Below are 115,343 nucleotides of genomic sequence, written 5' to 3'. Positions count from 1 at the left end.
ATCAATAATAAGAACATCAGTTTTATTTTCTTCAGCTTTTTGCGCGGCTGTAAAAGCTACGGATGCAGGGTCAGCACCATCTTTATCTGCGCGAACAACTGGCACATTTACTTCGGATGCCCAGGTTTCAAGCTGATCCGCTGCTGCAGCTCTGAAGGTATCTGCAGCAGCCATCATTACAGATTGCTTTTGAGCAACGAATAGTCTTGCTAGTTTGCCTGCAGTTGTTGTTTTTCCAGTTCCATTTACGCCAACCATCATAATAACGCCTGGATGATGCGCGCCCGGCTTATTTTCATTCAGACGACGATCAGTATTTTCACCAACTAGTTCCAAAAGTTTTGCGCGCAAAGCCGCACGCACATCTTCTGCACTAGAAGTTCCAGAAATACGCGCATCTTGGCGTAACGAATCAACTAATTCCTCACTAGCTTTCGCACCAACATCAGCCATTAATAAAGTGTCTTCTACATCTTCCCAGTCTTCCTGCGACAGATGATCTTTGCTTATGATATTGAAAAGTGTGCGGCCGAATGGATTTGCGCTATTAGATAAACGTTTCCGAAGGCGCTGTAAGCGAGAGGTTGTTGATTCTGGAATCTTAGACTCGTTCTTTCCTACTTCAACTGAGTCATCAACACTTTTTGGAATTTCAGGGCCTCGGCTATGGCTGCAAATTCGCAAGATTACCGCAACAGCCACTAGCAATACGGCAATAACTATGGTCGCCGCCACAAACCAAATCACCATATTCATATCTAAAACCATGTTCATGGAATTAAGCCTATGAAAATCAAGGGACACTAGCAATAGATTTCACTATTTTTTCTCATCTTCGTCACACTTTAAAATCTAACTACCGCAACACAATAGATTCCATTACACTGTTAAAAGCAATATATTGCGCAAAATAAGCAATTTAAATGTTCTAATAATAATTAGTGCTGATTAGCAATGATTAGTAGTTTTAAGGAGATTTTATGGCAGATAAATCTATAGAAGTATACGGTGCTAACTGGTGCGGTGATTGCATACGAGCAAAAGCTGCACTTAACAAGTATGGCGTAGATTTTATTTGGCACGATATAGAAACTGAAGAAGGCGCTGCAGAAAAAGCCGTAGAGATTAGTGGCCAAAAGCATATTCCGGTAGTTACTTTTGCTGACAATACTTTTATGGTTGAACCGTCTGCTACGCAAATTAAGTCAAAGCTGGAAACATTAGGAATACTGAAATAATTTGTTTATAACACGCACAACAGTATGCTAGTTTCACTTCGTCTCTTGAATGTAGTATACTGGGCATCTGTTGCCCCTTTAGCTCAATTGGCAGAGCAGAGTCCTTTTAAGTCTTGGGTTGTGGGTTCGAGTCCCACAGGGGGCACTTTTTTATACCCAAATTTAGACTTAGGCTTTAATAAACTGCTTAAATCAAACAGTAATTATATTAAAAATCAACTTGCCCAAACGCTTGCGTCTTGATCGTCTTCGTCAATATCAACGCCAGGATTATTTGCTTGCAAGTAAGTAGATTCATCATCTACTACGCCAGAATCAGCATCCGCGTTAATTGCAGCAAGCACACGTTTGTCCATTTTGTACTGAGGAAGCACATTTTTAATATAGCTTGTCACAGCATCTTGCATAGCAACGTCGTGACCGACTTTTTCTGCCATAAACCAACGATGATCCAAAACCTCATGGAAGAACTGCGCTGGCTCAATCTGAGAACGGAATTCAGGTGGAATCATACGAACAGTAGGCTCAAAAATCTCACGCATCCAATCAGTCGCAACGATTTCCAGCTCTTCACCTTGACGCCATGTAGAAGTACGGTATGCATCCAAATCGTTCAACAACCTTCGAGCCTGATTTTCTTGCACGTCCAAGCCTGTCAAACGTAGCAACTTGCGTGAAGCATAACCAGCATCCACAACGCGAGGACGAACAAGCACTCTGCGGCCATCCTCGGAAGTTTTCATTTCCAACTCGTCAACGTCAAATCCCAATTCATTAAGACGATTAACGCGGCGCTCAATTCGCCACATTTCATCAGGACTGAACTTATCGACGTCTGTAAGCGTGCTCCAAAGTGAATGATAACGATCCACTAAACGATTGCCTATGCTAATTTCATCTACTTCCGTAGGCAAAAGCTGACCGGAGCTCAAATCCATAAGCTCGCCAATAATATTGGTTCTAGCTAAATCAATATCGTATTCTCTCTGGCCTTCTGTTAAGCTTCCATGCAAATCACCAGTTTCTGCGTCAACCAGGAATGCGGAAAACGCATCAGCATCTCGCAAAAATAGTACGTTAGAAAGTGAAACATCGCCCCAATAGAAGCCAGAAAGATGCAGGCGCACCATCAGCACAGCCAGAGCATCAATAAGTCGTTCAGCCGTGTCTGGTCGCAATGTGCGAGCAAATAAAGCACGATACGGCAGAGAGAATTTCAAATGCTTCGTCACAAGTATTGCTTCAAGCATTTCGCCATTAGCGTCTCTGCGGCCTGCAACAACTGCTATAGGCGTTACAGTTGGCAACTCAAGCTTGCGCAATCTACGCAAAAGTTCGTATTCTCGTTCTGCAACTTGACGAGTGATTTCCTTCATGGCATAAACTTCATCGCCAACATGAACAAAACGCACAATATGTCGAGAAATACCACGAGGAAGGTTTACAAACAAATCAGACGGCCATTGAGAAAGTGGCAGCTCCCATGGCAACGTAAACATCTTAGGATTTGAACTAGCTGCAGTAATCTTAAGCGCAGTAGGCTCCTGAGACAACGCACTCTCGTCCTGTGCAGATACAGAAGTTGCCTGCACAGCACGCGGATCCAATTGAGGAGCGTCATTCCATTCCATAGTTTCCATTTACAATCAAGCTCGTGCCAACAATACAATCTGCAATAACTATTTATCGCAAATCAACCACTGGCTAATTATTGATAACAACTATACATAATAAAGCATGTTCAGTAATGTACAAACTTTTGCTTGCTTTTATTTTGTTTTAAATTCTGTTTTTGCTTTTATTTTTCTGCAAGTTTTTACCGATTTTTACCGATTTTGCTGGCAAAAACGGGGTTCGCTTTCATTGCGAACCCCGCCATACCCTTATACCGAAAGTTTGCTTATTTTGCTTTTGTAAGCAGCAAACCTACGCTTTTAGTTCAAACGCAGCTCAGTAGAAGGTGCAAACAGATGCATCTTAGATGGATCAATCTTAATCTTGACAGTATCGCCAACCTTCGGCAAAGCACGTGGATTCACGCGGATTGTCGTAAGCTTGTTCTGATCAGACATCATAGTAGATGCTTCTTCAGGAGAACCATCAGTGATGATGTTGCCGTAGATGTAACCATCAGAACCGAGATCTTCTACGTTCATAACCTTCAAGGAGAACGCATTTGGATCATCGGAAGTTGCCAAGCTTGCGTCTTCTGGACGGAAGCCAACAATAATCTGTCCACGATCTTCTGCGGTGAGCTTATCAACAGCTTCGCTTGGAAGAACAATAGAATCCTCACCAATCTGAGCACGTCCATTAACCACTGGATGCTGGTTAATGTTCATGGATGGAGAACCGATGAAGCCTGCAACGAACACATTTGCTGGGCGGTCGTAAAGCTCAGTTGGAGCACCAACCTGCTGCAAAACACCAAGCTTAATAACAGCAATACGATCACCCATTGTCAAAGCCTCAGTCTGATCGTGGGTCACGTACAGGGTAGTAACACCAAGCTGGCGCTGCAAAGCAGCAATCTGCGTACGAGTCTGCACGCGGAGCTTAGCATCAAGGTTCGAAAGAGGCTCATCCATAAGGAAGACTTTTGGTTCACGCACAATTGCGCGGCCCATAGCAACGCGCTGACGCTGACCACCAGACAAAGCCTTTGGCTTACGATCCAAATACTCTGTCAAGTCCAAAACTTCAGCTGCTTTTTCTACGCGAGCGCGAATCTCTTCTTTTGGAACACCTGCAATCTTAAGAGCAAAGCCCATGTTGTCTGCAACTGTCATATGTGGATACAACGCGTAGTTCTGGAAGACCATTGCAATATCGCGATCCTTTGGCTGCATTGTAGTAACATCTTGACCGCCAATGAGGATACGTCCTTTGTTAACCTCTTCAAGGCCTGCCAACATACGCAAAGTAGTAGACTTACCACAACCAGATGGACCAACCAGTACGAGGAACTCGCCATCTCTAATAGTCATGCACAAATCGTCAACCGAAGGCTTATCGTTGCCCGGGTATATACGAGTCACATGATCAAATACAACTTCTGCCATGATATGTCCTTTCATCGGCAGGTACGTGCCGAACGATCCGTAGTGAAGGGTGTGCACTCATGACCCCAATTCCTACATCGGCGGGTATCAATCGTCCACAGTTTACTTACCTGGTCCATTGAAGGTTTCTCTTCGTTGAGCCAAGCCTTAATATACCATGTTTATCTTAGAAAAACAGTAAAAAATCAGTATTTTTCAACACTTCGGCGTGTCGAACGGACGGAAAGTTATTAATAAACACCTAAACAATAGTTAGTTTTTGCAATAAAAAATACGAAATTATGTAATCATTTGTTTATATTAAAAAGAAATATTAAAAAAGAAAACGGACGTTAAGCATAAGCATAACGCCCGTTTTAGTTAAATATTTTATGTAACTATAAGTCTATAGGAGAGTCAGTGCTTGAAACTTTAGGCATTTGACCTTCAACTCCAATTTGGTCCTTATTCAAACCAATGCAATGCAGCAAAGCCTCAAGAGTGTGCATATTCTTGTTACTAGCAGCATTAATATCGAGCAACTTTCCATTGATTGTTACAGTTGGCGTTGTCATAGAACCTTTGTTAGATCCGGAAACATTCAACAACTCCATAAAATCAGGAGTGTATTTGTTAATCAAATTCTGCCACTCTAAGTATCTGCGATCAAAAGCCTTGCTGGCAACAGAATCGTCTACTCCAGCGTTCTTAGCTTGTTCAATCAACTTTTCGTTACTTACCGGCTTATAGTCGTCGCCTTCTTCTGGCTGGAAGTTTTTTGCAAAAATGTTGTTAATAAATTGCAGCAAATGCTCTGGATTGCTGTCATTATTAGCAATATAGGCAATAGCGCCAGATACACGAGTTGAATATTTATCAGTAGAAATCCTATCCAAGAATGACATTGGGTGTATTTCCAAATTAATTTGGCCTGCGCGAACCATTGCAGCCAAAACTCTATCTGCTTCACGATTAAAGTTTCCGCATCCAGGGCATAAAGGATCAAAATAAGTTGCAACCGTTGGAGCTTTAGCAACAGGCTTGTTGTAGCCAAGCTTGCTTATAAGAATTCCGCCTTTAGAATTGGCAACTTCCGGCTTATATTTAGCACCAAGTTTCTTTAGTTGCTTTTTAGATTTTTCAGAACGCTCAATTTGCGTTCTTTCAATATTTGTTTGCGGCGACTGATAAAAAGCTTGGTAAGCTGTAACGCCAACTGCAGCTAACATAGCCATAACAATAACTGTTACAACAATTCCGATAATTGTTTGCTGACGACGCTCACGCGCTTCACGCAATGCGCGCTCACGCTTCTCAATGTTTCTTTGCTGACGAGTAGAAGATGGATTCCCCTGCTGATTGTCCTGTATCTGAATTTTAGGCATTACTATCCTTAAACCCTTTATTTTGCAAACTAAGACTTAGTCCTAGCGCATGCTTGTCAATAAAATAATAACTTCACCACAGTCTAATAGATGGCATCAACGGAAACGTAAAAATGAGCCAAGGCCTATGCGGAACATGTCAGTACCCTTAAAAACGGCAAGAATAATCCACGCAATAACAAAACCTATGGCATACCCGGCAGAAGTATAAGAAAGAATAGTTGGCAAATAAGTTGGGAAAATCATACGAATTGACCAAATATTAAAAGCCATAAATTCTGCAGAACTACCAAACAGTAGCGGATACACACAAGCCCCAATAACAGCACAAATTAAAATAAGTACAATTCTTGGCAACGTATACACAAGCCCACGAATAATATGCCACGGAAGAGCGGCAACTCTCATAAAAGTGTCCCCGCGAGGAGCAACGCCGTTATTAAGCTCTTTTCTACGCAACCGCGCGGAAATATTGTATCCAGCTGTTGAGCTGGCCCACATAATAAATATATTTAATATAACTGCAGATAAGAAATTCAAACAACTTATAGCGGCACAAATAAGCACAAATAGCAATAAAATCCAAGATCCGCGAGTTAAATAACCATACTTGCTGGTTTCTAAATCTTCATAAGGTTTATCTGCAGCATCATCAGCTGCTTCGTCAGAAGATTCATCAGACTCCGCATAAGATTCTTCGTCATAGTCTTCATCAGTTTTATTATTATTTATTTCGTTAGAAGATTGTTCCATAACTGTAGTCGAACCACTTTGAATAGTTGACACAACAGTTTCTTCTTCACGAGCTGTTTCACTAATTGTTTCACTAATTGTTTCACGAGTTGTTTCACGCCACATTTCGCGCATAGTTCCGCGTGTAGCGTCTCGATCAAAAGGGTGGTTATCTGGCCACGCTAAAGGATTTATTGCATCTTCACTAATTGCTCGCTCAAGAACAGCGGGAGAGCAACGTTTTTCGCGATTAGGATCAAGAGCTTTTCTAAAAGCGTCCATGGTTTTTGCAGGAAGACCGCTTAAATCCGCATTGCCAGAAGCCGCACGCTCCAAAACAGCCATCAAAGGCTTTGTGCCAAAAACAGGCTTACCAGTTGCAGCAAATGCCAACACTGCCACAAGCGACCACCAGTCAGTAGACTCATCGGAATCTTTGCCCTCAATAATTTCTGGAGCAATAAATCCTGGAGTTCCCATAACTAATCCAGTACGCGTAACATGACTTTCGCCTTCGCCCATAGAAATACCAAAATCTACAAGCACAGGTCCATGAGCGGCAATCATAACATTCGTCGGCTTAATATCTCGATGTATAATTCCGGCTTCATGCACCGCTTTAACAGCTTCAATAAGCTTATGCGTTAATCTTTCCAAGTCGTCAGCAACATATGGACCATTTTCTGCAACGTCTTCGCGAAGATTTTTACCCTCAATCAACTCCGTAACTATAAATGCTACTGAAGCATCAAGTTCCATATCTACTATTGAACACACTCCAGGATGGTGAATTTTTTGCAATGCTAAAGCTTCACGCTTTAAACGTAAACGTTCCCGTTCCTGCTCAGCATATTCTTTTTCGCTTTGATTAGCGCTTATGCAAGCTCGCAATATTTTCATTGCATATTGATTTCCGCCATCGTCTTTAACGCGCCAAACCGAGCCCATTGCACCACCGCCAAGTCTTGCAATAAGAGTGTACCCGCCAACACTGTTACCTGGCTGCAAATCGAACATGCTCATATCTTCCATACTCCATTATGGTAGTGCTTAACGTTACCAAATTGCGCTATATGAGTATAGAAATAAATAAAATTTTTTATACAAACATTCCAAATGTTTTGTAATGACGTGGCATATGGTACACTAATCAATGTTCTGCTTAGCATGACTTAATAGCGTGCATGGCAAAACATTCGCCTCCTTAGCTCAGATGGCCAGAGCGGCCGCCTTGTAAGCGGCAGGTCGCCGGTTCGATCCCGGCAGGAGGCTCCATACCTACCTCACTTTGGCGGTGAGATGATGAGTGAGACGAATGTAAGGCTAGTGCTTTTCAAGCGCTTTTTGTTCTTTAAATAATGTCAGTTTCGAGATTTCTCCGCACGAGCGTGTGGCATTAATCGGTTCGAACGATGCAGGTAAGTCAATCTTGCTTAAAACAATTGCAGGAATTCTGCGTCCTACTTATGGGCGCGTATTGAATACTTTTTAGTATGCAGTGCGCATAACACGCCTCAAATAAGAACAAAAAAAAAACAAGAAATTCTGTATACACATTTTGGGGAATAACCCGAGTTTTATATGGAGGATTCGGACTTGTGTGAGGCGTTTAGGCTGTCTTCCCAATTGTCAGGAAACCCCATTTCAGCGATACTGCGTAGGCTGAGTTTTTCGAAGTCCGTATGTATCAATTTTGTGAGCTTTGATGGCCATGTTGTGCCCGGAGATATGGTGCGCAGCATGAATGCCATCACCAGTAGCGCCCCATAGAGTTTATCGCTCTGCCCATCCGGTAACGATGAGAGAGCGGGAATGGTGCGGAAAGCGTTCGTTGATGCTGGCGTCAGATGCCTGTTGAACAGACGAGCGTGGTGTGCACAAACGTTGCGAACAACAGTCAGCTGCTCGCACCAACGCACAAGAGGGTCCTTATCGTGATAGCTTTTCTTCTGCTTCGAGTTTAGCTTACCGGCATCAACATCAAATCCAAAATCAGTAGAAATACTGTGTTGAGCATCAGCAGGTAATCCATCAAATAAAAGGGACACATCTGAAAAATCCAGAACCTCCGCTACTACCCAGAATGGGTAATGACCGTACTCGTTCGCGTAATGTAAAATTGCTGCATTACTTGACCTGGCTCGCACAATTCGACCATACACTTTTGCAAGCCAAGCAACATGGTCGAATCCCTCGCGGAACAACGATGGATTACAATAAGCCAATGCATCATTCCGCACAATCCACTCGCCAACGCGAGTGCGTAGGGCAACTTCAATACGCTCAATTCCATCGTGTACTAACGTGCGTAACTTACGATCGAACTCGTATAATCCAGCGACCTCAGTAAACGATGTGCCTTCTACGAATTGGTCTAAACGAACTGGTTGCTTTGGATTAGCATCCTCTGGTAGAACGCGGTAGGCGTACCAGTAGCCAGACAAGCGATAGTAAGAGACACTCGTTAACCACTGACGCGCAAGTGGTTCATCAAGTTTCATTCCTCGTTCAGACAGAATATTCAGCTGCTGTTCCAACGTGGTTGACGGCTTGACCTCCATACCCTCACCTTCCCGAGTAGAAATCCAGCCCGTCTACTCCAAGAGAGCAGCGGGCTGAACGGTTATTTTCATGTTATCAGATAAACACCATTAACGCACCCCCTTGTTTACAAGCGTTTTGCGGTAATCGAATCTGTTTTCTGCACATTCGCCACCTGGACAAAAAGTGTGTAAAAAATAAGCTCATAACCCTTATAGCAGTAGGGCTCGCGGTATATCGAATGTTGGTTATTCTTCATTTGTATGAATAACCCACTATGCGATAACTGTCATCACAAAATGAGCAAGAACGGTCACACCAATGCTGGCACTACTAGATACCGTTGTCCTAACTGCGGGGCTTCTAAAAGTAGAGCGTATGATAAACAATCAAACGATTTAACAATTAGCTTAAATTGGCTTTTATCTAATAAGACTCAGGATAAGTATTCATACGACTTCTCAGCCCGCACCCATCTCAGTATTCGTATCCATGACCAACTTTGGTTCATTTTATGGGCATTTTGCATAATAAAATAGCTAAATTATAAAAATCCACTTGTCCGCATATTATGAGTCAAAAGCGTATAAAAAGTTTTTATTAAATTTACAATAGCAATAATAAGATGATAAGTTATAACTGGATTTATTGTATGATAAATAGTAAAGATTAAAAACACTTTATGCCAATTTCGAAAACAATAATTTTCTTATCTTCAATATCGCATATAATAACGTGAAATGATTAAAGCAGAGGGGATAGTAACTACTTAACTATTTAAAATAGAAAAAATTTACTTTTCATATAAAGTGCCAAATTATGGCGTATTATGAAAATAGCAAATCTATATCTGCGCACATAATCATCTGTATAATAAAACTTTTCGCGAGTAAGAACTCGGAAACCTTCCCCCAACTCAGGGTTTCCGGGGTGAGTGTGGAGCGTCCCCCAACCAGCTCCACCTCATAGGGGGCGGGAATATCCCCTTCTCTCCCGCCCCCATTTTATTTGTTATGCATTTTTAAACCCAATGCAGAATAGAAGGTATAATAAAAGCTAGTCTTACAGTGAATGGAGTGATTACATGGCACGTCGATGGACGCCTCGACGCCTGATTATAATGCGGCGCTCTCGTATTATTTCATGCGTCTTGTCTCTATCTATTGCTGCAATAAGCATTTTTGCATTTACATCTCAGAAAGCAGTAGCTTTAGTTGTAAATGGCAAAGCAACCATTGTTAACACTTATGCCACAACTTCTGCTCGCCTGCTACAAGAGCAGCATGTGCCTGTAAAAACACACGATCAGGTTATATCTTCTTCCGGCGATATTCTTTCAAATCACGCTACCGTTACTGTGCGAAGCGCGTATCAAACTTCTATTACTGTAGACGGCGTTACTATACCATTTTGGACAGTTGCAACCAGCGTTGATCAGCTTATTGGATTCTTTAAAGCAAACGCTAAAAACGCTAAACGAATTACCGTAAATTTGCAAAATATTTACGATAAACTCACCTGCGGGTTAGCAATTAATAAAAAAGGCCCAATAACTGTTATTGCGGATGGAAAATCTCGGATTGCTCCGGACGGAAGCTTACCTGCAAGCGCTATTCTTGACGCGCAAGGAATTGTATTAGGAAAAGAAGATCGAGTTAGCGTTGAAGATGACGAAGGTAATACTGTTTTGCGTATTTCCAGAGTCACGCATGGTAAAGAAACTAGAACAGTTTCATTGCCTTTTGCTACACAAACCGTAATCGACACTAAGCTTCCAGCAAATTCTCGAGTTGTGCAACAAGCTGGCGTTAATGGCGAGCGCGAAGACGTATATAACGTAACTTATGTTGATGGCAAAGCTGAAAGCTCTACTCTCGTTTCGCAAAATGTATTAAAGCCTGCTATTAATCAGGTTATTGCTGTTGGAAAAGCAGCTCCAATTCAGCCGAAGCCTGTTAACAAACCAAAGCCTGCTGCTAAGCCTGCGCCAAAGTCGGAGCCAAAGCAGGAGCCAAAATCTGAATCTCAAGCGTCTAAAACTAAGAATACAAATTCTCAAAACCAGCAGCCTTCAAAACAAGGCCAGGAGCAATCACAAGCAAAACAGGGAAACGACACACAAAAGTCTACGCAAGATGCTGCAGCGCAATCGCAGGAAAATCAGCAAGCTCAATCACAAACGCAACCTGCTGCTCCGGAATCAAATCCTCCCGCTCCTGCTCCTGAGTCAAACCCAAATAGCCTTGTTCACGCTACACCAGAGCAGGCAAAGCTTTTTGCGCAAGGAGCTGCGGCACAAATGGGCTGGACTGGAAAACAGTGGGAAGATCTTGTTTGGCTGTGGAATAGGGAATCTGGATGGCGTTGGAATGCGGAAAATCCAAGCTCGCACGCTTATGGCATTCCTCAAGCTCTTCCTGGAGATAAGATGAGTAGCGCTGGAGCAAACTGGCATGAAGATGCTGCAGTGCAGATTAGCTGGGGAATTAGCTACATAAAGGGAAGATACAAAGATCCTAGCGGGGCCGTACGTCATTCGCACGAGGTTGGCTGGTACTAAATTAGACACTCATCCTATTTTAAGTTAAAAACTATAGATTAAAACTTTATTATTTTAATCAGCACACATATTGGGCGGTACAGCATTGACAGAAATCAACACTGAAACTGAAGGCCAGCTTTTAGGAGCAGCAGATATTCGACGTATTGCTGCAGAAGAAGGCATTACTCCTACCAAAAAGTTTGGTCAAAATTTCGTTATTGATCCTGGTACAGTGCGAAAAATAGTAGCGGCAGCTGAAGTTAAATCTGGCGATACCGTTATGGAGGTAGGACCTGGTCTTGGTTCTCTTACTCTTGCAATACTGCAAACTGGAGCTAATCTTACAGCTGTAGAAATAGACCCACCTCTTGCACGCCGCCTTCCTAACACTGTTGAAGAATTTATGCCAAACGCTTCTAAACGTTTTAACGTTATCTTAAAAGATGCTTTGGCTGTAACTGCAGACGACGTTCCGCAACTTTCAAAAGCAGATAAGTTTACACTTGTTGCAAATCTTCCATACAATGTTGCAACACCAATTGTGCTTACTTTACTTGAAAAATTTAGTAATTTACAGCATTTTTTGGTTATGGTTCAAAAAGAAGTAGCAGATCGACTATGCGCTCAGCCAGGAAATAAAGTGTATGGAACACCTAGCGTAAAACTTGCTTGGTATGGTCAATCTCAGCGAGCGGGTCTTATTGGGCGTAACGTTTTTTGGCCAGCACCAAATGTTGATTCTGCACTAGTATCTTTCACTCGCCATTGCAAAAATAAGGGAGATAATAGCGAGCGCGAAGGTGTGTTTACTTTAATTGACGCAGCTTTTCAGCAAAGACGAAAAACCTTACACGCGGCTCTTAAACATCTAGTTAGTGACGAAGCGTACGAAAAAGCTAATATAGATCCTACAAGACGCGGAGAAACGCTTACATGCGACGACTTTATTGCGTTGTATCGCGCTTGTAAAACTTTAGAGTTGCATCAAAAATAGCTTTTTATTCGAAATTTAAAATAACAATTTCACTAAAGAACAGTTTGCTAACAAACGCTTATACGCGTAAAAATCAAGTCATACATAGTCAGTAAAATGCGATTTATATTACGCTTTGCAGATTAAGAAAATTGCTGCAAACAAAATAAACTTACAGATCGGAAGTGAACATGACGCAAGAATACGACGAACGTATTGCTCGTAAGGCTTTCATGTATCAAAAGAAGCGATCTGTTATTACTACTGTTAGCATAGCTTTGGCAGTTACGTTTGTATTCGCGCTGTTAATACAATTTCATGTTTTTGGGATTAATTCAATAGTTGCACCAAAAGATAATCCTAATTTCGGCATAACAGCACCATGCGCGACCAAAGGCAAAGAAGGCTCTAAAACTCCTTATGTTGATAATCGTGCTGTGTCAATTCGAGTATTAAACGGTACGAAATTCCGCGGCTTGGCAAGAGCAGTAGGAGAAGCATTAAATGCTCGAGGTTTTAATCTTACAGAAGTAAATAATAACAAAACAAGTAATGTTAAAAGAACAACTATTTATTTCGGTAAGAACGCTATTAATGAAGCATACACAGTAAATTCTAATTTTGCTGATGCTGTTATGCGCATGGACGATCGCCAAGATAAGCTCGTAGATATTGTTCTTGGCTCGACTTTTAATAATCTTCGTCCAAAAGTTGATGTTCCAGCTGCAGGAGCCGCAATACGAGAAGTCCCTGGATGCGTTAAAGCAAAAGATATGAAGGAACTTCCTAAAGCAGATTCACATAAAGCTGTTAAATAATCTACTTTTTATACGTTTCTTCGTACCAGCGCTGTAATTCTGCAACAGCTATATCGTGAGCTACAGGCCCGTTATCAAGACGGTAATCAAGCATATGTTTATAAGCTTCACCAACTATTGGCCCTGGCTGTAAATCAAGCAGTTTCATGATTTCATTTCCGTCAACATCTGGACGAATAGCATTAAAATCTTCCTGCTTTTTCAATTCGCGCACGCGCTGTTCCATTTCGTCCATTGCGTGCTCAAACATCAAAGATTTACGACGGTTCTGCGTAGTTGCATCAGCTCTAGTAAGTCGATTCAAACGCTCATACAAGTGCCCTGAATCCTTAACGTAACGTCGTACTGCAGAATCAGTCCAAGGTTCGTCAACATAACCGTGAAAACGCAGGTGCAGATTTACTAATTCGCTTACATCTTCAATAAGATGATGGTCAAAATGCAATTCCTTCAAACGCTTACGCGTCATTTTTGCACCAACTACATCATGATGGTGAAAACTGACTTTGCCACCATCTTCAAACTTTCTAGTACGAGGCTTGCCTATATCGTGCAACAAGGCTGCTAGTCGCAAAGTTAAATCAGGGGATGGCACAGGGCCTTCATCATCGGTTTCTAGGGCAATAGCGCGCTCAAGAACCATCATTGTGTGCTCAAAAACGTCTTTATGACGATGATGCTCATCAATTTCAAGCTGTAAAGCTGGAATTTCTGGCAAGACTCGCTTTGCAATACCAGACTCAACAAGCGCTTCCAAACCTTTACGCGGACGGTCCGAAAGAAGAAGTTTAGTAATTTCGTCACGAATACGCTCAGCTGAAACAATATCAAGGCGATCTACCATGTCTACAATTGCTTCAGCAGTATTAGTTTCGATAGTAAACCCAAGTTGTGCAACGAAACGAACCGCACGCATCATTCGCAAAGGATCATCATCAAAGGATTGACGAGGATCAACAGGTGTTCTCAACACGCCTTTAGCTAAATCACTAGCACCACCAAACGGATCTACAAATTCCAAATCTGGAACACGCAAAGCCATGGCATTAACTGTGAAATCTCTTCTAGAAAGATCGCCCTCAAGAGTATCCCCATATTGCACTTCAGGTTTACGAGAATCAGGATCGTACGCGTCTGAACGGTATGTAGTAATTTCAACTTTTACTTCCGTTCCATCCGGGCGTCGACGCACAGCACCCAAAGTGCCAAATTTGCGACCCATATCCCAAAAACCGTCATGTCCCCAACGTCTTAAAATGGGTTCAAATTCTTCTGGACGAGCAGAAGTGCAGAAATCAAGATCATGCGACACGCGATGCAACAACATATCGCGCACAGGTCCACCAACTAATGCAAGTTCATAATCGTGTTCAGCGAAAAGTCGCCCCAACTCTATAGCTTCAGGCCAAACTTTGAAGTTCTCAGTCACCCTTACCGACACCCTTTCAGCAAAAATTAATCTATATTCCAGCATACAGTTACCCCAATGCACAGCGGATTGAGTAAGGTGGAGTGTATGGTTACTCCTGCAGATTTACGACGTATGCTCGCCAAGCTTGCGGATAATCATGCCCAAAATCAGTCTGCGCCTTCAATAACGCCTCTTGATTTATCTAAAATTCATAGTAAAAAATCTTTAGAATCAAACGAAGAAAAATCTCAGATTTTCGTTGATATTCCAATCTTTTCAGAGCTTGAGCAAGAGTCTCAAGAAGTGGTTGAAGATGAGGATATTCTTCAAAAAACTTCAATAATCCCTGGAGCATCTCCGGCTATTATGCCACAGCGTAGACTAGCAGATACGCCTGCTACTTTTGCCTCTTTATACGCTCAAGATTTGCCAATTATTCGTGAATATTCCGCAGGTGGACTCGTATTTGACACACTCGGGCGTGTCGCAATTATTGCTCGACATTCCAGAAGCGGACACCTTGAATGGTGTCTACCAAAAGGCCATATTGAGAAGGGTGAAACACCTCAAGAAACTGCTGTTCGTGAAATTCATGAAGAAACTGGAATTATAGGCGAAGTGGTTGATTCAATTGCCACAATAGACTATTGGTTTACAGGAACAACTCATCGAGTTCATAAATTAGTTCATCATTTTGCGTTACGCTACGTAGGCGGCGATCTTTCTGTATTGGGAGATCCAGATCATGAAGCAGAAGATGCAATATGGGTAAATTTCAAAGAACTGAGCGCGATTTTAAGTTATCCAAATGAACGTAAAGTTGCATGGCTTTACGCAAAAAAAGCAAACAGGCGGTCTCACAGTGACGAATCTCACGCGTAAGAACCATATAGCGCACGAAGCGCACAATTTAACATGTCACAAAACATGTTTTTACATGCGTAATTTACTGCAATCCGCGCGAGCTTTGTGCTTAAAAGTTTTGCATTTTACTATTATTTTTATTACGTCTCTTGCCATTATTCTTGCAATAACTAATATGCAATGCGCAAAATATGTGGGATTGTTGAATACGGCAAACGCGGTTACGTCTAATACGACTTTAGAAGATGAACCCGGTAAAAACACTAAGAAAAAAGAGAACGATTACGAAAATCCTCACATAAAGGGAATCGATCTTAATATTCTTCAATCTACGCCGGTTGTGACCGATAAAAGCGGCTACCATCTTACTGCAACAGTTAAAGCTACAACAGAAGCACTTCCGGAAGGCCTTTTGCAACTTTCTATTAATTCCAACTACACTTTTGTTTCACGAACAGATTTGCAAAATTGGGCTCAAGGAGAATCTCTTATACCAACTCCGCAAATACTTGGCTCAATAAAAATTGGCGAGATTGCAGCAGGAAAAACTTCAACATTCCACTTTGATATACCATCAGACTCTCAAGAACTTAAATCTATTTGGCATTGGGGTCCAAAACCTTTAAAAATCACGTATTTTTCTAAGGATTCTTCACGATATAAATCTATTCGTTCCTTCTTAACAAGATCGAACGCAGGCTTTAATGTGCCTGAATCTCCAGCAATAAAACTTACGGCAGTTATGCCAATTCTTGCAAATAAGCAACATGTTTTAAAAGATAATTTCACAAGCACAAATAGTAGAGTTGTATCGAATTTGCAAGCAAACAAGCAAGATACGCACTATGTGCTTGAGCAGGCAGATTTAGTTAGCAAGCATAACAAATTACAGACTATTGCCGATATAAATACGCTTCAAGCAGCTCGATTATTATTTGTTCCTAACGCTTTTATGCAAAAATCAGGTTTTGATATTAGCGCTTATGCAGATGATCACAATCGCAAAATGTATCGTTCTGCTGGCATTAATGAAAGCACATGGTCTGCTAAAAATTCAAGAATTCCACAAAATTCAAAAATTCCACAATCTTCACAAATAGCTGAAACTTCTAGCTCCTACGATCATCCTCATGAAACGAAGCAGATTGCGAAGGTTGACAACGGATCACAAAATACATACGCTTGGCAGACTCGAGGAAAATGGACACTTTCAGCGCTTGAGCTTGCAAAACGCAACGGTTATAACACTGTTATTTCCACAGATGAATTTGATTCTACAGCTTCACAATTTGCTATTAGCAACGGCATATACGATGTTGAAACTCCAGCAGGAAACGTACGCGTATTATCTGCTCAATCTGTGCTAACAATGCTGGCAAACGGCAAGGCAACAAACTCTACAGCTCTTAGCGAGCGCACTCAAGCCGGTCGAATAAATCGTTTAGTTGCACAAAGCGCGTTCTACCAAATGGAACAACCTTACGTAGACCGCAATATTCTTATTACTTTTTCTAACAAAACAGATGTAAAAAATATTGATGGCGTTATGAGCGCATTGGAACAATCGCCTTGGCTGCAACTAAGCGACTTAAATACAATGGCAAAAATTAAGCAGGAAAAGCTGCCTTCCTGGAAAAATAATAATCTTATGCACTCAATGCCTCACAGTAGCGCAATTAGTGTAGCTTCAGCCAAAGAAAGACGATTAGAATTAAAGAATCTTATTATCTACAGGCAAAAAGTTTCGCGTTTTGTTAAAAATATTCTTAATTACAAGCAGGATACGAAATTACGCAATACTGAAGGCGACGCTCAAGCTCTAGCTAAACAGGCTGCTAAAGCAAAAAATAAGATTAGCGCTAAAGATTGGGGATTGTATTTATTACGCTTATACGACGATATTGCGTTGCAAGAATTAACAAATAAAACAAGCAGTCTTCCGCTTAAAACAAAAAAATCCGCAAATCGTAAACAACAAAAAACAGCTTATAACGAAAATAGCACAGCGAAATACTTTGTAAATAAGCTACTTTCTGGGATTCATATAATCCCTCCAAAAGATATTACTGCAGTTAGTGAAACGGCAAGCATACCGATTACTATCAGCAATACTTACGCTTATCCAGTAAAAGTGTATTTATCTGCAGATACGCACGTTATGGAAATTGTTACTCGCAGAAAGACTTTAGTAAAAGTTCCAGCAAATAGCGAAGTGCAAGTTACTTTACCTTTGAGAATTACGACTTCTCTTCACACTAAAGCTACTTTCGTTTTGGAAGATGATCAGCATCAAGCATTTTCCGCCACTGAACACACGCTTATTACGAGTACTCTGCAAATTAGTGATAAAAGCGGTACGATTATTATAATATTTGCTTTCATGCTTGGTCTTCTTGGACTTTGGAGGCAATTTAACCGTAAGAAGGATTCAGACGAATGAGCTCAGTAGGTAGAAATTCCGTTATTATGGCTAGCGGAACAGCCGCATCTAGAATTACAGGGCAAATACGTACTATTCTGCTAGCTGCAGCACTTGGAACCACGGGACTTGCTGCAAACGCGTATCAAGCTGGATCTATGATTCCTCAGCTTATTTACACTCTTGTTTCAGGTGGAATTTTTAACGCCGTGCTTGTTCCGCAAATTGTTCGCACGCTCGAAAAGAAGAATGCAGAAGAGCGCTTAAATAAGCTTATTACTTTTGCTATTGGTTTACTTCTTGCAGTTACAATTCTTATGGCTGCAGCAACGCCTGTACTCACAATGCTTTACGCGGGCGGAAGCCAGGAAATGCAAACGCTTACTTGTGCTTTTACGCTATGGTGCATGCCACAAATCTTCTTCTACGGCTTATACACCGTATTAGGGCAAGTTCTTGCCGCTAAGGGCCGTTTTGCAATGTATGCGTGGAGTTCTGTAGCTGCGAATATTATTAGTTGCCTAGGTTTTGGCGTCTTCATTTTTATTTTTGGAAAAGCTAATAGAGAGCCTCTGAGTTTCTGGAACGGAAATACTCTTCTTCTTACAGCAGGTTTTTGGACTCTTGGCGTTGCCGCTCAAGCTTTAGTTCTATTCTGGCCGCTAATGAAAAGCGGAATACACTACCGACCAAGTTTTGGTATACGAGATATTGGCTTACGCTCAATGGGCCCTGTTGCAGCGTGGAGCATGGGCATTGTTGTTGTTACGCAAATAGTTGTTATGATTACTACGCATATAACAACAAGCGTCCCATTTGTTGCAGAACAGCGTTTAGGATTAGACCAGTTTGAGGTAGCTGGTAATGCCACCTACCAAAATGCTTACACAATGTTTTTGCTCCCTTATTCACTAGTTGCAGTATCTGTAGCAACAGCTATTTTCCCTAAAATTTCGCTGGCTATTGCAAATCATGATTTAAATGACGCACGCAAAGATTTAAGCGAAGCGCTTAGGCACGTAAGTTTAATAATGTGCTTCTTTACGGTTATTTTTATTGTTATACCAACGCCTATTTCGTTAGCTTTGATTCCGTCTATAAGTTTGCAAGAAGCTAATCTTATGGCTGCTCCTCTTACAATGCTTGCATTTGGATTACCACTTACAAGTAGCTACTTGATTATTCAACGCACGTTCTTTGCGTTTGAAGATGGCAAAAGCCCGTTTATTTTTGCTTTTGCTCAGCTTTTTACTGAGATTATTGCGTTTGTATCTTGTGTTAATTTGCTGCCTCCTACATGCTGGGTAACAGCTTTAGGAGCTTGTGTTTCAATAAGTTACTTCCTAACTTTCCCATCTCTTGTTCACATGCTGCGAAATCGTTTTAACAAGGATTTAGACGAAAAAAGACTTATAACCACGCATGTAAAAATTGTTGCGTCTGCACTAATTTCTATTTTTATAGGTCTTGTTGTACGAGAACCTCTTTTACAAGTTTTTACTATTAATTCTCCACATTTGCACGGAGTGTTGAGGTGGCTTAACGCTTTACTTGTTTGCGCAATTACAACAATTATTATTGCGATTATTTATCTTGCGGTACTTCTTCTTTTGAAAACTAGCGAACTTATTGATTTATCTTCACCAATAATTAGCAAACTTTCTAAGAAAATTCCTGTGCTTATTCCTCTTGCAAAGATTTTTGAAGACACTGCTCGCAAACAATCTGAGAAAAAGCAAGCTAATCGTACTGCACGAGTAGTTCGATCCGGTAAGCTGCCAAATAAGAAAACAGACAAGCATAATTTGTAATATTTCTATTTACAATCAAACTTTATTATGTAATTCTTTAGTTGTTTTAGAAATTATTACAATATCGACAAAATTACTGTACATAAGTTGTCATTTCATAAGTACAATTAGATTGTAGTTAAAAAAATGTTGTCATTGTTTATTGCGCACGCGTAGGAAGATGAGTAGCAAATGGAACCTCGGCTCGGAGATATTGTACTAAACCGATACGTTTTAGTATCGCTTTTGCGCAATGAGGCTGGACTACAAGTATGGCAGGCGAACGACCGCATACTTACTCAAGATTGCCAACTATTTATTGTGCGCGATTCTCGTTTTTTGCCAGAAGTTAATACGATTGCTTCTACTTTGGCGTTATCTCGCAGCACTAAATTCACTCAGGTTTTGCAGCTTCAACATCATGATTCGATTGCTCTTATTGTTACAGCTCTCGATCGCGGTATTACAATTAGCGATTATTTAGCTAAAAAAGAAACCCCATTAAGCTACGAAGCTATAAGAACAATTGTTGCCGAAACAGCTCAAGCATTAAGCAAGCTTCTTTCCAATAACATAACTCATCATGCTGTTTCAAGCGACACTGTACGTATTACTCCTAACGGCATTGAACTTGCAGATACTGCTGTAAGCCCGCTTTTAGAAGACATAACTAAATCGCAAAATAGCGAAGAAAATGCAGCAAGCGAAAGCATAGAACACGCTGCTACTCGTCAACTTGCTTCTTTACTTTATGCTCTTCTTACTAGAACTTCTTCGCGCGTACAAGCGAATTTTGACGCTTCTATGCTTGCAAATGATACTCCTTCAGAATTTAGGATGATTTGCACACGAAGCTTAGATGCTAACGAGAATAATCATATAGTTCCTATGGCTTCTATTGCTGAGTTAATGGCGCTTTTAGGCTCATACACGCCTGTTTCTAAGCTTTCCAATAAAGATATTGAGTTTAGCAATAAAACAAGTGTTGCATCTATTAGTAATGCTCGTTTACTTAGTGCACAAGATGATGTAATTCTTCCTTTGCCAGAAGGTTTAACACAAAGTGAAGAACAGTTTGACGCTCAGTTTATGCAGCAAGCAAATGAGCAAAATGCTAATTCTCTTAATTTGCAAGACTCGTCCAACAATTCTGGATCTGCCGCAAATAGTGGAGCTGCGAAGATTAGTAGCAGTTTTAAAAATGCTGGCAGAACACTTGGCTCGCTTCTTAAGCGAAATAATGCTAATTCTGCCAACAAAAACATTGATGATGATTTTGACGAAGATACAAACACCAATACTGACATTGATTTTCACGATATTGCAGCTGCAGAAATGGCAAGTATTCTTGCTCCTACAGATTTAGATACTGATGACGCTATTTTCCCAACTTTATCTGCATCATATAAGCATTTTCCTGAATCTGCTACTTCTCGAAATGTTCTTGATCGTGCTAATAATTCTCGCAATCAAAGTCAAAGAGATGATTTAACCGAAACTGGTGTTGCTTCTAGCTTTGATTTTGAACATTTACTTGCAGAAAATGCTCAGCATACAGAGCTTATGTCAAGACCGCAAAGCTTAACTTCAGAGGCTGAATCTACTGGTCGCGTACCAGTAGTCGATACCCGAGGTAGGTTTATTGCGCCTGGCGAAGAATCTGCGCGAGCACTGCAGGATGAAATTAATAATAATCAGGCCGAAGATGCTCTTAAAACAAGCTCCCCTTCATTGCCGCCTAGCTTCCAGCCTCGCGAGAAATCTGCTGATTTACACAGTAAAAATAAGAATAATCCAAATGGTACAGATGCCATTGCTAATGCAAAAATATGGTTAGGCCTTTCAACAAAAGTTATTGCAATTGGCGCCGTATGCTTACTTCTTATTATTGGATTAGTTTTAGCAATACATGGTTTATTTGGAACGCATGAAAGCCAAGACAGTCTTAGCAATAATGGTTCATGGGATAGTACAACCGTTGAAAATGTGCCTTTTGGAAGCCAGGGAGTGCTGCCACAAGAAAAGCAGCAGGCAAAGAAGCACATAGGAAGAAAACAGGTAAAGGCTGTTCCAAAACCTAAAATTCCTACGAACACTGTTGCATATAAGGCAGATCGCTATCAGTTCCTTAGCTTCCCTGCCCAACAACCTGGATACGGCTACTACATTCACTTAACAGAGCCTCAAACTGTGTATCGTTTTGTTATTTCAATACGAACCTCAGGCGGACACGCTTTCTTGCTGGCAAATACAAAAGATGATCCTAGAGAAGGCACACAACTTGCAGAATTTACGTTTGACGAAAGCGGAACAACTGATGTGAAGCTTAAAAAGATTGTAAAATCGCAAGACTTTATGCTTTGGGTTCCAAAGGATACTATGCCTAAGAACAGTCTTTACATTAATTCTGTAAAGCTTTACTAATTTTGCAATAGTCAAATAAATATAAATAATTAACCAAATAAACCCCTGTGAATAACAAGTAAGGATAAATAACGAATGGAAAATAAAATTCACAAAGTTATTATTATTGGATCCGGACCTGCTGGATATACTGCTGCAATATATTTGGGTCGCGCCGGATACAATCCACTTGTTATAGCTGGAGCTTTAACCCCTGGCGGCCAATTAGTTAATACTACAGAGGTAGAAAATTATCCAGGATTCCCAGAAGGCATTTTGGGACCAGATTTAATGGATGCAATGCAAAAGCAGGCCGAAAAATTTGGTGCTGAAGTCATTTTAAGCGACGTTACTTCTGTAGACTTTAACAGCCCTGTAAAGCGCGTTACAACCGAAGATGGTATAACTTATGAGGCGGAGGCTGTTATTGTTTCTACGGGCTCTACAGTGCGCAAATTGGGCGTGCCTGGTGAACAGGAATACTCTGGGCGAGGAGTTTCATATTGTGCAACCTGCGATGGATTCTTCTTCCGCGGCAAACCAATTACGGTAGTTGGCGGCGGGGATTCCGCATTCGAAGAAGCACAATTCCTTTCTCGATTTGGATCTTCTGTGACTTTAATTCATAGACGCAGCGAGTTTCGCGCTTCTAAAATTATGGTTGATCGCGCAAAAGAGAACGAAAAAATTAGTTTCATACTTAACAGTGTTGTAGAAGAAGTGCACGGCAACAGCAAGGAAGCAACATCGTTAACTCTTAGAAATGTTGTTACAGGAGAAACGCAAGAAATTGAGTCTTCAGGATTATTCGTTGCAATAGGGCATACTCCCGCAACAAAGTTCCTTAATGGCGCATTAAGACTAAATGAAGACGGAACCATTGCGGTTGACGGCGCTTCAACTAGAACCTCCGTAGACGGAGTTTTTGCTGCAGGAGATGTTGTAGACAGCGTGTACCGACAGGCTATTTCTGCAGCCGGCATGGGGTGCAGAGCAGCTCTTGACGCGCAGGCGTATCTTAATGAGAAAGAAGATTAACAATACGCTTCATTTCTTCCGGAGATGAGAACACTATTTCAATTCTTCCGTGGTTCTGCGTGCCTTTAATAGCAACTTTCGTAGCAAAACGCTCCTCAAGCTGCTGACGAATAGGCGAAGAAGACCAGTAGTTATTTCTCCTAGCGCGCGTACGGGTCACACCGTTAGCAGGATGCTCTGTTTTTAATGAAACAATTTCCTCAGTACTTCTAACAGACAATCCTTCAGAAATAATACGATTAGCAAGCTCCTCCATATCTTCCGGCTTTTCTAATCCAAGCAATGCGCGAGCATGACCTGCAGAAAGAACTCCGGAAGCAACATGCTTTTGAACACTAGCAGGCAAATTAAGAAGCCTTAAAGTATTGGCAATTTGTGGACGAGACTTTGACACAGATTTAGAAAGTTGGATTTGTGTCAATCCAAAATCGTCAATCATTTGAGAATAAGCGGCAGCCTCTTCCAAAGGATTCAAAGCTACACGGTGAAGATTTTCAAGAAGTGCATCGCGCAACATATTTTCATCAGCCGTGGTTCTAACAATTGCTGGCACTGTGTCAAGTTGCGCAATTTGAGAAGCTCTCCAACGACGCTCGCCCATAATAAGTTCGTAATGTGCAATTTCTTTATTATTCTTATCAGCGTCTTTAATTGGTCTAACAACTATAGGTTGAAGCACGCCGACTTCTTTAATTGAAGATGCAAGCTCACGCAATTCATCTTCGTCAAAAATAGTTCTAGGCTGATGCGCATTAGGAACAATATCAAGAGGCTTCAAATAATCTAAATAACCGCCTTTAATTGGCTTTAATTGTTGATTTTCTGCGCCTTTTTCAAGATTATTAGACTCAGCATTTTTTTGCTTATCTAGCTTGAAATTAGGTGAAGTTGAGTCAGAGAAGAAGAAGTCAATTGGGCGAGTTACATCTCCAAGAGATGGCATTGCAGAACGTTTATGAGCATGCTTTCCAACATGCTTTTCACCTTGTTCACTACCCTGCAATGATGGTACAGTTTCACGTGAAACATTCTTTATTTTATTGCTATCTATATTTGCGTGTGGCGAAATAGAATTTATCATGCTAGGGACTTTTGTTTCATGTGAAACACTTTTTTCGCTATTGCTGTCTTTTTTTACAGTTTCACGTGAAACATGTTCTGTGTTTTTGTTCTGCTTTTCTAAAGAATTCTTTTTTTGCAAATCATTTTCGGAAGATGTTTCATGTGAAACACTATCTTGCAATTTTATAGATGAATCAACAAGAGCATCTTCGCCAGGCAAAGCTGGGAACAATGCGCCTAAGCCTTTGCCTAAACGAGACTTACTTACACTCATTATTATCTCCTCTTGTTATTCCTATTTATTATTCTCTTGTTTTTCCGCAATAACAGATAATACAGTTTTAGATCGTTTAGCAATTTCTAGTGCTGCTTCACGATACGATATTGCGCCAGCTCCATGAGGATCATAAGTTATTACGCTTTGATTAAAGCTAGGAGCCTCAGGTATTTTTACAGTGCGAGGGATAGTCGTTTCAAGCACAATATTCGGATAATGTTTTTTAACTTCTTGAAAAACTTCACGCCCTAATAGTGTGCGCTTATCAAACATTGTTACCAGCATAGTCGAAACAGTTAAAATAGGATTGTAATGCTGTTGCACCAATCCAATTGTTCTAATAAGCTGACCTAAACCTTCCAAAGCATAATATTCTGCTTGAATAGGAATAAGCATTTCCTGTGCTGCGCACATAGCGTTAATAACCAACAAACCGAGTGAAGGAGGGCAATCTATAAACACATAATCGTAAGGCTCTTCACAATTATTAAGATAATCAGAAAGAGCATTCTTTAATAGATTGTTGCGATTATCCATTTCGGCAAGCTCTAATTCAGCACCGCTTAAATCAATAGATGCGGGGACTACATCAAGACCTTCAATATCCGGACAAGATCTTTTTACTTCAGCAATAGTTTTACGACCTTCAATAACATCGTAAACTGATAAATCTCCAGAAGAATGCGGAGCATTTAACGCAGTAGACGCATTGCCTTGCGGATCCATATCAATTAGTAGCACATGAGATCCGCCGACTGCCATAGCTGCAGCAAGATTAACAGCAGAACTTGTTTTACCAACACCGCCTTTTTGATTTGCAACTGCAATAAAACGAGTTTTTTCTGGCTTAGGATACTTCACTTTTTCGAGGGCACGAAAGCGCGATGTTAAATTTGCTAATTCAATACCTAAGGAAGATTTTGAATCTCCAAAAATGCGTTGAATCGTTTCTTCAGCTGATTCCACGACAATCACCCCCGCATAGTAATGAAAATGCCTAAAAAATACGATACGTTTATTAAGTTTCCTTGTTTCTATGGACATAAAAAACTAAAATCACGTAATGTTTCACATGAAACATCAACACCTTATTCCATAACTAGCTACGTATTTTTCTAATCATAAAACACTAACATCCGTGCCGATGCCCACACCACACCAAACTAACTCTCAACCACCAAAGTAACGCTCGCGCGGATAACGCGCTCGCTTACGAAACTCGCGTTGGAAGTCCACTGGACTTCCAACCTAAGCGAGTTTCCGCATTGAAATGCCTACGCGCGCTACGCATTGAGCGCTCCGGCAAGTCAATGCGCAGCTTAATTGTGTGACTTTAGCGTACGAATACCAGTGCGGTGAGATTTGAGATTTTTTGCATTGCTTGAATGCTTGCATGCTTCTGTAGCTTTGCATCAATGCTCTGCTGACGCTGCTAATGTAGCTTTGCACCAGTGCTTTGCTAACGTTGATTCCTGTTGATTAGCGCACACTAACATTCATGCTGCCGCACATGTCACACCAATCACTCTTTCCTACCACACCAAAAAAACGGTGGGTGAATTTACGAGTGAGAGATAGGAATTGCTTGGTCGAGCAATATAAAAGCGGAGCGATAGTAATATCTTTTTGATGAATAACTATTTTTGAAAGAAAGTAAGTAAAAAACTAAACTTAACTATGCAACCTTTAAGTCTAAATAAGGTATAAGAGCGTAGCGCTGCGAGACAAGTAATTCCTATCTCTCGCAGCCACATCTCATAACCACAGTAAACACGCACGCAAACACAAATTTTAATTAAAAATCAAGCCTTATCGATTAATACGACTGTAGTCGGCTGCAAACCAGACGCAACTGGCGCTTCAAGAATTCGAGGATTTGCGCCACCAGCTTTGCGAATCATTTTTGCAGCTTTTTCTACTTCTGCTTTAGCAGACTTACCTTTTAAGGCGACTAAACTTCCATGCGCTCTTAATAAAGGAATAGTCCATCCGGCCAATTTTGTCATAGGAGCTACAGCTCTGCACGTTACTACATCAAACGCAGGAATTTCATGTGATTTAATTTTTTCAATAACTTCGTCTGATCTGCCGTGAAATATAGTAACGTTTTTTAACCCCATAAGCGCAATACACTCGCGCAACCAATCCACGCGACGCTCCATTGGTTCAATTAATGTAACGTCATAGTCAGGTAAACAAGCAGCTAAAACTAAACCAGGAAATCCTCCGCCGCTGCCAACATCAGCAACTCTTTTTTGCTTACTTTTTTCCGCAACTTTGCGAACAAAAGGCACAACTGCTGCAGAATTTAATATGTGACGCTCCCATAAAATTCCCATGTCTCGAGGGCCAACAAGTCCTCGTAGCAAACCTTCTCTTTGCAGTTTCACGTGAAACATGGAACATTGAGGGAGTGCGCTACCAAGAACGTCATTTAGTAATGGAGAATTTTCTAATTCATCAATCACAGGCTGAGTGTTTTCTGCCATCTGAGTAGATTGATTATCGGCCATTTTCCCCACACTTATTCGTATCTTGATATTTTCAAAATATCTAAATCTATTAAAATATAAAGTAACATAACTAAACATTTTTTGTTCAAAAATGTTACTTTATGCTGTTTTATAAACACTTTCTTCTAAATGCTTTTTCAAAACTTACATTTAAAAAGCAATAGAATGTTTTAAAATGCAACCTTTAAAATTATTCCTCTACATATTCGTCATCAGAAGAAAGTGCATCATTCATATCATCAACCACATCTTCATCAGACCTAGCAGGCAAATAAACAGTAACATAGCGATGTGGTTCTTCACCGTGGGAGCGAGAACGCAAACCCTCATCTCGAACAGTGTCATGAATAACCTTGCGTTCAAAGGAATTCATTGGCTTCAAATCTACAGATTCACCAGTTTCGCGAACTTCATCAACCGCATCCAAAGCAATATCGCGCAAATGCTGACGCTTACGCTTCAAAAAACCATCAACATCGACAATAAGATGGGAACGATCACCAGTTTTTTGCTGAACCGCAAGCCTGCTTAACTGTTGCAAAGCATCAACAACTTCGCCTTCACGACCGATTAAATGCTTAATATCAGTGTCATCATCTGCAACAATCTGAATCATTGGACGATTATTGCGAATGCCCATCTCAATATCGCCTTCATAATCAGCAATATCAAGCAAACCTTCTAAATAATCGGCAGCAATATCAGCTTCTTCGTTGAGCTGGTCAACCGTCTTCTTATCGTCTTGTACCATTACTTACTCCTTATCGTGACTTAAAAATTCACGTTGCAAAATTCTGAAGTCTAGTTTAGCGGATAATAAAGCCAAATAAATAATTTTTAAAGAGTTATTTTCTTACCTTTATTAAGCGCTTAACATATTTAATTACTACTTTTTTGATACTTTACGCTTGCGCTGTGGCTGCTTACGCTGGAATCCTTCATTTTCCCTGCGTTCAGCCTCTTCGCGAGCTTTCTGAAGATTTTCTTCTTCAATAGAAGGCAAACCTTCACGCTTTCTGCGCTCTGTTTCTTTTTTGTAATCTCGCTTCTCTTTCTCTTCAGCTGCAGGAGAGCCAGGAGTTGGGAAAGCATATACCTGCCAAATAGAGCGAAGCATATTCATAATGTTGTTAACCAACCAATAAACAAGCATTGCAAACGGAAGCGCAAAAGCAGAGAAAACATAAATCAGCGGGAAGCCCCACATCATAAGCTTTTGCATTGTATATTGGCTGCCTTGCTTAGACTCTGGAGGAAGATTTTTACGAATATTGTTAAATTGCATATACCACATTGCTGCACACATAAGTACAACAAAGATTACGATTACGATTTTGCCCGTTAGTTCGACCGTCATAAATGTGTCTGCAACACCTACTCCAAATACGTGAGTTTTTATAAACTGTTGAGCTGTTGCAGTATCAAAAGCGCCAAGAGCAGCATGCTTTCCGCGAGCAATAAAAGGAATAACCGAAAGCGTGTACCAAATGCTCATAAATGCAGGACCTTGAATCATCATAGGCAAGCAACTTCCTGCAGGATTTGCATTGTTATCCTGATACAGCTTCATCATTTCTCGCTGCATTGCTTCCTTGCTTGCAGCGTCGCTTTTGCCCTTATATTTTTGCTGAATTTTCTTCATTTTAGGCGCAATAGCCTGCATGTTACGCATACCTTTAATGCTTTTAATAAAAGCAGGGAATATGCACGCGTGCACAACAATCACAAGGAAAACGATTGAAAGAACCCAAGAGAATCCAATTTCGTTCATACCAATAAGAACTAGGAACTTATGACACAAAGACATTACCTGAGTCATAAGCCATTCAATTGGGGTAAGAATCTTATAGAACCATCCTAAGAATCCATTATCAAGTAAGAAGTGATCTTGATTAAACATTAGTTTTCCTTGTCTTCTTCAGCCAAGGGAGTTAGCCGTGGCTCTTCATGCGCTTTAGACCAAGCACAACGATAAAAGATTGAATATTTACGTGGCACATCATCAATACTGCAGCTGGTCCATGGTCTGCAGCGAAGTAGCCTCAATACTGCAAGAATACCACCTTTAAATGCACCATAGCGAGAAACAGCTTCTATAGCATATCTAGAACATGTGGGGTAGTACCTGCAGCAAGCTGGTCTATTTGCAGAAATTTTTTTCTGATACCAGCGTATGGCGCAAATTATTCCGCGAGCAATATAGCTTTTCTTGCTACGCATCATAATAGTCACCATACCTTTATTAAAAATCAGTTATTTCTGTCAATTATTTTTAACTGCTTCGTGAAAATCATGTTCATGCACAGTTTTTAATAATTCACTAATTTTAGCAAAAAGTTTTTCTATCTGCCTATGCAGCGAATCAAATGAGGATTCTGCTGCAGTAGGTTTTGCACGCAACACAACATCACAGCCATAAGGTAGTAATGATTCACAATCTTTAGCAATAACCCTAAGTCTGCGCTTCACTTTATTGCGAATTACAGCTTTACCTACCGATTTAGATACAGCAAGACCTAACCTCTTGGCATCCTCACTATTTTGAGAAGGCATTAAGGTATCAGAAAATGCCGCGGGAATACTATTTCCAAAACCCGTGGCAATATAATCTAAAACTGCACTTCTATCTTCGTTAGGTGTGTTCTTAAGGGCTGTATCGTCACGCATCACATAATGCGCGACGATATCTCGCGAACTCACTTTGCGTCGCTTCTTTAGAACCGCAACAAAATCGCGGTGGCTTTTCAGCCTTTCCATGTTTTACGACGCTACCTTAACTCAGGCAGACAGTGTCTTGCGACCCTTGGCACGACGACGATTGATTACGGCGCGGCCAGCACGCGTACGCATACGAACGCGGAAGCCGTGCTTCATGTGACGACGACGGTTATTTGGCTGGAATGTCCTCTTCATAAATATGCTCCTGTATTCAACCATGCAAAAGCATGGCCCCGTATGAGTCAAGCTCTACTAAAATACTCTTACCCCTCACCAATAGTCAAAACTCCATATTTTTTGAGCATTTTATTTAACTTGTTTAAATGCGCTAAAAAATATTTTGTTCACATTTTTATCACATTTTATTATTTATTAAAAACGTTGGAAAATAGCCAAAATCTCAACACTAACTTATCCACAAATTACACACATGTTATTCACAATTGAGCAATTTCAACACGCTAGACGGTGGATAACTTCGTAGGGTCAGAGTAAACATGATTTACTGACACTTTGAAAACACGTGCGCGCGAAGTTGGAAAAAGCTACGCACTAATCACAGGTTGGGGGTGAAATGGCTGATACATTAGGCGAACCTAAATCGGAAGCTGAATCAATTTGGTCTAATACGCTTACTGTCTTGCAGCATAATGCCCTTTTAACCGCTAGGGATAAGGGTTGGTTTGAAGGTGTAACGCCGGAAGCAATCTTTGGAACAACTATTGTTTTGTGTGTGTCAAATGCGGAAGCACAGCAGGCTTTGCAAAATGAGCTTAATTCACCACTTTTAACAGCTCTAAAAATTTGCACAGGCAAAGACATGTTCCCTGCTTTTAAAATTGTTCCTAACTCTAATGTTCAGAACAATTCTGTAGCAAATGGAGCATCTGAATCATCTCAGCAAAACAATCGTGCAGCTAATTTAAATAATAATATTTCAACTGCAGCTGTTCCTCCTGTTGTTACTGTTCCAAGCCAAGATTCTGAAAATTTGTTATCAAAATCTTCTAACCTTACTTCGCCTGAATTTGTTAATGAAATAGTTAATAATAAAAAAATTTCAGCAAATTCTACTTTGCAACCAGATTTTGATAATGCTACTGGATTATCAACTCTTAAACAAACACAAATTTCTTCGCCTTCAGCACAATCTGCACAACAAACTGTTTCTGTGCAGAGAGATGCGATTACGCATTTAAATACTTGCGCAACGTTTGACACATTCGTTCCGGGAGATTCAAATCGTTTTGCAAGAACGGTAGCACTTGCTGTTGCCGAAGGATCCGGACGTGATTTTAATCCTTTATGTATTTATGGCGGATCTGGCCTTGGTAAAACTCATTTGCTTAATGCAATTGGCAATTACGCTTTAGTAAAAGACACTTCACTTAAAGTTCGTTATGTTACTAGCGAGGAATTTACTAACGAATTTATTGAAGCTCTTCAAACACCTAATCAAAGTCAAGGTCAAATAGCTGAGTTTAATAGGCGTTATCGCGAAGTTGATGTTCTTCTTATTGACGACATCCAATTTTTGGGTGGAAAAGAAGCAACTCTTGAACAATTCTTCCATACTTTTAATTCCTTATACCAGGCAAATAAGCGAATAGTTATTGCTTCTGATGTTGCTCCAAAAAATCTTAAAGGCTTTGAAGCTCGTTTAATTTCCAGATTTGAATCTGGTCTTACCGTAGACATTAAGCCGCCAGATTTGGAAACGCGTATTGCAATTTTAAGAATGATGGCTTCAATGAATCACTGCAATGTTCCAAGCGACGTGCTTGATTTAATTGCAGAAAGATTTACTGAAAATATTCGAGAACTTGAAGGTGCTTTAACTCGTGTTACAGCTGTAGCATCCTTAAGTAATCAGCCTGTTAGTAAAGCTTTGGCAGAACAAGCTTTACAAGACTTTTTTGCAACAGATATTGAAGTTCGTCCAACTGACATTATTAGTCAAGTTGCTCAATACTTCCATATGACATTTGACGAACTTGTTGGTCGTCAACGTACAAAAAATGTTGCTCTTGCGCGTCAAATTGCTATGTATCTTGCTCGAGAGATGACAAGTATGAGCTTGGTTGATATTGGCGAAGTTTTTGGCGGCCGAGATCATACAACTGTAATGCACGCTTATACTCGTGTAAGCGGAGAAATGCAGGAAAAGCAGGAAATTTACAATTACGTTATGGAATTAACGGTTAGATTAAAGCAAAATCCTGCAGATCATAGGAATTAAAAAATAACTTTTCCACTGTTTTATAAAGATTTGTTTATAATTTTTTCTAAAGTTATCCACATACTTAATAACAAATGTGGGTAAAACCTGAGTATAACTCGTGGAAAACGCCGTTTTTAAATGTTAATAAGTCGTGTATAAGAGTCTTAAAAATGTTAATACATCAAAAAATAGCTTTTAGTGTGGATAACTCCGCAAGTTATACACATTATTGTTAGACACTTATTAACAATCTTTCAATGTTAATAACCTATAAATTGCGCGCCTAAATAAGAGTTTTCCACATATACACAGCTTTTATTATGACTACTATCTTATTTAATTATTTATTAATAGCATTTATAAATCTTCTCTGCCTTATAAATTTTAAAGACTACAGATATGTGCACTAATACTGTAGAATGATTGCAGACTTTAAACGAAAAGAGGAAGCATGAAAGTAGAAGTCAACTCTGCATCATTTGCTGATGCTGTAGCTTGGACTACACGCGTTATAGATTCTAGGCCTGCAAATCCTATTCTTGCAGGTTTAAAAATTGAAGCAACAAATGGAACACTGCAACTTTCTGCCTTCAACTATCAAATTTCTAGCCTAAACCATATTGAAGCTGGCGTTGATGAAGAAGGTAGTGTACTTGTATTAGGCAAATTAATGGCTGATATTACAAAGTCACTTCCTACAGAAAATACTTATTTAAGTTCAGAAAATAATTTACTTACTATTACTTCTGGAAAGTCAACATTTACTCTTCAACTTATGCCTTTAGGAGAATATCCTGATTTACCTGCTCTTCCTAATAAGCTGGGTCAAGTTGACGCCCCAACATTTATTCAAGCAGTTAACCAGGCTTCTGTTTCTATTTCTAGAGAAGAAAATAGGCCAGTTTTAACAGGTATTCGAATGCAGTTTGAAGATGACACTGTTACTATGACTTCAACTGATAGATTCCGTTTATCTCGTTCTACTTTTAAGTGGACTCCAGAAAATGAAAATACTAATTCTGTAACTCTTGTTCGTGGTACTTTATTACGAGATATTGCTCGCTCTTTTGATGATCATCAGAACGTTATTATTGATTTTGATGAAAAAGAGCCAACACTATTAGGTTTTGAAAATTCTGGTAGAAATAGTACTTCACAACTTATTGATGGCGAATTTCCTTCTGTAGATAGGCTTTTTGTTGATGACTATCCAATTCACGCTGTTATAAATAGGCAAGATTTAATTAATTCTATTAAACGCGTTTCTTTGGTAGCAGAAAAGAATGCTCCTATTAGAATGACTTTTGCAAATCAAGAATTAACTTTAAGTGCTGGTGCTGCTGACGAATCTCAAGCAAAAGAAGTTCTTGACATTGATATGGATGGTGAAGAAATTACGGTTGCCTTTAATCCTTTATATTTGATTGAAGGTTTAAGTGCAATTACTGAACCATTCGTTCACATGAAAATGGCAACTGCAGTAAAACCTGTTGAATTTAATGGTCAACAAGAATCAGACGGTGACGAATCTATGAATTACCGTTATTTGCTTGTTCCTATGCGTTTTAATAATTAGTTTTTAATATTAATTGTGATATTACATTTTGTTGCAGCATCTTTTTACTGTAGAATGTAATATCACAATTTTTTATGTTTTATTTTTAAAAGAAAGGGTAATAAAGAAATGTATATTTCGAGAATTGCCCTTGATACTTTTCGTTCTTGGAATCATATAATTTTTGATTGCAAACCAGGAATTAATATTATTTACGGCAACAATGGTCTTGGTAAAACAAATATTGTTGAATCTCTTGAATTTGTTGGTACTGGAATAAGTCATCGTACATCTTCAACATTGCCTCTTATAAGAAGAGGATATGAAAAATCCACTATAAGAATAAATACGTGTAAAAATGATGAAGAAACAACTTATGAAGTTAATATTTTTTTAAAAGGAACAAATAGAGCTCGTATTAATAACGGAAAATCACTTTATATGAGAGATATTCTAGGCTATTTACCAGTAGTTTCTTTTACGCCTAGTGATCAATTACTTATTTCTGGAGATCCAACTGTTAGACGTACTTTTATAGATCAGGCAGGATTATTACTATTACCAAACTATTCTCAAATTTTGCAAAATTTTAGGCATATTTCTAAACAGCGTGCTGCATTATTAAAAAGTATTAGAGAATTGTCAAATAATAATCAACCAATTTCATTATCTGGTTTAGAAATTTGGACTGGTAAATTTATTGAATCTGGAATTATTCTTACAAAAGCTAGACAAGAAGTAGCAAATATTCTTAATAAATATTTTAATAAAATTATTAAATATCTTACTAATAGTGAAGAGTATGCTGAACTAAAATATAATCCTTCTTTTCAAGAAGTAGTTGAAGAAGAAACAGAAGAGGAAAATAACGTTTTTAATCTAATAAGTGAACATTTTCAACGCATTTATGAGGGTGAACTAGCTAGAGGATGTAATCTTATAGGACCTCATAGAGATGATATCGATTTTATGCTTGATAAAATGTTGGCAAAAGATTTTGCTTCTAATGGAGAATCTTGGACGCTTGCAATAGCCGCAAAAATGGCATTATGCAATGCTTTAGAAGAAAAAAATAATGAAAAACCTATTATTATTTTGGATGATGTCTTTGCTCAACTAGATGAAAATAGGCGTAAACAAATCTTGAATTTTGTAGAAAATCAAAATCAGGTTTTTATTACAACATCTTCTCTTAGTGACATACCAAAAAATAGTATTGTTCAAAAAGATAATTTAATAAATATTGAAGATTTATTAAGTCAACAAAATAGTGCTAATAATACTTATGAAGAACATAACAGTATTTTGAAAAGTATATTAGAACAAAGAACTGCTTAAATTCAGAGGATTATTTATGATTCCTGTTTATAAAATACTTAAGTTAGACACAAGAAAATTACCTGCTCTTATTTTTGAACCGATTAATATAAAAGCTGAAAGAGAAAATAATCGTTCTGTAAGAGCAGATAAAGCTTGGGAAAATTTTGGCAAACCAGGTAGAGATCCTAGAACTTTTTGCGGTATTTTACAATCTTTTGCTTCTAATAATAATTGGAATAAGCAACTTAATATAGCAAAATTACGTAGTTCTTGGAATGAAGTAGTTGGTGAAAATATTGCAAATCATTGTGAAATAAGTCAAGTTATAAATGAAGTGCTTATTATTAGAGCACAATCTGCTGTATGGGCTACTCAACTTTCTTATTTGCTTCCTCAATTAAAAGAAAAAATTAATAATAATCTTTCGAATATTAAAATTAGAGAAATTAAAGTTATAGGTCCTACTACAACCGGATTAGGTTCTTGGAGAAGGTAATTTTTTAACTTATAAATATTATAATTTCAAAAAAATAGTAAAAAGGCCTCTCATTAACGAGAGGCAATATTATATGTATAGAATGTCATGTAATATAGTTGAAGCGCTAGAATCCCCTTTTATGTGCTTTCTGGCATATGTTGGCTCTGTAAAAGCCTTGTAATATGAGGCAAATTGTGAAGGGACAAAAAGTGACAAACACGGAAGATAATTCGATGGATAATGCTGTCGAAGAGCATAAGCTTGACGATGCTCAACTTGATGATTCACTTGCTCCTGAACATTATGATGCAAGTGATCTTCGTGTTCTTGAAGGATTAGAGGCAGTTAGAATTAGGCCAGGTATGTACATTGGTTCTACTGGACCTCGTGGTTTGCATCATTTGGTTTATGAGATTGTTGATAATTCCGTTGATGAGGCGTTGGCAGGTTATGCTTCTCACATTGAAGTGACTATTTTGCCAGATAATGCTATTCGTGTTGTTGATGATGGTCGTGGTATTCCAGTCGATGAAGTACCAGGTGAAGGTGTTTCTGGTGTTGAAACAGTTATGACAAAGCTTCACGCTGGTGGTAAGTTTGGCGGCGGCGGCTACGCTGTTTCTGGTGGTCTTCACGGTGTTGGTATTTCTGTAGTAAATGCTCTTTCTACTCGTGTAGAAATTGAAGTTCGCCGTCAAGGATTCCATTGGACTCAAACTTATGTAGATCAGCATCCAACAGCACCATTGGCAAAGGGTAAGCCAATGGAAGATGGCGAATCTACTGGTACTTCTGTAACATTCTGGCCAGATGGAACAATTTTTGAAACCACTACTTATGATTTTGAAACTTTGCGATCTCGCTTCCAGCAGATGGCATTTCTTAATAAAGGTTTGAAAATTTCCTTAACTGATTTGCGTAAGCCTGATGAGGCAGGTGATGAGGTTGCAGGAGATGGTGAATCTACTGATGAAAATAAGAATCAAAGCGTAAGTTATCAGTATGAGCATGGTATTAAGGATTACGTTGATTATTTAGTTAAGTCTCGTAAAGCTGTTCCAGTTGAACCAGATGTTATTGATTTTGAGGCTGAAGATCTTGAAATTGGTATTTCTGCGGAAATTGCTATGCAGTGGACTGTTGCTTATTCTGAAGCTGTTCACACTTTTGCAAACACGATTTCCACTACTGAAGGTGGTACTCACGAAGAAGGATTCCGCGCTGCTTTAACAACTTTAATTAATCGTTATGCGCGTGAAAAGAATATCTTAAAAGAAAAAGATACTAATCTTTCTGGTGACGACGTTCGAGAAGGTTTAACTGCTGTTGTTTCTGTAAAACTTACAACTCCACAGTTTGAAGGTCAGACTAAAACAAAGCTTGGAAACTCTGAAGCTAAAACTTTTGTGCAGCGAGTTATGACAGAAAAGCTTGGTGACTGGCTAGATGCTCATCCAAGTGAAGCTAAGAATATTATTCAAAAAGCTGTTGAAGCTTCTCGTGCACGTTTGGCTGCTAAAAAAGCTCGTGAAAATACTAGACGTAAATCTATTTTTGAAACAGCTGGTATGCCAGATAAGCTGAAGGATTGCCAATCTAGTAATCCTGAAGAGTGCGAATTATTCATAGTCGAGGGTGATTCTGCAGGTGGTTCTGCAATTCAAGGTAGAGATCCTATTACGCAAGCAATTTTGCCTTTGCGCGGTAAGATTTTGAATACTGAGCGTGCGTCAATTGACAGAATGATGAAGTCTGAAACAATCGAATCATTAATTACTGCTGTTGGTGGTGGTTATGGTGAAGACTTCGATTTAAGCAAGGTTCGATATCACAAAGTTATTATTATGGCTGATGCTGATGTCGATGGTGCTCATATTGCAACTTTGAATTTGACTCTGTTCTTCCGCTACATGCGTCCTATGATTACAGCAGGATACGTTTATGTTGCTATGCCACCTTTGTACCGATTGAAGTGGAGCAAGGGAGCGCATGATTTTGTTTATACGGATGCTGAGCGAGACAGAGTTTTAGCAGAAGGTAAAGCTGCTGGTCGTCAACTTCCTAAAGGTGAAGGTATTCAGAGATACAAGGGCTTGGGTGAGATGAGTTATCAGGAATTGTGGGAAACCACTATGGATCCTGAGCATCGTATTTTGAAGCAGATTCATATTGAAGATGCTGCTCGAGCTGATGAAACCTTCTCAATGCTTATGGGTGATGAAGTAGAGCCACGTAGACTCTTCATTCAACGAAATGCTCATGATGCAAGGTTTATTGATGCTTAAAAGTTATTGATATATCTACAAAGATAGAAAAATAAAAACGTTAGTAACCTATAAGAATACAAAGGAATTGCAGTGGTAGACGAAATAAACGCCGCTAATAATAGCGAAGATCGAGATCAACTGCCAGATGGTTCAATGGAACCACAAAGCCCTCAGGAAGCCGATAATACTGATTATGGATTAATGAAGGGTGCTCGAGTTAAGCATATGGATTTGCAGCAGGAAATGCGCGAATCATATCTTGCTTATGCATTATCCGTTATTATTGAGCGAGCTTTACCAGATGTTCGAGATGGTTTAAAGCCTGTTCACCGTCGAGTTATTTATGCAATGTATGACGGTGGTTATAGGCCTGATCGCGGATATAACAAGTGCTCTCGTGTTGTTGGCGATGTTATGGGTAAGTATCACCCTCACGGTGATTCTGCTATCTATGACACTTTGGTGCGTATGGCTCAATCTTGGTCTATGCGCTACATGCTTGTTGATGGACAAGGTAACTTTGGTTCTCCTGGTGATGATCCTGCAGCAGCAATGCGTTATACGGAATGCCGTATGGCACCTTTGGCTATGGAAATGGTACGAGATATTGATAAAGATACCGTTGATTTCCTGCCAAATTATGATGGTAAAACTCAAGAGCCTACTGTTTTGCCAGCTCGTTTCCCGAATCTTTTAGTTAATGGTTCTGCTGGTATTGCTGTTGGTATGGCAACCAATATTCCACCTCATAATATGCGTGAAGTGGCTGATGGTGTGCACTGGGCATTGGAACATCCGGATGCAAGCAAAGAAGAGCTTCTTGAAGCTTTAATTCAGCGAATTAAAGGACCTGATTTCCCTACTGGCGCAACCATTTTAGGTCATAAGGGAATTGAGCAAGCGTACCGTACGGGCCGCGGCTTAATTACAATGCGCGCAGTAGTTAATACTGAGGAAATTAAGGGACGTATGTGCTTGGTTGTAACTGAGCTTCCATACCAAGTTAATCCTGATCGCTTAGCTGCTTCTATTAGGGAGGCTGTGCGCGACGGCAAGATTCAAGGCATTGCAGATATGCGCGATGAAACGTCTGGTCGTACAGGTCAGCGTTTGGTTCTTGTTCTTAAGCGTGATGCTGTTCCAAAAGTTGTTTTGAACAACTTGTATAAGCATTCACAATTGCAGCAGACTTTCGGCGCAAACATGCTTGCTCTGGTTGATGGTGTTCCTAGAACTTTGAGTTTGGATGCGTTTATTCGTCATTGGGTAAGTCACCAGCTTGAAGTTATTGATAGGCGTACACGTTACTTAAAGCGTGAAGCTGAAGAGCGTGATCATATTTTGCAAGGATACTTAAAAGCTTTGGATATGATCGATGAAGTTGTTGCTTTAATTAGATCATCTAAAGATGTTGAAACAGCTCGTACTGGTTTGATGAATTTGCTTGATGTTGATGAAGTTCAAGCAGATGCAATTCTTGCAATGCAACTTCGTAGACTCGCAGCTTTGGAACGTCAGAAGATTCTTGACGAGCATGAAGATTTGATGCTTAAGATTGCTGATTACAACGATATTTTGGCAAGTCCAGAACGTCAGCGCAAGATTGTTGGTGACGAGCTTGATGAAATTGTTGCAAAATATGGTGATGATCGCAGAACTAAGATTCTTCCATTCTCTGGTGAAATGAATGTTGAAGATCTTATTGCTGAAGAAAATGTTGTTGTAACAGTAACTCGCGCAGGTTATATTAAGCGAACTAAAGCAGATGAGTATCGTGCTCAACACCGCGGTGGTAAAGGTATTAAGGGTGCAAAGCTTCGTGAAGATGATGTAGTAGATCATTTCTTCTTAACATCTACACACAACTGGTTGCTCTTCTTTACTAATCGTGGTCGAGTTTACCGTCTGAAAGCTTACGAACTTCCAGAAGGATCTCGCGATTCTAAAGGTCAGCATGTTGCTAATTTGCTTCAGTTTACTCCTGGAGAAACAATTCAAACAGTTTTGTCAATTCAAAACTACGAAGTGGCAAAGTACTTGGTTTTGGCAACTCGTTCTGGAAAAGTTAAGAAAACTGCTTTGCAAGAATATGATTCTCCTCGTCAAGGTGGTTTGATTGCTGTTCGACTAATGGCAAACGAAGAAACTGGTGAACCTGTTGATGAGCTGATTGGTGCAGCTTTGTGCAACCCAGAAGATGACATTATTCTTGTTTCTAAGCTTGGTATGAGTTTGAAGTTTAGAGCTGATGATGAGCAACTTCGACCAATGGGACGCCAAACTGCAGGTGTTCAGGGCATGAGATTCCGTGAAGGTGATGAACTTCTGGATATGGATGTTGTTGCCGCTGAAACAAGTAAAGATCTTCTTGTTGTTACTAACGAAGGTTTTGCTAAGAGGACTGCTATTGAAGAGTATCGTTTGCAAGGCAGAAACGGTTACGGCGTTAAGGCAGTACAGCTTGCAGAAGGACGCGGTTCTTTGGTTGGTGCATTGATTGTTGAAGAAACTGACCAAGTAATGGCAATTATGAAGTCCGGTAAGGTAATTCGTTCCGACGTTAACGAAGTTAAGCGTACAGGACGAACTACGCAAGGTGTAACTCTTGCTAAGCCAGACAAGGGTGATGAAATTATTTCTATTGCTCGTAATGAAGAAACAGATGATGAGGAAAATCAAGTAGAAGAAGTTGAAACAACTTCATCGAACGAGGAAGCTTAAAATCTTATTTACGAAAAGTAGTAAATAATAAAATTTCTTTGCTAAAAACTTAATTATCAATAACTTATGAGAGTGCCAACTGAGCGGATATAGTCCGTTTTGATTGGTACTCTCATTAGTATAATTAGTCTAATTATAAGAAAAGTAATAAGAGAAGGAAAACTTAAGATGAGCGAAGATTTTGAGCCATCGCAAAATCCAACGAATATTAATGAAGAATCTTCTTATACGATTAGAGAAGACAATAATTCTAATGAAGAGTTTGGTGATTCTTCTTTAGGAAGGGTTGTTAGAAAATCACAGTTTACGTTGGGTGGATCTAATAGTAGTTCATCTTCTTCGCGTAGAACTATTGGTGGTATGGCATCATCAACATCTTCAGCAAGTCAATTACATTCTTCTAAAGCAGGTCATACTCCTAGAGCTCGTCGTATGAGCCTTTCTTTGGTTCGTGTTGACGCATGGTCAGTTGCAAAAGTTACATTTCTTCTAAGCGTTGCAGGCGGTATTATTCAAGTTATTGCCGCAGGTTTAGTTTGGTTGTTCCTGAACATGATTGGTGTTTTTGATCAGGTAACGCAGATTGTTTCATCAACAGGTTTGGATAGTAATGGTTTTAATCTTGCCGACGTATTTTCTCTTCCAACAGTATTGAGCGCAGTTACTATATTCTCTATTGTTGAAATTGTTATTATTACAATACTGTCCGCAATAATTGCTCTACTTTATAACGTAGTTGGCTCATTGGTCGGCGGAATACACGTTACTTTAGGTGACGACTAATAAGCGAAAACGTATAGGTAACAGCCTATTAATAGGATTTTATTTTTAATAGAAATTCCCGCTAATTGTTTCTAACTAGCGGGAATTTTAATATTTTCTAAATACTTTTTTAATTAGCAAGAATATTATTTTCTAGCTAATTCATCGCGAATATCTTGCAAGAGTTGAATAGTTTTTTCTTCGCGCTCTTTACGTTTTTCTTCTTCAGTTTTTTCATGTTCTATTTGCAATAAATCTGCACCAATTTCACGCAATTTATTAATAGGTAAAACAATGCAGAAATAAACTGCTGTAGCAACAATAAGGAAATTTAATAATGCGCCAATTACTGCGCCAAAAGAAATTGTTGCACCGTTCATAGTAATAGTTAGAACGCCATTAAGTTCTGGCTTTCCGCAAATCATTGCAATAAGAGGATTAATAATATGATTTACTATTGTTGTTACTACTGCAGTTACTGCACTACCCATAACAACACCGACAGCCATATCAATAACGCTGCCGCGTAAAATAAACTTCTTAAAACCTTTAAGCATTAGTGTTTTCGCTTTCTGAAGAAAAATCTTCCACTAATTTTTTAGCAGAGTAATTTTTGTTATCTTTATTGTTTTTTCTATTATCTACATACAGGTTGTGTCTCTGACATGAGCGCAATACTGTAACAGAAAGAAGAGGATACATGATTGCTGCAGTTAATACGTCTGTAGGGAAGTGAGCTGCAACAATAAGTCGCGAAATAGCGACGATAACAACTAGTATTGCGCTAAAAAGCAATCCAACTTTAACAAGAGAAGGCTTAGTTACATAAATAATTAGCATTATCATTGCACAGACTGCGACTGCTGCAGAAGTGTGTCCACTAGGAAAACTTGGATCAGAAGGTAGTTTAATATTCAAACCAATGTATGGTCTTGGTCTGTGTACAGCAAATTTAACTGCAAAAATGTAAATCATAGGAAGCAGAGAAATAAGAAGCTGAGTAATTGTAAGTTTTAAGCTTTTACTAACAAACAATGAAATTATTGCAAGCAATAATAGTATTGCCAAGCAGCCTTTAGTGGAAAAAACAATCGCAATTATTTTTGAAAAGCTCAGTAGCGAAGAAGGAACACTATTGTGAAAATAAGCTACAATAGTTGCTTCATAATTTCTTTCTTTACTACTAATAAGTAGTGCTTTACCTAAGCAAGGTACAATAATCGCGAGTATTAAAGTAAAAATAGTAGCGAAATTGCGAGTAATTACCGACAATCTGCTGTGATTGTTATTATTTTTTTGCGTCATAATTGCTAAGAGTACACTTACCATGATGTAAATGCACGTTGAAAATAGTCAAGTAGCATTAAAAATAATAAAATATTAGAAAAAAGTGTGTGAAATTTGAGTACCGTACCCGGTGACGAGTACTATGGTGAACAGATAGAAAGGGTTTACCATGAGCGTTTTTGACCGATTTGAGAAGAGCGTGGAAGGTGCAGTGAACGGCGTCTTCGCAAAATTCGGCTCCAAAGATTTACAGCCAGTTGATTTTTCTAGTGCTTTGGAACGTGAAATTGATGCTGAAGCTATGCCTATTGGCCGAGATCATACTGTTGCTCCAAATGAATATCGTTTTAAGCTAAGTACTCCTGATTTTGATCATATTGAACAATGGGGCAGTGAAGCTTTAGCTAATGAGCTTGCTGACAATCTTACGCAATATGCTAAAAGTCAACATTATGCTTTTGTAGGACCAGTAGTTGTTATTTTTGAAGAAGACTTGGAATTAACTAAGGGTAATTTCCATTTGACTTCTGAATCAGTTCAAGGAAATGCTGTTCCTGTTACTACCGACGACCAGCAGCAGAATCATCCAATGCTTGAGATTAATGGCAATCAGTATTTGCTTACTAAAGATTGCACAATTTTAGGACGAGGTTCCGGTTGCGATATTGTAATTGATGATCCTGGTATTTCTCGACATCATCTTAGTATCGACGTCACTCCTGATGGTGTTATTGCTCGAGACCTTGGTTCAACAAACGGTACTTATGTAGAAGGTCATCAAGTGCCAGCTGCAACCTTGGTAGATGGAAACACTATTACTATTGGGCGTACGCGTATTCTCTACTGGGCATCGTCTCAAGAGTAGGAGAAAAAGTATTTTCCGAATGAGGAGACGATAACGCGTATGATATTCACTGAATTAACGTTTGCAATATTCAAGTATGGCTTTTTAGTCTTACTTTGGGTTTTTGTGTTATGCGCTATTCGTTCGCTTCGTAGGGATATTGAGGTTTTTAGTCCTAAAAAATCGCATTTTTGGAATAAAAAATCTCGACGCGCATCTCATGACGTAAATTCTTCTAAGCCTGTACAGCGACAAGCATCACCTGTAATGGTTAACTCGTCTTCAAAAAATTCTGATGTTAATCCTACTTTGCTAGTTGTTATTGATGGGCCTTTGGCAGGATCATCTTTCCCATTAAATGCTGCTGGAGTAACTCTTGGTAGAGCTGCATCTAATACGGTAGTTTTGAATGATGAATTTGTTTCTTCACATCATGCTCGCGTGTATTTTAATCAAAAAGTTCACGCATGGGTGCTTGAAGATCTAGGCAGTACTAATGGGACTATGATTGGTCATTCTCGCGTTAGTGAACCAGTTATATTAGCTCCGCGCACTTCGGTTAGAATAGGCGCAACCATGTTTGAATTGAGGTGATAATATGACGCAAATCAATTCAAATAATGAGGAAGAATCCAATACAGAAAAAACTGGCCAAATTGAAAAATTAGCAGACGATAATAATCAGAATGTTAATAAATCAGCGTATGTAGAATCAGTTGAAAAAATATTATTTATGTATTCTACTGCTGTTAGTGATGTTGGCACAGTTAGAAGCAACAATCAGGATTCTGCGTTTGCTGGAGAGCATTTAGCAGCTATTTGCGATGGTATGGGTGGTCATGCTGGGGGAGATACAGCGTCTACTATTGCCATTCGTTCGCTTGCGCATATTGAGCAAGATTCCAGGCCGTACGATATAAAAGCTGTGTCTTCAATGATGGAAACGTCGATTATGGCAGCTCATGACGCGATTGTTGGAAAAGCTAAGCGCGAGCGACGTCTTGCTGGAATGGGAACAACTGTTACTGCAGTAACTCTCGTATGCGGATATTGGGTTTTGGCACATTTAGGTGATTCAAGAGCATACTTGCTTCGTGACAATCATCTTATGAGAATGACTACAGATCACAGCTATGTTCAGCATCTTATTGATACTGGGCATATTACTCCCGAAGAGGCTAGGAATCATCCTCAAAGAAATGTTGTTATGCGCGTATTGGGAGATTTTGATATAGATCCGCGTCCTGATATTGCTTTACGAAAAGCTCATCCTTCAGACAGATGGTTACTTTGTTCAGACGGATTGTGCGGAGTTTTAGAAGATTCCACTATTCAAGATGTTATGAGCACTATTTCTAATCAAGAAGAATGTGCTCAAAAACTTGTAGCTATGGCTCTTCGAGCAGGAAGCACAGATAATGTTACTGCTGTTGTTGCGGATGCGACTCTTGCTCTCGATGCGGACGCGTTTGATTTGCCTCATCAAACTCCATTGATTGGTGGAGCTGCAAGCCAAGATCTTGAATCTATTGCAGATATTGTTAATAAAGCAGTATCGTCCTCGCCGGCACTGAGAGAAGATAAAAATTCTCCAGCGCAACGTGCTGCAGCTTTAGTTCAAAACAATGCGGATGAGTCAGATGCTGTTAATCCTTCCGTATTAATGACTAGAATTGTTCAGCCTTCACATATTCGCGAAGAATCAGAAGATTTACACACTCCTGATACGAATGAAATTCCTATTGTAACTAAGAAAAACGGCAAAATATCTACCGATCCGCACGATCCGGATGTTGCGCGCGCGGTTAAATATGAGAAAGATGAAGCTCATAAAGCTTATTCGTTGCGTCGTAGATGGACTCGCATAGGTATTATTCTAGGAATTTTGCTTGGATTGTTGATTATTGCTGGTGCTGGTTATGGAGTTTATTCGTGGACTCAAACGCAGTATTACATTAGTCAGAACAATGATCGCGTTGTTATTTATCAAGGTGTTCCAACAAATATTTTCGGAATTGCGTTATCTCACGAAGTTGAATCAACCGATATTCCTGTAAAAAATCTTGATAAATCATGGCAGGATCAATTGCGTGAAGGTATTAGTTTTGGAAGTTTAGCTGAAGCTCGCGGTCATGCTTCTTTAATTCGTAGAGAAATGTTCCAGCGTGCGAAAGAAAAATTAAATGCTAAGCGTCAGAAAAAAATAGTTTCTTCAAATGATAGTAAAAGCAGCAAAGATAGTAAAAGCGGCAAAGAAAGCGTAGATAGTAAGGAAAATAAGGATAATAAAGACAATAATGCGCAGCAAGGGGGTAAATCCTCATGAATTTGGTTGCTACGCGTATTAGACAGATAGCGTTATTGCTTTTTGCAATTTTTGTTTCAGCAATTGCATTTTTGCAAATGTTCTTTCGTATAGACAGTTGCATATCGGCTAATTATGTTGCAATGCTAACAATTGTTATGCTGTTATTCTTAGTATTTTGGGGTGTACTTCTTGTTAAGCAGCCTTATGCAAGCCAAGCAATTTTGCCGTGTATTATGCTTCTTACAGCAATAGGAACAGTTCTTATTGCAAGAATCGATAGACAAAATAATACTGATATTGCTATTAAACAGTTAGTGTGGGTGTGTGTAGCGCTTATATTATCTATTATTTTTGTTATTGTGCTGCAAGATTATCGCATATTAAGGCGTTTTTCTTACGTAAATATGGTAATCGGCTTAGTTTTGCTTCTTTCTCCTATGATTCCAGGATTAGGCAAAGAAATTGGCGGCGCAAGAATTTGGATTGGTTTTGGAAATCACACTGTTCAACCTGGAGAATTTGCTAAGCTTTTCCTAGCTTTCTTCTTTGCAGCATACTTGTTTAATCATCGCGACAGGCTTGCTGTAGGAGGGAAAAAAGTTCTTGGAGTGCATTTGCCAAGATTGCAAGATATGGGTCCTATTGCGTTAGTTTGGGCTGCATCAATGGGTGTATTAGTTGTGCAGCACGATCTTGGCACTTCTCTTATGTTCTTCGCAATGTTCGTGTCAATGCTTTATGTTTCCACAGGTCGCAAAGGTTGGCTGGTTGTTGGATCTATTGCATTCACATTAGGCTGCTTAGTTGCAGTAAAGTTATTCGCACATGTGCAGTATCGTGTGGATGCTTGGCTTCACCCGTTTGATAATGCTGTGTATAACAGGTTCCCTGGAGGTTCGGCTCAGATTGTATCTGGATTATTTGGTCTTGCAGCCGGAGGAACTACAGGAACAGGTTTAGGTCAGGGTCATCCTTCCTTAACACCGCTGGCTAATTCTGATTTTATTTATGCTTCTATTGGTGAAGAACTTGGTCTTACCGGACTTCTTGCAGTATTAGTTTTGTATTTAATTATTATTACTTCCGGAATGATTACCGCAATGAAAATTAAAGATGGCTTCGGTAAATTATTAGCATCCGGTCTTGTTTTTACTATGGCATTCCAAGTATTTACTGTTGTTGGTGGTATTACTTTGGTTATACCTTTAACAGGTTTAACCTTGCCATATATGGCTGCCGGCGGATCTTCATTAGTGGCAAATTATTTGCTTGCAGCATTGCTTATTGTTATTTCTAACTCTGCGAATAAACCTGAATCAGCTCCAGTTTCCGACGCCTTCCAGTATGAGGCTTTGGCAGCGTTGCGTGAGCGAGAATTGCAGGAGAGAATTCGTAGTAAATCTGAAAATAATGATCTTGGTGAAAGTAATTTAATTAATAGTCAGGAAGAAGCGAATAGTATGAATAGCCAAACCCTTGTTTCTTCGCAGGAACGAGGTGAGACAAATGAATAAAAGCTTAAAAGAATTATTCATTGCTGTACTAGTATTGTTCGTTATACTTGGTATTTCAAGTACTATTATTACCTCTATTAATGCTAATGCTTTAAATGCTGATCCTAGAAATCGTAGAGCCTTATATCATGAGTTTGGATCTCCTAGAGGGGCAATTCTTACTTCGGATGGAATTGTTATTGCTAAATCAGATCCCTCTAAAGATGCATTCGTGTATCAGCGCAAATATTCTAACGGTCCTGTATATTCTCCAATTACTGGCTACTTTTCTATTAGTCAGCGTGCAGATAGAGGTATTGAGGCTTCTAGGAATAGTTTATTAAGCGGCGAATCTGACGCATTATTCTGGCAGCGGTTCAAATCTTTGTTTACTGGAGTTACAAACCGCGGAGCTTCTATTGAAACATCAATTGACTCAAAACTGCAGAATCTTGCCTATAATCTTCTAAAAGACAAAGACGCAGCTCTTGTTGCAATTGAACCAAAAACTGGCAGGATTCGTGCAATGGTTAGCACACCAAGTTATGATCCGAATATTCTTGCCATGCACAATATTGGTGCTGTAAATAAGTCTTACGAACAAATAACATCAGATGTTTGGAATCCAATGTTAAATCGTACGATTTCTGAGCTTTACGCACCTGGTTCTACATTTAAAACTATTGTTGCTGCTACAGCACTAGAAACTGGAAAATATCAGCCAGATACGCTAATACCTGCTGGTGCGAAATACACTCTTCCTGGAACAAGTGTTGCTTTAACTAATGTTGTTTCTCAAGCAAACGGCACTGACGGAAAAATTTCGTTTGAAGACGCGTTAGCTTATTCTTCAAATACTGCATTCGCTCAGTTGGGCAATTCTTTGGGTTCAGATGCGATTGTAAAACAGGCAAAAAAGTTTGGCTTCTTTGATTCTCTTTCTATAGATGGATCTGATTCTACAGGTTTCCCAATGAGATCCGTAAGCTCAACATTTTCAATTAAACCAACTCCAGACAGATTAGCTTTGGAATCTATTGGACAGGGTGACGCAAAAGTTACGCCTTTGCAAAATGCTATGATTGCAGCAGCTATAGCAAATAACGGTACGCTTATGAAACCTACGCTTGTAGATTGTGTGCGTTCAAGTGACTTGTCTGTGTTGTCGCAAACGAAGCCAACAATTATGAATCAAGCCATGAGCAGCGATAGTGCTGCAAAACTATCCGCTATGATGCAAGCTGTAGTAATAAAAGAAAATCCAAATCTTGCATTACCAAATATGCATGTTGCTGCAAAAACAGGTACTGCACAGATTGGAGTTAATAATCAGTCTGCAAATGGGTGGGTTATTGGATTTGCTCCGGCAGAAGATCCTAAAATAGCTATAGCGGTAATTGTTCACAATACTAATGTTCTGGGCAGTTACGCAGCAGGACCAATTATGCGACAAGTGATGAAGGAGGCGCTTACACAATGAAACTTGTTGAAGGACAGTTAGTTCATCATCGTTATCGACTGGATCGCCGCCTTGCGCAAGGCGGTATGGGAGAAGTCTGGAAAGGCTTTGATATTCAACTTGGGCGAATTGTTGCTATTAAAGCGCTGCGTACAGATACTGCGAATGTAGAAGCAAAGTTGCGTAGGCTTCGTGCGGAAGCCCATAATTCTGCAAATCTTGCGCACCCGAATATTGCAGCACTATTTGACTATTATGAGCATGATGGCATTGGCTTCTTAATTATGGAATACGTGCCAAGTAAGTCGTTAGCAGACTTGTATCATAAAGAAAAAGCTATTGATCCAACCAGACTGTTGCCTATTCTTATTCAAACAGCACGAGGACTTTTTGTAGCTCACTCGCATGGTGTTATTCACCGTGATGTAAAACCTGCAAATATTATGGTTTCTGAAACAGGAAACGTAAAAATTACCGACTTTGGTGTTTCTTATTCAAGCGATCAGGAGCAGATTACTCAGGACGGTATGGTAGTTGGCACAGCACAATACATTTCTCCTGAACAAGCACAAGGCGAACAAGCAACAGCACAATCCGATATTTATTCGCTAGGAGTTGTTGCTTACGAAGGATTATGTGGGCATAGGCCGTTTACTGGAGCTACTCCGGTAGATATTGCCGCGGCTCATGTTAATGATCCTGTTCCGCCATTGCCTGAAAATATTGATCTGCAATTAAGACAGTTTATTATGTCGATGCTTGCAAAAGATCCAAAAGATCGGCCAAAAGATGCGCTTGTTGTGTCAAAAGTTTTATCTCGTATTGAACGTAGGCTGCTTGATCAAGAAACAGCTTTTAACAATACAACAGGATTTATTTCTACAGATTCTCGACAAACGCGATGTATTAAGAGTATGCCGCAGAATCAAGTCAATATTATTAACATTTTGAATACCAATAATCGCAAGGAGCAGCAATGAATACCACAATGCCCACCTCATTAGCGAATGGTCGATATGAATTAGGAGAACTTATTGGCCGCGGCGGCATGGCAGAAGTGCGTGTTGCGGTAGATAAGCGTCTAGGTCGTACTGTTGCTGTGAAAATCATGCGTTCTGATTTAGCGAACGATGAAATCTTCCTTTCGCGATTTCGCAGGGAAGCGCACGCAATTGCGCAAATGAACAACCCTAATATTGTTAATATTTATGATTCTGGTGAGGAATCTGTTACTGCTGACAACGGCCTGGAAGAACGTCTTCCTTACCTAGTAATGGAGTATATTAAAGGCAAAACGCTGCGCGATATCCTTAAGATGAATGGTGCTTTAAGTCAGCGTGACGCTGAGCAAGTTATGCTTGGTGTGCTTAATGCTTTGGAATATTCTCACAGAATGGGAATTATTCACCGCGATATTAAGCCTGGAAATATTATGATTTCCGAGCAGGGCATGGTGAAGGTGATGGACTTCGGCATTGCTCGTGCTCTTGACGATTCTGCAACAACTATGACGCAGTCTCAAGGCGTTGTGGGAACTGCACAATATTTGTCTCCAGAGCAGGCTCGCGGAGAGCAAGTAGACATGCGCTCTGACTTGTATTCTGCAGGATGCGTACTTTATGAAATGCTTACTGGTCGTCCACCATTTATTGGTGATTCCGCTGTAGCCATTGCATACCAGCATGTTTCTGAAGTTGCAACTCCTTTAAGCACTCTTGTGCCTGGAATGCCTTCTATGTGGGATAAAATTTGCGCTAAAGCAATGGCAAAAGACCGTCAGAACCGTTATGCTACAGCTTCGGAATTTAAGAACGATATTCTAGCGTTCATGAACGGCGGAGTTCCTGTTGCAGCAGCTTTTAATCCGCTTACTGATTTAGCGAATATGAAAGCTCGCAAACAAGCTGAGCAAACAGCTGCAACAATGGCTATTAATGCTACTGATGGTGCTGCAACGCAATCGTTTAACCCTATTACAGGTCAGGTTGAGCAATCAAATATTGCATTTGCTCCAAGCACTCGTGCAGCTCAACGCGCTCAATCTCAAGCTAAGCGTCGTAAGCGTGCTGTAATCGGCTCTATTATTGGTGCTGTTGTTGCAATCGTTGTTCTAGCAGGCGTTTTGTTTATGCTGGGTCATAATCGAATGTCTGGTAATGTTGTTGTTCCAACATTTATGGAAACAACCACTCAGGATGCGGCTAGAGAAAAGCTTAGAGCATTAGGATTAGTCCCAGATATTCGCGAAGACGATCATTCTTCCCAGCCTGAAGGCACGTTTACAAAGCAGTCTCCGCGTGGTGGCGAGCATGTTGCGTCTGGCACTAAAGTTACGGTTTGGTTCTCTGTAGGACCTCAATCAACACGTGTTCCAGATGTGAGTGGTAAATCGCAGGAAGCAGCTCGTAAGATACTCGAACGTGCTGGTTTTAAGATTGCTAATGTTCGGGTAGAAGATAGTGCTGATGTGAAGAAAGATCATGTAACTCGTACTGATCCAGATGCTGATTCCTTCGCAGATAAAGGTACTTTGATTACGCTTTATATTGCTTCTGGTTTAACTAAGATTCCTGATGGTCTTGTTGGTCAGAGCAAGGATATTGTGATTAGTCAGCTGCAAAATCTTGGTTTTACTGCGGATGTTGTAAAGGAAGATTCAGATAGTGTACCTGAAGATTCCGTAACCAGATTAAACCCTAATTCCGGATCTTCTGTTAAGCCTCATAGCTCGATCACAGTCTATGTGTCACAAGGTTCGACAAAGGTAGAAGTGCCGCATATTGATCTTGGTACTATTACGTTTAAGCAGGCTAAGAAAATACTTGAGGCAAAGGGCTTAAGAGTAGTTTCTGATTCTATTTCTAATAAAGATGACGACGTAGTGATCAGCATGTCTGAAGATGCTGGAACTAAGGTAGATAAAGGTTCTGCAATCACTTTGATTACTAGACCAGGGCTTAGTTCTTCTTCAGATACTGATACTCAAGGTAAGTGATATTAGATACTAGAAAATATTTTAGAATCGAATAAAAATAAGGGCGATAACTTTTTAAGTATCGCCCTTATTTGTACATATTTATTTTTTATTAGACTTTATTCGAGTATGTCCTAAATCTAATTAAATATTTCAATTAAATATTTAATTAGATTTATTTCAGATAGTTGTTGTGTAATTAGACATCTGCTGAAGGAATGGAACCGTTGCAGCTGCCCAAGGGAATACCCATTGGAATAGAGCTAATATGATGAAGAAATGAATTAGTATTGCAAGAATCCAACGAATTGCTGTAATGCCTGGTTGTATTAAGAGGATTCCGCCAAAAATGCTTGCATCTGGCCTTTTCCTTCTTCCTACGCGAATTTCGCGAAGTGCCGGCCACTGCCAAGCAATAGCGCCAGCCGCAAAAATAGCAATATAAAGCACTGCAATAACAAGCATTACTGGAACAAGTGAAGAAAGATGAGAAACAAGAGACTGCTGCTCGTTGTTAATAAACTTTACCTTTCCTTGCTCATCAATTGTGGAAAGCTCTTTTGGAATACCATCGCTAATGTTTGCCCAATAAGCTAACTTAGCGTAGCTAATCCAGCGATGTGTTGCAGTAGTATACTTAGGCTCGCATGTAGTTAGAGTAAGCATACGTTTTGTTGGCTTTTCGTTAGGATGATCAGGGTTTGGAGCGATTACTTCACCGTGATCTGGCGTAACAATCTTATAAGAAGTGTACTTATATACGAACCAGTAATCTTTAGTCCTAACAACAATAGCATCGCCAGGTTTAAGCAAATCAACATCACCCAAAGGCTGTCCGTAGCCATTACGGTGTCCAGCTACTGCAAAATTACCGATTTCTCCAGGCATTTGAGTTTCTGAATAGTGTCCTAAGCCACGTTTGCTCAAAATATCTGGTGTTGTTCCTTCAATAATATTGCGCTCCCACTGGTTTCCGAAGCGAGGAACATAAAGTCGAGCTATTAAAACGTCACCTTTTGGTTTGCTAACTTTTGGCGGCTCGCCATTTTGAGGTAAAGCAATCTTTGTTTTGTCACCTGTTTTAGGATTCTTCCAAGATATTTCTTTACGTGCTTCTACCTGATTGTGCTCTGCTTGAGCTCCGGTCCACCACATTTGCCATGCAATGTATAGTGCACAGATAATTGCAAAAGCGATTAAAACTTCGCCAATAACTCCGGCAATTTGCCAGCAGAAGTTAGAGCCTTTGCTCTTCGTATCATTTTCCTGCGTGTAAGCAGACTGCATAATACGTTACTCCTTTATTGATGTGAGGGTCTTGCGACACAAATCATTTATTTAGTTCTTTAAGCACGGATGCGTACCTTAATGGTTGTAACAAAGCAGATGCTTCTGGGAATTTCAAATTCTCCTTCTTCTCTACTTTCCATCCTAATCCAAATGAACTTACGTATTCCTTGTAGGTGCGTATGGCTGGTGAATTATTAAGCGCATCAACCATATCGTCTACTGGGCCAATAGCAGATATTTTATACGGTGGCGAGTACTGATGACCTTGAAGTATAACCACGTTCCCAATGCAAATTACTGCAGAATTGAACAAAACGCGCTGATCTTGTATGGTCATAGCTTCTGCTCCACCTTGCCAAAGCGCGTTTACAACGGATTCAATATCTTGCTGGTGAATAACATAATCGTTAATATTTACAGAAGTTCCAGAACCGTTTACTGCTCCCTTCCACAGTGAAGAGTCGTTGAGAGTTACTACTATTCCAGGTCCTTCAAGCTTAGGAAGAACAGTGCTACTGCCAGTATCTGAAGAATCTTTATTCTCATTACTGCTTACGAGAGTTTTGTTGAGCAAACTAATTCTGGAATCTAAATCTTTAATATCTTCTCGCAAAGATTTTGTTCGCTGCGAGTTTCTTTCAACCATTTGACTCGTGTTGGAAGTGACGAAAGCAGTGCGGTTGACTCGTAGGTTAGTAACAAATAAATATCCTGTAAGAAAGATGGCAACGGCAACAGCAACACTACTTAACAACGAGCGTTGAGCTCTATGTTTTCCTGTTCTTTTTACCATAATTTGCTCTCATTCTTCCTACGTTCGAGTGTAACCACTATTATAGCGTGTAGCCGATTGATTGGAGAGTTACAGTTATGGCTGATGAGAAATTGCACACGACTGCAGCTGACGACGCTGCAAAGAAGAGCGATACGTCAAATGAGAATACTTATGGCGTTCCTATGGATGAAGTTGAAGCAGTGTTGAATGCTACTGCAGATAAAGCATCGCTTTCTCCACAAATTCAGAAGATGATGCAGCGTCAAGCAGAAAATAGGCGACGCGTTGAAGAAAGCATTAAAGGTGCGAAGGCTAATGCAGCATGGTTCGTGCCACTGTTCTGCGCGTTGATGGTTATTGGCTTAGTGTGGGCTGTTGTGTATTACTTGAACCCTATGCTGCCAATCCCAGGAATTGGAGCATGGAATCTACTTATTGCCTTCGGATTTGTTGTAGTTGGTTTCTTAATGACCATGTGGTGGCGTTAATACAATTACGACTAATTTAAAACGATTCTATTAAAGTAGCTGCGCGTTTTGTGCGGCTACTTTAATTATTTTTATTCTGCAATTGCGCGAATAATTACGTGATCTTTATTGCTGTCAGTTGTTGCAATAAGTCTAATATTTCCGCCATCTTGAATTTTAAGGCGTTTTTTCAAAGTTTCTGCAGACATTGGAAAGTTTCTAGTAACAATATTTGCATGTGTAATATCTGCAAGCGCTTTCTTTATTTCCTTCTTGTTAAGGCTGCAAATATTCTCAATTTTCCATATTTTTCCCGGAAAATTAGCATAATGTTTTTCTGCAACACCAATATGACTATTTGGTTCTATTTGCTTAATGCCATATTTTTCTTCTAAAAACTTTAAACATCCCGCTTTCATAATTGCAGCATTTGGCTCATAAACGTACCGAGCCCATTCTCGCCATTTTTGTACGTCTAAAGTTTTGTTTTCCTTACTTTTACCATCCAATCCAGAAAGTATTGAAACCTGATTTTTTGAAGTATCGTAAGCGGCTTCTATAACAGTTAACTGATTGTCGTTTACGCAATATATTGGCAGTTTTGTGTGCTGAGATTTGCTTAATACTATTAGTAGCTCTTTACATTCATTATGATGAGCAACAATATGCACTTGCGAAACGTTACCGCCAAAATCGCTTACCGTTTTATGCCAGTCAAGCATTGGAGAAAGTTTAATAATAACAATTTGTGCTTTTTTAAGAAGTTGGTCCTTAATAGATAGCACGTTTGGTGTGCAGTCTTCAATAGCGTAAGTTCTAGAACCTTGATTATTGCGACGTGCAGGGTCAATGTATATCATTGTTGCGCTAGAAATCTGATTAAGCGCCTCAAGACTATTGTTGTTATAACACGTAACTTTAGAAAGACCGAGCGCTCGCATATTGTGTTGAGAAATAGCGGAAAGATCACTTTGTTGTTCAATGCATATTGCAGAGTCAAAAACCTCAGCCATTATTGCGCAATCAACACCAAATCCACCTGTAAGATCAACAAGAGTGTTCGAAGTGTTTTCTTCATTCATCTCACTAAGTAATTTTTGTGCAATATTAGCCTTATATTGCGCTGTGGCTTGCGAAGAGCATTGCTCCATAGATATATGTGCCGGATATATAATCTCTTCGCAGGACGCCCATTTTGGCAGTTTTTGTTGTGCTATTTGTTTGCCTGCGATTTGATTTACTGCAAAAGGAACATCAATTCCCGCGTTACGTGGTGCTTTAAGAGCTGCATTATTTGGATTTGATTTCGCATTTTCTTTAATAAACGCAAGCGTTTGAGGCGTTGCGCAAGGAATTTCATAAGGTGCATGTAACTCAGAAAGCATAATCTTATTCTTACGTAACATATGGATGTGTTTGCATACTAAACGTAAAGTTTTAAGCGAATAAGCGCTTGTTCTTCAGATTAATAATAATTAAAATAAATTTTAGAGAAATAGCGTAGCTGAGAAGATTTTTACTTAATTTGCGCTAAATGGTTAAACAGTTGAAGAAGGAACAATGCGATTTTGTATCGAATGTGGTAGTCAACTTTCTGAAAATAGTAGGTTTTGCAATAGCTGTGGAACTCCTGTTGAAGAAGACAAATTAGAAAATCAATTTGTTCAACCTAATAATTTTAAAAAACCTAATAAAAAAGTAATTGCTTGTAGCATTTCTAGTTTTGTTATCGTAGCTCTTGTTGCTGTTGGAATTTTCTATTATTCGTATTCGCAGAAAAATGTTATTTCTTCTTTGAGTGGAGGAAATGCTCAACAAATCATTGAAAAAATATCGTCATCAGGAGCTGCTGTAAAAGTAGTTAAAAAATTCTCCGCAAAAAAGAAAGGTGAAGTTTTTTCTATTAAAGGAGTTAAAAAAGGCGAAAAAATATCACCTTCTTCGAGAATAACAGTGTATGAATCGTTGGGGCCTGGAGTTCCGGATGATATTACTAAATTGAAGCCGGAAGATGCTGTGCGCGAATTAAAAAAGATGAACGTACCAGTAAAAGTGCATACTGCAACTGCTATTAATCCGGGTACGGTAATTGGAACTACGCCTCAGCCTGGAAGTTCAATTAATGAATCTGCTGATCGTACTATTCATGTTTTAGTTGGTACTGAAGGCAAAGGTGTTCCAGCTGATTTGTACGGCATGGATTTTGCCAAGGCTGAGGATTTATTGAAGAGTCGAGGATTCAAAGATGTTAAAACGAAAGAACGACTTTCTTCTCGTAATAATATGTATAAAATAGTTGATTCGGATCCTGCGTTGGGAACTGAAACTACTAGTGATTCCATTACTCTTTATTACGGTGTTGGCGCAGGACAATCTTTGTTTACTGAATCTTCAGATACTTACGACAACCATATTTTGATGGACGCTATGAAACTAGATAGTTTTGTTGGTTTATGGTGCACAAATTCTGGAGATTGTCTCGATTTTCGTTTAGAGCCGTTTAATCCACAAGATCCTGATTATAAGATTTTGAATTTACATGGGTCGCATGAAAAAGATTATATTAACATGCGAAAGGCTGATAATGTGAGCACTTATACAGGTCTGAATTTAAACAATGAATTGCATATGTGTCATGCTAATCAGAATGTTGTTGGGTGCAGTGTTAATTACCCTCCTCGCGAAGAAAATTATATGAGGAATCATCTTATTTATGGAGATACAGGAGTTGTAGAACTGTATCGTGGAGGTTTTGAAACATTCTGTGGTAATTCTGAATTTGACGATATTACCGGTGATAAATGCGTGAACGGTAAGCTTTATAAAACTGGTGATTACGGTTATGACTATCTCGATACTCTTAATAAAGATCCTGGTATAAATCACGGTTTAAGTTTTAGAATGGCTGATTTTTATCTTCTTGTTCCTGTAGGAGCTGATTTAATCAAATTAGAAAAAGACGGATACTTCCAAGGAGTAGGAAAAAATAAGCCGAATATGGATAGACCGTTTATTCTGCGTAGAGATCCTAAGTTATATAAGAAAACTGAAGAACCTATTAAGCCTGCTAAAACTATAGATTCTTTCCTAAATCCATTTATTCCATCATATAAAACTAAGCCTGTGAAGTTTGCGCCTGCGCCTGATGACGATAACGCATACTACTTGGTTGAACAGCCTTTTAATTGGAATAAACTGCCAGAAAAACAGTAGAGTAGATTGTTTTTCTAGTTACGTTTCTGTGCTTTTCTAAGCTTAATTCACATAGATTCGTAATTGTGGATAACTTTTATACACTTTTGCACAAGCGCAAAAAAGGGCGAGTTATTAGCGTTTGTGAATAAATATGTGGATAACTTGAGTAGTTGTTAGCATCTTATGCCCAACTTATACCCAAGTTATCCACAGTTCTGTACACAATGGTGGAAAACTACATGCGTGTAATTTAACTAAGCTAATCCTTGTAGGCAGAATACTGCGCACGCAACAAGAATAATAAAAATCGAAATAAAATACGTTAAGAAACGCGTATTAAACGAAGCTTTTCTAAGCAGAGGATTTTGTACGCCTAACAATGCTGCAAGTGCTGTACCAATAATTAAACCTCCAACATGCGCCTGCCAAGCTATATTTGGAATAATAATTGGCATAGCGAGAGTAATCGCAATCCAAATAATTGTTCCTCGCATGTTTTCACCTAATCGCCACTGAGCTACTAAAAGCGCGCCAATAAGACCCATAATTGCGCCCGAAGCACCATAAGAGGCGGACAGCCAATTGTTAATTATTCTGCACCAAATAATATCTGCAACGCATCCTCCAAGACCAGATATTAAATAAAGTCCAAAGAATTTCCATTTGCCAAAATAACGCTCAAGTTCTGCGCCGAGTGACCAAAGGCACAACATATTGAAGAAAATATGCGTGATGTTTGGCGCATGAACAAACATTGACGTAAACCAAGTCCATGGAGTATTCAACGCAGTAACCGGCACGAAAGCAGTATATTCTATAAAAGTAATGTAGGTTTCTTTAGTTACGAAGTATAAAAATATTTCTATTAGCCAAGTAACAATGCAAGCGTATATGAGAATTGCAGTAACAGTATTGCTGCGAAAACGTATTCTATTCCATAAATTTTTTATATCCAAATTATGCATATCTTTATGATATAGGTTTTACTTCACAAATTTAATCAATAACATTGCCTAAAAAGATGCAACTCTGAAGAAAAGCAACTATGATAGTGAGTAAGCGACAAAACGCTATGTAAATCGTTGACTTGGACGAGCAGGTCAGCTTAACCCGAAAGGAGCCATCATGGAGAACAGATCCTCTGGCGGTTGGAAGTTCTTTGCACTGCTCTTCGGAGCACTGCTCGCAGGAATTGCTGCATTGTATGTTTACAAGCAGCATAATCCTGATTATGACCCTTGGGAGGAGCCGTGGGAGAACAGCTCTTCACCAATTGATCTGGGGCTAGAAAAAGAAGAGACTGAAGGTAAAGACGCTCCTGCTGTTGAAGAATAAAACAGCAGTGTTACGTTAAAATACTTCAAATAAAGGCGACTGTGTTAACGCGCAGCCGCCTTTATTGTTTTGTTTATTTACTTGTTTATTTACTTACTTACTTGTGATTAATTTCGATTTAAATTACTAGAAACAAAAAGCGGAAGCTGATTAACAGCCTCCGCCTTTTGTTATTAAGCGATTAAAACGCTATTTTTATGCTCACTCGGCAACTGGAAGAGCACCAGTGTGCCAAATGCGATCGAGATAATCTTCGATAGAGCGGTCAGAAGAGAAGTAACCAGAGTTGGCTACGTTCAAAACTGCCATGCGAGCCCACTTCATTGGATCGCGGTAAGTTTCCTCAATCTGAGCCTGAATATCCATGTAAGAGCTGAAGTCAGCCATTGCCATGAAGTAATCGTGGGTAAGCCAATCGTTGACGAGTGGCTCGTACACGCTCTTGTCGCCATTGGAGAAGGTGCCGTCAGCAACCATGTCAACAGCGGTCTTCAAGCGAGGATCAGACTCGTAGTACTTACGGGATCCGCCGTGATCGTAGCCTTCAGCGTAGAGCTTATCAACTTCGTCAACGGTCATGCCGAAGAGGAAGAAGTTCTCAGCGCCAACGCGCTCGCGAATCTCAACGTTTGCACCATCGAGAGTACCAACAGTCAAAGCACCGTTCAAAGCAAACTTCATGTTACCAGTGCCGGAAGCTTCCTTACCAGCCTGAGAAATCTGCTCATCCAAATCGGTGGCAGGAATCAAGTTCATTGCCAACTCGATGTTGTAGTTTGGTGGGAAGAACACAGCGAGCTTGCCCTTGCATGCTGGGTCGTTGTTCACCACGCGAGCAACATTGTTAATGAGCTGAATGGTGAGCTTTGCCATAGCATAGCCTGGAGCAGACTTAGCGCCGAAGAACACGGTGCGTGGAAGCATCTTGTCAACGTCGATTGTGCCGTTCTTAATTCCAGCGTATGTGGAGATAACCTGGAGGATCTTCATGGACTGGCGCTTGTACTCGTGCAAACGCTTAACAATGGTGTTAAACATAGTGTCTGGGTTGATTTCGAAGCCATACTTCTGCTTTGCGAAATCAACGAAGGCAAGCTTGTTCTGCTTCTTAACTTCAGCAAACTTCTTAACGAATGCCTTGTCGTCAGCCAATGGCTTCAAACCTTCAAGAAGCTCCAAATCACCCTGCCATGCGTCGGTGCCCAAGCCCTCAGTAATAAGAGCAGACATGCGTGGGTTGCTTAAGCGCACGAAGCGACGAGGAGTTACGCCGTTAGTAACGTTCTTGAACTTATCTGGGTAAACGCTGGAGAAGTCCTTCAAAGTGACATCCTTCAACAACTCAGAGTGAAGCTCAGCAACACCGTTAACGTAAGAGCCGCCGTAGGTAGCCAAGTAAGCCATGCGAACTACAGCACCTTCGCCATTTTCGTCAGCGTCGGTAGCGATACGCATACGCTCAACCTGATCCTCAGCAACGCCCTTACCGCGAAGCTCGTTGCGGAACTGCTCGCTAATGCCCTGAATAATCTCAAGGTGGCGTGGCAAAAGTTCGCCAATAAGCTTTGCTGGCCAAACTTCCAAAGCTTCTGGAAGCAAGGTGTGGCAAGTGTAGTTGAAGGTCTTGGTGGTGATACCCCAAGCGGTGTTCCAATCGTAGCCGTACTCGTCCATAAGAACGCGCATAAGCTCTGGAATACCAATAACTGGGTGAGTATCGTTCAACTGGAAGTTGATCTTGCTTGGGAAGGTGGTGAGATCCGGCTTATCCTGACCTGGATAGAACACGCGGATAGCGTCATGGATAGAAGCAGCAACAAAGAAGTACTGCTGCTCAAGACGCAAAGCCTTGCCCTGTGGAGTGGAATCTTCTGGATAAAGAATCTTGGAGATATTTTCTGCTTCAACCTGTGGCTTAACAGCGTCCAAGTACTCGGACTTGTTAAAGGTGAGCAAATCGAATTCGTTGTAAGACTTAGCAGTCCACAAGCGAAGAGTGTTTACGCGACCAGAATTGTAGCCTGGAACCATGTAGTCAACTGGTACTGCACGAACAGACCAAGCTGGCTTCCAAACACGCTTGCCGTTTTCTTCAACAACTTCGCCGCCAAAGTTGACGCGCTGATCACGACCGTAATCAATGTGACCCCATGGCTCTTCGTTGCTAAGCCAGTAATCAGGTGTTTCAACCTGCTTACCTTCTTCATCAAAGCGCTGCTTGAAAATACCGTAACGATACTGAATGCCGTAGCCGAATGCTGGAACGCCAATAGAGGCGAGAGAATCAATGAAGCAGGCTGCGAGACGACCTAAACCGCCGTTACCCAAACCTGGTTCATACTCAGCATCGATAACGGCCTTTGGATCGAAGCCAAGCTTCGTAACAGCTTTTTCGAACTGGTCGGTAAGTCCAGCGTTCAACAAAGCATTCTCAAGCTGCTTGCCCATCAAGAACTCTGCGCTTAAATAGCCTACAGCTTTTGTATTGCCATTAACCATGTCATGCTGTGTCTGCATCCAAGAGTCCATCAAGTGACGACGAACTGCAGTTGCAGCGGCAACATACACATCTGCCGTAGTGGCCTGCTCTGGCGTTACACCCTGGGTGTACTTGAGGTGCTCTTGAAGTTCTTTGGCAAATGCCGTCGCAGTAGTTTTGGCTTTCGGCGCGACGTGTTTAGTCATATTTGACTCCTTGTGCCGTTTGTTATATTTCCTAAAAAGTGTGCAGCCTTAAACTTTATGCTTAGGCAGTTAAACCAATACCACGTTGTAGATAACTGTTGTAGATAACTACAAAAGGTACGTTAATGCACACGATGTTCCTAATAGTACCACAACCTAACACCTTTAAATATTGATATATAACTTCTTAATACAAATGTATTTATGAAAGTATGTTGTTTAGAAGATAATAAAAATATGGTAGTAATACTTGAGCGAGATATAAAAAGAGGACAATGTGCTTGGAAAGCATGGTGTATGTCTGCTAATAAAGCGCTTAATAATGGCGAAGAGGCTATGCAAATAAGTAGCGATATTTTAGATATTTCTCCAACTGACGAAGCTTTAGCAGTTAGATATTCTTTATATCTTCTTGAAAACAAAGTTCCTGGTTGTGCAGTAGAAGTAAGAGTGGCGCCTTTTGGTGCGGTAAAAATTTTGGAAGGACCAGCTTCTGACCCGCATAATCTTACTCCGCCGGATGTTATTGAGCTCGATCCGCAAGTTTGGTTAAGAATTTCGTGCGGTATTACAAGTTGGCAGCAAGAAAAACAGTGCGGAAACATAAGCGCAATCGGCGAGCGTGATGATTTAAGTAATATTTTGCCGCTTAATATAAATTTATAAAGCCTATTTATAGTGCTTATTTACAAATATCCTGGGCCTTCATTTTTTAGACCCAGGATATTTAGTTAAAAAATAATTATTAGCAACCTAATTATTAGTAATTTTAAAATTTATTTATCGTGCTTATGCATGAAACTCGGCACTGGCATAGGAATGTGATGGTGCACAGGAGTGTGCGTGCCAGAATTTGTAGCAGAATTTTCATTATTTACAGCCTTAGCTGCAGCTTCTGCCGCCCACTTTGCATATTCGTCTAAATCGTCATCGTTGGAAGACTCATTAGAATCATCTTCTTGAACAGTTGCTTCCTGATCTGGAAGATACGAGTTTTCCTCGTAAGTTTCGCTCGACGCAAATGGATCGAAGGATCCTTGTCCGGGTTCGCTGGAGTTAAGCTCCTTAGCAAGCTCGTCATAATCCGTATCGGTCGTCAGGTATTTGAGCTTACGGGCAATTTTCTGTTGCTTTGCCTTCTGTCGTCCGCGGCCCATCTGACCCCCTCTTAAAAAATTACCGTAACAATCAGTTCATCACACAAGAGCGTACCACTTAACCGCAACCGAGTATATTGTCTGTGTAAACTTTTACCATAAAAGCCATATTTTAAGCGTAAAAATGCGTGTACGTAAGGAGCCAAAAATGCAGGAAGAAGCACAGGTAACAGCAGCAGGAAATGAGATGAGTGCAAGCTTTCTTGCAGCGCGTAAACGTTCGGATGCAACGCTTGAAAAACTAGAAAGTAATCCTTCTTCATTTACCATGCTTACAGGAGACCGTCCAACAGGACGCCTGCATTTAGGACACTATTTTGGTTCTATTCGTGAGCGTGTCGCAATGCAGAAGCGTGGTGTAAAAACCAATATTATTATTGCAGACTATCAGGTAATTACTGATCGTGACACAACCGAGCATATTGAAAACAATGTGCTGAATTTGGTACTTGATTACATGGCTGCAGGAATTGATCCAGAAAAAACAATGATTTTTACGCATTCTGCAGTTCCTGCCGCAAATCAGCTTATGCTTCCATTCTTATCTTTGGTTACAGAAGCGGAATTGCACAGGAATCCTACTGTAAAGTCAGAAATGGAATCTTCCGGCCACGCTTTAACCGGATTGCTTCTTACTTACCCAGTGCATCAAGCTTGCGATATTTTGTTCTGCAAAGCTAATGTTGTGCCGATTGGTAAAGATAATTTGCCTCATATTGAAATTACGCGCACAATTGCTCGACGATTTAACGAAAGATACGCAAAAAAGAATCCAGTGTTCCCAGAGCCGGCAGCAATTTTGTCTGACGCTCCAGAAATTCCAGGATTGGATGGTCGTAAGATGAGCAAATCTTATGGTAATTCAATCATGCTTGGAGCTACTGCCGAAGAAACAGCCAAACTAATTAAGAAGAGCCCGACTGATTCGGAAAGAATGATTACTTTTGATCCAGTTGCTCGCCCACAAGTTTCAGCGCTTCTTACTACTGCAGGTTTAGTAACAGGTAGGGATCCTAAAGATATTGCTGAAGAAATTGGCAACTCTGGAGCAGGTGCGTTGAAAGCTTACGTAATTGAAAACGTAAATAACTTCCTGGCTCCTCACCGTGAGCGTCGTGCAGAATTAGCAAAAGACATGGATGCTGTTCGAGACATTTTGCACGATGGCAATAAGCGTGCGAATGCTATTGCAGAAGAAACACTTTCCCAAGTGCGAGACGCTATGGGAATGAAGTACTAATTAAATTTCAATAAGTAAAGTAATAAAAAATAAAGCCGCTCGCAAGAAAACTTGTAAGCGGCTTTTTTTATTGAAAATTAATAGACTGAAATTTAGAACATCACACGTCGTAACGCCAGCTTTTATCGGTAATAACGCGAGCTACAGCAAGACCAATAGGCAAGCAAATAATTACCATAAAAGCGCGGAAAGTCCAATCTAACGCTGGAAGCGTGTGGAACTGTCCAAGATAAAACATTGCGCGATACATATAAAGTCCCGGAACCATAATCACAATAGATGGAACGGTAAGACCTATTCGCGGATACCCCAAATATTGAGGTGCAAATCCGTGGCGAACAATAGCTCTCCAAGCAGAAGCAAGTAAGCCTGCAAGTAAAGCGCCGCTAAACGCTGCAATTTCAGCAGCGATACCAAAATCCGTCATAGTTAAGCGCAGAGTATCTGTAATAGCTCCAATAACTCCTGCAACTATGCACATGCGCTGTGGAGAATTAAAAAGCACGGAGAAGCCCCACACGCCAGCAAAAGCTGTAATAAGCCGCAGAACTGCATTAAGCCAAGGGTTTAATCCGAGCGGAGGGAAACCTTGAGGATTAAGCTGAACAATGCTTGCAACAGTCCAGCCTGCAAGAGTTCCCATTAAAATAATTGCAAGCGTATAGCACAGACGTTGAATTCCGGAAGGGAAATCTATTTTTGCAATATCCAATCCGCCTGTAATAAGCGGGAAGCCTGGAATAACAAACAATACAGAGCCTATGTATGCTGTTGTGTGATTTAGTGCGCTTGGGTCGAAGTAGCCAATAAGTCGCAATGAACCGATGCATGCTAGAGCGCCAATTGCAACAGCAACGAACGTGACCACAAATTGGTTAAGATGATGCATAAACATGCGGCGACGAATATAGTGGCCAATTCCAGCTCCAATAAAAGCGCCAATCATGTCGTAGATTCCGCCGCCAAGCAAAAATGCGAAGGATGCGCAAGCAACAGCAGAAGCAAGACCAGCAAACCACGGTTTATAAAGCGGCTTGCGATTTTTAATCAAATCAAGACGATCGTGTACTTCGCGAACTGTAAGAGGATGATTATTTTCATCTTCCTTATTGCTATTTTCTGTAATTTTTTGAACATGCGAAAAATGTTCAGCGTAAGCATTTTCTGGCTGTAAAGCGAAAATTCCTCGCGGCTTTTCTTTTTTGATTGCCTCTTGTAAAGCTTGTTTTTCCGCTATTTTTGCAGCATTTTCTTCCGACTGTTTAGCTGTTTGTACAATATCGCGCTCAACGTCGCTTTCTTGAAGAGTGTCAACTAATTCTTTAGAAACCGTAGCTTTTGAGTGGTAGAGGGAATCGTTTCCAAGTTTAACGTTAAACCAGTCGGCAAAATGCTCAAGAAGCCAAATTCGTTCAGTATTTACGCCAGTAGTTGGAAGGTCAACAACCTCTGTAATGCGCTCATGCTTATCTGTGCAAGTTGCTTCAATATCCGTGAGATTTACGTCTGCTCGAACGTGAACTCCCATCGGTTCGCCGATTCTGTGCATAAGCTCGCGAACACGGTAGCTTCCGGTTCCGGCTCCTAAACCTAGAGCACCAACGCGAATAATAATGCTTGATTTTGCAGCTATGCACGCTTCGGTAACAGGCTTATCCCAATCGCGCTCAACGTCGTCCATGTCGAGCGGAATAGCATGAGTATGAAAACGTCCAGAAGGTTTTCCTACTACGTGTCCTGTTGGAAGAATTTCCGGCTTGTTATCGCGACTGTTGTTGTAATTATTGTTGCAACTATCGCAATTATCGCTGCTTGTATTATTGCAAGTATTATTGTCTTCATTACTATCTACTGTGCTCACAATTTTTCAGTATACGCACCCCTGTTGCCTAGTAAATTTTTGCTAACAAAATACTATTTATGCTACGTCCGGTGGTAGTTTCAAAATTAACTTGGTATTTCGCTGTAAACAAGGCTGTGGGCTTGCAACTTTTGACCTAAATAACCGCGGAGGAGCCGCGGAAGTCAGATGACCAAGCAACCTTATTTGCTAGCGCAAGGAGGTCTGATGACAGAAGAAAATCAGCAGGTTACTCCAGCGGACGCAACTATTGTTACGTCTGGCTTAGGACGAAAAGGCCCAGAGGAGCGTGACCTTCCAGCATCGCTTAAGCAAGACATGGATTTGTGCTTGCATATTCTTCGCGATGTTCTTGGTGAATTTGATGAAAAATTATTGGCAGTATTTGACGATGTGCGTTTGAATGCTGTTGAAGCTAGTGCCGCGCATTTTGCGCAAATGGTAGATGCAAAAGTAACAGCAGACGATGGCTTGAGTAAGGCTGTTAGCAAGATCAACGGAATGAATTTGCATGATACTCAGCTTCTGGCACGCGCTTTCGCAACGTATTTCCATCTCGCTAATTTGTGCGAAGAGAATTATCGCGTTTCTGTACTTCATCAGCGTGAATGTGAAGTTGAGGATTCGTTGCCGGTTGATCCAGTTAACGAATTAACTTGCGCGTATCACAAATTATTAACGGAAATGAGTCCAGCTCAAGCTAAGGAATTGCTTGCAAAACTTGAGTTCCATCCTGTGTTTACTGCACACCCAACTGAAGCTCGTCGTAAGGCTGTGGCTGGAAAGATTCGCAGAATTTCGCAATTATTAAGCGAACATCATCGTTTAGGCGGATCTGACAAGCGAGAAAATTATCGTCGTCTCTATAACGAAATTGATGCGCTTCTTCGCACTTCGCCTATTGCTTTAAAGAAGCCAACTCCAGTTGAAGAAGCTGACACTATTCTTGACATTTTCGACGCTACATTATTTGACACTATTCCAGTTGTGTATCGTCGTTTTGACGATTGGCTGCTTGGCAATAAGGCAGGTCTTGTGCCGCCTCGCTGCCCTGCTTTCTTCCACCCAGGAAGCTGGATTGGTTCGGATCGAGACGGCAACCCGAATGTGACTGCTAAAGTAAGCCGTCAGGTTGCTCGAAAGTTTAGCGATCATGTGCTTGCGGCTTTGGAAAATCGCACGCGCGAAGTTGGCAAATGCTTAACTATGGAAACTCGCACAACTCCTCCAAGCGTGGAGCTGCTCGAGTTGTGGAATCGTCAGCGCGAAATGAGCGAACAGCTTACAGAAAACGCTTCAGATGTTTCTAATAATGAGCCGCATCGTGCTGTAATGCTTGTAATGGCTGACCGTTTGCATCGCACTATTAGCCGCGATACTGACTTAATGTATCATTCTTGCGAAGATTTTATTGAAGATTTGCAAATTGTGCAGCGTTCTTTGGCAGAAGGTGGAGATCCTCGAGCAGCTTATGGTCCTTTGCAGGATTTGATTTGGCAGGCTCAAACCTTTGGATTCCACATGGTTGAGATGGAATTCCGCCAGCATTCTCTCGTGCATTCTCGCGCTTTGGAAGATATTCGCGAACACGGATTGCACGGAGAGCGCGGACCGCTTCAGCCAATGACTCGAGAAGTGCTCGACACCTTCCGCGCTTTGGGAGCAATCCAAAAGCGCAACGGCATGCGTGCTGCTCGACGCTACATTATTTCCTTCGCAAAATCTGCTCAGCATGTGCGTGACGTATTTGAGCTAAATCGTCTTTCTTTTGCTCACCCACAGGATGCGCCAACAATCGACGTTATTCCACTGTTTGAGCAGTTGGAAGATTTGCAGAACTCAGTAAACGTGCTTGAGGAGATTATTAAAATTCCTGAAGTGCAGGCTCGTCTTAAGGCTACTGGCCGCAAGATGGAAGTTATGCTCGGCTACTCGGATTCTTCCAAGGACGCTGGCCCTACTTCCGCAACGCTTGCTTTGCACTCTGCTCAGGAGCGTATTGCTCAGTGGGCTAAGAAGCATGATATTGATTTGACACTATTCCATGGCCGCGGTGGCGCTGTTGGTCGAGGTGGCGGTCCTGCAAACCGTGCAGTGCTTGCTCAGCCTGTTGGGTCCGTCAACTGCCGATTTAAGCTTACTGAACAAGGTGAGGTTATTTTTGCGCGTTACGGAAATCCAGTTTTGGCTATTCGCCACGTCGAATCCGTTGCTTCCGCAACTTTGCTGCAATCTTCGCCAAGTGTTGAAAAAACTAACACTGATATGACGAAGAAGTACGCGGATATGGCTGCAAAACTTGACGTTGCAGCTCACGAGCGATTCCTTGATTTGCTGCAAACGGATGACTTTACTCCATGGTTCTCTACAGTTACGCCGCTTAGTGAAATCGGTTTGCTGCCAATCGGCTCTCGCCCAGCTAAGCGCGGTTTGGGTGCTAAGTCTTTGGACGATTTGCGCACAATTCCGTGGGTGTTCTCCTGGGCTCAGGCTCGAATCAATTTGGCAGCATGGTACGGTTTGGGTACAGCTTGCGAAAAGTTTGGCGACTTGGAAACTTTGCGCAGAGCTTACGAAGAGTGGCCACTGTTTAGTACGTTTATTGACAATATTGAGATGTCTTTGGCTAAGACGGATGAGCGTATTGCTCGCATGTACTTAAGCCTTGGAGATCGCGAAGATTTGAGCGATAAAGTACTTTCGGAAATGCAGCTTACTCGCAAGTGGGTTTTGCAAATAGTCGACGACAAGTGGCCTTTGCAGCATCGTCACGTGCTCGGCCAGGCTATTCGCGTGCGCTCTCCTTACGTGGACGCGCTTTCTGTAATCCAATCTCTTGCATTGCACAAGCTTCGTAACAAGGTAGATAAAGAAGAGCTTAGCGAAAGCCAGCAGGCAGAGTTCATCTACCTTATTCTTTGCACTGTTTCCGGTGTTGCTGCAGGCTTGCAAAATACTGGATGATATTTAATAAATTACTAAATCAAGAAGGCTCTCGTATTTGCGAATTGCAATACGGGAGCTTTTTTAATAACAGGCTTATACTCTTAAACAAAATTCTTATTTACTATGAAAGATACAATATACTCTAAGTCAAAAAATTTTAGACTTTAAGCAACTAAAAATATTGCCAATGCCAATGTAGGAGGTAATAATGCAAGACGCAATCAGCGAAGATTTTGCTAATGAAGATTCAGTTTTAGCTACATCGGTATTAAGTGCAATGCTTGCAGGGAATCGCAAATTTGCAGAAGGCAATTCGGCGCATGCAGGCGTAAATTCACAAGCGCGCATGAAACTTATTGATGGTCAACATCCTGGAGCTGTTGTGCTTTCGTGCGCAGATTCTAGAGTTGCTCCAGAATTTATATTCGACGCTGGTTTGGGAGATATTTTTTCTGTGCGCACAGCTGGAGAAGTGTTGGATGATGCTGTGATTGCTTCGCTAGAATACGCTGTAAGCGATTTGGGAGTAAAAGTGTTGCTTGTGCTTGGTCATGAGCATTGCGGTGCTGTACAAGCCGTTTTGCCGAATGTGCAAAAGCTGGTTTCTAAATACGGCGAAGATGAAACAAGCGAAATAATTGAGTCTAGCGAGTCAATATTGCTGTGTTCTTTAGGACCTGCTGCTCTCGCAGGTGTTGAAGAAGATTTAGATACGAATGATATTGAGCGTATTCACGTATCTAATATCTTGGCTGAGATTTGCGATAAATCACAAATAATTCGCGAAGCTGTTTTTAACGACGCTTTAATGCTTGTTGGAGCAAGATACCGCATGAGTGATGGCTTGGTGGAAGTGTTGTCATGCTAAAACCAGGAGAAGCAGAAAAAGCAGTGAAGGTAGTAAAGCAGGCAAAACCAGCAAATTCTGCAAATTATCTTTTTTTGATCGCAGGAGTGCCTTTTGCGGCTCTTATTATTGCCATGGCCCCTGCTTTGCAATTGCGCTACCCTTGGCTTCTTATTGACACCACTGTTCGAGGTGTTGCTGGCTTACTTTTGCAAGCAATCCCCTTCACTCTTATTGGTGTTCTTGTTTCTGCTGCTGTGGAAACTTGGGTAACGGCTGATTTTATTGAAAAACATGCTCCAAAATCTACTGCAAACGGTTTTTTAGCTGCCATAATTGCTGGAGTATGTGTGCCTGTATGCGACTGTGTGGTTGTGCCAACATTTTCTAGACTGGTTGCAAGAAAATTGCCGCTTCCTTGCGCAATAACTTTCCTTTGTGCTGTTCCTGTTGTAAATCCTGTGTCTGTTTTAGCGACTTGGTACGCTTTTGCTGATGCGCCTGCTGTAGCCGTTATGCGCGTTGCTTTAGGAGTTGGTATTGCATTATTAGTTGGATTAAGTTTTGCAATATTTCCGCCAAAATCATCTGTTTTGCGTAACGAAAATTTATTAAAAAATAATCTTGAATCAAAATGTTCTTGTGAACTAAATTGTGGTTGCAATCATGAAGAAAATCAAAATTCTTCAGAACAGTTAAAGACACAAAATCGCACAAAATCAAGTATTTGCGCTCAAATAAAGCTGTACATAAAGCATATTCATGAAGATTTTTTGAAACTTTTACCAATTATTGTGTGCGGAACTATTGTTGCTTCTGTTATACGAGCTTGGTTAGGGGCGGATCCTGCTTCCAGAATACAAGCTAACAATATTTGGATTGCAATACCTGCAATGATGGCTATTGCCTATTTCAGCTCGTTGTGCTCAAGTTCGGATGCTGTAATTGCTAGAAGTTTAGCTGCTTCTTTACCAATGTCTTCCGTTTTAGTATTTTTGCTATTCGGACCAATGTTAGATTTAAAAAATACTCTTATGCTTATTTCTGATTGCCGCGGCAAATTCGTATTGCGCTTAACGCTATCAATTGCAGGAGTTTGCCTTCTAGCTTCACTGTTTTCTAACTGGGCTTGGGGGTTCATGCTATGAAAAATACAAGTTCTGTTAGTGAAGAAAATAAAAAGCGTAATCGTATTACTTTTGCAAAAATATTAGAATCTTTCGTGCTTCTATGTTTAGCAGCGGTTATTGCCACAGTAACTTTAAGCGGACAGTACACGCTTTTTACCACTCCTCGAGCGTTCGCATATTTGATAATTGCAGCCGTTCTGCTTTTAGTTTTAGCATTTTGTGCTGCATTGGGATGGTTTGATGTTTCTGCACGAGATTCTTGGAAAATGCTAGTTTCTTTAGCACTTCCTGCTCTGCTAATTATTATTCCGCTGCAGTCGTCGCAAAGATTTAGCGCTGGCGGTTTCGACCGTTACGCAGGAGGCAGGGCTATTGCTATTCGAAGCCACAATTCGAAACTTTCTGGGTTGAGTGAAAAATCTCGTGAAATAAAAGTAAAAAACGATGATTTCGGCTTATGGTATGACGAAATCGACCATAATATTTCAAAATATGAAGGCTACACGATTACGATCACAGGTTTCGTAAGTCGTGATACTACTTTGGGAGCAAATCAGTTTCGCCTATCTCGTCAACTTATGTCTTGCTGCATTCTAGATATGTCTCCTTTTGGTTTAGTTGTAAACTATAAAAACGCCAACAAACTCCGCGAACATGAGTGGGTTATGCTTCGCGCCCGCGTTTCTAGGGGGAGCATAGGAGTTAAAGGATACCAACGTTCCGGGGTTGTACTAAAAGTTATATCGTTAAAATCTGCTAAAGCGCCAACTGGATATTTTTACCGTCCGTAATAATTTTCTATTAAAGAATTGTTGATATCGCATAGAAGTAAACTAAGATAACAAGTATGGCGATTGGTTTTAATATTCTGCTCATCATGATTTTCCTGCTATTCGGATCCGTGTTTGCGGCAACCGAATTAGCTTTAGTGAGCTTAAGAAGTTCGCAAATTGATCGCATGGAGCTTCAGGATGCTCGTGGGGCTAGAGTTGCGAAAATTGCGCGAGACCCTAACACTTTTCTATCTGCACTGCAAATTGGCGTAACGCTTTCTGGTTTTCTTTCTGCATCCTTCGGCGAATCTGCGTTAGCTCCTTACGTTGTGCCTGTTGTGTGCTCATGGGGTGTTTCTTCGCACGTTGCAGGCCCGCTTACAACTATTTTCTTAACACTTATTATTTCGTATTGTTCTATTGTAATTTCTGAATTAGTGCCGAAGCGTATTGCAATGCAGCGTTCTGAGCAGATTGCGCGAGCAGTTGTGCCGGCTGTGGATATTTTCTCGAAAATTTGCAAGCCTTTAATTTGGCTTATTGGAAAGAATACTAACGGTTTTGTGCGCTTGCTTGGATTTGATCCTAATGAAAAAGAAAGCGAAGTTTCTGACGAAGAATTGCGCGTGCTTGTTAACAGCAATAAGCGTTTAAGTCAGGATGAGCGCAATATTTTGGATGACGTGTTTGATGCTTCGGAAACAATTGTTGCTGAAGTGATGCGCCCGCGTGCTGACGTGGAATTTTTGGACGGCTCGTTAAGTCTTGAAGAAGCAGCTGCAAAAATTCGTGAGCTTCCGTATTCCAGATACCCTGTTATTGGCAAGGATTTTGACGACGTTATTGGTTTTGTGCATGTGCGCGATTTGTTGGATGTTAGAGATCCTAACGCAAAAACTGTTGCAGATGTAACTCGCGAAGGAATCAGTCTTCCTGGAACTTCCAAACTATTGCCAAGCCTAGAGCTACTTCGAAAGCGCGGAATCCATTTGGCTATTGTTATTGACGAATACGGTGGAACTGACGGCATTGTAACTCTTGAAGATATGACCGAGGAGCTTGTTGGAGATATTCGCGACGAGTACGATCTGCCTGAAGAATCTGAACAAAGTAATACGAATAAAACAACTGCTTTTGTAAATGGCGTTGCAAAAATTGATGGCGGTATGACTATTGAAGATTTTGCTGACATTACCGGCATTGAGCTTGAAGATGGCCCTTATGAAACGGTTGCAGGATACTTTTTGGCGCATACTGGTTCTATGGGAAGTGTTGGAGCGGTTTTGCATGATGCAGACGGCTACGATATGACAGTTACTGCGGTTGATGGTCGACGTATTGCAACTCTTGAAGTGCGTCGCCGCGCATAATTTAAGCCGTAGCAGTAGAATGTAATAGTAATAAAAAATCTAAGGAAGGATAAATATGGCCTTATTGCATATTTTGCCAGGTCTCGACGAAGCGGCCAGTGAAAAGGCTGTTGCTGTTTTGCAGAATCGTTTAAGCCACGAGCAGGAGGCTGCTTTAGTTCTTAAGCATGCTCATTGGAATGTTACTGGCCCAGATTTTATTGCAGTACATGAAATGCTTGATCCGCAGGTTGCTGAAGTTCTGGCGCAGGCGGATGAAACTGCTGAGCGAATTGCAACTTTGGGCGGCTCTCCACTTGGACGCGCAGACGATGTTGTTTCTGCTCGCACATGGAAGCGTTTTGCTTTAACTGGTCGCAAGTCAACTAAAGAATATTTGCAGGCTCTTATTGAGTATTACAACGATATGATTGCAGACGATCGCAAGGCTATTGCGGAGCTTGACAATCTTGACATTGTGAGCTCTAACATTATTCAGGATCACGTGCAGCAGCTGGAAAAGTTCCAGTGGTTTATGCGCAGCCATCTTGACTAATTGATTTTTGCATAAAAACCGCAACATGCCGTTTTCTTTTTTATGGCGTGTTGCGGTTTGACATTTTCTGTGGCTGTGCTACAGTAACTACTTGTATGTTTTAAGCATATAAGTTGGGCCCGTAGCTCAGGTGGTTAGAGCGCATCCCTGATAAGGATGAGGTCGGAGGTTCAAGTCCTCCCGGGCCCACGATAGAATGACATCATTCTTTCGAATGGGGCTATGGCGCAGCTGGTAGCGCATCTGCTTTGCAAGCAGAGGGTCAGGAGTTCGAGTCTCCTTAGCTCCACGAACAGGGTTCTGATTGATTTTTCAATCAGAACTTTTTGTTTATTAATTTATTTTTTGAGTTTGCTTTAGTTTTTATTGTTTAAGCTTGCGTTTATGAGAATGTTTCTCATCAATGCCTATTGGTACAATAATTACATATAAATAAACATAAGTATCTTTACGCCGTGTATTGAGTGCGCTGTTTAAGTTGCACTCAGTGGGTTAACAAGGCGTGAAATCGTGTGTTAAACGTCTTAAGCGGTTAACCTGATCAGCGTAAGGAAAGTGTATGCGTAAACTTTTAGCATATTGCCGTCGTGCACCTCAATTAACAGTCGTAATTCTTGCTTTCCCATTTATTGTGGCTTTTTACTCATGCAATTTGCCTATATTGGCTACTTTTAATGAGAAAATTTATAATCTTTCGCAACGAATTTTTGATTTCTTAAATCTTGATTTCGATATTTCAATAAGTATTAGTCTTGGCAAAACTATTATCGCTATTCTCGTTTTATATACCAGCCTTATTTCTTTGCGCAACATGATTAAAAATTTATTGCGCGGAACTTTAGGTATTGATTTGTTAGCTTTTGTTGCATTGCTTGCAACGCTTTTTATTGGTGAGTTTTGGGCAAGTTATTTGATTGTTGTAATGGTTTGGACGGGAGAGGCAATTGAAGATTTTGCGCATATGAAAGCCCAGCGCAATCTATCTCTTTTAGTAAGCGCAGCTCCAAAAACTGCTCACCTTATGACTTTGCCAGGCCTTGAGCATGGAATGAATAATGATCAAGCAAATGATGAATCCTACGAACCGCCATGTTTGAGTGAAAATCAGTGCAAGCCTAGCTCGTGTGTGCTGTGTCAGCATGCTGAATTTAGAAAAGTAGATGCCGCTAATTCTAAGCAATCTAATATTAGCGAGCAAAATTGCGACTATAAACACAATATGTGTCCATTTTTGCAAGCATCTACAGACGGCGAAATCTCCTCAAATTTGCAGCGTTACAAAACGGTTCCAGTTGATGAATTAAATATTGGAAATGTAATTATTGTGCTTCCTGGCGAAACTGTGCCAGTTGATGGCGAGCTGCTAAGTGGTTCTGCAATTTTAGACACAAGTGCTATTAACGGAGAATCCGTGCCCCGAGAAGTCTATGCGGGAGCTGCAGTGCTTTCAGGCTGTGTAAACGGTGGAGTTGTGCTTATTATGCGCGTAACAAAGCTGTCTAAAAACTCGCAGTATCAGAAAATCATGCAGCTTGTTGAGTCTGCTAGGTCTTCTAAAGCTGCAGTAGTTAGATTTGCAGACATGCTATCTGTGCCGTTTACAGTATTATCTTTTGCGATTGCAGGTCTTGCTTGGAGCTTTTCTGGCGACGCATTGCGATTTGCGCAAGTATTGGTTCTAGCAACCCCATGTCCTCTGCTTATTGCAGTTCCAGTTGCTTGCATGGCTGGAACTGGGCGTCTAGCAAAACTTGGAATTGTTGTTAAAAGTCAGGATGTTCTGGAGCAATTAAGCCGAGTAACAGACGTATTTTTTGACAAAACCGGCACATTGACGGTTAAACAGCCGCAAGTTGTAAACGTAGACGTAATCGATACTACGCAGAATGCTGATCGAATTGTGATGCTCGCAGGTGTTCTAGAAACTTATTCTCAGCACATACTTGCAGGTGGTATTGCGAAAGCGGGAGCAAGCTTGTGGGAAAACGCTCATCCATCGTCGGTTCCGCAGCTTCCTAGCGTTAGAGAGTACCCAGTAGTGCACAGTGTTAAGGAAACTGCAGGCCAGGGTATTCAGGGCGTTGTAGACGGCATTTTAGTGCGCGTAGGCAGACACAAGTACGTTACAGAGCAAGACGCGAATCAAACTATAGGCAAATCTCTTGCAGCAGACGAAATGGCAACCTACGTTTCCTTTGACGGAGTGCTGGTTGGAAGAATAGTATTAAAAGACGTGCCGCGCGATAATGCGAAATCAACTATTGCTTCGTTGCGTGCTTTGGGTGTTAGAACAATAGCAATGCTTACTGGTGACGGTTTACAAGCTGCAACAACCATTGGAAAAAGCGTTGGTATTGATTCTGTGCATGCAGATTTGCTTCCGCAAGATAAATTAGCGTATGTAAAGAAGCACAATTACAATGCGGCCAAAAATAAGAAAGATTCAACCGTAACCATGATGGTTGGAGATGGCGTAAACGATGCTCCTGTGCTTGCAGCTGCAGATATTGGTGTGGCTGTAACGGATGGCACAGATACGGCAGCATCTGAATGCGCTCAAGTAGTTATTATGAACAACAATATTGCGTCAGTTGCTAATGCTGTAAGCGTTGCGAAGCATACAAAACGAGTTATGATGCAGTCAGTTTTGCTCGGAATAGGTTTGGCTATTGTAAGCATGATTTTAGCTGCTTTTGGTTTTATTCCAGCTGTTATTGGAGCAATGATGCAGGAAATTATTGACGTTATTTCAATTACTTGGGCGTTAACTGCTTTGCGCTCGCGTGAAAAGATTAAATAAAGCGTTTTAATCTAAGCTTTTTAAGGTAAGCATTTTGTAAGACTTAGCAATGCGCTAGTCTAATTATGAAAGCACTTGAAGGAAATCTGTGCTTGAAGTCCGCGCATAATGCGCGCAAAAACGGCAAAAGTGCCGTATTGTATAGTTCAATATGGGGATAATAATGAAAAATAATTTAATAGAAAATGTTTCACAAGAAACGTCTCAGGCTTCTGAGATTTCTGAGGCGCATGCTCCTGAAGTTAGAATTGCAGTTATAGGAGCAGGCCCTGCAGGTGTTTATTCTTCTGATATTTTCTTGCGACAGCTTGCTAAACGTGGCGAAGAATTAGGTCTTGGCACAAGCGCTCGCATTGATCTTTTTGAAAAGTTGCCTGTGCCTTTCGGCTTAGTGCGTTACGGAGTAGCTCCTGACCATCCAAGTATTAAATTTATTGCTGACGCGCTTGAAAAAACGCTTGATAATCCAAATATTCATCTTTATGCAAATGTTGAATTTGGTAAAGATATTACTTTAGAAGATTTGTTGGCGCGCTACGATGCAGTGTTATTTGCTACAGGAGCTGTGGAGGATAGGCCATTGCGAGGGGTTCCGGGTGCTGATTTAGATGGAGTGTACGGAGCTGCAAAATTCGTAGAATGGTACGACGGATACCCAACTAGCAAGCGCACGTGGCCGCTTGAAGCCAAGGAAGTAGCTGTTATTGGTGGCGGAAACGTGGCAATGGATGTTGCTCGTGAGCTTTTGCGTGACCCTGATTATTTGCGCTCGCATACGGATATTCCAGACGACGTGTATGAAGGATTGCAAAAAAATCAAACTCAAACCTTGCATTTATTTATTCGACGTGGGGTTGCTCAAGCGAAATTCTCCGTGCAAGAATTGCGCGAAATGGAAAAATTGCAGGGCGTGCAAATAATTATTAACGAGGACGATTTTGAGCTAGACGATGAAACGATAGAAGTCGCTGGTAACGATAAGCTCACGCGTCAAATGGTTGAGGAACTTTTTGCGATTCGAGACATGGCAGAAGACATGGAAGATGGCGGAAACGTTGATTTTGAGGGCAATCCTGCCAATCGACGTTACGTTATTCATTTCAACTCGGCTCCTGTAGAAATTCTTGGCGAAGATGGGCGTGTGAAAGCAATACGAGTTGAGCGAACTGTAACGAGCGCTGATGGCACAATGTCTCGCACAGGTGAATTTGAAGATTACGCTGTGCAAGCCGTGTATCATGCGATTGGCTACCACCCTGCAGAAGTTGCAGGCATTGCTTACGACGAAAAGCGCACTCTGCTTGCAAATAATGACGGTAGAATCGTAACTTCTGCGGAAGGAAGTGATATTCGCGAACGTCTGTACGCTACTGGATGGGCTAAAAGAGGACCTGTTGGTTTAATTGGTTCTACTAAATCTGACGCTCTTCTTATTGTTGATCGCATGCTTGAAGATTTGGCAAAATCCGGGCTTATTGCAGAAGATCGTAACGAAAAATCCATAGATGAGCTGCTTAAATCTCGAGGCGTGAAAGCTATTGATTACGCCGGCTGGAAGCGAGTTGATGCGTATGAGCGTGAGGCTGGTGCTAAAGAGCAGCGTGCTCGAAAGAAAGTAGTATCATCTGCAGATCTTATAGCTATTGCCTTAGGTTGTTGATTTGCGGTGTTGCTTGCCGCAATCAAACAGCAAGCGCTCTTTTATGTAATTATTTAGCGCTAAGTAAGCATAAGTATTTGCATACTCAATAGCACATGCTAGTCTTAAAAAGTTGCATGCAATATTTTGTTTGCAACTTGCGGATGTAGTTCATCGGTAGAATGGAAGCTTCCCAAGCTTCAGAGGCGGGTTCGACTCCCGTCATCCGCTCTTCGACAAGTTCTTTTACTATTTAGTATTTAATTCGATTTGCTTTTTCACGCTTAAAACAACAACGAAGCTTGCAAATAGCGTTACTGCGATGCTAATAAGTACTGGAATTGTTTGGATTCCAGTATTCGCAAGAGGATGGCTGCTTGTGGCTGGCTTGCTCGCTTCTGGCTGCGCAATTACGTTTTTGTTCGCGCTAACAGTTTCTTCCGTGCTTGCGGTTGAAGTTAATTCATTTTCGCTAGTATTTTGCACATTTTGTGTGTTTTGTATTTGTGGAATACCAGTTTCACCTGTGGAAGAATTCTGTGAAGCGTCATCCCTCTTTACTAAAACCTTCGTCCAAGCAACTTGATTGCCATTTTCGTCGATAAGAACAATAGTGTGATTGCTGCTATATTCTTGTGGAATAACAGCGTCGAAAGATGGTTTTCCATCTGCACTGAAATGAACCGTTACGTATTCGGTTCCATCTTGTCCATTTAGAAGGCGAGGATTTGAATAAATGTACGCGTAGGCTTTTACTTGTTTTTCTTTATTAAGTTTGTTCAGAAAGTCTGCGCGAGCATTTAAAGTAACTGTAATTTTGTTACTTTTGCCTGCGTAAACAATGTTGTGTTCGCCTGCTTTTAGAGTGTTTGCAAGCTCGGTTTTAAGTTTATTAACACTTGCTGGAGCTGACGGTATTGTTGTAGTTCCCGCACTCTGATTGGTCTTGCTATGATTTGTAGGATTTTCAGGTTCAGCAGGATGATTGTTTTCATTATGCTGCGGGTTTGGAGTTGGGTTTGCAGGGTGCTCAGGCCGAGGTTGCGGTTGCGGCTGTGGCTGTGGCTGTGGCTGAGGGTGGTTCTCAGGCTGTGGCTGCGGAGTCGGTGGCGCAGGAGTTGGTGGTACAGGCGCTGGTGGCACTGGTGTTGGTGCTGGTGGTGCAGGTGTTGGTGCAGGCGGCACTGGTGGTGCAGGCGGCGCAGGTGTTGGCGCAGGCGTTGGTGTAACTGGAGTTGCTGGCGTTAGATTGGCCCAAGGAATGGTTTTCTTCGCTGGTTTTAATGGTGTTGCAGGAATAACTTTTACAACGTGAGCTTTAAGAATTACCTTCCGTTTTGCGCCACTCGCAAAAGTTACTTCTACTTTAAATGTTGCTTCACCAATGTTTGTTGTGTTTGGTTGTTCTACAACTTTTACTGTGCTATTTTCTGGTAAACCTTGCAAGTATGGCTTAAAGTCGAAATCTGCAGGGATTTTAGCGTCTTTTTTGACTTCTACTTTCTTATCTTTTACTACCGTAACGTTTGGAAGTTCCTCGATATTAGCCGATCGTTTATGAATAATTATTGGAACTATAATAGTTTTTGTTGAATCATCAGATAATACAAGTAATATTTTACCTTGATATTTCCCGCTTTTAGAAGTGTTAATAGAAGTTTCATCTGTAATATCTGTAATAGTAGATCCTTGCGGTCTATCAGATGCGTTAAGAAGATAATCTGTTACTTTTGGTAACTTATCGTTTTCAAAAATGTCTATGTTTTTAATTTTAGGCTCGAAAGATTGTTCGTCAGTTTTAATAACTGGTTCATTAACTAATCCGTCAAGTGCATCAATTTTGCGACCGGTTCCTTCAATTTTATTGCGTTCGCCAACTGTGAATCCTTTGAAATCATTCATTCTAGGCTCAAAGTAACTACGAGATCCGTGACCTTCTCCAGATCTTCCTATGCTTATTGCGCCGTTAAGGTTCCCTATTAGTCCTATTACATTATCATTATCAACTTTATAATGAACAGCATAACCTTCTTTTGTTAATTTATCGCCAAAATCAGATGTTTCCCAAAGCCATCTGTCGAATGGATTTCCTTTAATCTTTGGAGCGTTAAAAGTATAAGCCTTTGTAATCCATTGATAATTTTTTTGTTTAGCGTAAATTAAAGCACGTTGAGATAAATAACCTCCGAGAGAATGCCCTGTTATGTATAAATTAGTAGCAAGTTTTTCTCTATTGATTTTATCCATCACATTGTTTACATCTAGAGCTTGGCTTGGGTTTGATCCCATTGCTAGTTTAATGTCATTAGTAAAATCTCCGCCGCTTTCAGTTCCTCGGATTGCAAGAACTTGCACGCCGTTTTGCTCAATAAATGGGTACGCGGGATTCACATTTTCAAAAAGAACAGCATCAAATCCACTTCCAAAGTGGTAGGTTTCCTTGATTTTCCAATATGGCGCAAGCTCGTTATGCATAAGCTTATATTCGTTGCGATCTTTGTGAATTTTAGTGAGTGGTCTTGAGTAGTCAAGTACTTCTTTGACATACTCGTCTTTTCTATACGCAAGCTCCATAAAAAGCGCCATGTCGCGAGGGCTAATATCCCACCTGCGAGGATTTGTATCTGCTTTGTCATCTAAGCCATCGCCGTCGGTGTCCTTAATAAGCGGATGTGAATTATATCCGTAATATGTGCGCCCATTTTTTACGTAAGTGTAAAGCTCTTCGCTGTTCTTAAAACCGTCGCCGTCGCTATCTTGATCTGGGTCTAGCGCGGCTTTATGGTAAAGCAATGAATCAATCTGATTATTTTCCAAACGAATTCGACCGGTAGAAATGTCGTGAGCAGTTTGCGCAGTCAAAGGAGTGTGCGCTGGTTCGCTAGCAGTAGTGCTATTTTCAGTTGCTAATGCAGCTGTAGTTGTAGCTAATGGTAAACCAATAAAACTAGTAGAAAGTAATCCGAAAGCTACTATTATGCCGCTTATGGTTTTGAAAATACTAGCGTTGCTTTTCATGTTTGCGCTAATCCTTTATCTGTTTTAGTGCGTCATTCCAAGTACATTATACGGTATACGCGTATCTTGCTTAATAAATCAACATGAGTGCCTATAGTCTTATACGACTAAAAACAAGATTTTATACTATATATTCTGTTAAACAAGGCTGTTAAATACCATAATTAGTGATATAGAATACATTTTAACTATGGAAGCAGCACTATTTATTGCCTATAATCAGTATTGATAGTTTCGCTTAGAAAGCACAATTAAACATATTGAGGAGCATAATATGAGTTTAATGAACACGCATATTCTTCCATTTAAAGTAAATGGCTATAAGAATGGTGAATTTGTTGAAGTAAGCGATGCTGACGTACTCGGCAAGTGGGCTATTTTCTTCTTCTATCCGGCAGATTTCTCATTTGTTTGCCCAACTGAGTTGGAAGATCTTGCAAACCATTATGAAGAATTGCAAAAGCTGGGTGTTGAAGTTTACTCAGTTTCTACGGATACACATTTTGTACACAAAGCATGGCATGACGATTCTGAAGCAATTGCAAAAGTAAAGTACACTATGTTGGGCGATCCTTCCGGAGCGCTTTCTCGCAACTTTGATGCTTGGAATCAAGAATCAGGTTTAGCTCACCGCGCAACTTTCCTAGTTGACCCGCAAGGTATGATTCAATTCTTCGAAATGACAGCTGATGGTATTGGCCGTAATGCCGACGAGCTGCTTCGTAAAGTTAAAGCAGCACAGTATATTGCAGCGCACCCAGGAGAAGTTTGCCCAGCAAAATGGGAGCAGGGTGAAGAAACCTTGGAACCTTCCATCGATTTAGTCGGCAAAATCTGATTTTTGCAATTAAATAATTAAATAATCTCTTAAAGAATTTTCGCAATGCGTAGGGGGCTACGTTCTTAGCTTCCTACGCATTTAGCTTATTTTTGATTGTGTCTAAAATTACCGAAGGAAGTAGATTATGTCTTTGTTGAATGCGTCATTAACTGCTCAGCTTTCAGAATTACTAAAAAAGATGGTATCTAAAATAGAAATCGTTTCTTACGTTGACAATTCTGAAACATCTCAAAAAGTTAGAGCATTGTTAGAAGAAGTATCTCAACAAAGCAACAAAATAAGCATTGTTGAAGTAAATAATAATGAAATAAACAATTCAAAGCGTAAGCCAAGCTTTGAATTGCGCAGAAAATTAGATAATCCAGTAAATGGAGAATCTACTGTATCGGTTAGTTTTGCAGGATTGCCTTTAGGACATGAATTTAGTTCTTTAATATTAGCGCTTCTACAAGTAAGCGGCTATGCGCCAAAAATTAGTGATGAGCAGCGCGAAGCAATACTTAAACTCGGTGCACACAATGTAACAACTTACATGTCGGTAACTTGCTTAAATTGCCCAGAAGTTGTGCAATCACTTAATACCATTTCTATTATCAACCCTAAAATTCAGCATACTTCAGTAGAAGGTAGCGCTTTCCGCGAAGAAGTGGACAAACTTGGCGTAATGAGCGTGCCAGCAGTATTTGAAAATGGCAAGCTTATTTCTTCCGGACGAGCGGGAATTGACGAACTTGTATCTGTTCTCGAAGCGCAAGAAAAATCTGTTGTTCAGGATGAGAATGGAAATAATGATAATAGTGTTTCTTCGGCAAATGTTGCGCTCGCAGAAAAAATGAATGCGCAAGACCCATACGATATTGTTCTTGTTGGCGGTGGCCCTGCTGCTTCTGCTGCCGCAATTTACACTGCTCGCAAAGGCTTGCGTACAGCTATGATTATGGATCATCGTGGCGGACAAGTTGTAGAAACTGAAAGTATTGAAAATCATATTTCACAAACTCATACGACTGGTTCTCAACTAGCGGCAGATTTAACTAAGCATATTTCGCAATACGATATTGACGTATTTACTCCTGATTGGGCAGATTCGCTTGATTTAGCTAAAGAAGCATACGGTTTGCATACGATTCATGCGCGTTCTGGCGGATCTTTGAAAGCGCGTGCAGTGCTTATTGCAACTGGTGCAACATGGCGTACGTTGGGCGTTCCTGGAGAAGATGAGTATCGTAACAAAGGAGTATCATTCTGCCCTCATTGCGACGGCCCGCTTTTTAAAGACAAGAATGTAGTAGTTGTTGGCGGAGGCAATTCTGGTGTTGAAGCTGCTATTGATTTAGCGGGAGTTGCGAAACACGTAACTGTGATTGAGTTTATGGATGCGCTTAAAGCAGATCAGGTATTGCTTAATACTTTGCATAAATTACCTAATACCGAAGTTATTACAAGTGCTGCTGTAAGCAGTGTTGAAGGCAATGGTAGTAAAGTTACTGCAATACGTTACACGGATCGCAATAAAGCAGACAATGATGAAAACCGAGAGCATATTGTTGAAACCGATGGAGTTTTTGTGCAAATTGGTTTAGCTCCAAATACTCGTTGGCTGGAAAATCAGCTGCCTCTTAATAAAAGAGGAGAAATTATTACGGATAGAGCAGGATGCACAGAAGTTCCTGGTATTTTTGCTGCTGGAGATTGTTCAGACGAACCGTATAAGCAGATTGTTACAGCGTATGGATCTGGCGCAAATGCTGCATTGTCTGCATTTGACTACATTATTCGTAGCCCGCAAAGCAGATCTTAACTTCTGCTGGCAGATAAGTAATTTATGTTGCGAAAAAAATTTAACCCCGGCGCCTGTGCGCCGGGGAAATAAAGGAGAGAAGAAAAGAATAAATTCTAGGTGCTTTGCACCTGTCGTTTTGTTCGATACTATTATAAAACCATACTATTCTGAGCAGTACAGTAATACAACCTGAAAATTCTCTGTGAATATTATATTTTTCTTCTGAATTTTTATGATTTTTGCCAAAAATCACGCCATAAAAGCATTGCTAACTTAAATCAGCACGGTAGAAATGCTCATATGAACGTGACGGAGTTGGACCGCGCTGACCTTGATAGTGCGAGCCGTTAACAGCTGAGCCATATGGATTTTCACACGGTGAGCTTAACTGGAAGAAGCACATTTGACCAATCTTCATTCCAGGCCAAAGCTTAACCGGCAAAGTACTCACGTTAGAAAGTTCCAAAGTAATGTGTCCCTCAAAACCCGGATCAATGAATCCGGCAGTGGAATGAGTCAAAATACCAAGGCGACCAAGTGAGCTTTTGCCTTCCAAACGCGCAGCAATAGTTGCGTCAAGCTTTACGTACTCCCAAGTGGCTCCTAGAGCAAACTCGCCAGGATGCAAAATCCAAGGCTCGCCTGGAGCAACTTCAAACTGCTCAGTAAGCTCACCCTGATTTTCTGCAGGATCAACATACGTGTAAGCATGATTGTTAAATAAGCGGAAGAACCGGTCAAGTCGCACGTCAATCGACGCAGGCTGTACCATTTCAGGGGTCCATGGGGTCAAATCAATATGACCCTCATCATGAGCTTTGAGAATGTCGTGATCAGACAACAGCATGACGTCAAATCTCCTTGCAATAAAGCTTATACATCAGTAACTTCATTGTTCGCACGAAATATTTACTGCTATTTTGCGCGAAAATTACAATACTGATAATTGTAGCGCGTGCCGCGGTCTGTGCTTGCTCGCTTTTAAGCAACCACAGTTAAAGCTTTTTGAGCCTTGTGCTTTGCAATGAAACGTAACACGCATTTTCTAAGCTCGGAAGCTATTAGTACAACCATTGAAAGGCCGAGGCATTCAAACCATTCATTTAAGCTCAAAGGAACAGTTCCAAATGGCTCGTTCAAGAATGGTATGTAAATTACTGCCAGCTGTAGAAGCACAGAAACTGCAATAGCGCCCCAAAGCCAACGATTTGCAAACAAACCTACAAATACGCTTTGAGAATCGGAACGAGAAGCTAGTGCGTTCAACATTTGCGCAAACACAAGAATTGTGAAGCCCATTGTGCGAGCGTGCGTCATTTGTGCAGCGTGGCTCATAATGCCAACAGAACGGTCAGTAAATAAGCCTCCTGCCAAATGCATATCCATTCCAAGTAACGTAATAGCAGCCATAATGATGCCGATAAATACAATATCTCCCCACATTCGTCGGTCAATAACGCTATCGGTAAGTTTTCGAGGCTTTCTATCCATTACGTCGTCAGTTTGAGGATCAACTCCCATAGCAAGGGCAGGAGCGGCATCCGTAAGCAAATTAATCCACAAAAGCTGAGTTGCAAGAAGTGGAAGCGTAACGCCTACGGAATTAGGCTGCGTGATGCCGAGAGCTCCAGCGAAAACAACACCACCGAAAACGGTGCAAACTTCACCAACATTGGAGCTGAGCAGGTAGCGCAAGAATTTACGAATATTGTCGAAAATTCCTCTACCTTCGCGCACAGCCGCAACAATAGTCGAGAAGTTATCGTCTGCAAGAATCATCTTGGCAGATTCTTTTGTAACTTCAGTGCCAGTAATGCCCATAGCAACACCAATATCGGCAGACTTTACGGCTGGAGCATCGTTTACGCCGTCACCAGTCATAGCAACAATGTTTCCTTGACGCTGCAATGAAGAAACAATAGCAAGCTTGTGCTCAGGAGCAACTCGCGCGTAAACGCTGGTTTTGTTTATTGCTTCATCAAAAGCAATATTGTCATCGTCTAGAGAAAGAAGCTCGTCAAGATCGTCTCCAGTAAGCGCGCGCTCGTCTTTGCCAACAATGCCAAGATCTCTAGCAATACGAGTTGCTGTAAGAGGATGGTCGCCAGTAATCATAACAGTGCGAATTCCAGCACGGTGAGCTTGAGCAACGCTATCTCGAACTTCAATGCGAGGCGGATCAATAATTCCAACCATGCCGTTCCAAATTAAATCAGATTCCAAGACGTCGCTCTGCTCAGCAACGTCAGCGATCTGGCCGGCAGCGTTAGAAACCATGCCGTCAACTTTCGTCAAACTATCAACGCCAAGCGGACGGTACGCCATGCCAAGAGTTCGGTAAGCTTCCCCAGAAAGGCGCTCGACAGTAGCCAAAATATCTTCGCGATCGCCATCAGTAAGTGGACGTACAGCGCCAGCTACTGCAATTCGAGTGCAGTAAGAAAGAAGCACATCAGGAGCACCTTTAGCGCAAACAATAAGATTTCCAGAATCTGAACCATCTTTTACTACTACAGACATGCGTTTGCGCTCAGAAGTAAACGGAACTTCAGCAACACGAGTTAAGTGAGCGTAACGCTTATCTGCCTTTGTTTTACGCGATGCAACAACAATAGAAACTTCTGTAGGGTCTCCAACTGGCTGCCAGCTTTTAGTAGATTCGTCGTAATGAAGATCTCCATCGTTAGCCAAATAGCCGGAACCTAAAGCTCCTAACACTTCCGTTGCAAGATTTTGAGGAACAGCAAGATCTGCATCTGCAGAATCAAGAAGAACCATTCGGCCTTCCGGTTTGTAGCCGCTACCAGTGAGCTGAACTTCGCCGCTCGGCGTCACTACGCGCTCAACGGTCATTTCGTTACGAGTTAATGTGCCTGTTTTATCGGAACAAATAACAGAAGCGGAACCAAGCGTTTCTACAGAAGAAAGCTTTTTCACAACCGCATGATGCTTAACCATGCGCTGCACGCCAAGAGCAAGCACAACAGTCAAAATAGCAGCTAAGCCTTCTGGAACTGCAGCAACAGCAAGAGAAACGGAAAGAAGAAGTGAATCAATAATATCCTGAATACTATGGAAGCCTTCTAGCAGCCACATTGATGCAAGAACAATAGCTGCAATAATGCACACCGCAATACCAAGAACCTTAGAAACTCGCACCATTTCACGCTCAAGAGGAGTGGATTCTTCGTCCGACTTGGAAAGCATATCCGCAATTTTTCCAACCTGCGTGCTCATGCCGGTTGAAGTTACAATAGCGCGACCAGTTCCTTGAGTTACAGCAGTGCCGTTGAAAACCATGTTTGTGCGGTCGCCCAAAGCTTTTGCGGATTGCAAAGTATCGGGGCGCTTGCTTACAGCAACCGATTCGCCAGTAAGACTTGCTTCGGCAACACGCAAAGATGCTGCAGCAATTAAACGACCGTCCGCAGAAACAGCATCGCCCTCGCCAAGAACAAGAATATCGCCAGGAACTACCTCGGTAGTATCGATGCGTATAACGCGCCCATCTCGCAAAACCGAAGTTTGAGGCGCGCTCATTCTAGCTAAAGCCTCAACCGCTTCCTCCGCGCGCGACTCTTGAATAAATCCAAGAACAGCATTTGCAATCAAAATTATGATAATAACAATGGAATCAAACGGTAGAATTTCTCCGCCGCTGTTACCTTTATGCTGCGCTCTCTCCACGAACCAAGCAATTGCAGAAATAATAGTAGCTGCAATCAGCAAGTAAACAAGTGGATCTTTGAACTGTTCAAGGAATCGCTTCCATGCAGGCGTTTTTTCGGATGCAGCAAGCGCGTTCGGACCGAATTGTGCAAGTCGTTTAGATGCTTCTTCGGAACTTAAGCCGCAAGTTACGTCTACGTTTAAAGCTTGTGACACTTGTTGAACGTTTTGCAATGAAGGATCCTGATTATTGGCATCAGAGGCCTTGCGTTTGGATTGATCAAGAGCGTGATCAACCATGTTTTCCCCCTTGGGAGCGCCGCGGAGTAGTCAATAATCGCAACGCGAACGCTATTTTGTACGTTCAGCACTGTAACTATTGCGCGGTTGTGGAATATTGCGTCACTTTTAAAAAGCAGTTATTCGCACTTTTCTAAAAGCTTCCTGCAATAAATAAGTACCGTTCTATTATGTCATATAACGCGCCAATAAGTGCGCGAACCTAAAAAGAAGTATGTAAAATTAATAAAATTTATTGATATTTATTAAAAGTTAATGCTGCTTATTGCAAACTCAATGCCTCGGGGGCATGTGAGAATAGAGGTATGACTACGAAAAAAGGACCGACCAAGGGGTCGGGTGGAAAACATCGCAATGCATTGCGAGGCAAAGGGCCTACGCCAAAGGCTGAAGATCGCGTATATCATAAGGCTTATTTCGCTAAGAAAGCTGCTATAAAGCGCACTTTCGCTGATCCGCGTTTAGCTGCAAGGCGAAGGGTAGATAAGTTCGCTTCTGATTCGGATGAGTTGGTTATTGGCCGTAATGCTGTTCTTGAAGCTCTTAGAGTTGGAGTTCCAAGTTTACAGTTGTACGTTGCAAGCCGAATCGAACATGATGATCGCACTCGCGAAATTGTAAAACTTGCTGGAGTTAAGGGCTTGCGTCTGCTGGAAGCTGACCGCTTGGAAATGGATAGAATTGCGCGTTCTAGCAACCATCAGGGCATTATTTTGAAAGTTCAGCCTTACCAGTATTACTCTTTGCAGGAATTGGTTGAGCGTGCAGAAAAGAAGTCTCGCGCAATGGAAGCCGCCGATTCTGCAGCCGCTCGAATTAATGCTCGTCCTCTGTTTATTGCTTTAGACGGTGTGACGGATCCGCAAAATTTGGGCGCTGTTATTCGTTCTGCGGCAGCATTCGGAGCTAACGGTGTGATTTTGCCTGAGCGTAGAAGCGCTTCCGTAACTGCAGCAGCTTGGAAGGTTTCGGCTGGAGCTGCGGCGCATTTGCCAGTTGCTAGAGTTGTTAATTTGAATAAGGCTATTCAAGGTTTGCGCGAACGCGGCTGGTATGCGATTGGTCTTGACGGTGGCGGAGATAAGCTCGTTGGCGAAACTGGTTTTGAAACTGATCCGCTGGTTGTGGTTCTTGGCTCTGAAGGTAAGGGCATGAGCAGACTAACTCGTGAAGTTTGTGATGCTATTGCTGGAATCCCAATTTCTAGCGCGGTTGAATCTCTTAACGCCTCGGTTGCGGCTGGAATCAGCTTGTATGCTGTGGCTAACGCTCGTCGTTTGGCTGCATTGAATCAAAACTAAAAAAATTTCAAACTTTAAAATCACGCTTGCACTGTATTGTTACGGTGTTAGCGTGATTTTATTTGGTTGGGGCTTTTATTTGCTGAAGTTTAGTACTGACGCAATTTTGAAAGAAATAATTAAATAGAAATATGCATATTAGTGAAAATACTATAGAAGAAAATAAAACATTTATGAACGAAAATACTATTACGAATACGAGTACTGCAAATACAAATACTCCGAAAACAACAAATAAACTATGGATTGTAAAGCATGCGCGCGCGCTTAGTTTTATTGCATACATGGCTGTTGTTGCAGTAGTTATGTACTTCCATGAACCGTGGTTTGACGAAGCGCAGAGTTGGCTTATTGCGCGTGATTCTTCGTTTGCTGATTTGTTAACTCTTCGTCCGCATTACGAAGGACATCCGCCACTTTGGACGCTTCTTCTTTCAATCCCTGCAAAAACAGGTGTTCCGTACGAAATTGGTCTTAAAGGCGTGCAGTTTTTGTGCGCTGCTCTTCTAGGAGGATGGCTGATTTTCCGCGCTCCTTTTAATCGCCTTACTATTGCGCTTCTGCCATTTACTTATTTTATTTGCTTCCAATACGGAGTTACTGCACGCCCTTACGCATTGCTATGTGTTTCTTTGCTAATGGTTGCACATTATTGGAAATATGCGGATTCTAAGCCATCTAATACTTGGAAACTTGTGCTAAGTCTTGTGTTAATGTGTGCGATTAGCTCTTATGGAATTGCTATTGCTGCAGGTTTTGCCTTGGCTTGGGTTGTGCGAAGCGTACAGATAGCTGGAATTAAGAATGCTGTTTGTGAAATATTTTCTAATATAAATCGTTTGCTTGGCTGGATTTTACTTGCTTTTGTTGGTTTTGCAAGCATTGCCTGCATTTGGCCTGCTGCTAACGCATTTGGTTCTCGCGCAACTTTTAGCGGAAATTCTCATCTTATTCAATTCTTGTATTTTATTTTCGTAGTTCCGTCAGAAAGCATGTTTACAGCATTCGCTGGAGACGTTTCTTTGAGAAGAATGTCTTTAGGAATATTGCCAACTATTATTTGCGTTCTTATTTCAATACTGATTTGGGCTTTTGCTATTTGTATTGCAAAACGTAGGAAAATGTTGGTATCTCTTATTCTTCCTTATTTGACTTTTGCTATTATTGCAACGCAATATTTTACTTTGCATCATGCAGGAATCGTATTCGTATTCTTTATTGCGCAACTGTGGATGTGTGTTGCTAATAAGCCGCTTAATTTTGATATTACGCTTGCAAATAAGTTAAGTAATAAGTGTGCATTTACTCAATCTATTATTGTTATTTTGTTGGCGCCAAGTTTGATTTGGAATATATTTGCTTGCGTTAATGATATTAGATTCGACTACTCAGGTTCTCGCGCTCTTGCGCAATTCATTCAGAGAAATCACGCAGAAAATAAGCGTTTTGTAACATCTTGGCTTCATAAAGAAGAAAAATTAGATAGTAACGGTAATACTATTTCTCCAGAATTTGAAGATGTTCACCAGTATTCTTGGCAGCTTATTACAGCAAACCCTTATTTTGCGAAGAATCTTATTGATTGCAGTTATAAAAACAGTTCGTTTATTACTAATGAACGTCCTTCTGAGTCTCAAGCGTGGGGTGAAATATCAGCTTGCAAGGCTAAAAAAGAACCTCAATTCTTTGTAACCGAATCAAGCGAACCGTGGTACTACTTTGTTGCATTGGACTACAATATTGAGCATTACACGGCGCATGTTATTGCTAAAACTAAATCCTCTTTCAAATCGAATGTTTCCGAAGGAACAGTAACTGTATACGAGCGCAAAAAGTAGCGTGAATAAATAAACAAATACGCCCCAATTGTAAGATAATCGCAAGATGCATCTTACTGTTGGGGCGTACTTATTATGGCCTTAAATATTTGCAGGCGTTATTTAATTTACCAGAATCCGAACGGATCAAAGATGCCGCCGTCATCTCCGTCACTATCGTCACGCTGCTGTAAATCGTCGTCATCGTCATCGGATTTATTACCACGATTTCGAGAATTCTTTTTATTATTCTTCAGCGTCTTTTCTTTACGATTCATTCCGCTAACAGCAGCTTCTTCTTGGTTGAACGTAACAGTCAATTTAAGAGTGTTTCCGCCGCGAACTACAGTAAGTGTAGCCTTATTGTTAAACGCTGTTGCTCGAACGTAACCAAGTAGAGCGTAATTATTAGCAACAGGTTTATCGTCAAACGCCACAATGGTGTCTCCAGCTTTAAGTCCTGCCTTAGCTGCCGGAGTTCCTTGATTTACAGAAACAATTTGAGCGCCGCTGCGAGTAATACCATTTGATTCCACGGCAACACTTTTAATCATAATTCCCAAAGCAACGTGCTTAACAGAACCATTTTTAATAATTTCTGAAACTACTCGCTTTACCAAGTTTGCTGGTATTGCAAAACCAATACCAATCGAGCCTGCTGTTCCGCCTTGAGTAGAAGTGGCTGCAATAGAAGAGTTTATGCCAATAATTTGGCCTGCCGCGTTAAAAGTTGGTCCGCCAGAATTTCCTGGATTGATAGCGGCATCGATTTGTACAGCATTAGTTACGATTTCTGAACGGCTTTGATCGTCCATAACAGATACTGGACGATTTAACGCTGAAACAATACCTGTTGTAGCAGTATCGTCGTAGCCTAGCGGGTTGCCAATAGCCATAACTGCTTCACCAACAGCAAGCAAATCTGAATTTGCAAATTGTGCAGTTTTCAAATTTTTTGGCGGATTATCAAGCTTAAGAACAGCCAAATCTGTTGTTTTATCTGCTCCAACTAAAGTTGCAGAATATATTTGGCCGTTAGAAAGCGTAACTTGAATTTGTTTTGCGTCTGCAATTACGTGATTATTCGTAACTGCGTATCCTTTAGAATCAATTATTACGCCTGAACCTTTGCCCATTCCCTTGGCTAAGCGCGTTTGAATAGAAATTACAGAGCCAGAAACTTGACGAGCTACTCCACGCCAATCAGGAGATTGTGCGCCTTTAACTATTGCGGTTCCAGGACCAGATGCTTTTGAACCGACGCTTTCTAAGGAGCTTCCTTGTGGAATTGCAATAAGGCCTTGCGAAACTACGAAAGTCATTACAACAACACAAACTATTGCTGAAATTACTGCAGATAAAATAGCAATCATAACAGGCGGAGTGTTGTTATTTTCCTGAAGATTAACAAACTTTTCGCCTTTATTTACTGCGCTTGTTTCGCTGTGGTCTCCTTCATTTGTGCTATTGAACACTGGAGGAAGATTTTGCTGCGCATTTTGATTAACATTATCGCCATTTGTGTGGCTAGTGTTTTCGTTAGATTCGTATGGATTCCCGAACGCATTAGGAGTATTTGCTGAAGGGGCATAAGGATTTTGTGGCCCAACATATGAGGAAGGTGCCGCATTAGCGTTAGGCATATTCGCGTTAGGATAATTTGCGCTAGGTTGGTTTACTACAGGCTGACTTGCTGTTTCCCTATTGTTCACAGGTCCGTATGCGCCGAACTCTGGCGCAGGACTATAAGCTTGAACATTCTGAGCAGTACGCGGCTGCGAGTTTTGTTGCGGCTGTGTGTTCTGCGAATCCTGCTGAGCTTGCGCAGCTTGCTGATCCTGCTGATCCTGCTGATTTTGCGGGCTCTGCGGGCCTTGTTGCTGCGCAATAGCCTCAGTATTTACATTGTTATTGGATTCCTGCTGATTGGTACCATACAAATCGTCAGCCATTCATCCTCCTTAAAAAAGACTCTTGATACACCATCATAAACCATCTTCTTATTTATGCACTATTAAATTTATTTAATGCTATCGTCATGCCTTCTAATAAAGTAAAGGTTATGACAAGTCTTCTTGAACATCCACGCGGAGCTGAGCCTGGGAAGCCTGGTGACCGCAAAGAATTTTCGTTTACAAACAAAACGCGACTTTCTAATACTGCTGAAGGTAAAGGTCGTGACGGCGCTCGCTACGGGCGCACTGGCGTAATACACACTCCTCACGGAGATATTCAAACTCCAGCTTTCGTGCCTGTTGCAACTCAAGCTGCAATGAAAGCTGTATTGCCGGAAAGCATTAAAGATTTAGGTGCGCAATGCATGCTTTCAAACGCTTTTCACTTGTATGAGCGTCCGGGCGCGGATGTTCTTGATGAGGCTGGCGGTTTAGGAAAGTTTATGAACTGGGATAAGCCAACTTTCACAGACTCTGGCGGTTTTCAGGTTCTATCTCTCGGCGCTGGTTTTAAAAAGACGCTTGCAATGGATGTTACTGGCATGAAGTCAGACGATGTTATTGCAGCTGGAAAAGAGCGTATGGCTTTTGTTGACGAGGACGGCGTAACTTTTAAGTCTCCTCTTAACGGAGCAAAGCACCGTTTTAGTGCCGAAATTTCTATGGGAATTCAGCATAAGCTTGGTGCGGATATTATGTTTTCTTTCGACGAGCTTACTACTTTGATGAATACTCGCCGATATCAAGAGGAATCTGTAGAGCGCACTTTCCGCTGGGCAAAGCGTTGTGTTGCAGAGCATCAGCGTTTAACTAAGGAGCGTGTAGGCAAGCCGTATCAAGCGTTATATGGCGTTGTGCAGGGCGCGAATTATGAGGATTTGCGTAGGCATGCGGCCGAGCAGATTGCTTCTTTAGATTTTGATGGCGTTGGCATTGGTGGCGCTATTGAGAAGCGAATTATTGGTGATACTTGCGCTTGGATTTGCGATGCTATGCCGGAAAATCGCCCACGCCACGTGCTTGGTATTGCAGCCGTGGATGATATTTTTGCTTGCGTTGAAAACGGCGGAGATACTTTCGACTGTGTTGCTCCGGCTCGATGCGGAAGAAACGGAGCAATTTTTACTCGCCATGGGCGTTATAACGTTAAGCGCGCAGAGTTTAAGCATGATCAGCGTCCGCTTGAAGAAGGCTGCGATTGCTACACTTGCACTCATTATTCCAGAATGTATGTGGATCATTTGTTGCGCGCTAGTGAAATGAACGGATTTACGCTTGCAACAATTCACAACGAGCGTTTCTTTGTGAAGCTGCTCGACGATATCCGAGCTTCTATTGACGGCGGATATTTTGAAGAGTTCCGCGATGAGACTCTTGCGCACTATTACGAAAACGGTTCTAAAGGCTGAGAGCAGTTTTGACCACAAAATGCTAGGCTAAACATTGCGAATTTATATCAAATATGATAGCCTTGCACTTTGTATGCGAACGTGGCGGAATGGTAGACGCGCTGTCTTCAGGTGGCAGTGAGTGTATACTCGTGCGGGTTCAAGTCCCGCCGTTCGCACTCTTTAAGAACGTTGATTTTTCAACGTTCTTTTTTATTTTGTGGCAACGGCTGCAACATCATGTGTAATAATTGTGCATTTGCTTAAAAATGTGTGATAGACTGAATAGTGAACGTCGTAAGACGTCAGATGTGTTAAAACATTGGTGTTTTAATTTTTACGGTCATGGAGGACTAAAATGGAACGTCGTTCAACGAAGACGACGAACCTGGGTGAAGAAATTGCCAATATCTGGGGTTCGGCACACACGCGATTCAATCATACCACAATAAAAATTACGGCAGCTAGCGAAAATAGCGGGAATCGCGGGAATCGCGGGAATCAAAACGAAGGAATAATAGGGTTCAAATTTGTAGCAAATGCGGATTGCGATTTATTGAATATTAAGCCCGCGCAAAAATCGCAAGCTTCCACGCATCAAGAGCACGCAACTCCAATAATAAAAATAAGTATTAAAGAAGATGCTCCCCTGCTTAGTGCGCAAAATCTTTTAGAAGATAACGCCGACGCAAACGGTGCAAAAGAAATTGCACTGCACATGGAAGATGCGCTAGGCGCATGCGATGGGCGCGAACACGATTTTGCAATAACGTACGGAAGTTTTGGGAGCCGATTTTATTTAGACGGATACCAGTGCTTTGCGAGCGCAACGAATCTTGGACCGCAAAGAGTGAGCGAAAAAGCGGCCGAAGTGTGTGCAGTACAGGCAGAATCTTCGCAAATCTACGACTTTTACTACTCAAACCACTTGCCAAATCCAGAAGAAATCGCAAATTCGGCCACTCAAGCACAGCCAGACATATGGTTTGCAGGAGCTACGATTTGCGCAAGAGACATAAAACGCGTATCTTGCAAGTCCAGCGGAACGCTGCACATTCAATTTAGGCTGCGCGGGCCAGGCCAACACGGAGTGCTTTTTGCAGCCGGAACTGTTGGAACGAAAACTAATCTAGAATCTAGCGAAAAAATAAGCGTGTATGCAGGGCCAGAAGGCATAAAAATCACGCTAATCGACAGCGAAACGTGCGTAAAAAGCGTAATCGAAGCAGCCGCAAGTGTTGACGACGGCGAATGGCACGACTTGATTATTCGCGCAAATCGCGGAGCAATCGACATTTACGTAGACGGATACAGCCAGTCGCACAACATAGGACAATTCTGGTTTGCAAACATAACGGGATTAAACGCCGTAAGCATTGGCGAAAACCTGCGCGGAGTGCGATTAATGGGCGAAGCTAGAACGGGCGGAATCTACTTTAGTGCGCTAAGTGAAGGCCAAATCCAAAGAATATCAAGAGTAAAACCGCTTGTAACAACTGCATTATTCGACACAGGCTACGCAGGCTCTCGCAGCTACAGAATACCGTCGCTTGTAAAAACGCGCATGGGAACGCTAATCGCGGGAGCAGACCAGCGAACAAGCGTTTCGAACGACGCTCCAAATCACATAAACTTTGTGATTCGCAGGTCTGCGGACGGCGGCAAAACGTGGGGGCCTTTGCAAACCGTAATCAACATGCCTGGCAAAAACCTTGGAAAACTGGGCGCCAGCGCAATCGACTCCTGCCCTGTTTTAGACCCAGAAGGCAAAAGCGAAAGAATCAACGTATTAATTGACATTAATCCTGGCGGAATTGGGCTAACAAATTGCAAAACAGCTGTAGGCGTAGACGCATGCGGAAGAATCAAGCTTATAGACCGCTTAGGTGGCCACTACGCGGCGGCAATGGACGCAAGCGCAGCCGTAAAATTGCCATGCAATTCTAGCGAAAAAGAATGCGCAACAAACTGGCTAATTTACCCAGATGGAAGCATAAAAAATGGCGATTTGAGCGGAGACCTGAGCAGCGGATTGCACAATAATCAAACTTGCGACAGTTCCACGTGGGACATATGGAAATCGCCAGAAATTGCAAGCGAAAGTCAGCCATTATTCGCCGAAAAAACTTGCTACATAGCGCAAATCTACTCGGACGACGACGGCGAAACGTGGAGCGCACCACGCTTAATTGACCACATGGTTAAAGAACCGTGGATGAGCTTCGCTGGAGTATGCCCAGGGAACGGAATTATTATTAGGCATAGCGAAAAACATTACGGCAGAATACTCGTGCCATTTTATTGCAGCGGCCAAAGCAAATCGCACTATTCTTCGGGAGCGCTTATTTCGGACGACGACGGCGAAACGTGGCGCCGAGGCAAAATGATTAACGAAGGGCGATTAATGGGCGGCAAAATCGTAGATCCCGCAACAATGCAAGACGACGATGCAACAAGCTCCGAAACCGTGTTTGTAGAGCGCAAAAATGGCGATATTCTGGCGTTCTTCCGCAATCAAAATCGCTCGGGCTGCGTAGGCAAGGCCATTAGTCACGATTGCGGCGAAACGTGGAGCGAGCTGATTTTTGACCAAAGCTTGCCCGAGATATTCAGCCAGCCGAGCGCAACCTGCTTCAGCGGCGAAAACGCGCAAAACGCAGACTGCATAGCATTTGCAAACGCAAGCCAAATGATGCCGTACCGCGGCCGCGGAGTTGTGCGATTTAGCTTCGACGGCGGCAAAACGTGGCAAAAAAATGTGTGCATAAACCCATTCCACCACGTTTATCAATGCCTTACCTCTAGCAATAAACACAATTTGCAACTACTGTGGGAAAAAGAGACTACTGGAATTTATATAACAGCAATAGATTCCTCGCTTTGTCGGCAAGATAGTTTGCAAACAGGTTTCAAAAACAAAGTACACAAAAACGAAAAAATGGAAGAAATAAAAGAGAGAAGACTCATGCGAACTGAAAGGAGCCAAAATGGAAGAGACATTTAGCAGCTGCGAAGACGATGAGATGACAACACTAGACCGCTTATCGTTATTGCAAGCAAGCTCTAACTCCGCTCCGATTGTTGCAAGAAAACGTTGCGACGAAACGATGGATGCAATCAGATCGCTTATTTTAAGAGAACGTTTGCAACCAAAAGACATGCTGCCAACTGAGCCAATGCTATGCAATTTGATTGGCGCATCAAGGTCATCGGTGCGCGAGGCGATTCGCAAGCTGGAAGCACTTAACATTGTGGAAGTTAAGCAAGGGAAAGGCATGTTTGTTGGCTCGCTATCTTTGGACCCAATGGTGGAAACACTCGCTTTTCGCTCCTTAATCTCCATTAATAAGAATTTTGAAGACTTGAGTAACGTTGTAGAAATGCGCAAATTCCTAGACCTTGGATGCGCGGATAAAGTTGTTGAGTCGCTTAAGGGAACGCAGCATCCAGAGCTGGAAGCGCTTTCGGAAACAATGACAAAAGAGGCGCATGCTGGAAAAACGTTCTTGGAACAAGACATTGCTTTCCACACGGGCATTTTGCGCGCGGTAAACAATACGATTGCAGAGCAATTTGTGCGATGCTTGTGGCTTGTGCATATGGCTGTTTTGCCACAATTGGGGCTGGAAGTTTCGGACGAGCTTGAAAAAACCGCTAGAGCGCATGAACTTATGCTTAAAACTGCTATTGCGGGAGACGCAGACGGATATAGGCAGGCTGTAAATAGCCATTACGAGCCAATTCAGTCGATTTTGCTTAATAGACTGCAAAAGCGCTGAAGCACATACATTCTATAAAATGGAAGAACCGCTCTAGTTTAGAGAGCGGTTCTTCCATCTTCAATGGTGATGCCTGAGTACTACAGCATCACGATTAATCGCAACGACACGATTTCCGTTACGAAATTTTATGGCCTTCTAGCCAAACGTGCTCGACGGCCAAAGTCCCAGAATTAAGCAAAAGTAAGTCGGCTGCGTAACCCTTTTCAACCAAGCCCAAAGGCGCGTTAGTTATACCATTCTGCTTATCTACCCCAAGAGCGCGGGCTGGAACGAGAGTTGCAGCCGCAATTGCCGCCGGCAAGCCAATGCCAAGCTCTTTAACAGCGCGCTTAATCGCAACGTCCAACGTTAAAGTAGACCCCGCTATAGCGCCATTAGAAACAAGCCTTGCATGACCGTCTGTAACCTGAACGTCAAGTGCTCCAAGCTTATAAGAGCCATCCGCGCAACCGGTGGCGGCCATAGCGTCTGTTACAAACGCAATCCTTCCAGCCGCCGCCTTAAACGCCATTCGCAAAACTGGGTTTTCAACGTGGAAGCCGTCGTTAATAAGCTCAATCGTTACGCGCGGATCTTCCAAGGCTGCAGGAATTGGGCCTGGCTTTCGGTGATGAATGCCGTTCATAGCGTTAAACATGTGAGTCATAAGCGTGGAACCTGCATTAAACGCGGCGCGAGCAGTGTTATAGTCTGCGTCGCAATGGCCTACTGCTGGAATCACGCCAGCTTTCACAAAACGCTTAATGGCTTCCATGCCGTGTGCGCGCTCTGGAGCCAAAGTAATCTGGCGCAAAGTGCCATCCGCCGCCTCAAGCAGCGCCTCAACGCGCTCGGGAGTAGGGTCCACTAGGCAATTAGGGTCGTGCGCGCCTTTTCGAGAAAGCGCCAAAAATGGTCCTTCCAAATGCGAACCAAGCACATCTGGTCGCGTTTGCATAACGCGCTTAACGGTGCGCAAATTCTCTTGCATTACGTCAAGAGGATTTGTAATCAAGCTAAGAACTTGCCTAGTTGTTCCGTGAAGCATGTGATACGCGCGCGCAATGGCAATCCCTTCGGCACCGTCGTCAAACGAATGTTCCCAGGCTCCATGAGCGTGCAAATCAATATAGCCTGGCGCAGCAAAATAGCCACCGCCGTCTACAACATTTAAGTCAGATGCGCGCAAGCCGCAAGCATTAATCGCCAGCGCAAGGTCTTCGTCTAAAATGCCCGTTTCTAAAATCACGCCATCTTTAACCAAAATCCAAGCGTTAGGAACAATCCCGCGCGCGTCTACAACGCTAACGTTTCGCACTACAAAACTGCGTCCCTCGTTTGATTTTAGTGAATCATCAATCTTATTTACGGCATCTAAGTATGCATTTTTTGACATTTAACCCACCTGCGTTTGTGCTTTTGAATACGTTACTTAATTTTAGACTTATCTATCAGAGGTATCGGATCTATCAGATTCCCTGCCAAGATGGCTTATTTGTGTACACCCAACGATAGTAGTCTGCCAACTTAAGCTTGCTTGCTGCCGCTTCGTCTATAATCACGGTTGCGTGTGGATGCATTTGAAGCGCGGAAGCTGGGCATAGCGAGCTTACTCCGCCTTCTAGCGTTGCAGCTACAGCATCTGCCTTATTTGAGCCGAACGCAAGAAGAACAAGATGCTTAGCGCGCAAAATCGTTCCAATTCCTTGGGTTATGCAGTGAGTTGGAACCTGGTTAATATCTCCGTCGAAGAATCGGCGGTTATCTACACGAGTCTGCTCAGTTAAGGTTTTTACGCGCGTTCCAGACGCAAGCGAAGATCCCGGCTCGTTGAATCCAACGTGGCCGTCGGAGCCAATTCCCAAGATTTGCACGTCGATTCCACCAGCAGCAGCAATAGCAGCGTCGTAGTCAGCTCCAGCGTGCGCAATCTTGCTGCCTTCGCTTAATGGCGCTCCGTTAAGAACATCTCCTGGAACGTGCACTAAATCTGGGTTTAGGCCGATTAAGTCGGTTACGGTTCTGCGGATTGTGCTGTGGTAGGACTGTTCGTGCTCTAATGGCAATCCAATGTACTCGTCAAGCGCAAATCCGCGCACGCGACTAACGTCAACATTATTTTCTTTAACAAGCTTTGCAAGATGCTCGTAGGCTTTTAATGGGCTAGACCCTGTAGCCAGGCCAAGTACTGCGTCTGTCTTGCGACTAATCAAATCTACAACTGCTTTTGCGTAGAGCTCGCCAGCTTCATCCTGATCTTTTACAATAATAACTTCTGCCATCTTTGCTTCTCCTTTAAAGCTTTAAGCAATTATTAGCATTGCGGCATGCGAATTAACGCACACCGCAACACTATTTACTTACTATGCACCATAAATAAAAGGCTTTATTAGATTATTTATGATTATTTATGATTTTTACTTAAGATACGCACTTAAGCCGCTACTTAGTGGAATCGCTCACTTCTTGCGGGGTCTTTGCCAAAGTCAAGCCAACTTCCTTAAGAACGCCAGCCACGGCTTCAACATTTTCTCCCTTAAGTGGGCAAACTGGATCTGGCATCTGATTTGTGTCAAACACGCCAAGCAATGCCATTGCGGTCTTAAATGCTCCAACGCCAGCGCCGAAGCCTGCCACGCCGCTAGGTACGGTAACAATTCGCATCAAAGCAGCAAGCCAATCCTGCTCCTTCTTAACCGTTGCCCAATCGCCAGCCTGAGCAGCCTTCCACATTCGCACGTAACCAGTTGCTTCAACGTTTGCAAGGCCTGGAACAGATCCGTCTGCGCCAGCCATGTATGCTCCATCAACAACAACCTCTTGGCCCGTAAGCAAAGTCAATGGGTGGCCAGCCTTGTTGTTGTCGTCTACAAGGAACCTAAACGACACGTCGTCGTTGGAAGAATCCTTAACGCCAGCAAGCACGCCATCTTTTCCAAGCTTTACAAGCAAATTGCCAGGAAGTTTCGTGTGCACGCAAACTGGAATGTCGTAAGCAAATAATGGCAAATCTGGAACAGCTTCGTGAATAAGACGGAAGTGGCGCTCAACTTCTGCCATGCCGCCGAGTGCGTAGAATGGCGCTGTTGCAACGATTGCAGAAGCCCCAAGCTCCTTGGCTTCCTTTGCGTGCTCAATTACGCGGTTTGTTTCCGTGTCAATGCAGCCAACCAAAACTGGCACACGGCCGTCTACAATGCGCATTACGTTTTCAATGATTTCACGGCGGCGCTTATCTGTGCTAAATGCCACTTCGCCAGAAGAGCCAAGTGTAAACAGGCCGTCTACTCCAGCATCAATCATGCGATTAAGTGAGCGCTCAAAGCTAACAACGTCTACTTCGCCATCTGCAGTTAATGGCGTAACAACTGGAGGAATAACGCCGTGGAATTTTTCAGTCATAATTACACTTCTTTCGTGCTTAAAGTTTCGATATTAAATTTCGATATTAAATTTCGAATTTAAAATTTTTGTTTAATATTTTGTTTTCGTAATTTAGTTGAGTGAGATGGGCGGCTCGCTTGAATTTTGTTGTGAGGGATAGTGAACCGCCCAAGATTTTGTGTGGATTTATTTAACGCACCTTACTTGCACTCTTCTTCCGTTGGGTGCAACAGCGACGGTGCCGCTCCCATCAGAATCTTCGTGTAATCATTTTGAGGATTGTTAATAACCTGATGCGTTTCGCCTCGCTCAACAATCGTTCCGTGATTCATAACAACGACTTCGTCGGATATGTAGCGGATTGTTTGAATATCGTGGCTAATAAACACCATGGAAAGATTCAGCCTCTTCTTTAAGTCGGAAAGAAGATTCAAAATCTGAGCACGCACAGAAACATCCAAAGCAGAAGTTGGCTCATCTGCGATTATTGCATCTGGATTAAGCGAAAGCGCACGAGCGATTGCCACACGCTGACGCTGGCCGCCAGAAAGCTGACCTGGCAAAGCGCCAAGAACAGAGTGAGGCAAACCAACCATTCGGATTAGCTCCTTGGCTCTAGCATCGCGCTCAGCTTTGCTTCCAATCTTGTGCACAACAAGCGGGTCAATCAGCTGATCAATCACACTCATACGAGCATTCAAAGCCATTGCTGGATCCTGGAACACAACGGAAACCACGCGTCCAATATCCATGCGCTCTTTTGCGGTTCGGTGCGTAACGTCTTGCCCTTTAAACAAAACCTTGCCGCTCGTAACCTGCTGGAGTCCGCACATAATGTTTGCAGTAGTAGACTTTCCGCAACCAGATTCACCAACAATACCAATCGTTTTGCCTGGCATAAGCTTAAGATTTACCTTGTTTACGGCTGTAATCTTGTTCTTATGGAATAAGCCAGATCCTGCTCGAGTAGTGAACACCACTTCGGCGTCGCGCAGCTCGATGATTGGAACATCGCCATTTTCGTTCTGTACTTTGTTTGTTTCGTTAACATTCATGTTCATCGCACATCTCCTTGATCGGAGGCGGTCAAAATTGCGGAAGGTGCATCCGATTCAGGCTCTGGAGGCGCGGCGTAGAAGTGCCACGTTCCTGGAATGCGCTTCATTACTGGGCGCACGTCTAGTCCTTGATCTGGATGAGAAGAGCGAGGAGCGAATCGATCTCCCTTAGGGAAGTCGGATGGGCTTGGAACCGTTCCTGGAACCTGGTGCAATCTTGGAGCACCAGCCTCAATGGAGGTTACGGAGCCAAGCAAACCACGCGTATACTCGTGATGCGGGTCGGTTAGGATTTCCTTAGTGGAGCCTTGCTCAACAACCTGGCCTGCGTACATTACGGTAATCGAGTGCGCAACCTTGGCAACAAGAGCCAAATCGTGGCTTACAAACACCATTGCAAATCCAAGCTTTTCGCGCAATTCGTTAAGAAGGTCAATCACCTGCTTTTGAACAGTAACGTCCAAAGCGGTTGTTGGCTCATCTGCGATTATCAACTTTGGATCTCGCGTAAGTGCCATTGCAATCAACACGCGCTGACGCTGGCCGCCAGAAAGCTCGTGCGGGTAGGATTCAAGCGTGCGCTTTGGATCCAAGCCTACAAGCTCCAACAACTCTTCGGCGCTACGAGTGCCACCTCTAGAAGTTAGCTGCTTCATCTGCGTTTTAATCAGCATTGATGGGTTTAAGGAAGACAAAGCATCTTGGTAAACCATTGCAATCTCGTGGCCGCGCAAAGCATTGTGCTCCTTTGGGCTAAGCTTTACAAGATCCTTGCCATTAAACAGGATTTGTCCGCTAATCTTAGCTTTTGGATCAAGCAAGCCCATAATCGCCAGCGAAGTGATTGACTTACCGCAACCAGATTCACCAACCAAGCCCATTGTCTCGCCTGGGCGAACAGAGAAGCTCAAGTGGTCTACAACATTTACGCTGCCGTAGCGTGGGAACTGAATGCACAAGTCTTTAACCTCAATAACTGGAGGCTCTGTAGACGTTGGCTGCAAACGATCCGTGCGCTTTAGTTCAGCTTCGCGAAGTTTCGCAAGAGATTCAACCAAAGCTGCGTGCTGCTCTTTGTATGCTGCAACTGGGTCAGTAAGAATCCTGTCTTCCTTACGAGCTGCATCAGCGTCGGCTGCAGTCTTAGAAACTGGAGCGGTTGGTGCCGCAACCATTGCGTCAGTAATTCCTTCAGAAAGAATGTTCAAGCACAGAACGGTAATCATAATCGCAAGGCCTGGGAACAATGCCTGCCACCAGTATCCAAAGATAACGCCCGCTTTTGCGGAAGACAAAATGTTGCCCCAAGTTGGAGTTGGCTCTGGAATACCTGCGTTAATGAAGCTAAGCGAGGCTTCGAAAACGATTGCGTCTGCAACACAAAGCGTCGTGAACACCATAACTGGAGCTGCAATATTTCGGGTTACATGCTTGAGTAAAATCCATGGTGCTCGAGCGCCAGAAACGATTACTGCTCGTACGTAGTCTTTTCCATATTCGCTTATAATATTTGCTCGCACAATTCTTGCGATTTGTGGAACGTAAAGCACGCCGATAGAAATGATGATGCCAATCATGGATTGTCCAAGAATTGCAAGGCATACGGCCGCTAATGCGATTCCTGGAATGGACATTACAATATCAATCAATCGCATTATAAGCTCAGCAATCCAGGTGCGGCTTACTGCTGCGATTGAGCCGATAATAGCTCCCATAACCAGTGCGAAAAGCACAGATGACAAGCCAATCACAAGCGAATAGCGCGCGCCGTACATAACCCTAGAGAACACGTCTCGGCCAAGGTTATCGGTACCAAACCAATGCGCACCTGTTGGAGCTTGATAGTTTTGCGTAATCTTTACTGGATCGCACGGAGCTATAAATCGCGCGAAAATAGCGCAAAATGCTAGAAGCGCAATCACAATGAACGCAATTCTGGAGCCTAAGCTCATTTTGTTAAATCTATTAAACTTGATGCCTGGCTTTGATGCGGCATCTACTACCTGATTCTTTCCAAATAGCATGTCACACCGTCCTAATCCTTGGGTTGATTAATACGTAGAGCAAATCAACAATGATGTTTATGAAGATGAATGCGATTGCAACAACCAGTACAACGCCTTGCACAAGCATTGGCTGGTTGCCGTTAATGCCATCGAACATTGCCGTGCCCATTCCTGGCAGAGCAAAAATAACCTCAATAACGATTGCGCCACCCATAAGGTAACCAATCTTCATGCCCAAAGTTGTAATTGGGGTGATTAGGGCGTTGCGGAATACGTTTCTAGCAACTACTACGCTTTTTGGAATTCCTGCGCCGATTGCGGTTCGTACGTAATCTTTATCCAATTCTTCTACCATTGAGGTTCGTATGATTCGCGTAAGCTGGCCGGCTACTGGAAGTCCTAGTGCGAAGCAAGGCATTGCCATTCTTGCCATGTATGCTTCTGGATCTTCAAAGAACGGCACAAAATCGCCGGAACCTGGGAGCCAAGCTAGCTTAATTTGAAGAACGTAAATCAAAAGAACACCAAGCCAGAAGGATGGGGTTGCAATTGCAATAATCGAAAGAATTCGAACTGTTTGGTCAACCCAAGTATCGCGGTAAAGTGCTGCAAAAACGCCAAACACTACTGCAAAAATTATTGCAATTAATAAGCCGATGAAAGTTAGCTGCAGAGTGATTGGGAATGCTTCTGCAACGCGTTCTGCTACGGAGTCTTTATTTACGCCGTAAACACCCATGTTTCCTTGGAAAAGACCAAGAATGTAGGATCCGAACTGTTCCCACCACGGGCGGTCGTAGCCCATTTCGTGGCGGAAAGCTGCAAGCGCTGCCGGAGACGAGTTTTCGCCTAAAGCTGCAACTGCTGGATCATATTTTGAAAATGACATAAGGAAGAATACGAGGAACGTAACGCCGAATGCCATGAACGGCAGGGCAATTAGTCGCCTACCTAAAAGTCTAAGAAAATTACTCATAAAACATCCACACATCCATTGAAGAAATTGTTATTTTTATAACAAAACCGGCCCGTCTGCACAGAAGCGAGAAAGGTAAACAGTTGGGCCGGTTTTGCGGTTAGAGGTTAGGGGATTGACGTTTATTTAATACTTCTGGTTCTGCACCTACTTTGTAAGCTTTGCTTTTACAAGGTTGATGCCGGTAGAGCCGATTGCATTCCACTCTGCCAAAGAGCCTTTCTTTACGGCAGTCGTAGTCTTGCGGTGGAAGAGTGGGTACAGAGGAACTTCGTCGCTAATCAAGTCGAAGCACTGGTTCCAATACTTTTGGCGCTCGGCTGGTGTGCTAGCTGCCAAAGCCTTGTCCATAAGATTGTGAAGTTTTGTGTATCCTTCGGAAGTCTTCCAGAATGTGCGCTGACGGGTCCAAGCGTTGTCTCCGTACCACCAGCTCATCAACAAATCTGGGTCGTTTCCGAATACGGATGGGTCGCCTGGTGCCAAAACCATCGAGTAGTTTGCGTCGTCGCGATCGGTGATTGATGGGTAAAGTGCGGAAGACTTCATAGACTGAATGTCTACTTCCATACCTATTTCAGCGAGATCGTTCTTGATTTGCGGAGCGAGCTGGGTGATCCAAGTGTGGTCGGTTGTGTAAAGGGTGAACTTGATAGGTCCTTTTACGCCGGCTTCCTTGAGTAAGCTCTTTGCTTTGTCGATGTTCTTGGTGTATACGTTCTTTGCCTTATGGTAGTTTGCGTAATTCTTCGGCAAGAAGCTTGTTGCAGGATCGCCTTGACCGCTCATTTGGTTTGCTATGAGCTTGTTTACGTCGATTGCGTAGAGTACAGCTTGGCGCACGCGCTTGTCGTCGAATGGCTTCTGCTTCGTGTTGAACATAACGAATGGGAGAGTGAAGCCCTGAGCGGTTTTAAGTTCAGAACCGGAGGACTTCAAAGTATTGAAGGCTTGTGCTGGAACCATTTCCATTACGTCTGTTTTGCCGCCTTGCATAGCAGTTACGCGAGCGGTATCGTCAACGGTTATGTTCCAAACCATGTTCTTGGTTTGTGCCTTGTACTTGCCGTTGTACAAATCGTTGCGCTCAAACTTTACTTGGTTATCGGTGATTGATACGTACTTCCATGGGCCGGATCCGATTGGCTGATTCTTTAAGTCTGCATCCGACTTTGCGGTTGGAACAATTTGAATCAAAGCGAGACGCTGCTTGAACAGTGGGAAGGCTTTCTTTAGCTTAAAGATTACGTGACGATTGTCTTTTGCTTCTACGGAATCAATGAAGTCGAGCATTGATATGTAGAGGCTTCCTTGCGCGGTTGTGCGCTTGAATGAGGATACTACGTCGTTTGCAGTTACTTCTGTTCCGTCCGAGAACTTAGCGGCATCGCGAATGGTTACTTCGTACTCGGTGTCGGAAATCTTCTTTGGTTCTCCTTTTGCAAGTGCGTTGAAAACTTTAAAGTTGCTGTAGTCAAGAGCGTAAAGTGGCTCCGTAACATGCCAGTTTGCTGCCATTGGCAACGCGCCAGAGGTTGTAGATGGTGCGAAATCGCGGCTTGCGTACGCAACTTGAGCTGTAATCGTATCTTTTACAGCAGTATGTGCTTTTGCTGACTTATTTTTTGCTCCACCGCAGCCAGATAGCATAACTAATGCGGCTAGGCCTGCAGCTATTGCAGTGGTTAGCTTTGAGCTAATCCGTTTCATGTTTTCTCCTCACCGTTGAGTTTGTTGATTCACATTTCATCTTTGAATGTGAATAGTTTTCAATTATGCGCTCGTGTGATTTTCACGTTACTTTAAACATAAGAGGTCTGATGTCTGATGTCAAGTTGTGCGTGTGTCGAGATTGTGAAAATTCTTTTATTCTTTTTAAAGCTTTGCTGCAAACCAACGCGTAATTGACGTTGGATGCGTAATTGCCGTCCCAACAACTGCAGCCCACGCGCCCATTTGCATAACCTCATGCAATTGCTCAGGGGTGTGAATACGCCCCTCACAAATAATAGGGTAATTTGGGAAAGCTTGCAAAATCTGGCCTAAAAGTTCAAAATCAGGCCCGTCTGTTTTCGGTCTTCCTGGAGAAGTACCAGCCAAAGTAGTAGATATAATATCCGTTCCACAATCCGCAGCGCGTTTAGCGTCATCGAAGTTTCCGCAATCAGCCATAACTACTATGCCCTCATTGTGCAAAGCGCTAACAGTCTGCTCGTAAGTAAGCCCGTCTGGACGCGGCCTATCAGTTGCGTCAATCGCAATAATATCTGCTCCAGACGCCGCACAGCAGCGCGCATGACGCAAAGTAGGTGTTATATAAACTCCATCGTGGCCATCTTTCCAAATGCCGATTACAGGAACGTCAACTTGACCTTTAATCGCGGAAATATCCGACAATCCTTGGCATCTAATTCCAATAGCGCCGCCTTCTACGGCAGCCATTGCCATTTGTGCCATTGTTTCCGGGTGCCTAAGCGGCTCCCCAGGGTAAGCTTGGCAGCTAACAATTAAGCCGCCCTTAATTTTTTCAACTACAGAATTCATAGTTTTTCTCCTTTTTAAAAATATTTCAAATTTGAGAAGCTGTAAAAGCGGCGAAAGCAGCACCAATAAGCGGAGCTGTGCCACCAAGCTTTCCCTTAAAAATCGGCGTGCTTTTAACCAAATCTAAAGCAGAATCTTCAAATCCAGCTCGCATTGAATCCCACCAAATATTTCCTGCTTCTACAACAGACCCCGAAAGCACAATAACATCCGGGTCTATAAGATTCGCCATTCCAGCTATGCATTCTCCTAATGCTTTTGCGCTTTTAGCAAGCGTTTCTTTAGCGTGCGGTTGACCTTCGTTTGCGTAAACACATACTTCGTACCCGTTTTCTGCTTTTTGAACACCTGCAGGCAAATTATGGTTGTATAAAGTTGCAAGACCAGTTCCGGACGCAACTGGCTCAATATGCCCAGCGTGCGTTCCGCAAGAGCATTCGAATCCAACTCCCAAATCGCTAACAACGTGACCGGCGTGACCGGCAACTGAGTGTGCTCCAGTAAAAAGTTTGCCGTTTATAATAATTGCGCCGCCGACGCCGGTTCCTATTCCAACGGAAAGTACGATTGATTTTCCGCGCCCAGCTCCGTAAATAGCTTCCCCTAGTCCGTGTCCGCCAACGTCTCCAATCATATAAACTGGCAAATCAGTTATGCTTTTAAACGCGTCGTAAATTCGCTGTCCGCGCCAACCGGGAAGAATGTCTGTTGCTGCAACTATTTCGCCAGTTTTACTATTCGGCACTCCTGCGGCTGCGATTCCGATTCCGCTAATGGTTTTGCCATTTTTTTGCGCTTTTTCCAGGATTTGTTTCGCTAGTTCTACTAAACGATTTTTTATGCTTTCGCCGCCTTTTGACGCTTCGGTTGGTATTGAACCGTATTCTTGCACGGACGGAATAACGCAACCTGCAGCATCTGCAATATTTGCCGTTGCTGTATCAGCCGCATCTGCAATATTTTTGCTGCATGCCGACTCCGGTAATGTAACCAATCCGTAAGATATTTTTGTTCCGCCTATGTCAAAAGCAAGATATGTAGAGCGAGAATCTTTTATTTCGTTCATAAGTCACATCCGTAGAAATATATTTTATTTGCTGATTGATTGAGTTTTTAATTCACGCAATTTGTGTTGCGTTTACAGCTTCGTAAATATGCTTTAAATAGTTCAAGCGTTCTGGAACGCTGGAATCTTGCGGTACGCATACTTTTGCACCCAAATAGTCGATTAAATAATCGTCTTTTAAAGCTTCGCGCGCAGTTTCCTGAATTTCTGCAAGAGTCATTAAGGACGTTGGCTCGTCTGGAGCCATAGGCAAGTGTCCATCAATCCATTCGTACCCGTATTGCGTAGCTTCTGGGCCTGCTCCCGAAAACATTACTCCCTTAAGCACTCCAGCTTTTCTTGCTTCGCGTACGTGATTTATAGCGGCTTTAGCATTGCGTTCTTCAACAACGCTACGACCCCAATTAATTGTGATTCCAATTCCTGCATCTTTTGCAATTTGAATTTCGTCTTCGAGCGGAAGGAAGCCTTTTTCTGGATTTTGCCCTTCAATATACCTGTCGCAATGTTCTATTACGAGCTTTGTTCCAAGCCAATCTAATTGCGCGAGCTCGTCTAGTGACTTTTTCATTGCGTCCGCGCGCGCTATTCGAGTTGGTGCCGTGTGTATTTCAATATGCGAAATATCGCAGCTGTTTCGAAGGTTTGCAAAATCAGCTATTGCGTTACGAATATTTTTGAAGAAGTCGATTGCGCGAAGTCGCCCTTCTTCGCTCGGGCTTGCTAAGCCAAATTCTGGATCGGGATCAAAATTTATATGCCGCATTGTTCCGGGAATTGCGGTTATTGTGTTTTTGTGCCAGTTTGATGGTATTGCGTTTGCTAGCCATTCTCGGGTTTGCGAATCTGCTAAATCACCCGGGTATGGGATTTCTGTTCCGGCAACCCAGTTTTGACTTCCGAGTAAATCGTAGTATTGTTGTTGTTCTTCGCGTGATTTTGGCAGTGACGCGTACGCGCCTACAACGAATTCAGTTTTCAGCATGATATCCTCCTTGAAATCGCGGCTGAATTGGCTTTCTTTGTATGTTACAGTAAGCACGTTACAATTCGTCAGACGTCTGATAAATTATCAAATCGTACTAAATTTGCGATACTCTGCTTTTTAATTCGAAAGTTACTAAAATCAAAATATTCATTCTTTAAATTTCTATTAATTAATTTTTATTAATTAATTTTTATATGTGTATGCTGTAAATGAGAAAATCATAATGATTTGATACAAAATATTTATTAAAATAAAGATTTGTAACGTAACAATTTATACAAGCGGCGGTGAGGCAATGACTACTATGTCTACTAACGATGAACCAAATCGCAATAATGCGCAAATCAATTCTTACGAACCGCATATTGGCCGCGAATCTCACGTAGTGCCGGGTCGTTTTGGAGAGCCGCTAAAAGTAACTCACGCACAATATTCACAAGGTAATGCTGCTGCGCACCCAACGCATCCGTTGCTGCTGTTCTTGCACGGATGGGGTTCTAACGAAGAAGATTTACTAGATTTATTGCGAATAGTAGCTCCGTATAATGATGCGATTTCATTACGTGCTCCGCTTAAACTTGCGCAAGGTGCGTACAGTTGGTTTCATGATGCTGTGCCGCAGCGAGAAGATTTAGATTATGACATGTATGCTGCTGCAGTCGCAATAGACGAGTGGGTGTGCGCGAATATTCCCGAAAATCGAGATGTTGTTCCATTCGGATTTTCTCAGGGAGCAGCGCTCGCAGTTCATTTATTGCGCTTGAATCCTGCACGTTATCGCGCATCCGTTGCGCTTTCCGGATTTATAGCTCCTAACGTTCCTGCCTCTGCAGACGAAATTGCTTTAAAAGATGACGATTTAGCTGAGCACAATACGCCTGTATTTTTCGGCTACGGTTTAGAAGATGCCGTGATTCCGCCTTACGAATTTTCTGCAGCTGCCGCTTGGCTTGAGGAGCACACATGGTTGGAAGAAAAGCGCTACAAAGGCCTTGATCACGCTGTGCATATGGAAGAACTTGGGGATATTCGAAAGTGGTTCATGTTGCACGATATTACGTCGGGACTTCTGTAGCAGTTGCGATTTGTGAGTTGATTGTGTGAGTTGATTGTGTAGTTGATTGTGTGAGCCGATTTTATGAACAAAAATGATGATTCCGTTACTTACGTAATGAAGGAAGCGTTGCGGTTGGCGGTCGAAGCGGCTAAAGCTGGAGAAGTTCCAGTTGGTGCAGTTGTGCTTGATGGTGACGGAAATATTATTGGCCGCGGCGCAAACTTGCGCGAGGAAATGCATGATCCTTTAGCACATGCAGAAGTGCTCGCTATGAAATCTGCTGCTTCTTCGCGCAAATCTTGGAATTTATCTGACTGCACTTTGGTAGTAACTCTTGAACCTTGCCCTATGTGCGCTGGAGCAATCTTACAAACTAGACTTCGTCGCGTAATGTTTGGTGCTTGGGATGCAAAGTTGGGTGCGTGCGGATCTGTATGGGATATTTTACGAGACCCACACGTGGGATCTTATCCGGAAGTTATTGGTTCGGTTTGTGAATCTGAATGTGCACAAGTTTTGCGAAACTTTTTTGAAAATCACCGTTAAAACGGAATAATTTTTTAATTAGAAACGCCATAAGAAACGCAATCAGAAAAATTTTTGACAATCTCCGCTAATTGAGTAATATGCTATAAAAACAAAAAGCAATCGTTCTTACTTTTGCTTTTGCAATATTTGTAGTCGCTTCGACGTAATTCCTGTAAAACGCATGAATCTCGCCTAAGCACATTTTTACCTAAAAGGAGGTGTCACTATGAGTGGCATGAAATATGCAATGATCGGTTCGGGAGCTATGGGATATCGCTATGGCGTTTTGTTGCAGGAAACGGCTGGCATTCATGTTGATTTCATTGACGCCTGGGATGAAAATGTGAATAAGGTTCGCGAGCAAGGCGGCGTAATGGTTAGCCGAGACCATGAAAACCGCCATTTAGTGCCGATTAATATGTATACGCCTGAAGATTATGACGGTGATCCAGACGTGTGGATTGTGTTTATGAAGCAAATGCAGCTTGCGGAAATGTTGGAGCGTTGCAAGCATTTGTTCAAAGAGCATCAGGTTGTGTTTGCTGCAATGAACGGCTGGGGACACTTTGAAAAGTTGCAGCAGTACTTCCCGGATGACCATATTTATGGCGGAACTGCAATGATTGCAACCGTTTTGAACGGCCCGGGCGACGTTGATTTTATTGGTAAAGTTGGCGTTGGCACAATGAACATGTGCGCGTTAAACGAGCAGGTGAGTGACGTTGAGCTTGCTATACGAGACGATTTTAAAGCTGCCGGCTTGAACCCTACTATTACGGAAGATTTTAAGGGTACATGCATGGCGAAGGTGGTCTTTAATTCCGTAGTTAACACTTTGTGCACTATGTATCAGATTCAGATGGGTCAGTTTATTTCTTACCCGGGAGCTATGGATATGGCTCGACAGCTTATTAACGAAGCGTACGACGTGTGCGATCGTGCCGGAATTCGTATGGTTAATACGCGTCAGCAGGAGCTGGAGGCTATTGATTACGTAAGTCGTGTGGCAAATCCTTTGCACTATCCTTCTATGTACCAAGATATGAGTCGCGGCCGAAAAACAGAAGTCGATTATATCAACGGTTATATTGCGAAACTTGGTCGCGAAAATGATTACGTTTGCCGCACTCACGAGTTCTTAACTCACGGCGTGCATTTGGCGGAACTTGCATTCAAGCTGCATCATCAGCAGTGATTTGGAGAGCATCCCTATAGATCTTGCAATGAATGAGAAGGAGGCACGGCTCGCGGCTTTTGCTGTGGGCCGCTTTTTTATTAGCTGTGCAATATCTGATATTCTGCTAGAATTTAGAGTCTAAAATCACAAATACTATTAAATATAAAATTATTCGTAATACAAAATAGGCAGTAAAACTTACTTATAAATAAATGGGGAATGTATGACTACTTTTGACAGACCAAACTTGCCGCAATCCGTGCGCACAAACGGCGCTACGCCAAACCCTTGGTGGGCGAATGCAGTTGTGTATCAGATTTATCCGCGAAGCTTCCAAGATACTAACGGTGACGGCATTGGTGATTTGAAGGGAATTACTTCGCGCCTCGATTATTTGGCTGATTTAGGCGTTGACGTGCTTTGGCTCAGCCCTGTTTACAAGTCCCCACAAGACGATAACGGTTACGATATTTCCGATTATCAAGATATTGATCCGCTTTTCGGAACTTTGGAAGATATGGACGAGCTTCTGGCTGGAGCTCACGAGCGCGGGCTTAAAGTTGTGATGGATTTAGTAGTAAATCACACTTCTGACGAGCATGCTTGGTTCCAGGCTTCTAGGGATGCTACTAGTGATTACGCAGATTGGTATTGGTGGAGACCTGCGCGCGAAGGATGCGTTCCTGGTGAGCCGGGCGCGGAGCCAAACAAGTGGGGCTCGTATTTTGGCGGTTCCGCGTGGACGTACGATCCAAAGCGCGGCGAATACTATCTTCACCAGTATTCTCCAAAGCAGCCAGATTTGAATTGGGAAAATCCCGCGGTTCGCGCTGCCGTGTACAAGATGATGAATTGGTGGATGGATCGCGGAATTGACGGCTTCCGTATGGATGTGATTACGCAAATTTCAAAGCATGTTGATTCGGAAGGCCGTTTGCCGGGTGAGGCTGGTTGCAAGATTGAGGATTTGCCAGCCGGAGCCGACGGCTATTCTTCTCCATTCCCGTTCTGCTCGGACGGCCCTCGTTTAGACGAATTCTTGCGCGAGATGCGTGCAGAAGTTTTCGAAGGGCGCGAAGGCTATCTTACTGTTGGCGAAGCTCCGGGAATTTCTCCGCATCGCAACACGTATATTACTGACCCTGATCACAGCGAGCTTGACATGCTATTCCTGTTTAATCACGTGGATATTGATTGCGAAAACGGCACTAAGTGGAATCCTGTGCCGCTAAAGCTTACGGCATTAAAGCGCGTGATGGCTGAGCAGCAGCAAGCGGTAGCGGATGCTGGCTGGGCGAGCCTGTTCTTTAATAATCACGATCAACCGCGTGCGCTTTCTCGCTGGGGAAGTGAGTCTAGCGACGAGATGCGCGTGCGCTCTGCTAAGGCGATTGCAATGCTTCTTCACATGCATCGCGGCACACCTTACGTGTACCAAGGTGAGGAAATTGGTATGACTAACGCGCACTTTACTCGTCTCGAGCAGTATCGCGATTTGGAAGCGTTGAACATGTTTAAGCAGCGAGTGGAAGAAGCGCATATTCAGTCGGCTGAGTCGATGATGAATGCGCTCGCAAAGCGCGGCCGCGATAATTCTCGAACTCCAATGCAGTGGAATGCTTCTAAATATGCGGGATTTATGCCTTTTAATGTCGCATCGAAAAATAATGCGGAGCCGTGGATTAGTGTGAATCCTAATTATGTGGATATTAATGCGGCTGAGCAGATGGAAGATTCTGATTCCGTTTACGCTTTTTATAAGTATTTGATTGCGCTTCGTCATTCGGAGCCGATTGTTTCTGCTGGCTCTTGGAATTTGGTTGATGCGGATGACGAGTGCGTGTACGCTTTTGTGCGCGAGCTTAAATCTGATTGCGGGATGAAGGAAGATTCTACGGAATCTAATGCGGAATCTGCTGCAAATTCTGCGGAATCTAATGCGGAATCTTCTTCAGAATCTACAGAACGCATGCTCGTAATGGTTAATATGACTGATTCAACTGTGCCTATTCCTGCGCAGAGTGCGAAAATGTTGCAAAATCGCGCTTCTGGCAGCTTTACAGAGCATGACGTAATGGTTACAACCTACGACGTAAATCACGCGCTTGCATCGCTTAAAAACGGTACTCTTGCGCCTTGGGAAGGTATCGCTGTTACCTTGCAATAATTACTTTGCAATAGTTTCGTCTACTAATTTTGGCAGAGCTTTCGCAATATCTTCGCGAATAATACGCTCTGCCAAATAATCATATTGTGTAGCGCCCAGGTTCATTATCGTAATCGGTACTCCTGCGCGCGCAGCTAACGGCACAAGGCTGGCAGCTGGAAATACTTCTAACGTTGAGCCAATAACCCATAATTCATCTGCTTTAATAATTGCTTGCGCACTGCGTTCCATAGCGCCTTCGGGAAGTGCTTCTCCAAAATAAACAACGTCTGTTTTTATAAGACCGTTGCAAGGCATATTCCCGCGGTACGGCAGAGCGCGCCTGCAATGCGGATCCGGGTGCTCATCTAAATCTGCCATAATATCGGCAGTTTTATAGCTCGCGTGGCAGCTCATGCAGTGCGATGTTCCAATGCTTCCGTGCAAATTCACTATGATGTCTGGATTATTACCAGCTTTTTCGTGAAGCGCATCAAAATTTTGTGTGGCTATAAGGTCGAGCATGCCTGCCTGCTCGAGTTTTACAAGTGCTTTGTGAGCTGTTCCCGGCTGTGCGTTCCAAACGGGCGACTCTTTTTGCCATCGCCAAGAATATATGCGTTCCTCTTTACTGCTTAAAAATGCGTCTATGTCATAAACGCTCATTTGTTCTGGGTGCTTGGTCCATACGCCGTCTGGACCGCGAAAATCTGGAATGCCCGCGCTGGTAGATATTCCCGCGCCTGTTAGCACAACAATATGATGGTGTGCGTTGTTGTGTGCGTTGTTCTTGCTATTTTTCTCGCTATTTCTCATATACATATATATAGCACGCATATATATATATTGTGTGCACGTATATTGCGAGCATATTGTTTTTGCTGAGTTTTTATTTATTTTGTTTTTGATCTTTTGTGCAACACTCCGTATTTTGGGTATTTTGATTATTTTTTTTGATTATTTTTGCTGCGTATTTGCTGTTGTTTGTGCGATTGCGATTTTTTTGAGCGCTACTGGCGTTGTTTCAACACGCCGATGTTTTGGCTTCGTTTCAACGGTTTTGGCTTGTTGGCATGTGTGT

The 115,343-nt window shown here is 41.9% G+C and carries 86 protein-coding genes, 6 tRNA genes and 2 pseudogenes (1 of these 94 running past the window's edge); 55 read left to right on the top strand and 39 right to left on the bottom strand.

Annotated elements, in window-relative coordinates:
• On the bottom strand, positions 1 to 774 hold the 5' portion of the coding sequence (ftsY, locus tag NG78_RS04910; RefSeq protein WP_004133942.1) for a signal recognition particle-docking protein FtsY. The gene continues 333 nt to the left of window position 1, outside the view; the window shows 774 of its 1,107 coding nt (coding positions 1-774); its start codon is at positions 772 to 774; its stop codon lies off the left edge, out of view.
• Between the two features lie 206 nt (positions 775 to 980).
• Here ftsY and NG78_RS04915 point away from each other — a divergent pair, with 206 nt between their 5' ends.
• A complete protein-coding gene (locus tag NG78_RS04915) occupies positions 981 to 1,238 on the top strand; it encodes a glutaredoxin domain-containing protein (RefSeq protein WP_004133941.1) in 258 nt (85 codons plus the stop codon).
• Between the two features lie 72 nt (positions 1,239 to 1,310).
• A tRNA-Lys gene (locus tag NG78_RS04920) sits at positions 1,311 to 1,383 on the top strand.
• A 70-nt stretch (positions 1,384 to 1,453) separates the two neighbouring features.
• On the opposite strand, the gene NG78_RS04925 is transcribed toward NG78_RS04920, so the two are convergent.
• The 4 genes from NG78_RS04925 to NG78_RS04940 form a co-directional block, all read right to left on the bottom strand.
• Positions 1,454 to 2,869, bottom strand: a complete 1,416-nt coding sequence (locus NG78_RS04925; RefSeq protein ID WP_004133940.1) for a DUF4032 domain-containing protein — start codon at positions 2,867 to 2,869, stop codon at positions 1,454 to 1,456.
• A gap of 303 nt (positions 2,870 to 3,172) precedes the next feature.
• A complete protein-coding gene (locus NG78_RS04930) occupies positions 3,173 to 4,300 on the bottom strand; it encodes an ABC transporter ATP-binding protein (protein WP_004133939.1) in 1,128 nt (375 codons plus the stop codon).
• Between the two features lie 377 nt (positions 4,301 to 4,677).
• The gene (locus NG78_RS04935) at positions 4,678 to 5,664 is read right to left on the bottom strand and encodes a DsbA family protein (protein ID WP_004133938.1); all 987 of its coding nucleotides are present in this window, start codon (positions 5,662 to 5,664) and stop codon (positions 4,678 to 4,680) included.
• 96 nt (positions 5,665 to 5,760) lie between these two features.
• Positions 5,761 to 7,428 carry a serine/threonine-protein kinase gene (locus NG78_RS04940; protein WP_004133937.1) on the bottom strand — a complete coding sequence of 556 codons (1,668 nt, stop codon included), beginning with the start codon at positions 7,426 to 7,428 and terminating at the stop codon, positions 5,761 to 5,763.
• Positions 7,429 to 7,594: 166 nt separating this feature from the next.
• On the opposite strand from NG78_RS04940, the gene NG78_RS04945 reads away from it, so the two are divergent.
• A tRNA-Thr gene (locus NG78_RS04945) sits at positions 7,595 to 7,671 on the top strand.
• An 88-nt stretch (positions 7,672 to 7,759) separates the two neighbouring features.
• Positions 7,760 to 7,888 (top strand): annotated as a pseudogene (locus tag NG78_RS06235) (ATP-binding cassette domain-containing protein); the annotation flags it as partial.
• A gap of 85 nt (positions 7,889 to 7,973) precedes the next feature.
• Here the strand turns inward: NG78_RS06235 and NG78_RS04950 are convergent.
• Positions 7,974 to 8,957, bottom strand: a complete 984-nt coding sequence (locus NG78_RS04950) for an Abi family protein (protein ID WP_004133936.1) — start codon at positions 8,955 to 8,957, stop codon at positions 7,974 to 7,976.
• 243 nt (positions 8,958 to 9,200) lie between these two features.
• Here NG78_RS04950 and NG78_RS05960 point away from each other — a divergent pair.
• From NG78_RS05960 to NG78_RS04965, 4 genes and pseudogenes are all read left to right on the top strand, one after another.
• A pseudogene (locus NG78_RS05960) lies at positions 9,201 to 9,455 on the top strand (transposase-like zinc-binding domain-containing protein); the annotation flags it as partial.
• A 566-nt stretch (positions 9,456 to 10,021) separates the two neighbouring features.
• Positions 10,022 to 11,497 (top strand): aggregation-promoting factor C-terminal-like domain-containing protein, encoded by a 1,476-nt coding sequence (locus NG78_RS04955; RefSeq protein WP_004133934.1) that lies wholly within the window; start codon positions 10,022 to 10,024, stop codon positions 11,495 to 11,497.
• 70 nt (positions 11,498 to 11,567) lie between these two features.
• Complete coding sequence (gene rsmA, locus NG78_RS04960) at positions 11,568 to 12,473, top strand: 16S rRNA (adenine(1518)-N(6)/adenine(1519)-N(6))-dimethyltransferase RsmA (RefSeq protein ID WP_004133932.1); 906 nt, start codon at positions 11,568 to 11,570, stop codon at positions 12,471 to 12,473.
• A gap of 170 nt (positions 12,474 to 12,643) precedes the next feature.
• Positions 12,644 to 13,270: a LytR C-terminal domain-containing protein gene (locus tag NG78_RS04965; RefSeq protein ID WP_004133930.1), complete on the top strand. Its 627-nt coding sequence runs from the start codon at positions 12,644 to 12,646 to the stop codon at positions 13,268 to 13,270.
• A 1-nt stretch (position 13,271) separates the two neighbouring features.
• Here NG78_RS04965 and NG78_RS04970 read toward each other — a convergent pair whose 3' ends face one another.
• Positions 13,272 to 14,744: a CCA tRNA nucleotidyltransferase gene (locus NG78_RS04970; RefSeq protein WP_047923033.1), complete on the bottom strand. Its 1,473-nt coding sequence runs from the start codon at positions 14,742 to 14,744 to the stop codon at positions 13,272 to 13,274.
• Between the two features lie 42 nt (positions 14,745 to 14,786).
• On the opposite strand from NG78_RS04970, the gene NG78_RS04975 reads away from it, so the two are divergent.
• From NG78_RS04975 to trxB, 5 genes are all read left to right on the top strand, one after another.
• The gene (locus NG78_RS04975; RefSeq protein WP_004133924.1) at positions 14,787 to 15,563 is read left to right on the top strand and encodes an NUDIX hydrolase; all 777 of its coding nucleotides are present in this window, start codon (positions 14,787 to 14,789) and stop codon (positions 15,561 to 15,563) included.
• Between the two features lie 55 nt (positions 15,564 to 15,618).
• Positions 15,619 to 17,985, top strand: a complete 2,367-nt coding sequence (locus NG78_RS04980) for a DUF6049 family protein (protein WP_004133923.1) — start codon at positions 15,619 to 15,621, stop codon at positions 17,983 to 17,985.
• Entirely contained in the window at positions 17,982 to 19,775 is a 1,794-nt protein-coding gene (gene murJ / locus NG78_RS0105800; RefSeq protein WP_032837652.1) for a murein biosynthesis integral membrane protein MurJ, read from the top strand. The genes NG78_RS04980 and murJ overlap by 4 nt, the downstream gene beginning before the upstream one ends.
• Before the next feature lie 171 nt (positions 19,776 to 19,946).
• Entirely contained in the window at positions 19,947 to 22,178 is a 2,232-nt protein-coding gene (locus NG78_RS0105795; RefSeq protein WP_032837651.1) for a protein kinase family protein, read from the top strand.
• Positions 22,179 to 22,253: 75 nt separating this feature from the next.
• Positions 22,254 to 23,195, top strand: coding sequence for a thioredoxin-disulfide reductase (trxB, locus tag NG78_RS04985; protein ID WP_004133921.1), 942 nt, complete (start codon positions 22,254 to 22,256; stop codon positions 23,193 to 23,195).
• On the opposite strand, the gene NG78_RS04990 is transcribed toward trxB, so the two are convergent.
• The 8 genes from NG78_RS04990 to rpmH all read right to left on the bottom strand — a co-directional run bounded on the left by NG78_RS04990 (position 23,176) and on the right by rpmH (position 29,960).
• The gene (locus NG78_RS04990; RefSeq protein ID WP_004133919.1) at positions 23,176 to 24,531 is read right to left on the bottom strand and encodes a ParB/RepB/Spo0J family partition protein; all 1,356 of its coding nucleotides are present in this window, start codon (positions 24,529 to 24,531) and stop codon (positions 23,176 to 23,178) included. The two genes, trxB and NG78_RS04990, sit on opposite strands and share 20 nt — an antisense overlap.
• Positions 24,532 to 24,552: 21 nt before the next feature.
• Complete coding sequence (locus tag NG78_RS04995; protein ID WP_004133917.1) at positions 24,553 to 25,500, bottom strand: ParA family protein; 948 nt, start codon at positions 25,498 to 25,500, stop codon at positions 24,553 to 24,555.
• Positions 25,501 to 26,336: 836 nt separating this feature from the next.
• The gene (gene rsmG / locus NG78_RS05000) at positions 26,337 to 27,047 is read right to left on the bottom strand and encodes a 16S rRNA (guanine(527)-N(7))-methyltransferase RsmG (protein WP_004133914.1); all 711 of its coding nucleotides are present in this window, start codon (positions 27,045 to 27,047) and stop codon (positions 26,337 to 26,339) included.
• Positions 27,048 to 27,237: 190 nt separating this feature from the next.
• Positions 27,238 to 27,798: a Jag family protein gene (locus tag NG78_RS05005; protein WP_004133911.1), complete on the bottom strand. Its 561-nt coding sequence runs from the start codon at positions 27,796 to 27,798 to the stop codon at positions 27,238 to 27,240.
• A gap of 135 nt (positions 27,799 to 27,933) precedes the next feature.
• Entirely contained in the window at positions 27,934 to 28,947 is a 1,014-nt protein-coding gene (yidC, locus tag NG78_RS05010; protein ID WP_004133910.1) for a membrane protein insertase YidC, read from the bottom strand.
• A complete protein-coding gene (yidD, locus tag NG78_RS05955) occupies positions 28,947 to 29,267 on the bottom strand; it encodes a membrane protein insertion efficiency factor YidD (RefSeq protein ID WP_004133909.1) in 321 nt (106 codons plus the stop codon). Before yidD ends, yidC begins: the two co-directional genes overlap by 1 nt.
• Before the next feature lie 42 nt (positions 29,268 to 29,309).
• The gene (gene rnpA, locus NG78_RS05015) at positions 29,310 to 29,804 is read right to left on the bottom strand and encodes a ribonuclease P protein component (RefSeq protein ID WP_004133908.1); all 495 of its coding nucleotides are present in this window, start codon (positions 29,802 to 29,804) and stop codon (positions 29,310 to 29,312) included.
• Positions 29,805 to 29,825: 21 nt separating this feature from the next.
• On the bottom strand, positions 29,826 to 29,960 hold the full coding sequence (gene rpmH / locus NG78_RS05020) for a 50S ribosomal protein L34 (protein WP_004114029.1): 135 nt from the start codon (positions 29,958 to 29,960) through the stop codon (positions 29,826 to 29,828).
• Between the two features lie 421 nt (positions 29,961 to 30,381).
• On the opposite strand from rpmH, the gene dnaA reads away from it, so the two are divergent.
• From dnaA to NG78_RS05055, 7 genes are all read left to right on the top strand, one after another.
• Entirely contained in the window at positions 30,382 to 32,004 is a 1,623-nt protein-coding gene (gene dnaA, locus NG78_RS05025) for a chromosomal replication initiator protein DnaA (protein WP_413422419.1), read from the top strand.
• A gap of 433 nt (positions 32,005 to 32,437) precedes the next feature.
• Positions 32,438 to 33,562, top strand: a complete 1,125-nt coding sequence (gene dnaN, locus NG78_RS05030; protein ID WP_004133906.1) for a DNA polymerase III subunit beta — start codon at positions 32,438 to 32,440, stop codon at positions 33,560 to 33,562.
• 108 nt (positions 33,563 to 33,670) lie between these two features.
• The gene (recF, locus tag NG78_RS05035) at positions 33,671 to 34,879 is read left to right on the top strand and encodes a DNA replication/repair protein RecF (RefSeq protein WP_004133904.1); all 1,209 of its coding nucleotides are present in this window, start codon (positions 33,671 to 33,673) and stop codon (positions 34,877 to 34,879) included.
• A gap of 16 nt (positions 34,880 to 34,895) precedes the next feature.
• Positions 34,896 to 35,357: a DciA family protein gene (locus tag NG78_RS05040; protein WP_004133902.1), complete on the top strand. Its 462-nt coding sequence runs from the start codon at positions 34,896 to 34,898 to the stop codon at positions 35,355 to 35,357.
• Between the two features lie 191 nt (positions 35,358 to 35,548).
• Positions 35,549 to 37,624 (top strand): DNA topoisomerase (ATP-hydrolyzing) subunit B, encoded by a 2,076-nt coding sequence (gene gyrB / locus NG78_RS05045; protein WP_004133899.1) that lies wholly within the window; start codon positions 35,549 to 35,551, stop codon positions 37,622 to 37,624.
• Between the two features lie 72 nt (positions 37,625 to 37,696).
• Complete coding sequence (gyrA, locus tag NG78_RS05050; RefSeq protein WP_004133898.1) at positions 37,697 to 40,327, top strand: DNA gyrase subunit A; 2,631 nt, start codon at positions 37,697 to 37,699, stop codon at positions 40,325 to 40,327.
• A gap of 168 nt (positions 40,328 to 40,495) precedes the next feature.
• Positions 40,496 to 41,110, top strand: a complete 615-nt coding sequence (locus tag NG78_RS05055; RefSeq protein ID WP_004133896.1) for a DUF3566 domain-containing protein — start codon at positions 40,496 to 40,498, stop codon at positions 41,108 to 41,110.
• A gap of 125 nt (positions 41,111 to 41,235) precedes the next feature.
• On the opposite strand, the gene mscL is transcribed toward NG78_RS05055, so the two are convergent.
• Positions 41,236 to 41,646, bottom strand: a complete 411-nt coding sequence (mscL, locus tag NG78_RS05060) for a large conductance mechanosensitive channel protein MscL (protein ID WP_004126541.1) — start codon at positions 41,644 to 41,646, stop codon at positions 41,236 to 41,238.
• Entirely contained in the window at positions 41,639 to 42,394 is a 756-nt protein-coding gene (locus tag NG78_RS05065) for a phosphatase PAP2 family protein (protein ID WP_032837648.1), read from the bottom strand. Before NG78_RS05065 ends, mscL begins: the two co-directional genes overlap by 8 nt.
• Positions 42,395 to 42,545: 151 nt before the next feature.
• On the opposite strand from NG78_RS05065, the gene NG78_RS05070 reads away from it, so the two are divergent.
• From NG78_RS05070 to pknB, 7 genes are read left to right on the top strand one after another with little or no spacing between them, the layout of a single operon-like run.
• Entirely contained in the window at positions 42,546 to 43,241 is a 696-nt protein-coding gene (locus NG78_RS05070) for an FhaA domain-containing protein (RefSeq protein WP_004126547.1), read from the top strand.
• 39 nt (positions 43,242 to 43,280) lie between these two features.
• Complete coding sequence (locus NG78_RS05075; protein WP_004126550.1) at positions 43,281 to 43,814, top strand: FHA domain-containing protein FhaB/FipA; 534 nt, start codon at positions 43,281 to 43,283, stop codon at positions 43,812 to 43,814.
• A 4-nt stretch (positions 43,815 to 43,818) separates the two neighbouring features.
• Positions 43,819 to 45,546, top strand: a complete 1,728-nt coding sequence (locus tag NG78_RS05080) for a PP2C family protein-serine/threonine phosphatase (RefSeq protein ID WP_004133891.1) — start codon at positions 43,819 to 43,821, stop codon at positions 45,544 to 45,546.
• Positions 45,543 to 47,042, top strand: a complete 1,500-nt coding sequence (locus NG78_RS05085) for an FtsW/RodA/SpoVE family cell cycle protein (RefSeq protein ID WP_004133887.1) — start codon at positions 45,543 to 45,545, stop codon at positions 47,040 to 47,042. The genes NG78_RS05080 and NG78_RS05085 overlap by 4 nt, the downstream gene beginning before the upstream one ends.
• A complete protein-coding gene (locus tag NG78_RS05090; RefSeq protein WP_004133885.1) occupies positions 47,035 to 48,501 on the top strand; it encodes a peptidoglycan D,D-transpeptidase FtsI family protein in 1,467 nt (488 codons plus the stop codon). The genes NG78_RS05085 and NG78_RS05090 overlap by 8 nt, the downstream gene beginning before the upstream one ends.
• Positions 48,498 to 49,460, top strand: a complete 963-nt coding sequence (locus tag NG78_RS05095; RefSeq protein WP_004133883.1) for a serine/threonine-protein kinase — start codon at positions 48,498 to 48,500, stop codon at positions 49,458 to 49,460. The genes NG78_RS05090 and NG78_RS05095 overlap by 4 nt, the downstream gene beginning before the upstream one ends.
• A complete protein-coding gene (gene pknB / locus NG78_RS05100) occupies positions 49,457 to 51,475 on the top strand; it encodes a Stk1 family PASTA domain-containing Ser/Thr kinase (RefSeq protein WP_004133881.1) in 2,019 nt (672 codons plus the stop codon). The genes NG78_RS05095 and pknB overlap by 4 nt, the downstream gene beginning before the upstream one ends.
• A gap of 159 nt (positions 51,476 to 51,634) precedes the next feature.
• Here the strand turns inward: pknB and NG78_RS05105 are convergent, their stop codons facing one another.
• Positions 51,635 to 52,741, bottom strand: a complete 1,107-nt coding sequence (locus NG78_RS05105) for a class E sortase (RefSeq protein ID WP_004133879.1) — start codon at positions 52,739 to 52,741, stop codon at positions 51,635 to 51,637.
• A gap of 43 nt (positions 52,742 to 52,784) precedes the next feature.
• A complete protein-coding gene (locus NG78_RS05110; RefSeq protein ID WP_019260571.1) occupies positions 52,785 to 53,537 on the bottom strand; it encodes a DUF881 domain-containing protein in 753 nt (250 codons plus the stop codon).
• A 77-nt stretch (positions 53,538 to 53,614) separates the two neighbouring features.
• Between NG78_RS05110 and crgA the strand changes: the two genes are divergently transcribed.
• Positions 53,615 to 54,007, top strand: a complete 393-nt coding sequence (crgA, locus tag NG78_RS05115; RefSeq protein ID WP_004126581.1) for a cell division protein CrgA — start codon at positions 53,615 to 53,617, stop codon at positions 54,005 to 54,007.
• A gap of 71 nt (positions 54,008 to 54,078) precedes the next feature.
• Here crgA and NG78_RS05120 read toward each other — a convergent pair whose 3' ends face one another.
• On the bottom strand, positions 54,079 to 55,392 hold the full coding sequence (locus tag NG78_RS05120) for a THUMP-like domain-containing protein (RefSeq protein WP_004133877.1): 1,314 nt from the start codon (positions 55,390 to 55,392) through the stop codon (positions 54,079 to 54,081).
• A 154-nt stretch (positions 55,393 to 55,546) separates the two neighbouring features.
• Here NG78_RS05120 and NG78_RS05125 point away from each other — a divergent pair, with 154 nt between their 5' ends.
• Complete coding sequence (locus tag NG78_RS05125) at positions 55,547 to 57,199, top strand: PASTA domain-containing protein (protein WP_004133876.1); 1,653 nt, start codon at positions 55,547 to 55,549, stop codon at positions 57,197 to 57,199.
• A 236-nt stretch (positions 57,200 to 57,435) separates the two neighbouring features.
• On the opposite strand, the gene NG78_RS05130 is transcribed toward NG78_RS05125, so the two are convergent.
• Complete coding sequence (locus tag NG78_RS05130; RefSeq protein ID WP_004133875.1) at positions 57,436 to 58,146, bottom strand: rhomboid family intramembrane serine protease; 711 nt, start codon at positions 58,144 to 58,146, stop codon at positions 57,436 to 57,438.
• Positions 58,147 to 58,306: 160 nt separating this feature from the next.
• Between NG78_RS05130 and NG78_RS05135 the strand changes: the two genes are divergently transcribed.
• Positions 58,307 to 58,516 carry a hypothetical protein gene (locus NG78_RS05135; RefSeq protein ID WP_004126589.1) on the top strand — a complete coding sequence of 70 codons (210 nt, stop codon included), beginning with the start codon at positions 58,307 to 58,309 and terminating at the stop codon, positions 58,514 to 58,516.
• 201 nt (positions 58,517 to 58,717) lie between these two features.
• Here NG78_RS05135 and NG78_RS05140 read toward each other — a convergent pair whose 3' ends face one another.
• Positions 58,718 to 61,201 (bottom strand): glycogen/starch/alpha-glucan phosphorylase, encoded by a 2,484-nt coding sequence (locus NG78_RS05140; protein ID WP_004133874.1) that lies wholly within the window; start codon positions 61,199 to 61,201, stop codon positions 58,718 to 58,720.
• 237 nt (positions 61,202 to 61,438) lie between these two features.
• On the opposite strand from NG78_RS05140, the gene NG78_RS05145 reads away from it, so the two are divergent.
• Positions 61,439 to 61,867, top strand: coding sequence for a sterol carrier family protein (locus NG78_RS05145; protein WP_032837680.1), 429 nt, complete (start codon positions 61,439 to 61,441; stop codon positions 61,865 to 61,867).
• 110 nt (positions 61,868 to 61,977) lie between these two features.
• Here NG78_RS05145 and NG78_RS05150 read toward each other — a convergent pair whose 3' ends face one another.
• Positions 61,978 to 62,358 (bottom strand): DUF3073 domain-containing protein, encoded by a 381-nt coding sequence (locus tag NG78_RS05150; RefSeq protein ID WP_004133872.1) that lies wholly within the window; start codon positions 62,356 to 62,358, stop codon positions 61,978 to 61,980.
• 148 nt (positions 62,359 to 62,506) lie between these two features.
• On the opposite strand from NG78_RS05150, the gene trpS reads away from it, so the two are divergent.
• Positions 62,507 to 63,598, top strand: a complete 1,092-nt coding sequence (gene trpS / locus NG78_RS05155) for a tryptophan--tRNA ligase (protein ID WP_004133870.1) — start codon at positions 62,507 to 62,509, stop codon at positions 63,596 to 63,598.
• A 100-nt stretch (positions 63,599 to 63,698) separates the two neighbouring features.
• Here trpS and NG78_RS05160 read toward each other — a convergent pair whose 3' ends face one another.
• The gene (locus NG78_RS05160; RefSeq protein WP_004133868.1) at positions 63,699 to 65,459 is read right to left on the bottom strand and encodes a threonine/serine exporter family protein; all 1,761 of its coding nucleotides are present in this window, start codon (positions 65,457 to 65,459) and stop codon (positions 63,699 to 63,701) included.
• Between the two features lie 207 nt (positions 65,460 to 65,666).
• Between NG78_RS05160 and NG78_RS05165 the strand changes: the two genes are divergently transcribed.
• From NG78_RS05165 to NG78_RS05215, 11 genes are all read left to right on the top strand, one after another.
• A complete protein-coding gene (locus tag NG78_RS05165) occupies positions 65,667 to 68,423 on the top strand; it encodes a phosphoenolpyruvate carboxylase (protein WP_004133866.1) in 2,757 nt (918 codons plus the stop codon).
• A gap of 190 nt (positions 68,424 to 68,613) precedes the next feature.
• Entirely contained in the window at positions 68,614 to 69,273 is a 660-nt protein-coding gene (locus NG78_RS05170) for a carbonic anhydrase (RefSeq protein ID WP_004133863.1), read from the top strand.
• Positions 69,267 to 70,400: a permease gene (locus NG78_RS05175; RefSeq protein ID WP_004133861.1), complete on the top strand. Its 1,134-nt coding sequence runs from the start codon at positions 69,267 to 69,269 to the stop codon at positions 70,398 to 70,400. The genes NG78_RS05170 and NG78_RS05175 overlap by 7 nt, the downstream gene beginning before the upstream one ends.
• Complete coding sequence (locus NG78_RS05180) at positions 70,397 to 71,173, top strand: TIGR03943 family putative permease subunit (protein WP_004133859.1); 777 nt, start codon at positions 70,397 to 70,399, stop codon at positions 71,171 to 71,173. Before NG78_RS05175 ends, NG78_RS05180 begins: the two co-directional genes overlap by 4 nt.
• A gap of 56 nt (positions 71,174 to 71,229) precedes the next feature.
• Complete coding sequence (locus tag NG78_RS05185; RefSeq protein WP_004133857.1) at positions 71,230 to 72,525, top strand: hemolysin family protein; 1,296 nt, start codon at positions 71,230 to 71,232, stop codon at positions 72,523 to 72,525.
• Positions 72,526 to 72,580: 55 nt separating this feature from the next.
• The gene (locus NG78_RS05190; RefSeq protein ID WP_004133855.1) at positions 72,581 to 73,060 is read left to right on the top strand and encodes a Dps family protein; all 480 of its coding nucleotides are present in this window, start codon (positions 72,581 to 72,583) and stop codon (positions 73,058 to 73,060) included.
• 115 nt (positions 73,061 to 73,175) lie between these two features.
• Positions 73,176 to 73,249, top strand: a tRNA-Ile gene (locus tag NG78_RS05195).
• 27 nt (positions 73,250 to 73,276) lie between these two features.
• Positions 73,277 to 73,349, top strand: a tRNA-Ala gene (locus NG78_RS05200).
• Between the two features lie 270 nt (positions 73,350 to 73,619).
• On the top strand, positions 73,620 to 75,860 hold the full coding sequence (locus tag NG78_RS05205) for a heavy metal translocating P-type ATPase (RefSeq protein ID WP_004133853.1): 2,241 nt from the start codon (positions 73,620 to 73,622) through the stop codon (positions 75,858 to 75,860).
• 160 nt (positions 75,861 to 76,020) lie between these two features.
• On the top strand, positions 76,021 to 77,520 hold the full coding sequence (locus tag NG78_RS05210) for an FAD-dependent oxidoreductase (protein WP_196218476.1): 1,500 nt from the start codon (positions 76,021 to 76,023) through the stop codon (positions 77,518 to 77,520).
• Between the two features lie 139 nt (positions 77,521 to 77,659).
• Positions 77,660 to 77,730: transfer RNA gene (locus NG78_RS05215), tRNA-Gly, on the top strand.
• A gap of 18 nt (positions 77,731 to 77,748) precedes the next feature.
• Here the strand turns inward: NG78_RS05215 and NG78_RS05220 are convergent.
• A complete protein-coding gene (locus NG78_RS05220) occupies positions 77,749 to 80,517 on the bottom strand; it encodes a Rib/alpha-like domain-containing protein (protein WP_004133849.1) in 2,769 nt (922 codons plus the stop codon).
• Positions 80,518 to 80,791: 274 nt separating this feature from the next.
• On the opposite strand from NG78_RS05220, the gene ahpC reads away from it, so the two are divergent.
• Together ahpC and ahpF are read left to right on the top strand one after the other, a co-directional pair.
• Entirely contained in the window at positions 80,792 to 81,355 is a 564-nt protein-coding gene (gene ahpC, locus NG78_RS05225; RefSeq protein WP_004133847.1) for an alkyl hydroperoxide reductase subunit C, read from the top strand.
• Between the two features lie 127 nt (positions 81,356 to 81,482).
• Positions 81,483 to 83,159: an alkyl hydroperoxide reductase subunit F gene (gene ahpF / locus NG78_RS05230; protein WP_004133845.1), complete on the top strand. Its 1,677-nt coding sequence runs from the start codon at positions 81,483 to 81,485 to the stop codon at positions 83,157 to 83,159.
• Positions 83,160 to 83,409: 250 nt separating this feature from the next.
• On the opposite strand, the gene dcd is transcribed toward ahpF, so the two are convergent.
• Positions 83,410 to 83,988 (bottom strand): dCTP deaminase, encoded by a 579-nt coding sequence (dcd, locus tag NG78_RS05235; RefSeq protein ID WP_004133843.1) that lies wholly within the window; start codon positions 83,986 to 83,988, stop codon positions 83,410 to 83,412.
• Between the two features lie 134 nt (positions 83,989 to 84,122).
• Positions 84,123 to 87,110, bottom strand: a complete 2,988-nt coding sequence (locus tag NG78_RS05240; protein WP_004133841.1) for a cation-translocating P-type ATPase — start codon at positions 87,108 to 87,110, stop codon at positions 84,123 to 84,125.
• A gap of 305 nt (positions 87,111 to 87,415) precedes the next feature.
• On the opposite strand from NG78_RS05240, the gene rlmB reads away from it, so the two are divergent.
• Complete coding sequence (gene rlmB / locus NG78_RS05245) at positions 87,416 to 88,411, top strand: 23S rRNA (guanosine(2251)-2'-O)-methyltransferase RlmB (protein ID WP_004133839.1); 996 nt, start codon at positions 87,416 to 87,418, stop codon at positions 88,409 to 88,411.
• A 131-nt stretch (positions 88,412 to 88,542) separates the two neighbouring features.
• Complete coding sequence (locus NG78_RS05250; RefSeq protein ID WP_004126686.1) at positions 88,543 to 90,249, top strand: hypothetical protein; 1,707 nt, start codon at positions 88,543 to 88,545, stop codon at positions 90,247 to 90,249.
• Between the two features lie 107 nt (positions 90,250 to 90,356).
• Here NG78_RS05250 and NG78_RS05255 read toward each other — a convergent pair whose 3' ends face one another.
• Positions 90,357 to 92,180: a S1C family serine protease gene (locus tag NG78_RS05255; RefSeq protein ID WP_004133837.1), complete on the bottom strand. Its 1,824-nt coding sequence runs from the start codon at positions 92,178 to 92,180 to the stop codon at positions 90,357 to 90,359.
• An 86-nt stretch (positions 92,181 to 92,266) separates the two neighbouring features.
• Between NG78_RS05255 and tgt the strand changes: the two genes are divergently transcribed.
• From tgt to NG78_RS05275, 4 genes are all read left to right on the top strand, one after another.
• Positions 92,267 to 93,592 (top strand): tRNA guanosine(34) transglycosylase Tgt, encoded by a 1,326-nt coding sequence (tgt, locus tag NG78_RS05260; RefSeq protein WP_004133834.1) that lies wholly within the window; start codon positions 92,267 to 92,269, stop codon positions 93,590 to 93,592.
• A 75-nt stretch (positions 93,593 to 93,667) separates the two neighbouring features.
• Positions 93,668 to 93,750, top strand: a tRNA-Leu gene (locus tag NG78_RS05265).
• A gap of 179 nt (positions 93,751 to 93,929) precedes the next feature.
• Entirely contained in the window at positions 93,930 to 96,575 is a 2,646-nt protein-coding gene (locus NG78_RS05270; protein ID WP_004133831.1) for a sialidase family protein, read from the top strand.
• Positions 96,559 to 97,350, top strand: coding sequence for a FadR/GntR family transcriptional regulator (locus NG78_RS05275; protein ID WP_004126698.1), 792 nt, complete (start codon positions 96,559 to 96,561; stop codon positions 97,348 to 97,350). Before NG78_RS05270 ends, NG78_RS05275 begins: the two co-directional genes overlap by 17 nt.
• Before the next feature lie 118 nt (positions 97,351 to 97,468).
• On the opposite strand, the gene nagA is transcribed toward NG78_RS05275, so the two are convergent.
• From nagA to NG78_RS05325, 10 genes are all read right to left on the bottom strand, one after another.
• Positions 97,469 to 98,728, bottom strand: coding sequence for an N-acetylglucosamine-6-phosphate deacetylase (nagA, locus tag NG78_RS05280; protein WP_004133830.1), 1,260 nt, complete (start codon positions 98,726 to 98,728; stop codon positions 97,469 to 97,471).
• A 73-nt stretch (positions 98,729 to 98,801) separates the two neighbouring features.
• Positions 98,802 to 99,614 carry a glucosamine-6-phosphate deaminase gene (gene nagB / locus NG78_RS05285; RefSeq protein ID WP_004133829.1) on the bottom strand — a complete coding sequence of 271 codons (813 nt, stop codon included), beginning with the start codon at positions 99,612 to 99,614 and terminating at the stop codon, positions 98,802 to 98,804.
• A 160-nt stretch (positions 99,615 to 99,774) separates the two neighbouring features.
• Entirely contained in the window at positions 99,775 to 100,734 is a 960-nt protein-coding gene (locus NG78_RS05290) for a dihydrodipicolinate synthase family protein (RefSeq protein WP_004133827.1), read from the bottom strand.
• 182 nt (positions 100,735 to 100,916) lie between these two features.
• Positions 100,917 to 101,777: an ABC transporter ATP-binding protein gene (locus NG78_RS05295; RefSeq protein ID WP_004133826.1), complete on the bottom strand. Its 861-nt coding sequence runs from the start codon at positions 101,775 to 101,777 to the stop codon at positions 100,917 to 100,919.
• Positions 101,774 to 103,798: a dipeptide/oligopeptide/nickel ABC transporter permease/ATP-binding protein gene (locus NG78_RS05300; RefSeq protein WP_004133825.1), complete on the bottom strand. Its 2,025-nt coding sequence runs from the start codon at positions 103,796 to 103,798 to the stop codon at positions 101,774 to 101,776. The genes NG78_RS05295 and NG78_RS05300 overlap by 4 nt, the downstream gene beginning before the upstream one ends.
• 1 nt (position 103,799) lies before the next feature.
• Positions 103,800 to 104,705 (bottom strand): ABC transporter permease, encoded by a 906-nt coding sequence (locus NG78_RS05305; protein WP_004133824.1) that lies wholly within the window; start codon positions 104,703 to 104,705, stop codon positions 103,800 to 103,802.
• Between the two features lie 198 nt (positions 104,706 to 104,903).
• On the bottom strand, positions 104,904 to 106,466 hold the full coding sequence (locus NG78_RS05310) for an ABC transporter substrate-binding protein (protein WP_004133823.1): 1,563 nt from the start codon (positions 106,464 to 106,466) through the stop codon (positions 104,904 to 104,906).
• A 165-nt stretch (positions 106,467 to 106,631) separates the two neighbouring features.
• Positions 106,632 to 107,300, bottom strand: coding sequence for an N-acetylmannosamine-6-phosphate 2-epimerase (locus tag NG78_RS05315; RefSeq protein WP_004133822.1), 669 nt, complete (start codon positions 107,298 to 107,300; stop codon positions 106,632 to 106,634).
• Between the two features lie 25 nt (positions 107,301 to 107,325).
• Positions 107,326 to 108,366 carry an ROK family protein gene (locus NG78_RS05320; protein ID WP_004133818.1) on the bottom strand — a complete coding sequence of 347 codons (1,041 nt, stop codon included), beginning with the start codon at positions 108,364 to 108,366 and terminating at the stop codon, positions 107,326 to 107,328.
• 52 nt (positions 108,367 to 108,418) lie between these two features.
• Entirely contained in the window at positions 108,419 to 109,351 is a 933-nt protein-coding gene (locus NG78_RS05325; RefSeq protein ID WP_004133817.1) for a DUF4862 family protein, read from the bottom strand.
• Positions 109,352 to 109,658: 307 nt separating this feature from the next.
• Between NG78_RS05325 and NG78_RS05330 the strand changes: the two genes are divergently transcribed.
• From NG78_RS05330 to NG78_RS05345, 4 genes are all read left to right on the top strand, one after another.
• Complete coding sequence (locus NG78_RS05330) at positions 109,659 to 110,429, top strand: alpha/beta hydrolase (RefSeq protein ID WP_050543412.1); 771 nt, start codon at positions 109,659 to 109,661, stop codon at positions 110,427 to 110,429.
• A 63-nt stretch (positions 110,430 to 110,492) separates the two neighbouring features.
• The gene (locus tag NG78_RS05335) at positions 110,493 to 110,957 is read left to right on the top strand and encodes a nucleoside deaminase (protein ID WP_004133806.1); all 465 of its coding nucleotides are present in this window, start codon (positions 110,493 to 110,495) and stop codon (positions 110,955 to 110,957) included.
• A gap of 208 nt (positions 110,958 to 111,165) precedes the next feature.
• The gene (locus NG78_RS05340) at positions 111,166 to 112,134 is read left to right on the top strand and encodes a ketopantoate reductase family protein (RefSeq protein WP_004133803.1); all 969 of its coding nucleotides are present in this window, start codon (positions 111,166 to 111,168) and stop codon (positions 112,132 to 112,134) included.
• Positions 112,135 to 112,339: 205 nt separating this feature from the next.
• The gene (locus tag NG78_RS05345; protein WP_004133801.1) at positions 112,340 to 114,283 is read left to right on the top strand and encodes an alpha-glucosidase; all 1,944 of its coding nucleotides are present in this window, start codon (positions 112,340 to 112,342) and stop codon (positions 114,281 to 114,283) included.
• On the opposite strand, the gene NG78_RS05350 is transcribed toward NG78_RS05345, so the two are convergent.
• Complete coding sequence (locus NG78_RS05350) at positions 114,284 to 115,078, bottom strand: SIR2 family NAD-dependent protein deacylase (RefSeq protein ID WP_032837673.1); 795 nt, start codon at positions 115,076 to 115,078, stop codon at positions 114,284 to 114,286.
• Between the last annotated feature and the right edge of the window lie 265 nt (positions 115,079 to 115,343).

It is taken from the genome of Gardnerella greenwoodii 00703Dmash (assembly GCF_000263635.1).
Classification (GTDB): domain Bacteria; phylum Actinomycetota; class Actinomycetes; order Actinomycetales; family Bifidobacteriaceae; genus Bifidobacterium; species Bifidobacterium greenwoodii.
Note: the sequence above shows the minus strand (reverse complement) of the source record. Positions and strands in the feature narration are given on the sequence as shown.

Bases quoted from the DNA above. Each gene is read 5' to 3' on its own strand.
- NG78_RS05350 (WP_032837673.1), bottom strand. From the start codon at position 115,078: ATGAGAAATAGCGAGAAAAATAGCAAGAACAACGCACACAACAACGCA.
- rsmG (WP_004133914.1), bottom strand. From the start codon at position 27,047: ATGGCCGATAATCAATCTACTCAGATGGCAGAAAACACTCAGCCTGTG.
- NG78_RS04950 (WP_004133936.1), bottom strand. From the start codon at position 8,957: ATGGAGGTCAAGCCGTCAACCACGTTGGAACAGCAGCTGAATATTCTG.
- rpmH (WP_004114029.1), bottom strand. From the start codon at position 29,960: ATGAAGAGGACATTCCAGCCAAATAACCGTCGTCGTCACATGAAGCAC.
- NG78_RS05070 (WP_004126547.1), top strand. From the start codon at position 42,546: ATGAGCGTTTTTGACCGATTTGAGAAGAGCGTGGAAGGTGCAGTGAAC.
- NG78_RS04915 (WP_004133941.1), top strand. From the start codon at position 981: ATGGCAGATAAATCTATAGAAGTATACGGTGCTAACTGGTGCGGTGAT.
- NG78_RS05300 (WP_004133825.1), bottom strand. From the start codon at position 103,798: ATGCTATTTGGAAAGAATCAGGTAGTAGATGCCGCATCAAAGCCAGGC.
- NG78_RS05005 (WP_004133911.1), bottom strand. From the start codon at position 27,798: ATGGTACAAGACGATAAGAAGACGGTTGACCAGCTCAACGAAGAAGCT.
- ahpC (WP_004133847.1), top strand. From the start codon at position 80,792: ATGAGTTTAATGAACACGCATATTCTTCCATTTAAAGTAAATGGCTAT.
- murJ (WP_032837652.1), top strand. From the start codon at position 17,982: ATGAGCTCAGTAGGTAGAAATTCCGTTATTATGGCTAGCGGAACAGCC.
- NG78_RS04975 (WP_004133924.1), top strand. From the start codon at position 14,787: ATGGTTACTCCTGCAGATTTACGACGTATGCTCGCCAAGCTTGCGGAT.
- NG78_RS05135 (WP_004126589.1), top strand. From the start codon at position 58,307: ATGGAGAACAGATCCTCTGGCGGTTGGAAGTTCTTTGCACTGCTCTTC.
- NG78_RS05325 (WP_004133817.1), bottom strand. From the start codon at position 109,351: ATGCTGAAAACTGAATTCGTTGTAGGCGCGTACGCGTCACTGCCAAAA.
- rlmB (WP_004133839.1), top strand. From the start codon at position 87,416: ATGACTACGAAAAAAGGACCGACCAAGGGGTCGGGTGGAAAACATCGC.
- NG78_RS05205 (WP_004133853.1), top strand. From the start codon at position 73,620: ATGCGTAAACTTTTAGCATATTGCCGTCGTGCACCTCAATTAACAGTC.
- crgA (WP_004126581.1), top strand. From the start codon at position 53,615: ATGGCTGATGAGAAATTGCACACGACTGCAGCTGACGACGCTGCAAAG.
- NG78_RS05105 (WP_004133879.1), bottom strand. From the start codon at position 52,741: ATGCAGTCTGCTTACACGCAGGAAAATGATACGAAGAGCAAAGGCTCT.
- NG78_RS04925 (WP_004133940.1), bottom strand. From the start codon at position 2,869: ATGGAATGGAATGACGCTCCTCAATTGGATCCGCGTGCTGTGCAGGCA.
- NG78_RS04990 (WP_004133919.1), bottom strand. From the start codon at position 24,531: ATGAGTGTAAGTAAGTCTCGTTTAGGCAAAGGCTTAGGCGCATTGTTC.
- NG78_RS05275 (WP_004126698.1), top strand. From the start codon at position 96,559: ATGGAAGAGACATTTAGCAGCTGCGAAGACGATGAGATGACAACACTA.
- NG78_RS05180 (WP_004133859.1), top strand. From the start codon at position 70,397: ATGAAAAATACAAGTTCTGTTAGTGAAGAAAATAAAAAGCGTAATCGT.
- NG78_RS05320 (WP_004133818.1), bottom strand. From the start codon at position 108,366: ATGAACGAAATAAAAGATTCTCGCTCTACATATCTTGCTTTTGACATA.
- pknB (WP_004133881.1), top strand. From the start codon at position 49,457: ATGAATACCACAATGCCCACCTCATTAGCGAATGGTCGATATGAATTA.
- NG78_RS05345 (WP_004133801.1), top strand. From the start codon at position 112,340: ATGACTACTTTTGACAGACCAAACTTGCCGCAATCCGTGCGCACAAAC.
- NG78_RS05165 (WP_004133866.1), top strand. From the start codon at position 65,667: ATGACAGAAGAAAATCAGCAGGTTACTCCAGCGGACGCAACTATTGTT.
- NG78_RS04940 (WP_004133937.1), bottom strand. From the start codon at position 7,428: ATGGAAGATATGAGCATGTTCGATTTGCAGCCAGGTAACAGTGTTGGC.
- NG78_RS0105795 (WP_032837651.1), top strand. From the start codon at position 19,947: ATGGAACCTCGGCTCGGAGATATTGTACTAAACCGATACGTTTTAGTA.
- NG78_RS05125 (WP_004133876.1), top strand. From the start codon at position 55,547: ATGCGATTTTGTATCGAATGTGGTAGTCAACTTTCTGAAAATAGTAGG.
- NG78_RS05295 (WP_004133826.1), bottom strand. From the start codon at position 101,777: ATGAACATGAATGTTAACGAAACAAACAAAGTACAGAACGAAAATGGC.
- NG78_RS04955 (WP_004133934.1), top strand. From the start codon at position 10,022: ATGGCACGTCGATGGACGCCTCGACGCCTGATTATAATGCGGCGCTCT.
- yidC (WP_004133910.1), bottom strand. From the start codon at position 28,947: ATGTTTAATCAAGATCACTTCTTACTTGATAATGGATTCTTAGGATGG.
- NG78_RS05095 (WP_004133883.1), top strand. From the start codon at position 48,498: ATGAAACTTGTTGAAGGACAGTTAGTTCATCATCGTTATCGACTGGAT.
- ahpF (WP_004133845.1), top strand. From the start codon at position 81,483: ATGTCTTTGTTGAATGCGTCATTAACTGCTCAGCTTTCAGAATTACTA.
- NG78_RS05085 (WP_004133887.1), top strand. From the start codon at position 45,543: ATGAATTTGGTTGCTACGCGTATTAGACAGATAGCGTTATTGCTTTTT.
- NG78_RS05170 (WP_004133863.1), top strand. From the start codon at position 68,614: ATGCAAGACGCAATCAGCGAAGATTTTGCTAATGAAGATTCAGTTTTA.
- NG78_RS05315 (WP_004133822.1), bottom strand. From the start codon at position 107,300: ATGAATTCTGTAGTTGAAAAAATTAAGGGCGGCTTAATTGTTAGCTGC.
- rnpA (WP_004133908.1), bottom strand. From the start codon at position 29,804: ATGGAAAGGCTGAAAAGCCACCGCGATTTTGTTGCGGTTCTAAAGAAG.
- NG78_RS04965 (WP_004133930.1), top strand. From the start codon at position 12,644: ATGACGCAAGAATACGACGAACGTATTGCTCGTAAGGCTTTCATGTAT.
- NG78_RS05220 (WP_004133849.1), bottom strand. From the start codon at position 80,517: ATGAAAAGCAACGCTAGTATTTTCAAAACCATAAGCGGCATAATAGTA.
- NG78_RS04980 (WP_004133923.1), top strand. From the start codon at position 15,619: ATGCGTAATTTACTGCAATCCGCGCGAGCTTTGTGCTTAAAAGTTTTG.
- NG78_RS05080 (WP_004133891.1), top strand. From the start codon at position 43,819: ATGACGCAAATCAATTCAAATAATGAGGAAGAATCCAATACAGAAAAA.
- NG78_RS05090 (WP_004133885.1), top strand. From the start codon at position 47,035: ATGAATAAAAGCTTAAAAGAATTATTCATTGCTGTACTAGTATTGTTC.
- NG78_RS05190 (WP_004133855.1), top strand. From the start codon at position 72,581: ATGGCCTTATTGCATATTTTGCCAGGTCTCGACGAAGCGGCCAGTGAA.
- NG78_RS04935 (WP_004133938.1), bottom strand. From the start codon at position 5,664: ATGCCTAAAATTCAGATACAGGACAATCAGCAGGGGAATCCATCTTCT.
- NG78_RS05120 (WP_004133877.1), bottom strand. From the start codon at position 55,392: ATGTTACGTAAGAATAAGATTATGCTTTCTGAGTTACATGCACCTTAT.
- NG78_RS05145 (WP_032837680.1), top strand. From the start codon at position 61,439: ATGGTAGTAATACTTGAGCGAGATATAAAAAGAGGACAATGTGCTTGG.
- NG78_RS04970 (WP_047923033.1), bottom strand. From the start codon at position 14,744: ATGCTGGAATATAGATTAATTTTTGCTGAAAGGGTGTCGGTAAGGGTG.
- nagA (WP_004133830.1), bottom strand. From the start codon at position 98,728: ATGTCAAAAAATGCATACTTAGATGCCGTAAATAAGATTGATGATTCA.
- NG78_RS05270 (WP_004133831.1), top strand. From the start codon at position 93,930: ATGGAACGTCGTTCAACGAAGACGACGAACCTGGGTGAAGAAATTGCC.
- NG78_RS05255 (WP_004133837.1), bottom strand. From the start codon at position 92,180: ATGGCTGACGATTTGTATGGTACCAATCAGCAGGAATCCAATAACAAT.
- NG78_RS05175 (WP_004133861.1), top strand. From the start codon at position 69,267: ATGCTAAAACCAGGAGAAGCAGAAAAAGCAGTGAAGGTAGTAAAGCAG.
- NG78_RS05310 (WP_004133823.1), bottom strand. From the start codon at position 106,466: ATGAAACGGATTAGCTCAAAGCTAACCACTGCAATAGCTGCAGGCCTA.
- NG78_RS05075 (WP_004126550.1), top strand. From the start codon at position 43,281: ATGATATTCACTGAATTAACGTTTGCAATATTCAAGTATGGCTTTTTA.
- NG78_RS05185 (WP_004133857.1), top strand. From the start codon at position 71,230: ATGGCGATTGGTTTTAATATTCTGCTCATCATGATTTTCCTGCTATTC.
- NG78_RS05340 (WP_004133803.1), top strand. From the start codon at position 111,166: ATGAGTGGCATGAAATATGCAATGATCGGTTCGGGAGCTATGGGATAT.
- mscL (WP_004126541.1), bottom strand. From the start codon at position 41,646: ATGCTTAAAGGTTTTAAGAAGTTTATTTTACGCGGCAGCGTTATTGAT.
- NG78_RS05130 (WP_004133875.1), bottom strand. From the start codon at position 58,146: ATGCATAATTTGGATATAAAAAATTTATGGAATAGAATACGTTTTCGC.
- NG78_RS05335 (WP_004133806.1), top strand. From the start codon at position 110,493: ATGAACAAAAATGATGATTCCGTTACTTACGTAATGAAGGAAGCGTTG.
- NG78_RS05305 (WP_004133824.1), bottom strand. From the start codon at position 104,705: ATGGCATTCGGCGTTACGTTCCTCGTATTCTTCCTTATGTCATTTTCA.
- NG78_RS05290 (WP_004133827.1), bottom strand. From the start codon at position 100,734: ATGACTGAAAAATTCCACGGCGTTATTCCTCCAGTTGTTACGCCATTA.
- NG78_RS05240 (WP_004133841.1), bottom strand. From the start codon at position 87,110: ATGGTTGATCACGCTCTTGATCAATCCAAACGCAAGGCCTCTGATGCC.
- trpS (WP_004133870.1), top strand. From the start codon at position 62,507: ATGCAGGAAGAAGCACAGGTAACAGCAGCAGGAAATGAGATGAGTGCA.
- yidD (WP_004133909.1), bottom strand. From the start codon at position 29,267: ATGCGTAGCAAGAAAAGCTATATTGCTCGCGGAATAATTTGCGCCATA.
- NG78_RS05150 (WP_004133872.1), bottom strand. From the start codon at position 62,358: ATGGGCCGCGGACGACAGAAGGCAAAGCAACAGAAAATTGCCCGTAAG.
- tgt (WP_004133834.1), top strand. From the start codon at position 92,267: ATGCCTTCTAATAAAGTAAAGGTTATGACAAGTCTTCTTGAACATCCA.
- NG78_RS05040 (WP_004133902.1), top strand. From the start codon at position 34,896: ATGATTCCTGTTTATAAAATACTTAAGTTAGACACAAGAAAATTACCT.
- NG78_RS05065 (WP_032837648.1), bottom strand. From the start codon at position 42,394: ATGACGCAAAAAAATAATAACAATCACAGCAGATTGTCGGTAATTACT.
- NG78_RS05110 (WP_019260571.1), bottom strand. From the start codon at position 53,537: ATGGTAAAAAGAACAGGAAAACATAGAGCTCAACGCTCGTTGTTAAGT.
- recF (WP_004133904.1), top strand. From the start codon at position 33,671: ATGTATATTTCGAGAATTGCCCTTGATACTTTTCGTTCTTGGAATCAT.
- dnaN (WP_004133906.1), top strand. From the start codon at position 32,438: ATGAAAGTAGAAGTCAACTCTGCATCATTTGCTGATGCTGTAGCTTGG.
- NG78_RS05055 (WP_004133896.1), top strand. From the start codon at position 40,496: ATGAGCGAAGATTTTGAGCCATCGCAAAATCCAACGAATATTAATGAA.
- nagB (WP_004133829.1), bottom strand. From the start codon at position 99,614: ATGGCAGAAGTTATTATTGTAAAAGATCAGGATGAAGCTGGCGAGCTC.
- NG78_RS05250 (WP_004126686.1), top strand. From the start codon at position 88,543: ATGCATATTAGTGAAAATACTATAGAAGAAAATAAAACATTTATGAAC.
- NG78_RS05140 (WP_004133874.1), bottom strand. From the start codon at position 61,201: ATGACTAAACACGTCGCGCCGAAAGCCAAAACTACTGCGACGGCATTT.
- dcd (WP_004133843.1), bottom strand. From the start codon at position 83,988: ATGCTGTTGTCTGATCACGACATTCTCAAAGCTCATGATGAGGGTCAT.
- NG78_RS05330 (WP_050543412.1), top strand. From the start codon at position 109,659: ATGTCTACTAACGATGAACCAAATCGCAATAATGCGCAAATCAATTCT.
- NG78_RS04930 (WP_004133939.1), bottom strand. From the start codon at position 4,300: ATGGCAGAAGTTGTATTTGATCATGTGACTCGTATATACCCGGGCAAC.
- trxB (WP_004133921.1), top strand. From the start codon at position 22,254: ATGGAAAATAAAATTCACAAAGTTATTATTATTGGATCCGGACCTGCT.